Annotated in this window: 78 protein-coding genes and 1 pseudogene; 31 read left to right on the top strand and 48 right to left on the bottom strand. The window is 64.5% G+C overall.

Going from position 1 to position 91,851, the window contains the following annotated elements; genetic code table 11:
* Both RN01_RS34360 and RN01_RS20250 read left to right on the top strand, forming a co-directional pair.
* Positions 1-141: pseudogene (locus RN01_RS34360) on the top strand (copper resistance protein CopQ); the annotation flags it as partial.
* Positions 142-365: 224 nt separating this feature from the next.
* Entirely contained in the window at positions 366-971 is a 606-nt protein-coding gene (locus RN01_RS20250; protein ID WP_011519330.1) for a TetR/AcrR family transcriptional regulator, read from the top strand.
* Between the two features lie 25 nt (positions 972-996).
* On the opposite strand, the gene xth is transcribed toward RN01_RS20250, so the two are convergent.
* From xth to nosZ, 8 genes are all read right to left on the bottom strand, one after another.
* The gene (gene xth, locus RN01_RS20245) at positions 997-1,842 is read right to left on the bottom strand and encodes an exodeoxyribonuclease III (RefSeq protein ID WP_017511839.1); all 846 of its coding nucleotides are present in this window, start codon (positions 1,840-1,842) and stop codon (positions 997-999) included.
* A 123-nt stretch (positions 1,843-1,965) separates the two neighbouring features.
* The gene (locus tag RN01_RS20240) at positions 1,966-2,511 is read right to left on the bottom strand and encodes a nitrous oxide reductase accessory protein NosL (protein WP_051068956.1); all 546 of its coding nucleotides are present in this window, start codon (positions 2,509-2,511) and stop codon (positions 1,966-1,968) included.
* A gap of 50 nt (positions 2,512-2,561) precedes the next feature.
* Positions 2,562-3,092, bottom strand: coding sequence for a nitrous oxide reductase accessory protein NosL (locus RN01_RS20235; protein ID WP_017511841.1), 531 nt, complete (start codon positions 3,090-3,092; stop codon positions 2,562-2,564).
* Positions 3,089-3,910: an ABC transporter permease gene (locus RN01_RS20230; RefSeq protein ID WP_017511842.1), complete on the bottom strand. Its 822-nt coding sequence runs from the start codon at positions 3,908-3,910 to the stop codon at positions 3,089-3,091. The genes RN01_RS20235 and RN01_RS20230 overlap by 4 nt, the downstream gene beginning before the upstream one ends.
* Complete coding sequence (locus tag RN01_RS20225) at positions 3,910-4,860, bottom strand: ABC transporter ATP-binding protein (protein ID WP_024570525.1); 951 nt, start codon at positions 4,858-4,860, stop codon at positions 3,910-3,912. The genes RN01_RS20230 and RN01_RS20225 overlap by 1 nt, the downstream gene beginning before the upstream one ends.
* The gene (locus tag RN01_RS20220; RefSeq protein ID WP_017511844.1) at positions 4,838-6,115 is read right to left on the bottom strand and encodes a nitrous oxide reductase family maturation protein NosD; all 1,278 of its coding nucleotides are present in this window, start codon (positions 6,113-6,115) and stop codon (positions 4,838-4,840) included. Before RN01_RS20220 ends, RN01_RS20225 begins: the two co-directional genes overlap by 23 nt.
* On the bottom strand, positions 6,112-8,730 hold the full coding sequence (locus RN01_RS20215; protein WP_017511845.1) for a NosR/NirI family protein: 2,619 nt from the start codon (positions 8,728-8,730) through the stop codon (positions 6,112-6,114). Before RN01_RS20215 ends, RN01_RS20220 begins: the two co-directional genes overlap by 4 nt.
* Positions 8,731-8,785: 55 nt before the next feature.
* Positions 8,786-10,729 carry a TAT-dependent nitrous-oxide reductase gene (gene nosZ / locus RN01_RS20210; RefSeq protein WP_024570524.1) on the bottom strand — a complete coding sequence of 648 codons (1,944 nt, stop codon included), beginning with the start codon at positions 10,727-10,729 and terminating at the stop codon, positions 8,786-8,788.
* A gap of 269 nt (positions 10,730-10,998) precedes the next feature.
* Here nosZ and RN01_RS20205 point away from each other — a divergent pair, with 269 nt between their 5' ends.
* The 3 genes from RN01_RS20205 (at position 10,999) to RN01_RS20195 (ending at position 13,594) form a co-directional block, all read left to right on the top strand.
* Complete coding sequence (locus RN01_RS20205; protein ID WP_017511847.1) at positions 10,999-11,430, top strand: cytochrome c5 family protein; 432 nt, start codon at positions 10,999-11,001, stop codon at positions 11,428-11,430.
* Positions 11,431-11,434: 4 nt separating this feature from the next.
* Positions 11,435-12,457 (top strand): FAD:protein FMN transferase, encoded by a 1,023-nt coding sequence (locus tag RN01_RS20200; protein WP_017511848.1) that lies wholly within the window; start codon positions 11,435-11,437, stop codon positions 12,455-12,457.
* Between the two features lie 234 nt (positions 12,458-12,691).
* Positions 12,692-13,594 (top strand): acyltransferase, encoded by a 903-nt coding sequence (locus tag RN01_RS20195; protein ID WP_017511849.1) that lies wholly within the window; start codon positions 12,692-12,694, stop codon positions 13,592-13,594.
* A 75-nt stretch (positions 13,595-13,669) separates the two neighbouring features.
* Here the strand turns inward: RN01_RS20195 and RN01_RS20190 are convergent, their stop codons facing one another.
* The 3 genes from RN01_RS20190 to RN01_RS20180 all read right to left on the bottom strand — a co-directional run bounded on the left by RN01_RS20190 (position 13,670) and on the right by RN01_RS20180 (position 14,711).
* Complete coding sequence (locus RN01_RS20190) at positions 13,670-14,071, bottom strand: putative zinc-binding protein (RefSeq protein ID WP_024570522.1); 402 nt, start codon at positions 14,069-14,071, stop codon at positions 13,670-13,672.
* A gap of 81 nt (positions 14,072-14,152) precedes the next feature.
* Entirely contained in the window at positions 14,153-14,440 is a 288-nt protein-coding gene (locus RN01_RS20185; protein ID WP_017511851.1) for a DUF2249 domain-containing protein, read from the bottom strand.
* Between the two features lie 91 nt (positions 14,441-14,531).
* Complete coding sequence (locus tag RN01_RS20180; RefSeq protein WP_017511852.1) at positions 14,532-14,711, bottom strand: hypothetical protein; 180 nt, start codon at positions 14,709-14,711, stop codon at positions 14,532-14,534.
* Between RN01_RS20180 and RN01_RS20175 the strand changes: the two genes are divergently transcribed.
* Complete coding sequence (locus RN01_RS20175; protein WP_024570521.1) at positions 14,704-15,030, top strand: thioredoxin family protein; 327 nt, start codon at positions 14,704-14,706, stop codon at positions 15,028-15,030. The two genes, RN01_RS20180 and RN01_RS20175, sit on opposite strands and share 8 nt — an antisense overlap.
* Positions 15,031-15,082: 52 nt before the next feature.
* Here the strand turns inward: RN01_RS20175 and RN01_RS20170 are convergent, their stop codons facing one another.
* Complete coding sequence (locus tag RN01_RS20170; protein WP_008651063.1) at positions 15,083-15,556, bottom strand: Lrp/AsnC family transcriptional regulator; 474 nt, start codon at positions 15,554-15,556, stop codon at positions 15,083-15,085.
* A gap of 203 nt (positions 15,557-15,759) precedes the next feature.
* On the opposite strand from RN01_RS20170, the gene hppD reads away from it, so the two are divergent.
* The 5 genes from hppD (at position 15,760) to RN01_RS20145 (ending at position 22,113) form a co-directional block, all read left to right on the top strand.
* A complete protein-coding gene (gene hppD / locus RN01_RS20165) occupies positions 15,760-16,833 on the top strand; it encodes a 4-hydroxyphenylpyruvate dioxygenase (RefSeq protein ID WP_017515300.1) in 1,074 nt (357 codons plus the stop codon).
* 180 nt (positions 16,834-17,013) lie between these two features.
* A complete protein-coding gene (locus tag RN01_RS20160) occupies positions 17,014-18,402 on the top strand; it encodes an amino acid permease (protein WP_024570520.1) in 1,389 nt (462 codons plus the stop codon).
* 57 nt (positions 18,403-18,459) lie between these two features.
* Entirely contained in the window at positions 18,460-19,656 is a 1,197-nt protein-coding gene (locus tag RN01_RS20155; RefSeq protein WP_024570519.1) for an amino acid aminotransferase, read from the top strand.
* A gap of 119 nt (positions 19,657-19,775) precedes the next feature.
* Positions 19,776-21,308, top strand: a complete 1,533-nt coding sequence (locus RN01_RS20150; RefSeq protein ID WP_017515108.1) for an amino acid permease — start codon at positions 19,776-19,778, stop codon at positions 21,306-21,308.
* 97 nt (positions 21,309-21,405) lie between these two features.
* A complete protein-coding gene (locus tag RN01_RS20145; RefSeq protein ID WP_017515107.1) occupies positions 21,406-22,113 on the top strand; it encodes a glutathione S-transferase N-terminal domain-containing protein in 708 nt (235 codons plus the stop codon).
* Between the two features lie 38 nt (positions 22,114-22,151).
* Here the strand turns inward: RN01_RS20145 and RN01_RS20140 are convergent, their stop codons facing one another.
* On the bottom strand, positions 22,152-22,967 hold the full coding sequence (locus RN01_RS20140; protein ID WP_035835892.1) for an IclR family transcriptional regulator: 816 nt from the start codon (positions 22,965-22,967) through the stop codon (positions 22,152-22,154).
* A 176-nt stretch (positions 22,968-23,143) separates the two neighbouring features.
* On the opposite strand from RN01_RS20140, the gene RN01_RS20135 reads away from it, so the two are divergent.
* Together RN01_RS20135 and RN01_RS20130 are read left to right on the top strand one after the other, a co-directional pair.
* Entirely contained in the window at positions 23,144-24,079 is a 936-nt protein-coding gene (locus tag RN01_RS20135) for a Bug family tripartite tricarboxylate transporter substrate binding protein (RefSeq protein WP_369799875.1), read from the top strand.
* 17 nt (positions 24,080-24,096) lie between these two features.
* On the top strand, positions 24,097-26,439 hold the full coding sequence (locus RN01_RS20130) for a cytochrome P450/oxidoreductase (protein ID WP_017513076.1): 2,343 nt from the start codon (positions 24,097-24,099) through the stop codon (positions 26,437-26,439).
* A gap of 68 nt (positions 26,440-26,507) precedes the next feature.
* Here the strand turns inward: RN01_RS20130 and RN01_RS20125 are convergent, their stop codons facing one another.
* Entirely contained in the window at positions 26,508-27,470 is a 963-nt protein-coding gene (locus tag RN01_RS20125) for a chemotaxis protein (protein ID WP_008651045.1), read from the bottom strand.
* Between the two features lie 492 nt (positions 27,471-27,962).
* On the opposite strand from RN01_RS20125, the gene RN01_RS20120 reads away from it, so the two are divergent.
* The 3 genes from RN01_RS20120 (at position 27,963) to RN01_RS20105 (ending at position 32,308) form a co-directional block, all read left to right on the top strand.
* Positions 27,963-29,345, top strand: coding sequence for an NCS2 family permease (locus tag RN01_RS20120; protein ID WP_017513075.1), 1,383 nt, complete (start codon positions 27,963-27,965; stop codon positions 29,343-29,345).
* A gap of 561 nt (positions 29,346-29,906) precedes the next feature.
* On the top strand, positions 29,907-30,221 hold the full coding sequence (locus RN01_RS20115) for an H-NS histone family protein (RefSeq protein ID WP_008651043.1): 315 nt from the start codon (positions 29,907-29,909) through the stop codon (positions 30,219-30,221).
* A 1,094-nt stretch (positions 30,222-31,315) separates the two neighbouring features.
* On the top strand, positions 31,316-32,308 hold the full coding sequence (locus RN01_RS20105) for an Lrp/AsnC family transcriptional regulator (RefSeq protein WP_024570516.1): 993 nt from the start codon (positions 31,316-31,318) through the stop codon (positions 32,306-32,308).
* Positions 32,309-32,359: 51 nt separating this feature from the next.
* On the opposite strand, the gene RN01_RS20100 is transcribed toward RN01_RS20105, so the two are convergent.
* The 4 genes from RN01_RS20100 to RN01_RS20085 all read right to left on the bottom strand — a co-directional run bounded on the left by RN01_RS20100 (position 32,360) and on the right by RN01_RS20085 (position 35,748).
* The gene (locus RN01_RS20100) at positions 32,360-32,815 is read right to left on the bottom strand and encodes an SCP2 domain-containing protein (protein WP_024570515.1); all 456 of its coding nucleotides are present in this window, start codon (positions 32,813-32,815) and stop codon (positions 32,360-32,362) included.
* On the bottom strand, positions 32,812-33,732 hold the full coding sequence (locus RN01_RS20095) for a U32 family peptidase (protein ID WP_024570514.1): 921 nt from the start codon (positions 33,730-33,732) through the stop codon (positions 32,812-32,814). Before RN01_RS20095 ends, RN01_RS20100 begins: the two co-directional genes overlap by 4 nt.
* 33 nt (positions 33,733-33,765) lie before the next feature.
* A complete protein-coding gene (locus RN01_RS20090) occupies positions 33,766-34,794 on the bottom strand; it encodes a peptidase U32 family protein (RefSeq protein ID WP_024570513.1) in 1,029 nt (342 codons plus the stop codon).
* A 117-nt stretch (positions 34,795-34,911) separates the two neighbouring features.
* Positions 34,912-35,748, bottom strand: a complete 837-nt coding sequence (locus RN01_RS20085) for an IclR family transcriptional regulator (protein ID WP_017513160.1) — start codon at positions 35,746-35,748, stop codon at positions 34,912-34,914.
* A gap of 152 nt (positions 35,749-35,900) precedes the next feature.
* Between RN01_RS20085 and RN01_RS20080 the strand changes: the two genes are divergently transcribed.
* The 3 genes from RN01_RS20080 to RN01_RS20070 all read left to right on the top strand — a co-directional run bounded on the left by RN01_RS20080 (position 35,901) and on the right by RN01_RS20070 (position 39,157).
* Positions 35,901-37,349, top strand: a complete 1,449-nt coding sequence (locus RN01_RS20080) for an NAD-dependent succinate-semialdehyde dehydrogenase (RefSeq protein ID WP_024570512.1) — start codon at positions 35,901-35,903, stop codon at positions 37,347-37,349.
* Positions 37,350-37,421: 72 nt separating this feature from the next.
* Positions 37,422-38,579, top strand: a complete 1,158-nt coding sequence (locus RN01_RS20075) for an iron-containing alcohol dehydrogenase (protein WP_024570511.1) — start codon at positions 37,422-37,424, stop codon at positions 38,577-38,579.
* A 296-nt stretch (positions 38,580-38,875) separates the two neighbouring features.
* The gene (locus RN01_RS20070) at positions 38,876-39,157 is read left to right on the top strand and encodes a BON domain-containing protein (protein WP_008651028.1); all 282 of its coding nucleotides are present in this window, start codon (positions 38,876-38,878) and stop codon (positions 39,155-39,157) included.
* Here RN01_RS20070 and RN01_RS20065 read toward each other — a convergent pair.
* The 5 genes from RN01_RS20065 to RN01_RS20045 all read right to left on the bottom strand — a co-directional run bounded on the left by RN01_RS20065 (position 39,139) and on the right by RN01_RS20045 (position 44,015).
* Entirely contained in the window at positions 39,139-39,603 is a 465-nt protein-coding gene (locus RN01_RS20065) for a PRC-barrel domain-containing protein (protein WP_011519366.1), read from the bottom strand. The two genes, RN01_RS20070 and RN01_RS20065, sit on opposite strands and share 19 nt — an antisense overlap.
* Before the next feature lie 251 nt (positions 39,604-39,854).
* Positions 39,855-40,613, bottom strand: coding sequence for a citryl-CoA lyase (locus RN01_RS20060; RefSeq protein WP_017513157.1), 759 nt, complete (start codon positions 40,611-40,613; stop codon positions 39,855-39,857).
* Between the two features lie 13 nt (positions 40,614-40,626).
* Positions 40,627-41,610, bottom strand: a complete 984-nt coding sequence (locus tag RN01_RS20055; protein ID WP_011519368.1) for a tripartite tricarboxylate transporter substrate binding protein — start codon at positions 41,608-41,610, stop codon at positions 40,627-40,629.
* An 11-nt stretch (positions 41,611-41,621) separates the two neighbouring features.
* Positions 41,622-42,434 (bottom strand): SDR family NAD(P)-dependent oxidoreductase, encoded by an 813-nt coding sequence (locus RN01_RS20050; RefSeq protein WP_011519369.1) that lies wholly within the window; start codon positions 42,432-42,434, stop codon positions 41,622-41,624.
* Positions 42,435-42,449: 15 nt separating this feature from the next.
* On the bottom strand, positions 42,450-44,015 hold the full coding sequence (locus RN01_RS20045) for an AMP-binding protein (RefSeq protein ID WP_024570510.1): 1,566 nt from the start codon (positions 44,013-44,015) through the stop codon (positions 42,450-42,452).
* A gap of 138 nt (positions 44,016-44,153) precedes the next feature.
* On the opposite strand from RN01_RS20045, the gene RN01_RS20040 reads away from it, so the two are divergent.
* On the top strand, positions 44,154-45,179 hold the full coding sequence (locus RN01_RS20040; protein ID WP_017515118.1) for a substrate-binding domain-containing protein: 1,026 nt from the start codon (positions 44,154-44,156) through the stop codon (positions 45,177-45,179).
* A gap of 27 nt (positions 45,180-45,206) precedes the next feature.
* Here the strand turns inward: RN01_RS20040 and RN01_RS20035 are convergent, their stop codons facing one another.
* The 4 genes from RN01_RS20035 to RN01_RS20020 form a co-directional block, all read right to left on the bottom strand.
* Positions 45,207-46,196, bottom strand: a complete 990-nt coding sequence (locus tag RN01_RS20035) for a tripartite tricarboxylate transporter substrate binding protein (RefSeq protein ID WP_017515119.1) — start codon at positions 46,194-46,196, stop codon at positions 45,207-45,209.
* Between the two features lie 27 nt (positions 46,197-46,223).
* Entirely contained in the window at positions 46,224-47,033 is an 810-nt protein-coding gene (locus RN01_RS20030) for an SDR family NAD(P)-dependent oxidoreductase (protein WP_024570509.1), read from the bottom strand.
* 22 nt (positions 47,034-47,055) lie between these two features.
* A complete protein-coding gene (locus RN01_RS20025; RefSeq protein ID WP_017512129.1) occupies positions 47,056-48,078 on the bottom strand; it encodes a cyclase family protein in 1,023 nt (340 codons plus the stop codon).
* Positions 48,079-48,473: 395 nt separating this feature from the next.
* Entirely contained in the window at positions 48,474-49,874 is a 1,401-nt protein-coding gene (locus RN01_RS20020; RefSeq protein ID WP_024570508.1) for a PLP-dependent aminotransferase family protein, read from the bottom strand.
* A 179-nt stretch (positions 49,875-50,053) separates the two neighbouring features.
* Between RN01_RS20020 and RN01_RS20015 the strand changes: the two genes are divergently transcribed.
* The 4 genes from RN01_RS20015 (at position 50,054) to RN01_RS20005 (ending at position 53,477) form a co-directional block, all read left to right on the top strand.
* Complete coding sequence (locus RN01_RS20015) at positions 50,054-51,487, top strand: cytochrome ubiquinol oxidase subunit I (RefSeq protein WP_017512131.1); 1,434 nt, start codon at positions 50,054-50,056, stop codon at positions 51,485-51,487.
* 4 nt (positions 51,488-51,491) lie between these two features.
* A complete protein-coding gene (gene cydB, locus RN01_RS20010) occupies positions 51,492-52,499 on the top strand; it encodes a cytochrome d ubiquinol oxidase subunit II (protein WP_008651020.1) in 1,008 nt (335 codons plus the stop codon).
* A gap of 10 nt (positions 52,500-52,509) precedes the next feature.
* Entirely contained in the window at positions 52,510-52,641 is a 132-nt protein-coding gene (locus tag RN01_RS33190) for a DUF2474 domain-containing protein (RefSeq protein ID WP_008651019.1), read from the top strand.
* Positions 52,642-52,778: 137 nt separating this feature from the next.
* Positions 52,779-53,477, top strand: a complete 699-nt coding sequence (locus tag RN01_RS20005) for an alpha/beta hydrolase (RefSeq protein WP_017512132.1) — start codon at positions 52,779-52,781, stop codon at positions 53,475-53,477.
* Between the two features lie 204 nt (positions 53,478-53,681).
* Here the strand turns inward: RN01_RS20005 and RN01_RS34685 are convergent, their stop codons facing one another.
* From RN01_RS34685 to RN01_RS32530, 9 genes are all read right to left on the bottom strand, one after another.
* Positions 53,682-54,347: a fimbrial protein gene (locus RN01_RS34685; RefSeq protein ID WP_017512133.1), complete on the bottom strand. Its 666-nt coding sequence runs from the start codon at positions 54,345-54,347 to the stop codon at positions 53,682-53,684.
* Between the two features lie 612 nt (positions 54,348-54,959).
* Entirely contained in the window at positions 54,960-57,563 is a 2,604-nt protein-coding gene (locus RN01_RS19995) for a fimbria/pilus outer membrane usher protein (RefSeq protein ID WP_024570506.1), read from the bottom strand.
* A 114-nt stretch (positions 57,564-57,677) separates the two neighbouring features.
* Positions 57,678-58,433, bottom strand: a complete 756-nt coding sequence (locus tag RN01_RS19990; protein WP_024570505.1) for a fimbria/pilus periplasmic chaperone — start codon at positions 58,431-58,433, stop codon at positions 57,678-57,680.
* 77 nt (positions 58,434-58,510) lie between these two features.
* On the bottom strand, positions 58,511-59,065 hold the full coding sequence (locus tag RN01_RS19985) for a fimbrial protein (protein ID WP_017512136.1): 555 nt from the start codon (positions 59,063-59,065) through the stop codon (positions 58,511-58,513).
* Between the two features lie 301 nt (positions 59,066-59,366).
* Entirely contained in the window at positions 59,367-60,245 is an 879-nt protein-coding gene (locus RN01_RS19980) for an EAL domain-containing protein (RefSeq protein WP_223277446.1), read from the bottom strand.
* Positions 60,246-60,486: 241 nt separating this feature from the next.
* On the bottom strand, positions 60,487-63,807 hold the full coding sequence (locus tag RN01_RS19975; RefSeq protein ID WP_039016758.1) for an ATP-binding protein: 3,321 nt from the start codon (positions 63,805-63,807) through the stop codon (positions 60,487-60,489).
* Positions 63,808-64,060: 253 nt separating this feature from the next.
* Complete coding sequence (locus RN01_RS19970; protein ID WP_017515893.1) at positions 64,061-64,636, bottom strand: LuxR C-terminal-related transcriptional regulator; 576 nt, start codon at positions 64,634-64,636, stop codon at positions 64,061-64,063.
* Between the two features lie 342 nt (positions 64,637-64,978).
* Positions 64,979-65,659 carry a response regulator gene (locus RN01_RS19965; RefSeq protein WP_369799873.1) on the bottom strand — a complete coding sequence of 227 codons (681 nt, stop codon included), beginning with the start codon at positions 65,657-65,659 and terminating at the stop codon, positions 64,979-64,981.
* 138 nt (positions 65,660-65,797) lie between these two features.
* Positions 65,798-68,653: an ATP-binding protein gene (locus RN01_RS32530; RefSeq protein WP_024570501.1), complete on the bottom strand. Its 2,856-nt coding sequence runs from the start codon at positions 68,651-68,653 to the stop codon at positions 65,798-65,800.
* A gap of 221 nt (positions 68,654-68,874) precedes the next feature.
* Here RN01_RS32530 and RN01_RS19955 point away from each other — a divergent pair, with 221 nt between their 5' ends.
* Both RN01_RS19955 and RN01_RS19950 read left to right on the top strand, forming a co-directional pair.
* Positions 68,875-69,069: a hypothetical protein gene (locus RN01_RS19955; RefSeq protein ID WP_017514861.1), complete on the top strand. Its 195-nt coding sequence runs from the start codon at positions 68,875-68,877 to the stop codon at positions 69,067-69,069.
* Entirely contained in the window at positions 69,066-69,329 is a 264-nt protein-coding gene (locus tag RN01_RS19950; RefSeq protein WP_017514862.1) for a hypothetical protein, read from the top strand. The genes RN01_RS19955 and RN01_RS19950 overlap by 4 nt, the downstream gene beginning before the upstream one ends.
* 75 nt (positions 69,330-69,404) lie before the next feature.
* Here the strand turns inward: RN01_RS19950 and RN01_RS19945 are convergent, their stop codons facing one another.
* The 5 genes from RN01_RS19945 to RN01_RS19925 all read right to left on the bottom strand — a co-directional run bounded on the left by RN01_RS19945 (position 69,405) and on the right by RN01_RS19925 (position 79,274).
* The gene (locus RN01_RS19945; RefSeq protein ID WP_189443402.1) at positions 69,405-70,382 is read right to left on the bottom strand and encodes a cytochrome-c peroxidase; all 978 of its coding nucleotides are present in this window, start codon (positions 70,380-70,382) and stop codon (positions 69,405-69,407) included.
* A 303-nt stretch (positions 70,383-70,685) separates the two neighbouring features.
* A complete protein-coding gene (locus RN01_RS19940) occupies positions 70,686-71,792 on the bottom strand; it encodes a tripartite tricarboxylate transporter substrate binding protein (RefSeq protein WP_080672886.1) in 1,107 nt (368 codons plus the stop codon).
* Positions 71,789-74,266 carry a CoA transferase gene (locus tag RN01_RS19935; protein WP_024570497.1) on the bottom strand — a complete coding sequence of 826 codons (2,478 nt, stop codon included), beginning with the start codon at positions 74,264-74,266 and terminating at the stop codon, positions 71,789-71,791. Before RN01_RS19935 ends, RN01_RS19940 begins: the two co-directional genes overlap by 4 nt.
* Before the next feature lie 82 nt (positions 74,267-74,348).
* Entirely contained in the window at positions 74,349-77,675 is a 3,327-nt protein-coding gene (locus tag RN01_RS19930) for a carboxyl transferase domain-containing protein (RefSeq protein ID WP_024570496.1), read from the bottom strand.
* 51 nt (positions 77,676-77,726) lie between these two features.
* Positions 77,727-79,274 (bottom strand): acyl-CoA carboxylase subunit beta, encoded by a 1,548-nt coding sequence (locus RN01_RS19925; RefSeq protein ID WP_024570495.1) that lies wholly within the window; start codon positions 79,272-79,274, stop codon positions 77,727-77,729.
* A 173-nt stretch (positions 79,275-79,447) separates the two neighbouring features.
* Between RN01_RS19925 and RN01_RS19920 the strand changes: the two genes are divergently transcribed.
* Positions 79,448-81,211, top strand: coding sequence for a sigma-54-dependent Fis family transcriptional regulator (locus RN01_RS19920; protein WP_024570494.1), 1,764 nt, complete (start codon positions 79,448-79,450; stop codon positions 81,209-81,211).
* 18 nt (positions 81,212-81,229) lie between these two features.
* Here the strand turns inward: RN01_RS19920 and RN01_RS19915 are convergent, their stop codons facing one another.
* The 5 genes from RN01_RS19915 to RN01_RS19895 form a co-directional block, all read right to left on the bottom strand.
* Positions 81,230-81,646, bottom strand: coding sequence for an organic hydroperoxide resistance protein (locus RN01_RS19915; protein WP_017511818.1), 417 nt, complete (start codon positions 81,644-81,646; stop codon positions 81,230-81,232).
* Between the two features lie 297 nt (positions 81,647-81,943).
* The gene (locus RN01_RS19910) at positions 81,944-83,242 is read right to left on the bottom strand and encodes a HAMP domain-containing sensor histidine kinase (RefSeq protein WP_051068955.1); all 1,299 of its coding nucleotides are present in this window, start codon (positions 83,240-83,242) and stop codon (positions 81,944-81,946) included.
* Positions 83,243-83,292: 50 nt separating this feature from the next.
* Positions 83,293-84,033, bottom strand: a complete 741-nt coding sequence (locus RN01_RS19905) for a response regulator (RefSeq protein WP_008650998.1) — start codon at positions 84,031-84,033, stop codon at positions 83,293-83,295.
* A 217-nt stretch (positions 84,034-84,250) separates the two neighbouring features.
* Complete coding sequence (locus tag RN01_RS19900; protein WP_039016757.1) at positions 84,251-84,727, bottom strand: hypothetical protein; 477 nt, start codon at positions 84,725-84,727, stop codon at positions 84,251-84,253.
* Positions 84,728-85,054: 327 nt separating this feature from the next.
* Positions 85,055-85,780 carry a hypothetical protein gene (locus RN01_RS19895; RefSeq protein ID WP_128646542.1) on the bottom strand — a complete coding sequence of 242 codons (726 nt, stop codon included), beginning with the start codon at positions 85,778-85,780 and terminating at the stop codon, positions 85,055-85,057.
* A gap of 393 nt (positions 85,781-86,173) precedes the next feature.
* Between RN01_RS19895 and RN01_RS19890 the strand changes: the two genes are divergently transcribed.
* From RN01_RS19890 to RN01_RS19875, 4 genes are all read left to right on the top strand, one after another.
* On the top strand, positions 86,174-87,061 hold the full coding sequence (locus tag RN01_RS19890) for a LysR substrate-binding domain-containing protein (RefSeq protein WP_017511822.1): 888 nt from the start codon (positions 86,174-86,176) through the stop codon (positions 87,059-87,061).
* Positions 87,054-88,277, top strand: coding sequence for a YbfB/YjiJ family MFS transporter (locus RN01_RS19885; protein ID WP_017511823.1), 1,224 nt, complete (start codon positions 87,054-87,056; stop codon positions 88,275-88,277). The genes RN01_RS19890 and RN01_RS19885 overlap by 8 nt, the downstream gene beginning before the upstream one ends.
* A 28-nt stretch (positions 88,278-88,305) precedes the next feature.
* Positions 88,306-89,433, top strand: a complete 1,128-nt coding sequence (locus RN01_RS19880; RefSeq protein WP_017511824.1) for a nitronate monooxygenase family protein — start codon at positions 88,306-88,308, stop codon at positions 89,431-89,433.
* A gap of 184 nt (positions 89,434-89,617) precedes the next feature.
* The gene (locus RN01_RS19875; RefSeq protein ID WP_024570492.1) at positions 89,618-89,938 is read left to right on the top strand and encodes a 2TM domain-containing protein; all 321 of its coding nucleotides are present in this window, start codon (positions 89,618-89,620) and stop codon (positions 89,936-89,938) included.
* A gap of 21 nt (positions 89,939-89,959) precedes the next feature.
* On the opposite strand, the gene RN01_RS19870 is transcribed toward RN01_RS19875, so the two are convergent.
* Together RN01_RS19870 and RN01_RS19865 are read right to left on the bottom strand one after the other, a co-directional pair.
* Positions 89,960-90,730: a LytTR family DNA-binding domain-containing protein gene (locus RN01_RS19870; RefSeq protein ID WP_017511825.1), complete on the bottom strand. Its 771-nt coding sequence runs from the start codon at positions 90,728-90,730 to the stop codon at positions 89,960-89,962.
* Positions 90,727-91,659 carry a sensor histidine kinase gene (locus RN01_RS19865; RefSeq protein ID WP_017511826.1) on the bottom strand — a complete coding sequence of 311 codons (933 nt, stop codon included), beginning with the start codon at positions 91,657-91,659 and terminating at the stop codon, positions 90,727-90,729. The genes RN01_RS19870 and RN01_RS19865 overlap by 4 nt, the downstream gene beginning before the upstream one ends.
* Between the last annotated feature and the right edge of the window lie 192 nt (positions 91,660-91,851).

Here is a 91,851-nt window from a genome sequence, read left to right as displayed (position 1 = left end):
CCGTACACCGACGGTGCCCGCATGGTCGCCGGCCTGGATCGCACCGGTGTCTCGAGCGAACCGGCCCGCAAGGTTGATCCGTACTACGACGGTGCCCGCACCGGCAAGTTCGACCCGTACACCGAAGGCGCAAACGCCTAATACAGATCAGGCCACCGACGCGGTACACGTGCCGCGCCGGTGGCCGACACCAACATCTGGAGTGTCATCATGAGTCTGCGTGACAGTGCCCTGATTCTGGGTGGATGGGTGATGCTGGCCCTTGGCAGCGGCGCCCTTGTCTCGCTCGTTGCAAAGTCGCTGTCGATCTGAGATAGCGAAAATCGGAGGGTCCCCTGCGAAAGCGAAAGTTGGGGACAGTCGCCATGAAAACGTCGTCCGTACGCGAACAACTGCTTGAACACGCTTCGGTGCTGATGCGACGGCGTGGCTATAACGGCTTCAGCTATCGCGACCTCGCGGAGCTGGTGGGCGTGAAGACCTCGAGCATTCACTACTACTTCCCGTCCAAGGACGATCTGGTGCTGGAAGTGGTACGTCAGTACCGCCAAACGTCGGTGGCCCGCCTCGCGGCGATCGACACCTCGCTTCCATTGATCGAACAGGCGCGGAAGTATGTGCTGCCGCTGAGCAATGGCATCGACCTTGGGCAGATCTGTCTGATCGGCATGTTGGCCGCGGAGGTGATGGTCCTGCCGCAAGCGGTTCGCGCGCTGCTGCAGGAGCATTTCCAGGCGAACGAGAACTTTATCGCCGACATGCTGCGCCGCGCCGAGGCAGAACGCGGCCAGCAGTACCCGGTGCCGCCCCAGCTACTGGCCAAGGTGCTTTATGGCGCGATCCAGAACGGACTGATCACCGCGCGGATGTCCGGCTCGAATGATCGAATCGACGCCGCAGCGAATATGCTGATTGGCGCCGTTGGCGGCTCGATGTGCGCCATCGAGGAACACGAAGCCGTAGCCGCCTAGGCCTGGCATTACCGTTTTCGGCGCATCACGCGCCCGGCGCCCGCCGTCTTGCTCTCGCGGCGGGCGTTGTTTTCGTTTTCGCTTCCGCCCCCATTTCTATTTCCACCCACGCCGGCGCATGATCGCTCGCGTGCGGCTCGCCACGCACCCATTTGTCGACGCCCGCATCACGCATGTGCTGCGCCAGACCTCGGCTCAGCAGCAGATGATCGATGCGCAAACCCGAGTCCTTCTGCCAGTGCTGACGAAAGTAGTCCCAGAACGTATAGATCCGGGTGTCGGGATAGCGTGTGCGTAGCGCATCGGTCCATCCCTGCTCCAGCAACTGTTGATAGCATTCGCGAGACGCCGGCTGCAACAGTGCGTCCTTGAGCCAGGAGCGCGGATTGTAGATGTCGTCGTCGGTCGGCACCACGTTGAAATCGCCGGCCAGTACCATCGGGTGGCCGCTGGCGTAGAGCGTGCTTGCGTGTCGAATCAAACGTTCGAACCAGGCCAGCTTGTATTCGAACTTCGGCCCTGGCTGGGGATTGCCGTTCGGCAGGTAGAGGCACGCCACCAGCACGCCTGCAACGGCGGCCTCGATATAGCGGCTCTGCGTGTCAGCAGCATCCCCTGGCAGACCGCGCCGCACTTCGACCGGATCCGACCCTTTTGCGAGGATCGCCACGCCATTCCATGATTTCTGCCCCTGCCAGACTGCGCCGTAGCCCGCCGCGTGGAGTTCCGCCACCGGAAATGATTCGTCCACGGCCTTGAGTTCCTGCAGACAGGCCACGTCGGGCTGCTCACGCTCCAGCCATGCCAGCAGCGACGGCAGCCGCGCGTGGATGCCGTTGATATTGAACGTCGCGATCTTGAGATGGCCCATCGGCACCGCTCCAGGTCGGATAGCTATTCATCTTAGGTGCCCGGTTCACGCTCCGCCCGTCAATTTCGCGGCCACAACCGGGCCTACGCAAAGAACCCTGGCGTTCGCCGGGCACCGACCGCGCTACGCATGGTCGGCCCGATGCATGGTCGGCGCCAGGTCCTGCAACAGTTGCACGGTGATATCAGGCGAACGCAAGACGGTGCCGCCGTGGCGTGAAATGAAGTGCCGGGCTGCCATCACGTCCTCGAACGCCGGCAAGTTGCCCTGACGCATCGGCCCCGGAACCGACGAGCCCCGCACGTAGACCGCCTCGTTGGTGGCGATCCATTGACCGCCCTCGGTCGCACGCACATAGCTCGCGGCAATCTCGCTGGCGGTTCGGCTGGGCGCATATCGTGGCAGGTTGCGCAGGTAAATGAAAAGGCTCAGCGGCGAATCGAAGAAATAGGCATCGCCGTCGGCAAAGATCACCTGCGCGGCCCATTCTGGCACCCGCGAAGGGAAGGCGCCGCACACAGGGCACCGCGCGTTGGTTGGAACGGCGCGCGGGGCGTCAGGTGCGATGCCGGACGCTGGGTCATAGGGCGTGGCTGGAGCGACAAAGCAGATATCCGTGGGTACCTGCGGATTGGCACGAACCCTTGCGTGGAAGACGTACCAACCCATGGCTCCCAGCACCAACGTCAGCAATAGCGCAAGACGGAGAACGCGCACGGCTACATCCGCTTGTCGTGCAGTGCCCCGCCGCTAAGGTCAACCATCTCGGGCGTGACTTCCGCGAACCGCAGCATCTTGCCGCCATATTGCCCCACGAAGGTGCGGGCATCGGCCTCCTGCTGGAAACTGGCAAGCGTCGGGCCCATCGAGCCATGACGCTTGCTGCCCTGGACATAGAAGCCAGTCCGGGCATCGAACCAGTTGCCGCGGGGGCGCTCCCAGTCGGCCTTCGCCATATCCTGCACGAACACGGCGCGAATGGGCCTTGCCTGCTCCGGCCGCAGCAAGGTGTTGAACATCTCAACCGTGTCGCAACACCAGTGCGGCCGCGCATCTCCGGTGTAGTAAAGCTGGGCCTTCGGACCTGGGTAGTCGCCCAGCAGCATGCCATCGAGGTCACAGGACGTGGCGGCGTCGATCTCCACCGGGGCGATGGTGGTGTCGGTTTGCTTGCTGCACGCAGCCATGGCGAGCAGGCCGGCCGACCCGGCCAGGGCAACCACCAGAAGGCGGCGACGATCGTGGTTCATAGTCGAAATCTCCAGGCAGCCAGCGCCAGCGGGGCCGCGATCCAGCCCAGCATCGCGCCGCCCATGGCCCAGGGGTTACCCAAGGCGGGCGGAACGATGCTGACCAGACCCTGCAGGCCGCGCAATTGCTCCAGCGAGAACACGTTGAGAATGCGGAAAATATCGGTCGGATTGAGGAGCAGCACGTACGCCAGCGCCTCGCCGCCGAAGCTGCCACCGCTGGCTACCAGCAAGCCGAGCATCAGCAGGTCGAACACCAGTACAAAGCCGAACCACAGGCCGATGGCGGCTCCGGACGCGCGCGTGCGGTCTCGGCTGGCGACCGAGATCAGCAGCGACAGGCTGAGAAACACCAGCCCCAGCAATATCGAACTGACCACGAAGCCAAATGCGTGGTACAGCCCGACCCAGCCAAACTGTTGCCAGAGCAATACGACCATCAGCGCGAATCCGGCCAGCGTGGAAAGCGTAAGCGCCACCGCCAACCCAAGGTATTTGCCGAGCAACACTTCGAACCGCGTCACCGGCAGGGCCAGCAACAGGTCCAGCGAGCCGCGCTCGCGCTCGCCCACCACGGCGTCGAACCCAAGTAGTAGCGCAATCATCGGGATCAGGTAGATGACCAGGCTGACCAGGCTGGTGATGACGAACTCCAGCGAGCGCGGCCCTAGCGTCCCTTGCTCGGCGCCACCGAAGTAGCAGATCACCAGCGAGAACACCGCGAACACCGTGGCCACCGCCAGTACCCAGCGATTACGCAGGCGATCGCGCAACTCCTTGGCCGCGAGGGTGGCCACCTGTCTGCACTCGATAGCCATCACGCCGCCTCCTTCAATCCGAAGAACACGTCTTCCAGCGTCGGCTCCTGGATTTGCAGATCGAGCAGACGCCCGCCCATGGGATGCAGCGCCGCCAGGACCTGCATCTTGAGAGACCGCCTGCAACGCAGGATCAGCTCATGCTCGGCGCGCCCGTTCTCGAGTTCGACGCCCTGCGCGCGCAGTGGCGCAAAGTGCTGCCACAACGCGGCACGCGCGCCGCGCTCGACGCGCAATGCCAGCGTCACCGGCAGATCCAGCTGCCGGCGCAACTCGGCCACGCTGCCCACGGCCAGGATGCGGCCGTTGCCCATGATCGCAAGGCGATCGATCCGTTGCTGCAACTCCGCCAGAATGTGGGAAGTGATCACGATGGTGACGCCCTGCTCGCGCAGCGCCTGGAGCATGGCGTAGAAGTCGTGAATGGCCGCCGGATCCAGCCCATTGGTGGGCTCGTCGAGAAAAACAACGCGCGGCGACCCCAGCAGCGCCTGCGCGAAGCCGAGCCGCTGTCGCATGCCCTTCGAATAGGCCCGCACCGGTTTCTCCGCCGCGCCAGCCAGCCCTACGCGCGCGAGCAGCGGCTCGCAATCCGCCAATGGCGCCCCTTTCATCCGGCCGAAGAAACGCAGCGTCTCGAGTCCGCTCAGGTTGTCGTAGAGCACCAGATTCTCCGGCAGATAGCCGATCTGGCGGCGCGCGGCCCTGAACGCGGCCCCGCCCACGGATGCCCCGGCGACGCGAATATCGCCTTCGCTGGCAGCGATCAGGCCCAGCATCATCCTGAACAAGGTGCTCTTGCCCGCGCCGTTGTGGCCGATCAACCCGAACAGTTCGCCGTAACCGATTTCCAGATCGACGTCGTCGACGGCCCGGACAGCGCCATAGTCCTTGCAAACGCCACGCAGCGCGATGGCGGCCTGCCCTTCAACGTGAGTGTGCTCTGTCACGCCAGGTACTCCAATTCTTGTTGACGGGCTGCGCCCGCGGATAGGCGTCGACGACGGTCGGCACGCGCAGAACGGGGAACTGCCGGCTCACGAAGCGCAGTGCCTGCACGGCAGGGCTGGCCAGTAGCAACTGGACACCCGGATGACGCCAGATCAGGCGGTCGACGACATCGCTGGCCTCATAGGGCAGATCGCCAATGCCATCGCCATCGCGGTCCCAGCCGAGGTAGTCGCTCCAGAAATTGCCCTGGTCGCGTTCCGACGGTTTGCGCCCGCCCCAGGGTTCATCGCGCGCGCCCAGATAGCGCACCTGTTCCCGGTTGCCGATGAAGTCGTTGCCCTGCACCACGTTGCGCGTTGATCCAGCCGAAAGGTGGACGCCAACCTGATTGCCGATGACCAGATTGCCGCGCAACTCCGTGTATTCGACGTCGTAGATGAAGAACCCACGGTCATTGTCGGCAACGACGTTGTTCTCCACGCGCGAGTCCTGCAGCGTGCGCAGCATGATGCCGTGGTCGGCATTGCCCCAGGTCCGGTTATTGCGCACGACCTGGTCGCGCACCTCCATCAACGCCAGCCCGCCGCGATTGTTATAGCTGTCGTTGTCCTCCCACAGGTTGTAGTAGGAGTTCATGTAGTGCGTGCCGTAGCGGCTATGGTGCAGCCGGTTTCCCTTGAAGATCGCGTGGTGCGACACATCGACGTAGAGCGCATCGCGCACAAAGCTGATGTTGTTGTCGATAATGCGGGCGCCTTTGGTGTTGTAGAGCTGTACGCCATTGCCGCGCTGCGCGGAGTTGTAGTCGCGCTTGCCGGTGATGGTATTGCCTTCGACGCGCACGTCATCCGCCTTTTCGATCCACAGGCCGAACAGGTTGTAGGTCAGGTCGCAATGCCGCACCACGGCGCGGTGCGCCCCCGGCAGGATATTGATGCCGGCGTTCTGGTCCTTCAGGCTGTCTCCGGAATCGCGCACGATCAATCCCTCGATGACGACGTCCGGCGCGGTGACGCGCAAGGTGTCCCCGTGCTGGCCGCCGCTGATCGTCGGACGATCCACCCCGCGCAGCGTCAGGGCCTTGCCGACCACGAAGTTGCCCGTGTACGTGGCGCGCTCGATCTCCAGCACGTCGCCGGGCCGGGCCGCATCGATCGCCGCCTGAAGCGGCCGCCCGGGCGCGACCCGCACGGTTGCGGCCTGCGCGCCCGTCAGCCATCCCGCGAGAAGAATCAGAATCGGGACCCACTTCATATCTGGAGCAACCCAAGCGCCTTCAGCATCAGGAACAACGCGGCGCCAATCAGCAGGTTCTTGAATCCGACGTAGCTGAGCATGTCCATCAAGGTCGCGCGCCGGTAGTTGGAACGCCACCACGGGCCATCCTTGACGTACCGTTTGCCAGACAAGCGAATCAGCACCTCGTAGACGCTCCAGCCGAACCACCACGCGATGATGGCGCCCGACGACATCTGCCCCATGGCAGCCAGCACCCACGCCACGCTGGCCGCCAGCGCAAGCGAGATCCCGGCAATCTGCAAGGCACGGGCCGATGCCCAGCCGTCGCTGCTCCATGGCCAGAGGTGGTCGCGCAGTTCCAGCAGGAGCCAATACGCACCACGAGCCCCATCGCGCCCCTGCGGGGACACGCGGTCGGTCTGCATGCGCGGGTCCGGCCCTTGCGCAACGCGCGGGTTCATGGGCACTGGCTGGATCGGAATGTAATAGCCATCCAGGCCGATCGGCGTGATCTCCAGGCCGTCCCGCTCGCGCCGCTTGCGCTCCTTGGCCAGCGGCGGGCAGCCCTTGACGTCGGTGTACAGCACCATGCAATCCAGGCAATGCAGGCATTCACGGTGATCGATACGGCCATCCGCGTCGATCGCCTGCGAGCCGCAACCAACCGCGCATGCCTTGCAGCTATTGCAGTCCTGCTTGCGACGCAGGCCGAACCAGCGGAAGGTACTCGGCATGGCCAGCGCCGCGCCGAGCGGGCAGATGTACTTGCAGTACGGCCGCTCGATGAACAGTGACAGCCCGAGCAACGCGCAGACGAACAGCCCGTACGGCCAGGCCCGGTTGCTGATGCCCACAAGGAACGTCGTCTTGAACGGCTCCACCTCCGCGAGCTTCTCTGCCAGCCCCATGGAGAACACCGACACCGTCAGCAAACCGAAGAAGATGACGTACTTCAACCACTTCAGCCGGTCGTGCCAGGCCCGCGGCAACGGCCGCTGCCAGCGTTTGAAGCCGATCCGGCCGCCAATCTTGTGGATGGCCTCTGACAACGATCCGAACGGGCACAGCCAGCCGCAGAACAGGCCCCGTCCGAACAGGAACACCGTCAGGATGATGAAGATCCAGAAGCAGAAGATGAACGGGTCGGTCAGGAACAACGACCAGGTCCACTGGAACAACAACGCGTGGAACCACGTCAGCACCTGCGTGATCGAGGGCTGCGCCATCGCGCCGAAGCCAACAAACCCGATGCTCAAGGCCCACGCGCTGTACTTGAAGAGGTTAACCGGCCATTTGTTCTTGTGGGTCGAACGGCGTGTCAACCGCTCACGCATGACATACACCACCCCGACCACCAGCAGCAGGGCCACGAACAGTGCGATCTCGATTGCACGCGCGCGCCAGATGCGACGCCAGGGCGCCTCCGGTTCCTCGATGCGCGGACGACCATCCTGAAGCAGCTTGTCGGGCATCCAGTACGGCGCATCGAACGTGACGAAGCTGCGCACGCCTGACGCGCGATCGACCCTGTTGCCCAGGAACGACAGCTTCCACGGATACGCCGAAGAGAATGCCGGCGAACGGATGATGAAGATTGCTGATTCGGTATAGGCAGGCGCGCCTTGGGCCTCCAGTCCATACAGGTTCAGGTAGTCCGAATCTCGGAATGTGAACGAGTCGGCCCCCTGCTTGATCTGGATGCGATCGTAGATGCCGCCGCGCACGAACCCAGATCCCTTGAACGACGCCGCGCCCGCCGTCCGGATCACGAAGATCGCGTGCTCGTCAGGCTTGAGTTGCGAATGCAGGTTGTTCCATGCCAACCGGCCGAGCAGGCTCGCGCCCAGGTCAGGATGGTTGAGATCGCCAAACCAGAGTTCGATAAACGGCTCCGAAGCGCGTTCCAGTCCAAGCTGTTCAGGCCGGATCAGCAACCGCTGCACGCCGCCTTGCTTGACGGCATCGGCCCAGCTCATGGGCTTGCCGGTCACGGCGTACCGCGCCGGTTCGCGTCGTGTCTGCTCAAGGATGCCGACCTCACGCGCCACGGCTGCCGTGGCGGTGGTCAGCACCTGGTTCTGGGCGATCACGGTCACGGTCGCCCCGGAAATCGCATCGACCCCAAGCACGCCCTCGTCGGGCCGCGACTGCCCCACTTCGATCTTGTCCTTGACCGACTTCCCGATGTACTGCTTGTTGAAATTCAGCAACGCGGATTCCGGAATCCCCAGCAGCAGGATCGGCTCCGAGTGCTTCAGTACCTTGATGCCGACATAGTGCCCCTGCGTATCCATGCCGATCAGCGTCACCACCGGCTTGCCCGAGTACGCCGGGATGTCGGTGATATCGGTGGACAGCATCACATAGCCCAGCAACGGCGTCTTGCCATCGTGCTCGGGACCGTAGGCTTCCACATACGGCGGCTGCCCCTTGCGCTCCGAAAAGCGCACGGCGCCGGGAAACACGTCGGCGCATGGCACAAGGGCGCACATATCCCTGGCTTCGCCCAGATTAGGCGGCAACGCGGCCTCATAGGCGGCGTGATCCGCCAACGCGGTCTGCATGCACAGGAACAGCAGCAGAAAAAATGCGGCCAACTTGGCCGCGAACTCCTGATTACCGGACTGCATCGTGCTTCATCGTCGCGTGTGCCGAAATCCGGCACACGCGCGCCTCCTGTCAGAGTCAGGCTTCAACAATCATGCGACTGCGCATTTCGAGATGCAGTGCATGGCAGAAATGCGTGCAGTAGCACCAGAACACGCCTGGCTTGTCGGCAACGAACGTTACCGACGCGGTTTCCTGCGGATTGACGATGAAATTGACGTTGTACTTCGGTATGGCGAAGCCGTGCGTCAGATCCTCGATCTTGTCGAGATTGGTAAGGATCAGCGTCACCTCGTCGCCCTTCTTGAGCTTGAACTCGCGCAGACTGAACGCCGGCGCCTGAGACGTGATCTTCACCGTCACCTTCTTGCCATTGCGGAACACGCCAGACTCTTTCGGATCCTTGATGGCCAGCGGGAAATCGTCCAGCGCGTAGACCTGCTTCGGGTGCAGCAGCTCGCGCTTGAAGATGATGAAATCGTGCGGCTCCGGACGAACCGGATGATCCTGCAGCAGCACCATCTTCTCGCCGGAGATGTCGATGAACTGCTCGTTCTCAGGGTGCAACGGTCCAACCGGCAGGAAGCGATCCTTGGAAAACTTGCAGCCAACCGCCAGGAACTTGCCGTCGGCGGCAACCGTCTCCGATTGCGACGCATTCAGGTGGCCCGGTTGATACTGAACATCGAGCCGGTCCACCACATACTTGGCGTTCTTGTCGCCATTGTGGAACTTGATGGCCGCGTCGACGTTCCACTTCACGATCTGGCTGTCGAGGAACAGCGTGGTGAAGGCATTGCCGCGTCCGTCGAATGCCGTGTGGAGCGGCCCCAGGCCCAGTTCGACCTCGGCCACGATGGCGTCGTCGATCTTGGCAAGCTTGCCGTCGAACCACTCCAGCACGCGCGAAACGTCGATCACAGTGGCGGTAGGCGAGAGCTTGCCGGAGCAGATGAAGTACTTCTGATCCGGGCTTGCATTCACGCCGTGCGGGTTCTTCGGCACCGACACGTAGGCGGTCAGCGCCTTCGTCGCCTCCTGGTTGCTGGCGCGGGTGCCATCCACGACCGGAACCTTGGAATCACCGATGGTCTTGAACTTGCCGGCCTTGACGGCCTCCTCGATGCGGGCGACGTTGAAGAACAGGCACGCATCGCGCTCGGCGGACATCATGTCCTCGTAGTGCACGCCCATCTCGGTGTTGTACTGGTTGGTGGCGGCCAGCTTGCCGTCATACGACGTCGCGACCAGATCGCAGTTGCCGTCGATCAGCACCTGCCAACGCACCTCCATGGTCTCGGCATCGACACAGGTGAAAAGCGAGTGGTACTTGCTGCCGTCTTCCGTCGGCACATTGGGCAGCGGGATCGAGAATTCGCCGCCGCAGAACACGCGTGTCGTGTAGTTGATCTTTGGGTCGACCGGGTCTCGCTTGTCCGGAAAGATGCCGTGGAAGCCCTGGACGTTCGGCAGTTCCGTGATCTTGTCGCAGATGAAGTAGTCCAGCCGCACGCGAGCCAGACGCGCATTGATCTTGTCGTTGATCCACGCGTAGCGGCCGTCGTAGTTGCCGTCCTTGTAGGAAGCGTGGACGTGGTGGGTATCGCCCACCGTGTACTTCAGCGTCCCGTCCGGCTTGGTGCCCATTACCTTCCTGGACTCATTGGTAATGCCCCAGCCCACCAGCGCATCCGGCACGAAGCACGGGATACGATGAATCTCGCGGCCTGATGGCATGCCGAACACGCGCATATCGCCGGTATGGCCGCCGCTCCAAAGACCGTAGTACGTATCCAGTTCACCTGGCTTCGGGTGCAGGCCCGCGATTTCGTGTCCGGCCGCAGCCGGCGCCGCAGCGCCCGGAGCCGGTGCAGCGGCTCCCGCGGCTGGCGTTCCCTTGTCCGTGCAGGCCACCACCGTCGCCAGCCCGGCCAGTGCCGCCGTGTTCATGAAGCGACGTCGCCCCAGCACGCTGGGCGCATTGTCCTGCGATGTCGTTGGCGAATCTTGCTTGGTCATCATCGGTCCTTGAATCGAATTGCACATGGCCGGACGCGAGCGCGCCAGCCGTCTTTTCCTTCTCGGTCTCTCTTCAACATCTCGACCCCTCTGCGGTTCTTCAGCTTCTCTTGGCAGAGCGATCTTCCGCTTGCGATTGGGGTAGGCGCTTGACATAAGTCATGTGCATCACAAAATAGGCATTTGTAATGCATGTTTGCAGGAGCAAAACATCCACAATGCGGAGCGTGTTGATTCACGAAGCTTTGATGCCCCGCTAAAAGGAGAAAACGATGCGTATCAAGACCCTGTTGCTGACACTGATTTGCGGCGCTGCTCTGGCGGCCTGCGGACAAAAGGAAAGCGCCGCACCTGCGCCGACCGAGGCCACCGCGGCACCAGCGCCGGCCGCTGCGCCCGCCGCACCTGCCGCACCTGCCGCTATTGCGGCCACCACCAGTGAACCCGAGAACGCGCTGGGCAAGCGCACGTATGGCTCGGTTTGCTCGATGTGCCACGCGGCAGGCGTGGCCGGCGCACCCAAGCCAGGCGACAAGGCCGACTGGGGGCCGCGCATTGCCCAGGGCAACGACACGCTTTACAAGCACGCACTGGAAGGCTTCACCGGCAGCAAGGGATCGATGCCCGCGCGCGGTGGCTCGACAACACTGCCGGATGACGCCGTCAAGGCAGCGGTGGACTACATGACGGCACAATCCCGCTGATGCCATGCACGCGCTCTCTCCTTCCGGCCTTGCCCGGCGGCGCTGCCTGACGGCGGCACCGCTGCTTGCCATCGGTATGTTCGTCCTGCCGGCACTGGCCGATGCATCGGTTCAGCACGCCTCACGCCGGCTGCTCGGCACGCGGGTGGACATCGTGACCGACGGCGTGCCAGCGGATGCGGCCGCGCAGGCCATCGACGCGGCGTTCGCCGAGATGGGCAGGCTCGAACGGATCATGAGCCGCTATCGTCCGGACAGTCAGGTCAGTGCCCTGGCACGTGCTGCCGGCAAGCACCCGGTACCCATCGCGCCCGAGTTAATGTCGGCGCTCAGGTTGGCTAGCGAGGTCTCCGCGCGCAGCCATGGCGCCTTCGACATTACGATCGGCGCGTTTGAAGGCTGGAACTTCGATCCAGGCCATGAGCAAGTGCCCGGGCAAGCCGAACTGACGCAAGAGCGGCCACTAGTGAACTACCGTGACGTCGTTCTGGACTCAACGCGCGGTAGCGCCTATCTGCGGCGTCCCGGCATGAAGCTGGATCTGGGCGGCATTGCCAAGCTCCCGATCCTGCAGGCCGGCATGGACGTGCTGCGGCAGCGAGGCATCTCGAATGCGATGCTCAATGGCGGCGGCGACGTGCTGGTCAGCGGCAGGCTTCAGGGCCGCGACTGGCGTATCGGCCTGCGCGACCCGCTTGCGCCGGAGCGATTGCTGGGAGTATTGGCGATCACCGATGGCGTCGTAGCGTCGTCGGGTGACTATGAACGCTGCTTTGCCCGTGATGGCCAGCGCTATCACCACATCCTTGATCCTCGAACGGGCCTGCCAACCCGGGGGCCGCACGGGGTCACGCTGGTCGCGCGCAAAACAAGTGACGTCAACGGCCTCGGGGCCGCTATCATGGTGGCTGGTACAGCGGCAGGACGGAGCCTGCTGGGGCCCATGGCTAACGTGGATGCTCTGATTGTCGGGCCCGGATCTCATCCATGGATGTCCGAAGGCATGGCGACCCGTATGCGGTCGTGAAACCATGATTTAGCGCATGGCTTCACGCGGGGAGCCGCGCTACCCTCCCACTCCTGACGCAGAGACGCTAGCAGAATGAAGCAGAGCGGCCCCGGTTCGGGGTGCGGCCAAAGACAGTCCGCCAGGACCGGTCAAGGCCGCGCAACGACGCCGGGATCATTTTGATGGTGTCTCTACCTGTCTCTAAACGCCCCCTCCGCCCTAAACAGGTGCAGAGACTCACCGGAGTTGCTGTTGAAACGCTTGCTTGCTTTCCTCCTGGGTACGCTCAGTCTGACCTTGCTCGCCCTGAATACGATTTTCTGGTGCACGCCGCTGTTCGTGCTCGCCGTGATCAAATTGCTGTTGCCGTTCGCCGGTGTGCGACGGCTGATCGACCCCATTCTCAACCGCATCGCGACAAGCTGGGTTACCTGCAACAGCGTATGGATCGGCCTGCTCCAGCGTGAGCCCTGGGCCGTGGAAGGTCTCGGTTCGTTGCGCCCGGACAGTTGGTATCTGGTTAACTGCAACCACCGTTCCTGGGTCGACATCTTCGTGCTTCAGCGCGTATTGAACCGGCGGATTCCGCTGCTGAAGTTCTTCCTGAAGCAGCAGCTCATCTACGTGCCGGTTATTGGCCTGGCCTGGTGGGCGCTGGATTTCCCGTTCATGCGGCGGCATTCGAAAGCCGCGCTGCGCAAGAATCCTGAACTGCGCAACCAGGACCGCGAGACCGCGCGACGCGCGTGCGCCAAGTTCGCCCGGATTCCGACCAGCGTGATGACCTTTGCGGAAGGCACACGCTACACCCCGGTCAAGCATCGGGGGCAATCGTCCCCGTATCGCCATCTGCTCAAACCCAAGGCTGGCTCGCTCGCCATGGCGCTCAACGCGATGGGAGAACAGTTCCACGCGATGCTGGATGTCAGCATTGCCTATCCGGATGGCACACCCACTTTCTGGCAACTCGCCAGCGGCCAGGCTGGCAGGGTGATGGTGCATGTCCGGGAACTGCCGATCCCGCCGGAATTCTGCACCGGTGACTACAACAGCGATGCAACCTTCCGCGGCGAATTTCACCGCTGGCTGGGGCAGGTCTGGGAAGAAAAGGACGAGCAGATTGCCACCATGCTCGCCCAGGCCGCTCGGCCCTAGGAAGCCGTTTCAAGACGATTCTGGCGTCGTTGCGGGACCTTGCCAGAACCGTTTCGCTTCAATCTGAAACAGCTTCTAATTGCCCGCTACGCTCTCGGGGACCGGCAAGATCTCCGAGAGCGCGAGCTTGATGCTCTGCCAGGTTGCCGCCTCTTCGGCCTCGGTACATTCTCCGTGCTGGCGCTTGGTCGCCCCCATGCGGTTCAGCACCAGGTGACGCGAGGCAACCACCCCGACACCCTCAAGACAAGCCTTCACGCACGCAAGCTGACAGCCATCGATCGCCAGAATCGGACGCCCCGACTGCGCGATCCGCGTCAGCGCGGGCACGCGGCCACCCACCCCACTGATACAGGACATCTCGGCTTGGCCACTGCGATCCAGCCGGACGGCAAAGGCATTGGCCAGTTGGGCGACACTGGAACACCCTGAGCAGGCGTAGACCAAAGGGAGTCTGGAGCGATCGGACGTAGACATCATGAACTCGGCGGAACAAAGGAAAACAGGCGCCGGGTCGGGCGCCTGACATGGGGAGCGGGAACGGTTTGGCCGTCGTGATCAGGCGCCGCCGCAGCCGCCGCAGCACTGACCAGCCTTGGCGGCCGATGCAACCTTCTTGATGGCCACGCGCCAGGTGGCGGGGCCTTGTTCCAGATAGTCCCAGGCGAACTGGCCAGGACGCTCGATCTGGAATTGCATCTGAAGCGGACGCGGATCATGGTCATTGACTAGCTCCAGCGCCTGGCCGACCTCAAGCCCGGTAAACGTCGAGAAAATCAGCGGATGGCGGTCACGCGGCGGGATCGTGCGGAGGTCGAGGCGCGGGTTGGCAGTGGACTGAGACATGGAATTCCTTTCGGCTGGGTATGGCATCCGTAAAGATGCATTTAAATTGCATCAATATTAGTGAGCGCAATCCGGGGCCGCTTGATGCAGATCAGACCAGCACCCCGACGAGCCCGTCAAAGCCGTTGACATGCTTGAACAGCCACGAAAACGATGCCGCACACCGACGCCCCTGTGCTGGCAAAATGGTGGTCACGCCGGTTGCGCCCATCGGGGTGCGCATCCGGGAGCACATCTGCACGCACACGAGGAGCCAGACCGCGATGAGCATGACCAGGAGCTTTGCCGCCACCGAACCGACCCGCGACGAGATCGATGCCCTGCCGGGTGCCACGCTGCTGGAGTTCGGCGCCCCGTGGTGCGGCTACTGCATGCGCGCCCAGCCGTTGATCGAGGAAGCGTTCGGCGGCTACCCGGCCATCCATCACGTGAAGGTCGAGGATGGGAGCGGTCGGCCGCTGGGTCGCTCGTTCCGCGTCAAGCTCTGGCCGACCCTGGTTTTCCTTCGGGATGGCAAGGAAGTGGCGCGGCTGGTAAGGCCGGAAAGTGCCAAGGACATCGCCGCGGCGATGCGGCGCATCCTCCCGTAAGGCAGCAGGACGCAGATACGTCCGCCGCCGAAGACTGGGGACCGGAACCTGTCTAGATCTCCAGCGGCATTGCACTCGTGCACTTGATCTCGTCAAGGCACACGCTCGACTTCACCCCGCTCACACCCGGGATGCGCATCAGGGTGTCGAGCAGGAAGTCAGACAAGGACTTCAGGTCCTTGGCCACCACCTTCAGCACGTAGTCGATATCTCCGGTGACGGAGAAGCACTCCTGGATTTGCGCCAGTTCGGCCACCAGTCCCTTGAACTTGGACAGATCGCGGATATGGCCGCGCTCCATCGTCACATGGATGAACGCCGTGACGCCGAAGCCAAGTGCCGAACTATCCAGCCGCGCCTCGTAACGTTTGATGATGCCGCCCTCCTCCAGGCGGCGGTGACGCCGCAAAGTCTGCGCGGGGGACAGGCTGATGGCCTCAGCCAGTTCCAGATTGGACGCGCGGCCGTTTTCCTGCAGCACGCCCAGCAAGCGGCGATCCGTGCGATCAAGTTCCGGATGTTGCATTTTCGTTTCCCAAACTAGCCGTTTGACGAAATCTTATCTCATATCCGAGGGTTTTCCTGCGCCTCTAAGGAAATCCTATTTAGCTGGCCGGCATATAAACTTTTCGCATGTCGAGCAGCGTGGGAAGCGCCTCCGGGTGCCCCCAATCCGTTTCCCCGCCGCAATATTATTTCCACCCCCGCATCCGCCCCCGAGCACTGACCATGGCCGACCTCTTTGAAAACCCGATGAAGCTGATGGGCTTCGAGTTCGTTGAATTCGCCTCGCCCACGCCCAACGTCCTGGAACCGCTGTTCGAGAAAATGGGCTTCACCCTGGTGGCCCGTCACCGTTCGAAGGATGTCGTGCTGTACCGCCAGGGCGACATCAATTTCATCGTCAACAACGAGCCGCATAGCCCCGCCGCCTATTTCGCCGCCGAGCACGGCCCGAGCGCCTGTGGCATGGCATTCCGCGTCAAGGATTCCCACCAGGCCTACAACCGCGCGCTGATGCTGGGCGCCCAGCCGGTGGAAATCGCTACCGGCCCGATGGAACTGCGCCTGCCCGCGATCAAGGGCATCGGCGGCGCGCCGCTCTACCTGATCGACCGTTTCGAAGACGGCAAGTCGATCTATGACATCGACTTCGAATTCATCGAGGGCGTGGACCGCCACCCGAAGGGCCACGGCCTGAAGCTGATCGACCACCTGACGCACAACGTCTACCGTGGCCGCATGGCGTACTGGGCGAGCTTCTACGAACGCCTGTTCAACTTCCGCGAAATCCGTTACTTCGACATCCAGGGCGAATACACGGGCCTGACCTCGAAGGCGATGACCGCGCCGGACGGCAAGATCCGCATCCCGCTGAATGAAGAATCGTCGAAGGGCGCCGGCCAAATCGAGGAATTCCTGATGGCGTTCAATGGCGAAGGCATCCAGCACATCGCCTTCTCTGTCGACAACCTGGTCGAAGTCATCGACAGCCTGCAGATGGCCGGCGTCGAACTGATGACGGCACCGAACGACTATTACTACCAGGCCCTGGACACCCGTCTGCCAGGCCATGGCCAGCCGGTGGACCAGCTCAAGGCCCGCGGCATCCTGCTGGACGGCACGACAGAAGGCGGCAAGCCGCGCCTGCTGCTGCAGATCTTCTCGAAGACCGTGCTCGGCCCTGTGTTCTTCGAATACATCCAGCGCTCCGGCGACGATGGCTTCGGCGAAGGCAACTTCAAGGCGCTCTTCGAATCGCTCGAACGCGACCAGATCGAACGCGGCACGCTGAAGGTCTGATCTTCCGGGGGCTTTCGCCCCCGCCTCCCCGCTTGAAACAGATTTGCGCCGGCATCCCCCCCGGATGGCGGCGCGCACCCTGCGCCCGGCGTCACCCACGCCGGCGCGCTTTATTGACAAGCGTCCGCCTCAAGAGAGACGCGCCCGACATTCCACAAGAATGGGTAGAGGAAACAACTCATGCACGCTCCCGACAATCAAGGCACGCTCCAGCGTGGCCTGAAGAATCGTCACATCCAGCTCATCGCGCTGGGCGGCGCCATCGGCACCGGCTTGTTCCTGGGCATCGCCCAGACCATCAAGCTGGCGGGCCCCTCGGTGTTGCTGGGCTACGCGCTGGCCGGCGTGGTCGCCTTCTTCATCATGCGCCAGCTCGGCGAAATGGTCGTGGACGAGCCCGTCGCCGGCTCGTTCAGCTACTTCGCCAACAAGTACTGCGGACACTTCGCCGGCTTCATGTCCGGCTGGAACTACTGGGTGCTCTACATCCTCGTCAGCATGGCCGAGCTATCGGCCGTCGGCATCTACGTCCAGTACTGGTGGCCCGGCATTCCGACATGGATTTCCGCGCTGGCCTTCTTCCTGATCATCAACGCGATCAACCTTGCCAGCGTGAAGTCGTTCGGCGAGATGGAATTCTGGTTCTCGATCATCAAGGTGGCGGCCATCGTCGGCATGATCGGTTTCGGCGGCTACCTGCTGGCCACCGGCACCGCGGGCCCCGACGCCAGCATCGCCAACCTGTGGCAACACGGCGGCTTCTTCCCGAACGGCTTCAGCGGCCTGGTGATGGCCATGGCTGTGATCATGTTCTCGTTTGGCGGCCTCGAACTAGTAGGCATCACCGCTGCGGAAGCGGACAGCCCCGAGAAGAGCATCCCGAAGGCGACCAATCAGGTCATCTACCGCATCCTGATCTTCTACGTCGGCGCGCTGGCCGTGCTGCTGTCGCTGTATCCGTGGGAAAAGGTCGTGACCGGCGGCAGCCCGTTCGTGCTGATCTTCCACGCGATGAACAGCAACGTGGTAGCCACCGTGCTCAATATCGTGGTGCTGACCGCCGCCCTGTCGGTCTACAACAGCGGCGTCTATTGCAACAGCCGCATGCTGCTGGGCCTGGCGCAGCAAGGTAACGCCCCGCGCTCGCTGATGCGCGTGAACCGCCGCGGCATTCCGCTGACCGCGCTGGCCGTCTCGGCCATCGCCACCGGCATCTGCGTGGTGATCAACTACTTCATGCCCGGCGAGGCCTTCGAACTGCTGATGGGCCTGGTGGTCTCGGCCCTGATCATCAACTGGGCGATGATCAGCATCATCCACCTGATGTTCCGTCGCGCCAAGGCGGCCGCCGGCAAGACCACGCGCTTCCAGAGCCTGGGCTACCCGCTGACCAACTACGTGACGCTGGCCTTCCTGGCAGGCATCCTCGTGGTGATGTTCCTGACGCCTGGCCTGCGCATCTCGGTCTACCTGATTCCGGTATGGCTGGGCGTACTTGGCGTAAGCTATCGCCTCCGGCAGAAAAAGGCCGGTTCGGCCATGCCCGCCGCCAGCGCCCAGATCCAGTAATTGCCGGTGCGGCCTCCGGGCCGCCGCCCTCCTGAACCAAACAGCCAGACGCATCCCATGTTCGAACATATAGAAGCCTTTCCGGGTGACCCGATCCTCTCGCTCAACGAGGACTTCCAGCAGGACCCGCGTACCAACAAGGTCAATCTGAGCATCGGCATCTACTTCGACGACGAAGGCCGCCTGCCGGTGATGAAGGCCGTGGCGGAAGCCGAAGCCGCGCTGCTGTCTGACATGGGTCCGCGCCCGTACCTGCCGATGTCCGGCATGGCCGCGTATCGTCAGGCCGTGCAGGCGCTGGTGTTCGGCGAGGATTGCGCCGCCCGCGCCGAAGGCCGCGTCGCCACGCTGCAGACGCTGGGCGGCTCGGGCGCGCTGCGCGTCGGCGCCGATTTCCTGAAGCGCTACTTCCCGAAGGCGGAGATGTGGATCAGCGATCCGAGCTGGGAGAATCACCGCGTGGTCTTCGAGCGTGCCGGCTTCAAGGTCAACACCTACCCGTACTACGATCCGGCCACCGGCGGCCTGAAGTTCGACGCGATGCTTGCCGCGATCGAAGCGATCCCGCAAGGCGACATCGTGCTGCTGCACGCGTGCTGCCACAACCCGACCGGCGTCGACCTGAACCAGGACCAGTGGCGCCAGGTGATCGGCGTGCTTAAGGCGCGCAAGCTGCTGCCGTTCGTCGACATGGCCTACCAGGGTTTCGGCTCGGGCCTGGACGATGACGCCTTCGCCGTGCGCGAACTGGCCCGCCAGAATGTGCCCTGCCTGGTGGCCAATTCGTTCTCGAAGAACTTCTCGCTGTACGGCGAGCGTTGCGGTGGCCTTTCGGTGGTCTGCCAAAGCGCCGACGAAGCCAGCCGTGTGCTGGGCCAGCTTACCGGCGCCGTGCGCGCCAACTACAGCAACCCGCCGACCCACGGCGCTCGCGTGGTGGCCCGTGTGCTGACCACGCCGGCGCTGCGCGCGAACTGGGAGCAGGAACTGGCCGCGATGTGCCAGCGCATCACCCGCATGCGCCAGGCCATCCACGACCATCTGCGTGAGCATGTGAGCGGCGAAAAGCTCTCGCGCTACATCACCCAGCGCGGCATGTTCACGTACACCGGTCTGTCGGCCGATCAGGTCGACCGCCTGAAGAACGAGCACGGCGTGTACGTGCTGCGCTCGGGCCGCATGTGCGTGGCCGGTCTGAACGAGCGCAACGTGGGCGTCGTCGCCAACGCCATCGGGCAGGTGCTAAAGGGCTGAAGGGCTGAATCGCCTAAAGCACGCCTTTGCAGTCACAAGGCCACCCTCGGGTGGCCTTGTTCTTTTCCCGTCCGGCGTTTTTGTCTTATGATGCCGCCCACCTCCATGGCCGGCAGCCTATGTCCAATACCAATACAACACCAGCCGTCCCCGTTCCCGGCCTGCGCCGCGAACTGCGCGCGCGCCATCTGACCATGATCGCCATCGGCGGGTCGATTGGCACCGGACTCTTCGTCGCCTCGGGCGCCACCATCGCCCAGGCCGGCCCCGGCGGCGCGCTGGCCGCCTACATCCTGATCGGCGCGATGGTCTACTTCCTGATGACCAGCCTGGGCGAACTGGCCGCGTACATGCCCGTGTCCGGGTCCTTTGCCACCTATGGCGCGCTGTACGTCGACGAGGGCTTCGGTTTCGCGCTTGGCTGGAACTACTGGTACAACTGGGCCGTCACGATCGCCGTGGAGCTGGCCGCGGCGCAGCTAGTCATGCAGTACTGGTTCCCCGACACGCCAGGCGTGCTCTGGAGCGCCCTGTTCCTTGGCCTCATGTTCGCGCTCAACGCGATCTCCGTGCGTGGTTTCGGCGAAGCGGAATACTGGTGCGCGCTGATCAAGGTCCTCACGGTGATCGCCTTCATCGTCATCGGCACCTTGATGATCTTCGGCATCATGCGCGGCGATTTCTCCCAGGCAGGCGGACTGGCCAACCTCAGCATCGGCGATGCGCCGTTCGTCGGCGGCCTGCCCGCCATGATCGGGGTGGCGATGATCGCGGGCTTCTCGTTCCAGGGCACCGAACTGATCGGCGTGGCCGCCGGGGAATCCGACGAGCCGGCCAAGAACATCCCGCGCGCGGTGCGTCAGGTGTTCTGGCGCATCCTGCTGTTCTACGTGCTGGCGATCCTGATCATCGGCATCCTGATTCCATACACCGACCCCAGCCTGCTCAAGACCGACGTGGAAACCGTGGGCGTAAGCCCGTTCACGCTGGTGTTCCGCCATGCGGGTCTTGCGTTTGCCGCGGGCGTGATGAACGCCGTGATCCTGACTGCCGTGCTCTCGGCCGGCAACTCTGGCATGTACGCGTCCACGCGGATGCTCTACAACCTGGCCACCGAGGGCCGCGCGCCGCGTATCTTCGCGCAACTCACCCGCAATGGCGTGCCCCTGGTCGCGCTGCTGGCCACCACGGCCGTCGGTGGCCTGTGCTTCCTGACGTCGCTGTTCGAAAGCAAGTCGGTCTACCTGTGGCTGCTGAACCTGTCGGGCATGACCGGCTTCATTGCGTGGCTGGGCATCGCGGTGAGCCACTACCGGTTTCGCCGGGGCTTTATGGCGCAGGGCCTCGACCTGAACCGCCTGCCCTATCGCTCGCCATTCTTTCCGTATGGGCCGATCTTCGCGTTCGCGCTGTGCATGATCGTCACGCTCGGCCAGAACTACCAGGCCTTCAGCGAAGGCAAGATCGACTGGGTGGCCGTGACGGCTACCTATGTGGGCATTCCGATCTTCCTGCTGATCTGGCTCGGCTACCGGCTCGTGCGCAAGACGCACTTCGTGCCGTATGCCGAAATGAAATTCCCGGCCCTGCCGGAGATCGAAACGGACGATTCACCGGCGACGCGGCCTCTGGCCCCGGCATCGGCCGAATAGCACGGCATACCGAAGCCCCCGGGTGACCGGGGGCTCCGGCAACCTTCCGCCGAAGCGTTTACCATCCTCGTCTAGCCTTCAACGTTACGAGGATCTCATGGCAGACCTGTCCGCCTTCCCCATTACCAAGCGATGGCCGGCGCAACATTCGGATCGCCTGCAGTTGTACTCGCTGAATACCCCCAACGGCATCAAGGTATCGCTGATGCTCGAGGAAACCGGCCTCCCCTACGAACCGCATCTGGTCCGCTTCGACAAGAATGACCAGATGACGCCGGAATTCCTGTCGCTGAATCCGAACAACAAGATCCCGGCCATCCTCGACCCGAATGGCCCCGGCGGCAAGCCGCTGGCACTGTGGGAATCAGGCGCGATCCTGCTCTACCTGGCCGAGAAGACCGGCAAGTTCATGTCCGCCGATCCGGCTCTGCGCTACGAGACGATCCAGTGGGTCATGTTCCAGATGGGCGGCATCGGCCCGATGTTCGGACAGGTTGGCTTCTTCAACCGGTTCGCCGGCAAGGACTTCGAGGACAAGCGTCCGCGTGACCGCTATGTCAGCGAGTCGCGCCGCTTGTTGAATGTGCTGAATGAACGCCTGAAGGGGCGCCAATGGATCATGGGCGACGACTACACGATCGCCGACATGGTCACCTTTCCGTGGATCCGCAACCTGCTGGGCTTCTATGAAGCCGGCGATCTGGTCGGCATTCAGGACTTCCCCGACGTCACGCGCGTGCTCGATGCGTTCGTGGCCCGCCCGGCCGTGCAACGCGCGGTCAATATCCCGAAGCGCCCTGAATGATCCGGACTAATACCGGATAAGGCGTATCACGTGGCACATTACGCGGCGTAGCCCAGCAACGCGCTGATCGCCGCGGCTTCCTCGCGCACGGCGCGGCCGACTGGTCCGTCGATCGAAGGATCGAACCCACCGGTCGCGCCCAACGCCGTCAGCACCGCGCATACACGGCCCGTGTAGTCACGCACCGGCGCCGCCACGGCGCTGATGCCCTTCAGATTCGTATCACGCACCGATGCGCAGTCTTGCGCGCGAACTGGCTCGCGCAACTTGCCGAGCGGATCGACAGCATCGAGCAGCGCCCTGCGGTCAGGCGGCAGCATCTGCAGTTCCTCCTGCGCCAGTGCCTCCACGCTGGATTCATCGAGCAGCCCCAGAAACACGCGTCCGGTGGCCGAAGACAGCAACGGCATTACCGAGCCGACGCGCGCGTTCACCGTGACCGGCAAACCCGGTTCCTCGATGCGTACGATGGTCGCCCCGCGGGTTCCCATCACCGCGACAAAGCAGGTCACTTCCAGCCGCTCGCGCAGGCGGATCAGGGCGGCTTCCGACAGCCGCAGCGGATCGGCCTGCCGCATCGCGGCCAGCCCGATCTGCAGCGCCTCGATCCCGAGGTGGTACTGCTGCGTGCCTGCCTCCTGCGCCACAAACCCTTCCTCCATCAGGCTCACCAGATATCGGTGCACTTTGGCCGGACTTTCGTCGAGTTGCGCGGCGATGGCCGTCAGGCTGGCGCGGCCACCCAGGCGGGCGAGCCCCTTGAGCACGGCCATGCCGGTTTCGGCAGCCTGCACGCGCTGGCGCCGCGCTCGCGGGCGCGGCGCGGGGGTGGATTCGGCAGGTATGGCTGGCATGGCGGGTGTCCTTGGCATGGCGTCTGCGGTTAACCCTCATTCAATGATTACGCAATGCGTATATGATTTACGCAAAACAGGCCAAATACCATCCGGCCAAATACCAAGGAGACAACCTGATGCGCCCCTCTCAGCCTGCAGCGCTGTTCGCTGCATCCATTGTGTCTGTGACGTCCATGGCATTTGCCGCCAGCGCGGCACATGCCACCGATAGCTATCCGACCAAGCCGATCCGCTGGATCGTGCCGTATGCAGCCGGTGGTGGTTCGGATTTCCTGGCACGCACGATCGGACAGGGGTTGTCGGCAAAGATCGGCCAGCCGGTGGTGGTGGACAACAAGCCCGGCGGCAACACGGCGATCGGCGCATCGGAAACCGCACGTTCGCCCGCTGACGGCTACACGGTGCTCTCCGCCGACAACGGCACGCTGGTATTCAACCCCGTGCTGTACAAGACGCTGTCCTATAACCCTACCCGCGACCTCGCGCCGGTGACACTGATTGGCCGCTTCCCGATGATCCTGGTGGTGGGACCGGGTAGCACCGCGAAGACAGCGCAGGAATTCATCGCACAGGTCAAGGCCGCGCCCGGTGGCATCAACTATGGTTCCGCCGGCGCGGGCAGCCCTCACCATCTGGCGATGGAACTGCTCAAGGTGGAAGCGCACCTGACGATGACACACGCGCCCTATCGCGGCGCGGGCCCCGCTCTCTCCGACGTGGCCGCGGGCCAGATTCCCGCGATGATGGTCGACTACGCCGCCGGCGCGGGCTTCATCAAGGGTGGCAAGGTACGCCCGCTGGCCGTGGCGAATCCCACCCGTCTGGCGCAACTGCCTGACGTGCCGACGTTCGCGGAACTTGGCTACAAGAATGTCGAGGCCGCCGCGCTGGTCGGGATGGTCGTGCCGGCCGGCACGCCGCCCGATGTCATCGCCACGCTGAACAAGCAAGTGGTGGCGTCGATCAAGGACCCCGCCATCAACAAGAAGCTGGTGGATTTCGGCGTGGAGCCGGTAGGCAATTCCCCCACGCAATACAGCGACCTGCTGCGTGCCGAGAGCACGCGCTGGACCAAGCTGATTCACGATCTGAAGATCACGTTGGACTAATCTCGCTGGACTGAACCATGCCGCAGACGAACGCACCCGCCAGCAGTGGAAGCTGCCCGATCGACCACAGCGCCCTGCGCGCGCCCAACGGTTGCCCGGTCAGCCACCAGGCGGCGGCGTTCGATCCCTTCGAGGACGGCTACCAGCAGGACCCGCCCGAGTACGTGCGCTGGTCGCGCGCGCAGGAGCCGGTGTTCTACAGCCCGAAGCTCGGCTACTGGGTGGTGACGCGCTACGACGACATCAAGGCGATCTTCCGCGACAACATCACCTTCAGCCCGTCGATTGCGCTCGAGAAGATCACGCCCACGGGTGAGGCGGCCAATGCGGTGCTGGCCTCGTACGGCTACGCGATGAATCGCACGCTCGTCAACGAAGACGAGCCCGCGCACATGCCGCGCCGCCGCGCGTTGATGGAGCCGTTCACACCCGCCGAACTGGCCCACCACGAACCGATGGTGCGCAAACTCACACGCGAGTATGTCGACCGTTTCATCGACACCGGGCGCGCGGACTTGGTGGACGAGATGCTCTGGGAGGTGCCGCTGACGGTGGCGCTGCATTTCCTCGGCGTGCCCGAGGAAGACATGGACCTGTTGCGCCAGTACTCGATCGCCCATACGGTCAATACATGGGGCCGCCCGAAGCCCGAGGAGCAGGTGGCCGTGGCCCACGCCGTGGGCAACTTCTGGCAACTGGCCGGCCGCATTCTCGACAAGATGCGCGAAGATCCATCCGGCCCGGGCTGGATGCAGTACGGCCTGCGCAAGCAGCGCGAACTGCCCGAGGTGGTCACCGATTCGTACCTGCACTCGATGATGATGGCCGGCATCGTGGCCGCGCACGAGACCACGGCCAATGCGTCGGCCAACGCGATCAAGCTGCTGCTGCAACATCCCGATGTCTGGCGGGAGATCTGCGAAGACCCGGCATTGATTCCAAACGCGGTGGAAGAATGCCTGCGGCACAACGGCTCGGTGGCCGCCTGGCGGCGCCTTGTCACGCGCGACACCGAAGTGGGCGGCATGTCGCTCGCGGCTGGCAGCAAATTGCTGATCGTCACGTCGTCGGCCAACCATGACGAACATCATTTCGCCGATGCCGATCTGTTCGATATCCATCGTGACAATGCCAGCGACCAGCTTACGTTCGGCTACGGCTCGCACCAGTGCATGGGCAAAAACCTCGCGCGCATGGAGATGCAGATCTTCCTGGAGGAACTGACCAGCCGGCTGCCTCATATGCGTCTGGCCGGGCAGCGCTTCACCTACGTGCCGAACACCTCGTTCCGTGGCCCGGAGCATCTCTGGGTCGAATGGGAGCCGGCACGCAACCCCGAACGGACCGATCCGACGGTGCTGGCGCCACGTGATGCGGTCCGCATCGGCGAACCGACTGGCGGCACCACCGGCCGCACGCTCGTTGTCGAGCGCGTCGAGACGGCCGCGCAGGGTGTGGTGAGGATCCGCCTGGTTTCGCCCGATGGTCGCGCGCTACCGCGCTGGTCGCCGGGCTCGCATATCGACGTCGAATGCGGCCACACCGGCATCTCGCGCCAGTATTCGCTGTGCGGCGACCCCGCCGATACCAGCGCCTTCGAGATCGCGGTGCTGCGCGAGCCCGAAAGCCGTGGTGGATCGGCGTGGATTCATGCCAGCCTGCGCGCAGGCGACAAGCTCAAGGTGCGCGGCCCGCGCAATCACTTCCGGCTCGACGAGACCTGCCGTCGCGCGATCTTCATCGCCGGTGGCATTGGCGTGACTCCGGTCAGCGCCATGGCAAGGCGTGCGAAAGAACTGGGCGTCGACTACACCTTCCACTATTGCGGCCGCAGCCGTGCCTCCATGGCGATGATCGATGACCTGCGCGCCCTGCATGGCGATCGCGTGCGGATTCATGCCGCTGATGAAGGCCAGCGCGCCGATCTCGCGCAAGTGCTCGGCGCACCCGATGCGAACACGCAGATCTACGCTTGTGGACCGGCCCGGATGATCGAGGCGCTGGAAGCCTTGTGCGCGACATGGCCCGAGGATTCGCTGCGCGTGGAACACTTCAGTTCGAAACTTGGAACGCTCGATCCCTCCAGGGAGCAGCCGTTTACGGTCGAACTGAAGGACTCGGGGCTTACGCTTGAAGTCCCTCCGGACCAGACGCTGCTCGCCACCCTGCGCGCCGCGAACATCGACGTGCAAAGCGATTGCGAGGAAGGCCTGTGTGGATCGTGCGAAGTGCGCGTGCTGGCCGGCGAGATCGACCACCGCGACGTCGTGCTGACGCGCGGCGAGCGTGAAGCGAACAACCGGATGATGGCCTGCTGCTCGCGAGCGACGAAGGGCGGAAAGATCGTGCTGGGGCTGTAAGCCGGCGCGAGGGCTTGATGCGCCAGCCCGTGGCGCATCAACCGGCAACAACGCCATTCAGCACGGCATCACGGATGCCGCGCGAGCACACCCCGAATCGTATCGGCCAGATCTTTCGCCAGGAACTTCGACACATACGCATCGGCGCCAACCTTGCGCACGTGCTCCTCGCTGGCCTCGCCCGAGAGCGATGAGTGGATCACCACCGGCAGCGACTTCAGCCGGGCGTCGGCCTTGATCTTGCGCGTCAGGGTGAAGCCATCCATCTCCGGCATTTCCAGATCGGTCAGCACCAGCGCGATCTCGTCGCGGACCGTGGCGCCCTTGCTGGCGGTCAGGTCGGCGATCTCGCCGAGCATGTCCCAGGCTTCCTGACCGGACTTGGTCATCACGACTTGAACGCCCATTGCCTTGAGGCCGTTTTCGATCAGACCACGCGCCAGCGCGGAGTCGTCCGCGCAGAGAATCTTGCTGCCGGGGCGGATCGACAATGCCGGGCCGACGGTCGACGGATCCACGTCCGGCTGGCGCGAAGGCAACACGTCGCGCAGGATCTGCTCGACGTCCAGCACCTGCACCAGGCGCGGATTTTCGCCACCCGCATCGAGCTTGGCGATGCTGGTCACCAGCCCGCCCTTCACGCTGGTCTCGGCGGAGATCACCTGGTTCCAGTCCAGGCGGACGATTTCCTCGACCGCTTCCACCGCGAAGCCCTGCGTGGACCGCGCGTATTCGGTCACGAGCATGATGTTCAGGCCCGACTTCGGATTGCATTCCAGCAGGCGCGGCAGGTCGATGACCGGAATCACCTGCCCACGGATATCGGACATGCCCAGGATCGACGGCTCCGCGCCAACCACGCTGGTCACCGGCGGCATCACCAGGATTTCTCGGACCTTGAACACATTGATGCCGAACAGTTCGGACTGCCCGGTGTGTGCCGCATCACCCAGTCGGAACAACAGCAACTCGAACTGGTTGTTGTTGGTCAGGTTGGTGCGCTCGTCGATGTCTCTCATCGCGCTGGTCATGCTCTAGCTCCGCTGGATGGGGTGAATACGGGTATTGCCGAGGAACTAACGGCGGGGAGCCTTCAACCTTTAGCCTCCGGCACGACCCGGGGCGCAGCGCCCGCGCTCGAATGACGTACCAGTGACGCGTCCATGGCGCGCTTGTGACGCATACCGCTCCCCGAACGCCGTCGCACGCGCACCAAGGGAAATCCCTGAGCCTCGCAATGCACTGCAAACCCGGGGTTATTCAGCCCCGGGCATGTTCCGCATGTTCGCTCGATGATGAAGACAACGTCACGCTCGCCTACCTTTGAGCCTCGCCGGATCCCGCCCATCAGAGGTGGCTGACCGGCCCCGGCCCTAGGGCCGGACACCGAGGAAAGAGCGACCGCACCCCTTGCCCGATGCCCACGGGACCTCCGCCCTCACACCCGGAACCATGTGAGACGAGGCTGACGCCCGATCCGTACGCGGACGCGCGCAGCGCCCCCTGCAAGGAGACACAACATCATGATCGAACAGCCCTATCCGTCCGTCGCGGACACGGATGCCGCGCCCCCCACTGCCCAAGGCAAAATCGACCAGTACTTCCAGATCAGCGCGCGCGGCAGCACGCAGCGCCGCGAGGTCGTCGCCGGCATCACCACCTTCATGGCGATGGTGTATGCCGTTTTCGTCGTGCCTGGGATGCTCGGCAAGGCCGGCTTCGATACCAGCGCGGTATTTGTCGCCGTCTGCCTTACCACCGCATTTGGCTCGCTACTGATGGGCCTCTGGGCCAAGTTGCCGATTGCCATTGGTTGCGCGATCTCGCTGACCGCGTTCATGGCCTTTGGCCTGGTGCTGGGCCAGCATCTGTCCCCCGCCGTGGCGCTGGGCGCCGTGTTCCTGATGGGCGTGGTCTTCACCGCGATCTCGGTGACCGGCGTGCGCACCTGGATCCTGCGTAACCTGCCGGCAGGCGTGGCACACGGCGCCGGCATCGGTATCGGCCTGTTCCTGCTGCTGATCGCTTCGAACGAAGTCGGCCTCGTCATCAAGAACCCCGGACCCGGACTGCCCGTCTCGCTCGGCAATATCACCGCCTTCCCGGTGATGATGTCGATCCTCGGACTGGCCGCGATCTTCGGCCTTGAGCGTCGCCGCGTGCCGGGTGGCATCCTGCTGGTGATCGTGGCGATCTCGACGCTCGGGCTTGTTTTCGATCCAGCGGTCAAGTTCACCGGCATCTTCGCGCTGCCGACGCTCTCCGCGCCGGGTCACACCTCGCTGATTGGCGCCATGGATATTCGCGGCGCGCTGTCCGCCGCGGTGCTGCCGAGTGTGCTGGCACTGGTGATGACCGCCGTCTTCGACGCCACCGGCACGATCCGCGCGGTGGCCGGTCAGGCCAACCAGCTTGACGCCACAGGCCGCATCCACAACGGTGGCCGCGCACTGACCGCCGACTCCGTGAGCTCGATCTTCTCGGCCTTCTTCGGCGGCGCCCCGGCTGCGGCCTATATCGAATCGACCGTCGGCGTGGCCGCGGGCGCCCGCACCGGCCTGGCTGCCGTGACCGTCGGCGCGCTGTTCCTGGCCGTGATGTTCTTCTCGCCGCTGGCTGGGCTGGTGCCGTCGTACGCCACCGCTCCCGCGCTGATGTACGTGGGTCTGCTGATGCTATCGAGCGTGTCGCGCCTGCACATGGATGACCTGGTCGACGCGCTCTCGGGCCTGGTCTGCGCCGTGTTCATCGTGCTGACCTGCAACATCGTCACCGGCATCATGCTCGGCTTCTGCACGCTGGTGATCGGCCGCATCGTCTCGGGCGAATGGCGCAAGCTCAATATCGGCACGGTCGCGATTGCCGTCGCGCTGGCCGCGTTCTATGCAGGTGGCTGGGCGATCTGATCGCACCCATCACCGAGAATCTTGTCTCCTCCACCTGGGATGACCGGTGGATTTGCCAGCCTCCGGGGACTTTCCCCCCGGAGGCTTTTTTCTTCCCCTCGTTCTCCTGTTAGTTATTGTCGGCACCGTATCGGAAAGCTCCGAAGAATCGATACAGCGCCATTCGAAAACCCGACAGAAATATCATCGGCGCCATTCGCTGACCACGATGACTCGTCAATCGTGGATTGGAATCCGGGTGACTCAACCTCCCTCAGCTGCTTATCCAGATTGCCCGGATACAGCGCCATAAAATCCCGGGTGGCTATCTTGCCGCGTTTTGGTTAGGATGCCGGTCGGCGCCGATGGCTATCCGCCTCCGCCGCAGCGCGCAACCCAATCACAATAATGGGCGGACTTGCCTGCGCCATATGTCTAATAGACGCGATGCAAAGCGAATTTTTCGTTCGCAAATTAGCGTTTAACCCGTGCTTTTTCAGATATTTTTTGTAATATTTTTGTTGTGCGGGTGCGTTGCGATGTCCTGTAACATTCCGCCACAAATCTATCGGGGATCCAAAAATGCCGACCTACAAGCAGTTGCTAGCGGAAAAAGAAGCACTCGAAGCCAAGCTCAATGAAGTTCGCGCCAATGAAGTGGCTGGCGTGATCGAGCAAATTCGCCAATTGATGGCCGATTATGATCTGACCGTCGAGGACATCGCACCCAAGCGCCGTCGCGGTCGTCCGGCCAGCGGCGCCACCGTGGCACGCAAGACGTCGTCCCTGCCGCCGAAGTACCTTGACCCGAAAACCGGCAAGACCTGGTCGGGCCGTGGCCGCGCGCCGGCATGGCTCGGCAAGCGCCCCGAGCGCTTCCTGATCGAACAGGCGTAAGAGAGTTCAGCGGGCAGTCCGGCAAACGCCGGGCTGCCGCATGAGGCGCGCTGCTCAGCGCGCCCCGCAAAGATATTCGCTACGCAACGCCCGGAATCCGAGTTGCGTTGGCTCGGGCGCGACATTCGCGCCCCCATCCCCCCTTGGCTCCAGTCGGAGCACCCGCGCCGAGCAATGCTGGGCGGTCTCATCCCTCGTGTACCGGATCTCGTACTGCGCGCCCGTTCGCGGGATGAAAGACACCCCCGCCGCGCAACGAACCTCCTCGGCCGGGGGCGCAGCCGTCGACGTCACGGCCACGTAAATCCGCTTATCCACCGCTACCTTCCGCTCGCGCGTTCGTGACGGCGGTTCCGGGGAGCTTCCGACCATATCCAGCTCTCCGTCGCGCCCCATCGCGGCCAATTGCTTTCCGGTTCCCGCCAGCACGAGCGGCCACGGTGCCTTGGGGCAGCTTGCGGGGTCCAGCACGCTGAAGGTCGTACGGTCGTCGGTGCTGGTCGTCACCCGCACCATCGCGTAGGGCGCGTCGGGCGGTACCCGATAATGGCTCACGCAACCGCCCAGCACGAGAGCGCAGGGGATACAGAGCACGGCAGCGGACCGGTTCAGACGCATAGGGCGTACGAAGATGACAGTTGACCGACGATGAAGCGAAAGCCGGGAGGCGCCGTCCCGCCCCGGGTATGACCCTGTGGGCGGTGAGGATATCCACAGGTTCTGTGGATATCCTGCCTGAGCGGTTCGCGCTAGCCCTTTATGTACGGCACCGCACTGGACTGCACAAGATTTAGGCAGCCCTGCCGATAACACGACGCCGGAACTGGTCAATGTAGATCAGGAACGCTTCCACCCCAAGTTTGGACTCCTGCCTGCCAGCACGCTGCGCGCTTGCATCTGCGGCCGCGGGACACGGCATCTCCGCCTCCGTTGACACCGGTCAACCGTGACTACGCGGAACTTCACGATGATGCCCCCATGTCTCGGGCGACATCAGTCCCTCCTCGGACTCGCGGCCTCCGCATCGGCCTTGATGCTTCGGCTTTGACACCTGGCGCCCGGGCCAATCCAAGTGGATAGCCCCGATCGTCGCCATGTTTGATGACACCCAACTCTACGACCGCATTCAGCACGATTTCCCGCTCGACACCCGCCCCTATCAGCGCGCGGCATCACTACTCGGCCTCTCCGAGCGAACGGTACTGAGCCTGCTTGCACGAGACCTCGGGAACGGACGCATCAGCCGCATCGGCGCGGTGTTCGCCCCCAATTCGATCGGGACCAGCACGCTGGCCGCGCTGGCGGTGCCGCCCAATGAAATGAAGCAGGTGGCCGAACGTCTGAACGCGGACCCGGCAATCAGTCACAACTATGCCCGTACCGGTCATCGCTACAACCTCTGGTTCGTCGCCGGCGCGCGCGATCGCACGATGCTCGATGCCGTGCTGCAGCACATCGCCGACGACGTGGGGTACCAGCCGATTGATCTGCCACTCGAACGCGAATATCACATCGACCTCGGCTTTCCACTCGGCAAGGGCCGGGCGGCCAGCAAACCAACCCGGCGAGCACCGCCAGCATCCGTGCCCAAGCCCGAGATGGACGAGTGCGACTGGCGTCTGGTGGCCGCGCTGGAGCCTGGCCTGTCTCTGACGCCGGAGCCCTATCACGCGCTGGCCGAGCGCTGTGGCTTGCCACTGGCCGAGACGCTGCAGCGCCTGCAGCAGTGGCGCAAGAATGGCGTGATCCGCCGCTTTGGCGTCATCCTGCACCATCGGCCATTTGGGTATTCGCACAATGCGATGTGCGTGTGGAATGTGCCCGATGCGCGCGTCGATGCCATCGGGATGCGCATCGCCAGCCTGCCGCACGTCACGCTGTGCTACCGACGCCCCCGACGCCTCCCAAACTGGCAATACAACCTCTTTGCCATGGTGCACGCACGCGGGATGCACGAACTCGAGATGACGCTGTCGCGCTTCGATGCGATTGACGGGCTAGCCGCCATGCCGCACGCTGTACTACGTGCCAGCCATTGCTTCAAGCAACGCGGCACGCGCTACGGCAATATTCCGGCGAGGGTCTGAGCCCTCGCCCGCCCGCTTGCGCTGGCCTTAATCTTCCATTCAGGATTCCATTCAGGACGCCGAGGCCGGCGCGGGAAACAGCACGGACAACCGCGCGGCGAATGGCCCTACCCACGTCGGGCGTGGCGCGGCATCCAGCCAGTATTTGACTTCCAGCCCCAGTTCGGTGTCGCCGCTGATCGACAGGCGGCGCTGGAAAAACAGCGTGTCCGTGTCGGCATCGCCGCTGATCAGGCGAAGGTAGTCCGCCACCTTGGCGCGCAAGGTCAGGTCCGACGCGGAACCATCGAACGGCCCCGGCGCAAACCGGCCATCGACACATCGAAAGCGCACTTCCAAGCCGATATCCTCGACCGTCAGCCGGAAAGTATGGCCATTCAGCGCGGCCGGCGGCTCCAGCCATCCCGAGCGGCGCATGGCCTCCACGGCCAACACGAAGGGCAACGCGCGCGCGGGCGCTGGCATGTGCCGGTGCACCCGCGACATCAATCCGGTCAGCATCGTCATGCCGTAGCCTCCTCGCTCTCAATCCATCGAATGCCCGGCTTGCCCGTCCAATACCCGTTACTGGGTGCCGCGTCCGCAGGCATGACCGGACTCGGCGCCGCCGGCATTCCGTGGCGAATGCCATCGAGATGGGCAATCGCTTCGAAAGTGCCTGTGGAATGAGGGCTGACACGCATCAGACCAACACCGGCCTCCGCCATCCGCGACACTTCGGCGCAGAGGTCGAGGCAAGTGGCCGACTGCGTCTGGATGCCATTGAGCGTGAAGAACGCCTGCCCCTCGCCCGTGTCGGCCACCAGCCCGTCTGGATAGTCCAGGCAGCGGAATTCGCAGGCGTCCTTACGCAGACGGTGATGGCGTGCGGTAAAGCAGCGCGCGGAGAACGCCAGCGGCATACGCCCCCAGACCAGTGCTTCCAGATCAAGACCCGCCGGGCGCGCCGCGGCCAGCGCGGCCATCGTGCGGCCATCCATTTCGACCGGCACCGTGCAACCTACCGCGCCAAGCGATGCCAGCCATGCCAGCGTGTCGCCCTGATAGACGTTCAGGTGTGGGCCGCCCACGAACGGACGCCCGCCCATGCAGCGCACCGCGCCAAGGTCGTTGGCTTCGACCAGGTAGTCGTCCTGCCCGCAAACCCGGCGCATGACAGCGATATCGCTGTCGGATTCGACCAGCACCGGCGTCGACAGCACCACCTGCTTGCCTGCCTCGCGCAACATCTGCGCGATTTCGAGCCAGTCCGCATGGCGTAGTTCGTGCCGCCGCGTGCAGACGGCTTCGCCGAGATGGACACGGTCGACGGGGCTGTCCGCGACTGACGCGTAGAACTGCAGCACCGTCGCGCGCGGCCAGTAGTAAAGCAAGGGGCCGAGGGAAATTCGAAACAAGGGAGATTGCTGTGTGGGCATTGCCATGTGGAGTCCTGGCTTGTGATGGTTGGACGCCGCTCAGCGCCAGGGCCGCTCGTACGCGCCTTGCGTGACCTGGTCGCCTTCGGCGTGGCGTCCCAGCGTGGCCTGCCATTCCTGGCGCGGCGCGAACCGCTTCGGATCGCGGTATGCATCGTCAATGGCCGCGCGCAGCACACCCACCACGTCGGCGACGTAGCGCGGGCTGCGCTGCCGGCCTTCGATCTTGATCGCGGCGATGCCAATGTCGATCAGCGTGGGCAGCAGCGATACCGCATTGAGACTGGTCGGTTCCTCCAGCACGTAGCCGCGCTCGCCTTCGACCGTGAAACGGCCCTTGCAGAGGGTCGGATAGCCCGCCGGCTCGCCAGGGGCGTAGCTGTCGATCAGGATGCCGGACAGTCGCGCCTGCATCGTGCCGTCCTGTTCATCCCAGCGCACCGCATGGGCCGGAGAGCAGACGCCCTTGTTATTGGGCGAGTCGCCGGTAGCGTAGGACGACAGCAGGCACCGGCCCTCCGCCATCACGCAGAGGCTGCCGAATCCAAAGACTTCGAGTTCGATATCGGTCTGCCGGGCAAGCTTCGCGATCTGCGTGACCGTGAGCACGCGCGGCAGCACGACGCGCCGGATGCCGAACTGCTCGCGCATCAGCTCGATGGCATCGGCGTGGGTGGCAGAGCCCTGCACGGAAAGATGGATGCGCAGGGACGGATGGCGTTTCGCGGCATAGGCAATCAGACCGGGGTCGGCCATGATGACCGCATCCGCGCCGAGCGCGGCGGCCGCGTCGACGGCATGGTGCCATTGCTCGACGTGGCCCATCTGAGCGAACGTGTTGATAGCGAACAGCACTTCGGCACCGCGTGCGTGGGCCTCGGCCACACCGGTACGGATATCGTCCTCGCTGAAATTCAGACCGCCGAAGTTACGCGCGTTGGTGGCATCGCGCAGGCCCAGATACACCGCGTCGGCGCCGTGCTGCAGCGCCATGCGCAGCGCTGCTAGCGAGCCTGCGGGTGCGACAAGTTGAGGGCGGCGCACGGGCGCCGCCAAGGGTGGATTCATCGCATCGGGTCCGGAAAGGGAGTTCCCGGATGCTAGCGATACGCTGATGGTGGGCCTTTGACTCGGCGCAAACGAAACGAAAGCGTCGCGCCGCGTTTGCCGGCGTTGGCCGCTGTATCAGCCCACTGCGCGCGACAGGCGACCGGCGCCGAGCCGCGCGGAAAGCTGGTCAGCCAACGCACGGACCTGTCCGCCGATTTGCTCGCCGGTCGGCGCATCGATCTCGCTGGTCAGGTAGCTGACCGCGATGGCGCCCACCGCGCGCGAACGCGTGGCGTCGAACACGGGTGCGCCAAAGCAAGTCATGCCATCGCGCATCTGGCCGTTGTCAATCGAGTACCCGAGTGCGCGAACCTGTTCGAGTTCATCCACCAGCGCCGCGACCGTGGCCACGCTCGCGCGCGTCAGCGGCACGGGCATCCCCCCATCGAACAGATGCCTGACTTCCGCCGCCGGTACGGTGCTAAGCATGGCCTTGCCCGTGGCCGTATATGGCGCGGGCAGCCGCATGCCGATGCGGAAGGTCACGCCCAACGGGCGGTCGCCATTCTGGCAGGCCAGGTACACCACCTCGGCGCCATCGAGCATCGACAGCGTGACTGTGGCGTCGTGAAAGGCGTCGGTCTCGTCCCAAAGCGCCCGGAATTCTTCCGTGATCTGCGTCTGCGACAGGAAGGCATTGGCCCAGCTCATCACATGTGGTCCCAGCGCCATCGCTCCGCCCGGCAGGCGCTTGAGCAATTGAAGCTGGACGAGCGTGTCGCACATGCCGTGCAGCGAACTCTTGGGCGCGCCGGTCAGCCGGGTCAGGTCGGCCAACGTCAGCGGCTCCGGCGCTGACGCCACGGCGTCCATCACCTGGACCGCGCGCACCACGGCAGGCGAAGTGGACTTGAGCGCTGGCGCGGCGTCCGCCGCTTCTGCGGCGGGAATGGCATAGGCTGTCTTTGGCATCGGCTGGCTGCTATCGGAACGGTTCTTGCCCTCTGGCGGTCTTTCCGACGAGGGCGTAAGATATTCCATCGTTCCGCATATCGAATATCGTTCAATCTATTGAACGATATTAAACACCGCAAACCCGACGAATGCAACCCGAGGATTTCGCCATGCAACTCAAGGACCCTTCGCTGTTCAAGCAACTGGCCTATGTCGACGGTCAATGGATCGGCGCCGATTCGGGCGCCACGTTCGACGTCACGGACCCGGCCACTGGCGAGGTCATCGCCCGGGTGGCCGACCTGGGTGCTGCCGAGACCACGCGCGCCGTTGCTGCCGCGGAAGTCGCCCAGAAAGCCTGGGCGGCAAAGACCGGCAAGGAGCGCGCTAATATCCTGCGCCGCTGGTTCGACCTGATGCTGGCCAATACCGACGACCTGGCCTACCTGATGACGCGCGAGCAAGGCAAGCCGCTGTCCGAAGCCAAGGGCGAGATCGCCTACGCCGCCAGTTTCATCGAGTGGTTCGCCGAGGAAGCCAAGCGCGTGGACGGTGAAGTGCTGGCCACGCCTGCCGCCGACAAACGGCTGGTCACGCTGCGCCAGCCGGTGGGTGTGTGCGCCGCCATCACCCCGTGGAACTTCCCGGCCGCGATGATTACGCGCAAGGTGGCGCCGGCGCTGGCCGCTGGCTGCGCGATCGTGATCAAGCCGGCCGAACTGACGCCGCTGTCCGCATTCGCGCTGGCCGAACTCGCGCATCGCGCCGGCGTGCCGGCAGGCGTGCTGCAAGTTGTCACCGGCGACGCCCGGAACATTGGCGGCGTGCTGACGGCCAGCCCGATCGTGCGCAAGCTGTCGTTCACGGGCTCGACGGAAGTGGGCCGCATCCTGATGGCTCAGTCGGCGCCGACCATCAAGCGCCTGTCGCTCGAACTCGGCGGCAATGCGCCGTTCATCGTCTTTGACGATGCCGACGTCGATGCGGCCGTGGAAGGCGCGATCGTCGCCAAGTACCGCAACGGCGGCCAGACCTGCGTGTGCGCGAACCGCTTCTACATCCAGGACGGCATTTACGATGCGTTCGCCGCTAAGTTTGCCGAGCGCACCACTCAGCTGCGCGTCGGCAACGGGCTCGAGGCAGGCGTGGTGATCGGCCCGTTGATCGAAGACGCCGCGATCGAGAAGGTGAATTCGCTGGTCGAGGATGCCACGTCCAAGGGTGGCAAGGTACTGGCCGGTGGCGGCAAGCACCCGCTCGGCGGCACGTATTACACGCCGACCGTGATCGGCAATGCCACCGCCGACATGCGCATGGCGCGCGAAGAAATCTTCGGGCCGGTGGCACCGCTGTTCCGCTTCAAGCAGGACGACGAAGCCGTTGCCGCCGCCAACGCCACCGAGTATGGCCTGGCCGCCTATCTCTACACCCGCGACATCTCGCGCGCATGGCGCACCGCCGAGGCGCTGGAGTACGGCATGGTCGGCCTGAACACGGGCCTGATCTCCAACGAGGTGGCACCGTTCGGCGGCATCAAGCAATCCGGTGTCGGCCGCGAAGGCTCGCGCCACGGCATCGAGGAATACCTCGAGATCAAGTATCTTTGCCTGCAGATGTGATTGAGTCCCCCTCTCCCGCTCACTCACAGGGGAGAGGGAAGACAACCCAGAAAACCACACACCGGAGACCCCATGAACCCGTTCCGTTTCCAGACCGTGCCGACGGTCATCGTCGAGCTTGGCGCCGCGCGCCGGCTGGGAGCGTTGCTGCGCGAGGCCTTTCCGCAATCGCAACGCCTCTGCGTGGTAACCGACGGCTTCCTCTCGAAGAGCGGCCTGCTGACGCCGGCGCTCGATGACCTGGGCAAGCACGGCTGGCAGGTGACCCTGATCGACGACGTGATCGCCGACCCGCCCGAGCACATCGTGCTCGAGGCCACCGAGCGCGCGCGGCAGGCCAATGCGGAAGTCGTACTCGGGCTCGGCGGCGGATCGTCGATGGACGTCGCCAAGCTGATTGCCGTGCTGCTTCCTGCCGCGCAGTCGCTCAAGGACATGTACGGCGTGAAGAAGGTCACGGGCACGCGGCTGCCGCTCGTGCAGATGCCGACCACCGCCGGCACCGGCTCGGAAGTGACTGCAGTGTCGATCGTCACCACGGGAGAGACCACCAAGATGGGGGTGGTGGCGCCACAGCTTCTGGCCGACCTGGCCATTCTAGACGCCGAACTCACGCTTGGCCTGCCGCGCGCGGCAACCGCAGCCACCGGTATCGACGCGATGGTGCACGCGATCGAGGCCTATACAAGCGCGCATTTGAAGAACCCGATCTCGGACATGCTGGCGGTGCGCGCGCTGGAACTGCTATCGCAGAACCTGATGCTTGCCTGCGACAACGGCCACGACCACGGCGCGCGCGAAGCCATGCTGCTCGGCGCGATGTTCGCCGGCCAGGCCTTCGCCAATTCGCCGGTGGCGGCCGTGCACGCGCTGGCCTATCCGATCGGCGGCATCTTCCATGTCGCGCACGGGCTCTCCAACGCGCTAGTACTGCCGCACGTCATGAAGTTCAACGCGCCGGCAGCCAGCAAGCTGTATGCGGAACTGGCCGACGTGATACTGCCGGGCACCACCGGTAGCTGCGAAACCAAGACAGCCGCGCTGATCGCCCATATCGAGGGACTGGTGCTGGCCACGGGCATCCCGCGCACATTGCGCGAGGTTGGCGTCAAGGAAAATGATCTGGGCCGTCTGGCCAGCGATGCAATGCTGCAGACACGCCTGCTGGTCAACAATCCGCGCGAGGTCACCGAGGCCGACGCATTCGCGATCTACAGCGCGGCATTCTGACGCGCCCCGGCAACGGGCCCACGATGCGGCCACCATGAAACCGCCGTGGAACCGCATTAGGACTACAGTGTAAGAGGCGCTATCAAAATGAAGCGAAGCGGTTCTGGCTAGACGCGCGGCCGCAGACAGTACAAGTAGTACGGCAAGGCCGCGCAACGACGCCAGAATCATTTTGATAGCGCCTCTAAAGCGCTACCAGGGCGCTACCCGCCGGCGGTGTCCTACAAGGATGCCGCCGGTCCGTGACACGTCGTTAATACCAGCAACGCGTACCTCACCACCTGCAAGGAACTGCCATGATGCAGACCGAAATCCAGGCATCCACCTGGACCAGCCCCGACGAGGAAGATGAACTGCTACGTGAGCGTATCGGCACGTGTATTGCCGAGGCGTGCGGCGGCGATATGCCTGATGGCGTTGCCGTGCACGTGGTAGACCGCCAGGTGACGATCACCGGGCGCGTGGAAGACTCGGACCTGTCCCGCCGCATCGCGCAGGCCGCGGCAACGCCGCCGGGCATTCTCGGCGTCACCAACCTGCTCGTCACGCGGGTGCCATCTCAGGCCCAGGGATCGTAGCCGTCCTTCTCCCAGTACGGAGAGATCCCGTAGTACTCGTGAATGCTGGTGGCCCACTCGGAGTTGGCCATGGTGGGCCAGTGTTCCTTGTCGAAACCTGGCGACGCCTTGAGACGTTCCTTTTCGACGCCCAGCACGAAGCACTTGCGGCGCGTATCGAGGGTCAGCGCTGACCAGGGCAGCGCGTGCAGCTTTTCCCCGATGCCAAGGAACCCGCCCATCGCCAGCACCGCATAGGCAATCCGTCCGCCAACGATGTCCAGCATGATGTGGTCGATCGTGCCGAGCTCGTCGCCGGCAGGGTCCACGACCTTGTTGCCTTCCAGGGTGTCGGCGGCCATCACGAACGGCCCGCACTTGCCGGGCTTCTGGTTCACATTGCCGATGATGGCGGCCCTGCGTTCGGATGCGCCCGCGGGCGGTGTCTGCTGGTCCATGGGACTCATGGGCAACTCCTCCTGACCAAAGGGTTGGACTGACAAGCGAGACGTATCTCCGGCGCCACATGCGAGCTGAAACCTGCCAACGCCGAACTGTCCTGACTTGATCGTAGACGCGCGCGGACGTCTTTCAAGTCATGTTGCAGTGCAATCGAGAGCTGCCGCACGCTGACGCAGGACGCCCCATGTTGCCATAGCGCTGACAAAAATGTCGGCCCCGGCGTCGGCGGCGGCCCGCGAAGGCGTCCCACGTGGCCTCACCGATGGCTTTGCGCCGTGGCCATATCCCAGATGTCCTGCGCGATCGGATGCTCGCGCTCCTCGATCACGTGGGCCACCAGCCCTGCCACGCGCCCGATCAGCGTGAGACCCTTGCCAAATTCCGGGCTCATGCCCATATCCAGCAGGATCGCCCCCTTGGCGCCCGTGGCATTGAGCGGTACCGGCTTGCCCACCGCCCGTGTGGCCGCTGCCGCGATCTCCTGGGCCAACGCGCAGTGGCGCCCTTGGTAGCCACACTCGTCCGCCACTTTCAGCAGCTTGATGCAGCGCGGATCGCCCCCGACGTGGATCGGATGGCCAATGCCTGGAATACGCTTGCCCGAGGCGCGACTGCGTGCCACGGCCGCTTCCGCTGCTGCCCGCATGTGTTCAGCCGTCCAGTCCGCGCCGACGTCTGCGGCAACGCCAGCGAGAAAGCGCGCACTGTACTCCACCGTGCCGAGAAAGCGACTGCCCGCGCCAAGAATGCCCGCCGCGACGGCGCCCTGCAGGGACTCCGGCGCGCCGTGCAGTGTGAGCCGGGTGGACAGCGCGCTTGGCGTCAGCCCATGATCGCTCGACGTAACCAGGAACATGTTGATCATGCGCTTGAGATTGGCGTCAGGAAAATCGCCGAGGATCTCCAGGCACAGCACGTCGATGAAATCCCGCTGGTCCATCAGGTCATCGACAAGATCGTAACCGCGCACCTTGATATGGTCGGCATCCCCACCGCCGATCGCACTGTTCAGCATGACGTCTCCTGTCTTACTCGGGCTGCGCGCCCGAATCCTGCACGATCTTGCGCCAGCGCGGCACCTCGGACTCAACGAACGCCTGGAACTTGCGGTCGGCGAGCCCCATCGGAAAACTGCCGATGCGCGCCATCGAGGCCGTCACGTCGGGCGCGTTGGTGGCCTTGTCCAGTTCGGACGATAGCCGCGCGACGACGTCATCGGGCGTCTTCGCCGGCACGAAGATGCCGGACCATCCCTCTAATGCCGCACCCGGATAGCCGGACTCGGCCATCGTCGGCACGTCGGGCATGACCTCGAGCCGCTTGCCCGCGCTGACTGCAAGCGCACGCAGCTTGCCAGCCCGCATTTGCGGCAGCGCAGTTTCGGGATAGTCGAACATCATGTCGACCGATCCACCCAGCAGATCAGCCATGGCCGGGCTCTGGCCCTTGTACGGAACATGGGTCAGCTTGATGCCGGCGGCCTGCTCGAATCGCGCGGCTGCCAGATGCGTCTGCGTGCCCTGCCCCGCCGAGGCGAAGTTGAGCTTGCCGGGCGCCTCCTTGGCGGCCTTCACGACATCGGCCACCGAGCGGTAGGGCGATGTGGCATTGGTCATCAGAATGGCGGACTGCCGGAACAGCGAATGCACGCCCCGCAGCTCGCGCGACGGATCGACGCGCGCGTTGCGATACAGCGCCAGATTGGCGGCCTGCGTGCCGTGTGTGCCGTAGAAGAGCGTGTAGCCATCCGCCGGCGCACGCGCGACATACTCGGCGCCGACCATGCCGCTGGCGCCAGGACGGTTCTCCACCACCACCGGCTGGCCCAACGCATCGGACAGCTTGCGGGCGATCAGCCGCGACTGGTTGTCCGAAATGCCACCCGCCGCGAACGGCACCACCAGCGTGATCGGCCGCGTCGGGTAGTCCGCCGCGTTGGCCATACCGGCCATCGCAAGGCTCGCACCCACAGTCCATCGCACCCAGCGGCTCAACAGATTCAAATTCGACATCACCCTTCTCCTCAATACGAATGCCGGCCCGCCGTGGCGCCTGCGTCCACCGGCAACACCGCGCCGGTCACCCAGCCAGACTCGTCGCTGACCAAATACCGGATGGCCTGCCCGACATCCCAGCCGCTGCCCTCGGTGCGCAGAAACGAGCGATTGCGGCGTGCCTCGCGCTTCTCTGGCGACATCCCCTTGGCATAAACCATGGGCGTGTAGACCATTCCCGGCGCCACGCAGTTGACGCGGATGCCCTGTTCGCCGTGATGCGCGGCCATGGCACGTGTCATGTTGACCACCGCGCCCTTCGAGGTCGGATACAGCAGACTCGGATGCCCGCCGATCAGCCCCGCCACCGACGCCACGTTGACGATCGCACCCTTGCCTTGCGCGCGCATGTGCGGAATCGCATGACGTGCCATCAACATCATCGAGGTCACGTTGATGCGCAGCGCCTGATCCCACGCTTCGAGATCGACGTCCTCGGCAGTGCCTTGCGGTCCGCCGATGCCGACGTTGTTGACCAGGATATCGACGCGCCCCCAGAGTTCCACCGCGCGCGCCACGGCGCTCCGGCAATCTTCATCACGACTCACGTCGCAGGCGATGACCTCGGCCTCGCCACCCTCCTCCACGATCATCCGGTGCGTCACCTCGGCCCATTCGCGCACGCTGTCGATCAGCGCTACGCGGGCGCCATCGCGCGCCAGCAGAATGGCAGCGGCGCGGCCATTGCCGATGCCATCGGCGCGAGACCCCGCGCCGGTCACGATCGCCACGCGGCCCTTCAGGGACCGGCTGGCCGGTTGTGGATCTGGAATCTGTTCCATCGCGTGTCTCCGTAATCAGTTGACGGCGCGGCCCATGCCGCCCCAGTAGCGTTCGCGCAGTTGCTTCTTGTCGGGCTTGCCAAGCGCGGTCAGTGGCAACGCATCGACGAAATCGATTGTCTTGGGCGTATTGACGGCGCCCTTGGCATGGCGCACCAGCGCGCGCAGCGCCTCCACGTCGAGCTGCGCGCCGGGCCTCGGCACCACAACGGCCTTGACCGCCTCGCCCCATTTCGCGTCGGGCACGCCGATCACCGCAGCGGCCGCGACGCCTGGATGACCAGTCAGGACGTCCTCGACCTCCTTCGGATAGACGTTGAATCCGCCCGAGATGATCATGTCCTTCTTGCGATCGACCAGGTAGTAGTAACCGAACTGGTCACGGTAGGCCATGTCCCCCGTGTGCAGCCAGCCGTTGCGCAGTGCCAATGCCGTCAGCTGCGGCTGCTTCCAGTAGCCGTCCATCACGAGCGGGCTGCGCACGCAGAGTTCGCCAACGCTGCCCGGCGCAACCGGTTCATCGTTGTCATCCAACAGGGCCACCGTCACACCCGGATATGGCATCCCCGCGGACGTCGACGTGTCCACGTCGGTGCGCATGTGATCCTCCTGGGTCAGTTGCAGGATATTGCTCGGGCACTCGGTCTGGCCATAGCTTTGCGCCAGGATCGGGCCGAACCGTTCGATGGCCTCGCGGATCCGCGCGGGCGCCATCGGCGACGCGCCATAGGAAAGCGTTTGCAGCGAAGAGAAATCAGCCGTGCGCGCGCGTGGATGATCGAGTAGCGTGTAGATCATGGTCGGTACCAGGAACGTCATGCTGGCGCGATGGGTTTCCACGGCGTCGATGAAACGCTCGGCGTCGAACCCGTGCTGCAGGATGATGGTGCCGCCGCGCCACAGCGTGGGCACGATCATCGCGCCAGCACCGTGCGAAATCGGCGTCGGACACAGCAGCCGCAGATCATCGGGCAGGCTCCGCGCGGCCAGCAGCAGCACCGCCTGCATCCACACGCAGCGATTGGCGAGCATGACACCCTTCGGCTTGCCGGTGGTGCCGCCGGTATAGGCTAGCCGGATCACGTCCGTGGTCAGCGCTTCAGGCACCAGCCGTGCCGGCGCGAACGATGCCGCCTGGTCCCAGAACGATGGCAACCCCGGCACGTCGGCATGACCGAACCAGTGCGCCACCCCCGCGCAGCGCTCGCGCAATGCCAGCGCGCGCTCGGCGTAGACGGGATCGGCCATGAACACACGTGCTTCGGCGTCGTCGACGATATAAGCGTGATCGTCGACACCCCCCATCGCGTGAAGCGTCACCGATCGCAACCCCATCAGGTAGGCGGCCGCCATCACGACAAACACCTCGGGCCGATTGCCCGAGAGCTGTACCACGCAATCGCCGCGCACGAGACCCAGCGCGCGAAACGCGGCAATGGCCTGACTGATGCGATCGCCAAGCGCGCGGTAGGTCATGCGGGCATCGCCGTCGATGAATGCCACGCGATCCGGATAGCGGTCGATGCCGTGAACGATCATCTCACCGATGGTGCCGCCAACATGGGCTTCCTGTGTCTTCATTGCGATCCTGTCTCCTGTTGTCGTCGGCCGATTATATGCAGCAATGAAACGTTTCATCAAGCGGAGTTTTGCCATTTTCATCCACGGCCGGACCACTCTGGCCGTCGGTTATACTCTTCGGCAACTTCAGGGAATCCCATGGCAGAAAAGCAGATCAGCATCCGTGACGTCGCTGCCCTGGCCGGTGTATCGGTCGGTAGCGCGTCGCGCGTGATCAATGGCGCCGCCAACGTGACGCCGGACGTGCGCGAGCGCGTCGATCGCGCCATCGCGGCACTGCGGTATCGCCCCAACCACGCGGCGCAATCGCTGCGTTCGCGCACGAGCAAGACCATTGGCTGCATGTTTTCAGACGTGGCCAACCCGCTCTACGCACGCGCTTTCCGCGCGCTCGAGGAACATTTCCGGCGCGAGGGATACATGCTGCTGCTGGCGAATGGCCTCAACGATGCCGAACGCGAGATCGACATCATCCAGACGTTCCAGCTACGCGGGATGGACGGCGTTATCCTGGCGCCCGGCAACGAGCGACATCCGGGCGTGCTCGATGCGGTGCGCCGGCTGTCGATGCCGGCCGTGATCTACGACCGCGACCTGGCAGTGGAAGCCGATGCCGTGCTGTTCGACCATGTGGCCGGCGTGAAGGCCGCGATCCATCATCTGGTGGAACTCGGCCATACGCGCATCGCGCTGGCGCTATGGCAGGTCAAGAGCCGTCCGGTGCGCCGGCGGATCGAAGGCTACAAGGCCGCTTTCAAGGCCGCCGGCCTCCCGGTACCGGACCTGATCCTGCAGGAACCCACACCCACCAGCTCCGCGTTCGACGACGTCACGCGGCTGCTGCAACTGCCTGACCCGCCCACGGCATTCCTTGCCCAGGGCACCCACACGCTCACCAGCACGCTGCGCGCGATCGCCAAGCAAGGCCTGCGCGTGCCGGAGGACGTCTCGGTGATCGGTATCGGCGATACCGACTTCGCGCAGACCTACGATCCGCCGCTGACCGTGCTGCGCACGCCAACGGACGAGGTAGCCGCGCAGGCCGTGGAGATGCTGCTTTCACGCCTGGCCGCCAAAGGAGACGCCAGCCTGCCGCCACGCAAGGCGCTGATCCAGTTCGACCTGATCCTGCGCGAGTCGTGCGCGCCCGTTGCCCGGCACTGAATCGCCTCACAAGAAAGCGATGACCGGTTAGTCGGCGCTGGCACCCGATGCCTTGACGATGGTCGCCCAGCGCTCGACTTCCTTCTGCACGAACGTCCTGAATTCGGGCACCGTCATGACTTCGATCTCGATACCGGCCTCGGCGTAGCGTGCGCGCAACTTCTCGCTACGAAACGCGGTGGCAACCGCCTGGTTCAGCTTCTCGACGATCGCGGGCGGCGTGCCGGCCGGCGCGAAGATGCCGCTCCAGCTCGACACCACGTAGTCGGGCACACCCGCCTCGATCATCGTGGGCACGTTGGGCAGCGCCGGCAGCCGCTTGGCGCTGGTCACTGCCAGCGGCCGCAGGGTGCCCTTCTGGATGTACGGAATCGCCGTCGGCGAGTTATCGAACATCAATTGCACGCGCCCGCCGAGCAGGTCGGTCATCGCTGGCGCGCCACCGCGGTACGGCACGTGCGTGAACCTGGTTCCGGTCATGTACTGGAACAGCTCGCCCGACATATGAATGCTGCTGCCGCTGCCCGACGACCCCATCATCAGCTTGCCCGGCTCCTTCTTCGCCAGCGCGATCAGCGCCTGCACGCTCTTCACCGGCACGTTGGGATTCACAACCAGCACGTTGGTGCCCGACGAGATACGCGCCACGGGCTCGAAGTCCTTCTGCGGATCGAAGTTCAGGTGACGGTACAACGTGGGATTGATGCCATGCGTGCCAATCGTCCCTTGCAGCAAGGTGTAGCCATCGGGCGCCGCGCTGGCCACCATCGCCGCGCCGATATTGCCGCCGGCACCGGCACGGTTCTCCACCACGACCGGCTGGCCGAGTATCTCCGCCAACTGCTGGCTGATCAGGCGCCCGATCAGGTCGGCCGTGCCGCCCGCCGGAAACGGCACGACGAATCGGATCGGCCGTGATGGCCAGTTGTCGGCCGCGAGCGTGGGCGCGGCGGCCGTGAACAGTGCAACCATCGCCATCATGCGGCCAAGCCGCGACAGGGTCGAAACCAAGTTCATCTCCGGTTGTTCCTCGAGATCAGTCGTTCAGGTGCGCGGCGCAAGCTGGATGCCGGCCGACAACCCGCCATCCACCGGGAGTTCGATCGCATTCACATAGCGCGATTCGTCCGACACCAGGAAGCGAATCGCTGCCGCGACCTCCCACGCGGTGCCTTGCCGGCCAAACGGCAGCGGCGCGCTGGTACGGTCCGGCCGCGCAGCCGATGCCGCCCGCCCCATCGGGGTATCGATAAGTCCGAGCATGACCACGTTGGCGCGGATGCCGCTTGGCTGGCCTTCGAGCGCCGCAGCGCGGCATAACGCGCCAAGGCCGGCCTTCGAGACTTCATAGGCAGGGTTCCGCCCATTCGGCCGGCGTGCCGCCACCGACGAAACGAAGACGATGGCACCACCCTCCGCCATGCGGGGCAACGCCGCCTGCACGCACAGCATGTGTGCCTTGAGGTTGATGCCGAGGACAGCATCCCAACTCTCCTCGGTCAGCCGGGCGAGCGGCAGTCGATGGCTAATGCCGACGTTGAGCACCAGAGCATCCAGGCCGCCCAGCGCCTCGATGGCCTGGTCAATCATCGCGTGGATATCTGCCGTGCGCGAGACATCGGCCTCGATGGCAGCGGCGCGTCCACCATCCGCGACGATGCGTGCGACCGTGCGCTGCGCCGCCGCCCCAGAACGGTCCGCGCAGGCAACATGCGCCCCTTCGCGGGCAAGCAGGCAACAGGCGGCCCGCCCATTGCCGGCCGGTTCGTCCATGTGCTCGTCACCACCCTGCCCGCCACCGACGACGAGAATGCGCTTGCCGGCCAGCGTGCCGCCATGCCTGGAAAAATCCATGGTGTTCCTTGTCGAAACGGAATCAGATCGTTGCCACGGGCGTCACTGGCGAGCCCACCGCGCCCGGCAGGCGCAACGGCGGCGCGGTCAGCAGGAAGCGTGTGCGCCCCTCCGCCTTCAGCGCAGCGCCAAGCTCCGCGAGATACCAGAGCTCACCGAGCGGAATGCCATAGCGGAACAGGCACAACTCGTGCAGCGGCAGGCGCGCGCAGGGCATGGATGCCGCCGTGGCGGGAATGCCCTCCACCGCGTAGTTGTCCGCGCACAGCGCAGCGATGCGCTGGTCGACGATCCATTGCTGCAGCCTGGCATCGCGGCCGTCGAGCACCGCGCAGCTTCGTTCGAGCAAATGGGGATCGGGTTGACGCTCCATTTCCAGCAGCATGTCGGCAAAGCCGGTGTAGAGGCACAGGATGTCGCCGGGCTCGACTTCGACGCGCGCCGCGTCCATCGCGCGCATCAAATGGTCATAGCCGACGTACACACGCTCGCGGCCACACGATGCGAGCAGGTCCACCAGCACGCCGCGCGACTGGATCGCCTTGACCGCGAAGGTCTCGATACCGAGCCGATGGGCGCCCATTGGCCGGCCCTCGGGATCGCCCGGCCCCACCACATCCACCCCGGCGCGAAAGCCGTTGTAGTAGACCGCCACCGGATTGCCGTCGCCCTGCACGTCGAAGCGATGGCCGACGTGGGCAAAGCTGTCCCATTGCGTCGAGTACTGCGTGTGCAGCAGCACCGAGTCATCGCACAGCACATCGGTATGTTCGTGCGCCGATGTCGATAGCGGAAGGTTGTAAACGAGCCGGCCGTCGCGCTCAGTCGGCCGCAGCCGCGGCGGATGTCGGCGCGGGTTGAGCACATTGCCACCCGGATAGTCGAGCGGCAGGCTCAGGCACAGGCTCTGCCCGGTGCGGACTTCCCGCACCGCCTTGCGCACCACGTCGGGGGTGATGTAGTTCAGCGACCCCAGTTGATCGTCGGGACCGAAATCGCCCCAGTTCGATGCGGCAGGCCGCTGCTTCCAGCGCGAGGTCGTCATGGCATGTCCCTGCCGGCACGCGTGCGCGTATTGGCCAGGACATCCCTGCGGGCAATCGTCATCCGTCGTCTCCTTATGCGCGGCGGGCGTGGCTTGCTCTCCGCCGTCTGTCTACTTGTGGGGACGACTCTAACAACAATGAAACGTTTCATCAATAAGGGATTGCGACAAATTAGCGCGATTTAGCGATATTCCCCTATCGCTGATGAATCGATTTATATGGAAAGACGGCCGAAGAACGCGTGCACGGTAGTGCGGCCGTGTGACGTACCCGACAAAGGCGAGGCATCGGCAAATATCACCGTTTCCATCCATACACCCAGGCTCCGTATGGATGACGGATCACGGCTCCGGAGCAACGCGCCAGACGGGTGCCCGGCGCTGCTGGACCACAACTAGACAATGGCCCGCACGCCGCGACGGCGATCCTCCCGCAGCAACGTGGCGATCCGCTGCAACGCGTGAGCCAGATCCGTCTGGCTACGCGCGCCGCCGACCGACAGACGCACCGCATCCACGGGATTCGCATCCACGCTGAACGCATCCGAGCAGGCCACCAGCACGCCCTGCTGCTCGAGCGCGAGCGCGAACAACTGGCGATTCCAGTGGGCCGGCAGCGTCATCCACAAGTGCAGACCGGTGGGATGTGCGTTGACGTCCTTCGGCAACAGGTTGCGCGCCAGCGTCTGCCGCGCGCGCACTTCACGCTGGATGTCGATCATCAGATGCCTGGCCTGGCCACTGCGCATCCAGTGCTCGGCCACCGCGGTCAGCAATAGCGAACATCCCATGCTGGAGGCGCGCAATGCATCCTGCAGCGTTGCGGCATCGTGCTGGCGCGGCAACAGGACGAACGACGTGCGCAGGCTCGGCCAGAGGCATTTCGACAGCGAGGTCAGATAGTACGCACGCTCTCCCCCTTCGTAGGTGACGATCGGCGGCGGCGCGTCGTTGAGCAGGTAGCGGTAGGGATCGTCCTCGATCAGCGTCATGCCGAGCTTGCGCAGCATGGCCCCGATGGCCTTGCGCCGGTGCTCGGGCATGGTGCTCGCAGTCGGGTTCTGGAGCGTCGGATTCAGGTAGATCACCTGCGCGCCGGTTTCGCGATGGCTTCGTTCGATCGCGTCCGGCAACACCCCATCCTGGTCGACTTCGAGCGCGACGACACGCAAACCGAGCTGCTGCGCGGTAAGCAGAAAGCCGGGATAGGTCAGCGGCTCGGCAAGGACGGCATCCCCACGCTGCGTGCGCGACTGCAACAGGCTGAAGATTGCGGCCTGGGTACCCGCGCAGACAATCAGTTCCTGCTGCCCGGCCATCGCGCCAACGGCGGGCCGCAGCCACGCCCTGCCCGCCTGGACGATCGAGGCGCCGGACCACGTGTCCTGGTAGGCGGACATCGCCTCGATGCCTTGCCGTGCCAGCACTTCGTCAATGGCCAACTTGAGCGCGTCCCCCATGTTTCCACTGGCCGGCTGCGGTGGGGTGTTCATCGACAGGTCGATACGCATCTCATCGCCCGCCTCGCCAACGCCCGCGACGAACGAGCCACGCCCGCTGAACGACGAGATCAGGCCGCGATTGCGTGCTTCCGTATAGGCACGCGTCACCGTGGTGAGATCCACCCCGAGCTGCGTCGCCAGCCACCGCTGCGACGGGATCTGGTCGCCCACGGCGAGTTCGCCCGTCTGCACCGCCCGCGCGATCAGGTCCGCGATCTGCACGTAGCGCGGCCCGGCGCCCGGCGTCAGCGGGCGCAGCCAATCCACACGGCGTTCGCCTTTCGTGTCACTCATCGTCGACTTCCTTCAATCGTCCATTGCAAACCCGGAACCCGAGGCATAGTATACGCATACAGTCCATACACAAACACATACAGTTTATAACTGTATGGAGTATTTGCCACGGGCTCACGGTGTCGCAAGCCGCCAGACAGGCGAGGCGCGGATCGGGATGAGCCCAGGAGAATTTGTCCATGTCTGCATTCGAAGCCCTTGATCTGGCGCGGTTTCAGTTTGCCTTCACCGTCTCGTTCCACATCATTTTTCCGGCCATCACGATCGGGATGGCGTCCTATCTGGCCGTGCTGGAAGGGTGCTGGCTACGCACCAAGAACACCGTCTATCGCGACCTCTACCATTTCTGGTCCAAGATCTTCGCGCTGAACTTCGGCATGGGCGTGGTCTCCGGACTGGTGATGGCCTACCAGTTCGGTACCAACTGGAGTTTCTTCTCCGAGTTCGCGGGCAGCATCACCGGCCCCCTGCTGGCGTACGAGGTACTGACGGCCTTCTTCCTTGAAGCGGGCTTCCTCGGCGTCATGCTGTTCGGCTGGAAGCGGGTCGGCCCGGGGCTGCACTTCTTCGCCACGCTGATGGTGGCACTGGGCACGCTGATCTCGGCCACGTGGATTCTGGCGTCCAATAGCTGGATGCAGACCCCGCAGGGATTCGAGATCATCGATGGCCGCGTGGTGCCGACCGACTGGCTCGCCGTGATCTTCAATCCGTCGTTCCCCTATCGCCTGGTGCATATGAGCATCGCGGCCTTCCTTGCCACCGCGCTGTTCGTCGCTGCATCGGCCGCATGGCATCTACTGCGCGGTAACGACAATCCGGCCATCCGCAAGATGCTGTCGATGGCGATGGGAATGCTGCTGATCGTCGCACCCATCCAGGCCGTGGTGGGTGACATGCACGGCCTGAACACGCTCGAACATCAGCCCGCGAAGATCGCCGCGCTGGAAGGCCATTGGGAATCGCACGGTGACGAGCCACTGCCGTTGCTGGTATTCGGCTGGCCGGATATGGAGCGGGAGGAAACACGCTTCGCAGTCGGCATCCCTCGCCTGGGCAGCCTGATCCTGACGCACACGCTGGACGGGCAGATCAAGGGCCTGAAGTCCTTCCCGCCGCAAGACCGACCCAATGCCGCGATCCTGTTCTGGAGCTTCCGCGTGATGGTTGGCCTGGGCCTGCTGATGATCCTGCTCGGCCTCTGGAGCCAATGGCTACGCTGGCGCGGGCGGCTGTATGAACATCGCGGCTTCCTGCGCCTGGCGCTCTGGATGGGTCCCACAGGATTGGTCGCCCTGCTCGCCGGGTGGTTCACCACGGAGATCGGCCGCCAGCCCTGGGTGGTGTATGGCCTGATGCGGACGGCCGATGCCGCGACGCCGCACAGCGTCACGCAGTTGACGATCTCACTGGCGCTGTTCGTCATTACGTACTTCTTCGTCTTCGGCGTGGGCATTGCCTACATGTTGCGGCTGGTACGCAAGGGGCCGAAGCCGTCCGAGGGCGACGTGTTCGAATCCGATGCCAAACCGCCAACGGACCACAAACCCGCGCGGCCGCTATCGGCCATCGACGACGACACGCGCCTGAACCCCGCGGAAGCAAGGAGCTGACATCATGGGTATCGATCTCTCTCTGCTCTGGATTCTGATCATCTTCTTCGGCGTGATGATGTACGTCGTCATGGACGGCTTCGATCTCGGCATCGGCATCCTGTTTCCGTTCGTGCCCGCCCGGCATGACCGCGATGTGATGATGAACACGGTGGCGCCCGTCTGGGACGGCAACGAGACCTGGCTGGTGCTGGGCGGCGCGGGCCTGCTGGCTGCGTTCCCGCTGGCCTATTCCGTGGTCCTGTCCGCGCTCTACCTGCCGATCGTCCTGATGCTGCTGGGGCTGATCTTTCGTGGCGTGGCGTTCGAATTCCGCTTCAAGGCCAACGACCGCGAACGCCCGGTATGGGATCTGTCGTTCATGGGCGGATCACTGGTGGCCGCGTTCTTCCAGGGGGTGGCGCTGGGGGCCTACGTCGATGGCCTGCCCGTCAAGGACGGCGCCTTCGTGGGCAGCTCCATGGGCTGGCTCGCCCCGTTCCCGCTGTTCTGCGGCGTCGGCGTGGTCGTCGCCTACACGCTGCTGGGTGGCACGTGGCTGATACTGAAGACCGAGGGCCCGCTGCACGACCGGATGAAAGCCCTGACGTCCCGGCTGGTGTGGGCGCTGCTCGCGATCATCGCGGTCATCAGCATCTGGACACCGATTGCCCAGCCACGCATCGCCGAACGCTGGTTCAGCCTGCCCAACCTCTTCTGGTTCGCGCCGGTCCCCCTGCTTGTGCTGCTGTGCGCCGTGCTCCTGCTGCGTGCCTTGCGCCGAGACACCCATGCGCAACCGTTCCTCTTCACGCTCGGGCTGGTTTTTCTGGGATACAGCGGCCTGGCCATCAGTGTGTGGCCCAACATCGTGCCGCCATCGGTCTCGATCTGGGCCGCCGCCGCGCCGCCGCAAAGCCAGGGCTTCGCGCTGGTCGGCGCGCTGTTCGTGATTCCGTTCATCCTGATGTACACGGTGTGGTCCTACTACGTGTTCCGCGGCAAGGTCCGCGTCGGCGATGGCTACCACTAGGAGACCCGACATGTCGCACTTACCTGACTGGGCGCGCCGGACTGGCTGGCTTCTGCTCATCTGGACCTGCAGCGTGGCCGGGCTGGGCGTGGCAGCCCTGGTGCTCCGCCTGCTCATGCAGATGGCTGGCATGCATCGGTAACCGGCTTCTATAGTTGTTCCGGCATTCCGGATCCGAATTCGCGGACCGGATGCGAGCGCGGTTCGCCCCCGCCGAAGGGCCGCGCACGTCGAAGACCTCGGTGACCAGCAAGACCGTAGACAGACAGGAGTCGCATCATGAGCAACAAGCCCACCATCATTCTGGTACATGGGTTCTGGGGAGGCGCCGCCCACTGGGGCAAAGTCATCGTCGAGCTTGCGCGCAAGGGCCATACGTCCCTTCACGCCGTCGAGATGCCGCTGACCTCGCTGGCTGACGATGCCGAACGTACCCGAAAGATGATTGCGCAGCAGGCGGGCCCCGTGCTGCTCGTGGGCCACTCGTACGGTGGCGCCGTGATCACACAGGCGGGCAATCAGCCGAATGTGGTGGGACTCGTCTATATCGCGGCATTCGCCCCGGATGCCGGAGAAAGTCCCGGCGGTATCACACAGCAATGCCTGCCGGCCGCAGCGCCCAACCTTGCGCCCGACAGCGACGGGTATCTGTGGCTGAAGGCTGACAAGTTTCATGAGAGCTTCTGCCAGGATCTATCCGCCGACGAGGCGCTGGTCATGGCGGTCACCCAGAAGGCGCCCGTTGCCAGCACCTTCGGCGACACCATCGCCGTCCCGGCTTGGAAGACCAAGCCATCGTGGTACCAGATCTCCAGCGAAGACAGAATGATTGCGCCGGCCAACCAGACCATGATGTCCGCCCGGCTCAACGCCAGGAAGGTCATCACGCTGGACGCCAGCCATGCATCGCTGGCCTCCCGGCCTGCGGAGATCGCAGCGTTCATCGACGAGGCCGCCGCCACGGCGAGCCAGGGCTAACGCTTCGTCATGCCAAGGGGGCACGGCGCTCACGCGACGGCTCCCGGCTTGCCCCTGGGCGCAAGGCGTGCCGCGCGGGTCGATCACCCGCCGGCCGCCAACGCCAACTGGCGATATGAGGCCAAGTTCGAACAGGCATCGGCGTGTGCGTGGGAAGGCCGAGGGGCGGAGCCCTGTCATGACAAGACTCAAGCCCGTCAGGGCCTACTGGTAGTCAAACGTGAAGGTCATTGCAGAACTCACGGCACCTGCCGTTACGGTCCCGAGCCGAATGTAGCGCGCCATAAAGGGAAAGCTGTTCTGCACATTGGCGCTGATCGTGCCCATATCGACGCGCGACTGCAAGCGCACAGGAACCTGGCGTTGGTCGACGATCTGCACGCCCACGCCCCCCCCACCGCCGGTCTGCACGCTCAATATGCCGTTGTTCGCATCAATCACACTCAATCCTGCAGCGGCATCGAGCGAAATACCGACCTGGGCGCCAGTGTCGCATCTGAGCCCGATGGCGAATGCCGTGGCCCCTGCGCTTCCGGCAGAGAGTGCCCCCTGATTGATCGTCGGGAGCTGCACCACCGCCGGGAAAGTGGGTGTGCAGGCGATGCTTTTCAGCGTAATGGCACCAGCCGGATAAATCTGGCTGGCATCGATGCTGTCGTCGTTGAGCAAACCGTTGGTGTTATAGACACCAAACGCCCAGGCCGCGTTGTTCATGACCGACCCATTCAAAATCGGGCCCGAGATCCTGACTAACTCCAACGTGCCGTAGAAGTTGTAACTGCCTCCCGCACCAATCTGCGCAATGGACGAGAAGCAGGCCTGCCCGGAACCGTTGACGATGGGGGTTCCAGAGCTGTTGCGTAGTCGCATCCCGACTCCACTAACGCCAGTCGTATAGACACCTGGCATCACTTCCGTCGAGCCACCATCTCGGGTGCACGCAACGATGGAACTGCCCACCTGGATCGTCATCGGCCCACCCCAGCCAATGGTACAGGTCCCCGACATTGAGAATGTGCGCACCGTGCCTGGAATGGTATCTCCTGGCAGCAAGTTGGACGATACGGCGACAGTGCCTGGGTAGCTGATCGCATTCGGTAAGCCGCTTGTATTCGTGCAGGCCGCGGCGTGTGCCGAGGTTTGCATTCCCATTGCGAAAGCCAGAACGGCAAGCATCCTTACAAGAAGGCAGTAGATGGTGCCGGTTCTGTTGTGCCGACACGCTGGCACCCGATGGGAACGGCTCCTGCCAGTCGGCAGATTTCTGAAGACGCTCTCTACAATTTCACTAATCATTTTCAATCCCAGTATTCACCGCAGCATTCGTCATCGCTTGTCCGCCAGAATTTCCCAGGCGAATGCCAATGCCGGCCACGCCTGTAGAACCGACGCCCGGCATGGCCTCGGCGCCACTGCCGTAGCAGCAGGAGACGATCTGACGTCGCTCCACGCCTCATTCACCACGCCCCCGCCCCGTGACGATCACGGATTCGGCCGGCACTCCACACCTGCCTGTACCAACCCGGCAGGGGCCGCGTCGACGCCGGGCAATACATAGGACAGCGAGCACGAATCCTTCGGACCCGCGCCCCACTTGGCCAGCAACGTTCCGCTGTCGTCCTTCACGCCACGCAGGATCGCCAATCCACCCTGAGCCACCGTGCCGAAGGACCGGCCACTGTCGTCCAGCACTTCCGCGCCGAACGGCAACGGGCTGCCGTCTGGTAGCTTGATGCGCAGCGCCACGGCACGGCCCGGGTTATCGGTTTCGAACAGCACCTTCACCACGGCGCCAGCCGTCGGGGCAACGTTCTGCATGGTCGACTTCAGTTCGACGTTCAGTGGCAACCCCTTCGGATCGAGATTGATCTCGTTGCGCGAGAACGGGGTCAGGTTAGAGACCACCGCGTGCCCCCATGGGTCGATACGCAGGCCCGTATCGTTGAGCACCTGGGCGCCCACCGCATCCTTGGCCTCAATGACCGCGACGGTATCGCCGAAGCGCGGGGCAAACGTGACGCCGCCCTGGTAAGCCACGACACCGCCTGAGATACCCACGCCCGCCTGCGTGTAGTTCGTGCCCTTGCTCACGTTGCCCGATAGCGTCGCCATCCTCGATATGTAGGATGCGTTCAGGCTGGCGCTGTTGTTGGTGGGCGCGTCGCCACCGCTGGCATGATTCGCGGAGAGCGAGTACGACAGCGCATGATCGGCGCCGAGCGTGCCGGAAAGGGTCTCCTGCAAGCTGGTCGCACCCCGCGAGTCCTTCTGGACGCTGGTCGACGAGTACGGCGCGAACGGTGTCTTGCCGAGCGGTAGCGTCAGGGTCAGCATCACGCGGTTGTCCCATTTTCCGGTATTGAGGCTGAGCTGCCTGGCCGCCGAGATCCCGTAGCTGACACCCCTGTAGATGTTGGCGTAACCGGCCTGGAACTGCGTGTCCCGGCCGTCCCGGTTCCAGTAGTCCTGCGTCGATCCCGACAGATAGAAATTGCCGTATCCCGCCGAAAGTATCTGATTGACCATCACCTGCAGCCGGCCACGGACCGTGCCCACCGCGGAAAAGCCGAGCCCGCGCGAATCGAGATCGCGCAGTATCACCGCGTCCGAAAAGCCCAGATAGCCACGCGTCGAGTAGCGATAGGCCGCGAGCGTCAGGTTGGTATTGGTCGGGGCAACCAGCTTGCTGTACGACAGCCGGATGCTCTGCCCGCTACGATCCGGCTCCGAGGTCAGGTGTGTCGACGCCTGTGTGACATCGAGGCCGATCGCGCCGAAGTCCGTGCTCATGGCCAGACCCGCCAGCGCGGACCAGTAGCCCTCGGACACCAGCGCGCCACCGTAGACGGTGAACATGTTCGACAGGCCGCGCTGGATCGTGGCCTGGAACACGCCGGGCTTGCTTGAGATGCTGGTATTGCGGAACTGCCCGGCCGTCAGACCATAGCGCGTCACGCCCGGGCGCAGCGCATTGGCAACCGGCGCGAACGGCACGCGGGAGACATGCTGCGACCCGTCCGCTTCCGTCACCACCACGTCAATATCGCCGCCATAGCCGGTTGGATACAGATCGTTGATCTCGAACGCGCCTGGTGCGACCGTGGTTTCGTAGATGATGTTGCCGTTCTGGCGAATCTGTACCCGCGCATTGGTGTTGGCGATGCCATGGATCGTCGGCGCGTATCCGCGTTGCGAGTCCGGATACATGCGGTCATCGGTCGCCAGCTGGACACCACGAAAGCCAAAACTGTCGAACATCCGGCCATCGGTGAAGGCATCGCCCAGCGTGAGCTGGCTCTTGATCTCGTTGATCGACCGCTGCAGGTTGGTCTGCACTGACTGGTAGTGCGTGGCGGCTGACTGCCCTCCGCCACCGCTATACGACAGGCTACCGTTGTGGTGGAACCGCCATGGCCCAAGGTTCAAACCGGCGTCGAGCCCCACGAAGCCTTGCGTGTATGAGACACCCGCGCTCTCCGAATGGTAGGCATTGGCGTTGTACTGCAGCCGCGCGGCGGGAATCCCGTCATCCCAGTATTTCGGATCGACGTAACCGCGCGCCGAACGCCTGATATAGAGCTGAGGGATGCTCACGTCAAGACGTTGCTCTCCGGTCTCGAACGTCGCGGTGGCCGCGGGGATCAGTTCGGGGATCTGCTCGCAGCCTGACCCTTCCTGGAGCCGCACGCTTGCCTCTGGCGACAGCTTGGCGAGGTCGACACCCATACGTTCGAGCATGTCGTGGTCGAAGCAAGGCTGCACGTTGTGTGCGTCATCCCCAATCGCGCGAAGGTTGACTTCGGCGCGGCCCAGCCAGATGTCATTGACGTACAGATCGGCACGGTAGTTGCCTGGCGTCGCGACGTTGCCCTGATTGAATCTGGAGATGTCCAGCCGCTTCCCGTCAGGGTTGTAAAGAAAGCTATCGTTGAACTCCACGGCGGCGATCGTTGCGCCCACCGGCGCGTCCACGGACGTGGCCATGGCGGGCGTGGCTACCGCTCCCGCGAACATCGAGAACACGACTGCGCTCACCTGACAGAGGCGACTTGGGATCGTATGAGGGATTCTTGATACCGGCTTCATGGCCACTCGGAGAATTTGGACAAACGGCCATCCCTGCGGAGCACAAGGCCCGCATCGGTGGACTGTCTTGAAAGGAAACCCCGGACGCCGGCTGTCAGCGCCGGCGCTGGTGGATCAGCTGGCCGGGACTACCGGAGCATCGCCCTCTAATGGGCCGCCCCAGTCATCGATCGCGCGATAGTGCACGGTGCCATCGGCACCCACGCCCACTTCGCCATCGAGAGGAAATGTCTTCGTTTCGCCGGGGCCGACCATGCCGCCCTCCTGATTGCGAATCGTCTTGCCTCCCGCGGACACATCGATGCCGGCGTACGAGACGTGATAAGCCGTCGGATTGGTCGCTTCGATGGCCAGTGCCTTGCCCGCGGGCTTGATGCGCCAGGTCACGCGCGCCGGTGCTTCCGACGCGGTACCCACCAGGCCGGCGGGCCGGTAGAAGAGCTTGACGCGGGTGCGGAACGCCAGTTGCAGACGATTGGCGTCCGCAAGGTCACCCGTGGCTTTCGGGGGGATCTCCAGCATGTTCAGCCAGAACACGGACTCCTTGTCCGTTGGCAGTGGCTCGCCGGTGTAAAGCACGCGCAGTGTCTGCCCCTTGCTCGGGTCGATACGCGCCACCGGAGGCATCACCGTGAATGGCACTTCGATGGATGTCGGCGAAGCCTTGGGATTGCCCTTGTCCACCCACGTCTGGATCAATGCCGGCGTCTTGCCTTCATTGGATGCCCGGATCGTGGCTTCCTTGTCTTTCCCGTCGAGTATGACGCGCGTACCGCCCAGGACCACCGAAGCGTGCGCTGCAGAACCCGTAAGGCCCAATACAAGCATCCCGGCGGCCAACGCGGATTGAATCGTTGACCTAGTTTTCATGACAGCAAATGCAAATGCGGTGTGCTGGAGCCGGATGGCACCCTGACGGATGCCGGGGCGCCATCCAGGCAGACGGCTTAGTTGTAGGAAATGTCGTACGTCACCGTCGAGCTGACGGTGCCCACACCCGAGCCGGCGGCCGAGGTCGAGTGATACTGGGCGTAGTAGTCCAGGTTGGCAGCGCCAGCCGTGATCGCCACCGACTTCGAGTTCTGCAGACCGACGCCAACGCCGTCCGAGGCGCCCACGGTGATGATCGAGCTGTCCTTGTTCAGCAGTTCGACTTCAACTGCCGTGGCCGAGCCGGCGTTGATCAGTCGGCCAGTGCCCAGATTGACGGTGGAGCCTCCCTCGAAGTACGTGTGGACGTTGCCAGTGGCCGGCGTGCACCCGGTCAGGGCGATGCGGAAGCCCGTGCGGCCGGCAGTCGCGTCCATGGCGTTCAGCGTGGTCGTCGAAACGGTCGGCATCGTGACCGTGAAGTTCACTGGCGCGGTGCCACCGTTAATCTTGCAGGTCGTGGCGGAGATGGCGCCGGTGAACGTGATGGTGCCGTCCGGCGCGGCATGGGCGAGTTGGGTACCCAGGGCGGCGATGGCTACGATCGTGGCGGAAATGAGCTTGGTTTTCATATCGGAGTTATCAAGAAACAGGAATCAAAAATATAACCGGAGGGCCCAGCCAGGCATCGAAAACAAAATCCTGTCGCGGATCGGAGAATGCACTGCATTTCTATCCCCCATCCTCCGCCGGCCTCCAATTACATTATTGGTTTAGCTGACACTGCACTTAAATAGGGCAAGCCTTAAATTTCGCTGCAATATCATTCAATCCTGCCGCAGATAATCCACCACTTGAATTTACCGAATCTTCCCAGCCAAATAAGAAAGATTCGAATCATGAGAATCAATTATTCGCGACCCGGTGAAAACCTCACATTTCCGGCGTCCACCGTGCCGGTGCCCGGCGTTTAAGGAACTGATGGACCAAGCTCGCCTCCGGCATCGGCGCTCCCAGCAGAAATCCCTGAGCCTGATGGCAGCCAAGTCTGATCAGGCACTCCAGGTCATCGAAGTTTTCCACCCCCTCGGCGATGGCCTTGAGGCCCATTGCGCGCACCATGCCGATGACGCTGCCCAGCAGCGATGCGGCACGCGGGTCACGTCCGATGTTCTTCACCAGCGACTGGTCGAGCTTGATCAAGTCGCACTCGATATGGCGCAGCAACTGCAGCGAAGTAGCGCCCGTCCCAAAGTCGTCCAGCGCGATGCGCACGCCTTCTGCCCTGAGCGCCCGAATGGCGTCCCGCGCCACCGCCAGGTCATTGACCGCCGTTTGCTCGGACACTTCGATATGCAGGCTACGCATGGAGATACCGAAATGCTGGCAGGCGGATCGCAGCGCGACGTGCAGCCTGCCCGTTTCCAGGCAGCGCCACTCCGCATTGATCGAGATCGGAAGCGCTAGCCCGCCCTCTTCCCAACGGCGCACCGCCGCGGCTGCGTGCCAGATCATCACGATCGTCAGTTCGGACAACAGATCGTGCTCACGCAACGCCCCCAGGAATGCCGCAGGCGGAATCATGCCGAAGCCGGGACGCGCCCAGCGTGCGAGCGCTTCTACCCCGCGCAGATGCCCCCCATCCAGATCGAATTGCGGCTGATAGCAGGCCACGAATTCGCCACAATCGATCGCGTTGCGAAGCACTTCCACCGATAGCAATTCTGGCGTCCACCAGGATTCCATGCTGTCCTCGACAACCTGTGCCTGAGGATCGTCGGATTTTCCAGACTCGCGGGATCTGGCATGCATCACTTGCATCCATGACATGCTGCTATTACCTCTTGAACGTTTTCCATTACCAATGTATCCACGACGGCCCAGACATCTCGCCTGAATGAATACCGTCAGCATGAATCGGAGGAATTTCATCGATTCGTAAAATCCCCGTCACCCTTCCCAATAATGACCAAGATAATTCCTAAATTCCATTGGGAATCCCTTAAATTTGGATGCCATATGTAACGATTGGAATCTAGCGATCGGATAAGGGCTACCCGAATTCCACGCCCGCGTACTGCGCGATCAGCGTTTCCAGCGCCGTGCGCAGGGCGATCCATTGCTCCTCCATGCCCGCAAGACCGGACTCCTCGATGGTTCGCTCGAGCCACCGACATGCCTGGGACTCCGACGCATGACCAAGCGTGGCGAGCGCGCCAGCCAGGGCATGAAGCTTGCGCATCAGGCGGACGACATCGCCTGCGGCCGCCGCCTCCGACAGTTCCGCCAGATCTTCGCCGAGGTACTCGCTCAAGGACAGCATGGCTTCCTTCGGGATAAGCGACGGTTCCGTATCCGGCAAGGGTGGTGAAGCATCCATGGACTCGATCAGTTCCCGAAGCGCCGCAAGCCGTACCGGCTTGGTCAGGCTGCGGTTGATGCCGGCCTTCTGGCACGCACTCTGCAGATCGGGACCAACGCTAGCGGTCACGGCAACGATGGGAACGGTGATCCCACGTTCGCGCATCGTCCGCGCAAGTTCGTATCCATCCATCGATGGCATCTGGAGGTCGGTGAGGATCAGGTCGTAGGACTGGCTCGCGGTCAGCGCCAGCGCTTCCCGTCCATTGCCGGCAACATCGACCCGCTGCCCGAGCCATTCGAGCAGCCGGCGCATGACAACCTGGTTGACGCGATGATCCTCCACCAGCAGGATGCGCAGCGACTTGAGCGCGAGCTGCCCCAGGGCAGAGTCGGCACGCCGCTGCACGGGCCTCGGGAGTTCAAGCCCCGCGGCGGTCAGAATCGCCTGAACCAGGCCGCGCCACGCGTACCGCGAGGCGCGGATCGGCGTCTGACTCGTGTCTGGCAACAGGGACGCGTTGCTCTCGATCACGACGTCGGCATCGGGACAGGCATCGATATCCACGTGCTCGCAGACCACCACGTCCACGGGCGTGGCGGGCGGCTGCGAGGAATCGAACCTGACCACCACCGCGCCATAGTGCTGCAACAGGTGCTCGATCCCGTGGTAGGTCTCGCGTGAGGGACTGCACAGCCCAACGGTCAGACCACTCAGGCCGCTCGCGATGTACAAATCGTTCAAGAGACCGGTCTGCACAACGTCGGCCGGCTGCGCGACCGTCACCGGCTCCATCGGAATGCGCACATCGAAACAGCTGCCGAGCCCCGGCTCACTCACCAGGCGAATGGAACCGTTCATGAGCTCGACGAGCCGGTTGCAGATGGAGAGCCCCAGCCCCGTGCCGCCAAAACGGCGGGAGTCCGACTGCTCGGCCTGCACAAACGGCGCGAACAGGCGCTGCTGATCCTCGATGGCGATACCGATGCCGGTGTCGATCACGCGCAGCTTGAGCCAGTCCCTGCCACCTTCCGTCATGGTGGTAGCCTCGACCACAACCTTTCCCTGCTCCGTGAACTTGATCGCGTTGCTGACGAGATTGCCCAGCACCTGCTCCGTCTTGAGTGGATCGAGCAGGATCGGGCCGTGCAACGCGGGATCGATCACGCACAGTAGCTGCAACGACCTGCGCTCCGCATCCGGGGCAAACCGCCGGCAAACGTCCTCGACAAGGCCATCGATCTGGCAGGGGCGCGCCTGCAATGCCATCTGCCCGGCCTCGATCTTGCTGAAGTCGAGCACGTCGTTGATGATCTGGATAAGCGACTGCGCCGATTGCTGCATGACCTCCAACTGGTCGCGCTGGACCGCGTCGAGCGCGCTCACCTCCAGCAGCTCGATGCTGCCAAGCATGCCATTCAACGGCGTGCGAATCTCGTGGCTCATCGTCGCGAGAAAAGCGGACTTTGCCCGATTCGCCGCATCCGCATCATGGATGGCCTGGAGCAGCGTGGCTTCGCTCTGCCGGGCGGCGGTCACGTCGTCCATGGCGCAGAGCTTCGCCGGCTTGCCCTGATACGTTGACTCGACCACGCGGACGGTAAGATGGCTCACCGTTTCATCGGTATGCGCCAGCTCGAAGTTGAACTTCCCATGCCGGCCATCCGTATTGCCGCGCTCGCCATCCGCCAGCGCATTGCCGGCCGCGTAGTGAAAGCGCGCCAGTTCTCCGGGCTTTGCGTGAGCCGTGATCCGATCGGAGACATCGTTCTCCATCAACACCGCGGCATTCGTGCTGTCGAGAATCACGAGCCCGACGCCGGTCGACTCGATGATGGTGCGACCGAGGACTTCGCTCTCCTGCAGGCGCAACGACTGCATTTGCGTGGGCCGCATGATGCGTCTGTCCACCAGACGGACCCATGCCAGCATCAAGGTGCAGGTCAGCCCAGTCAATGCGAACAGCCAAAGCGTGTTCCGCCGCAAGCGCTCCCACAGCATGCCGGTCTCCACCACCTCCACGGCTCGCCATCCGGAGCGATCCACCGGACCGTCCAGCACCATGACGCTGGGTAGCAGCCCGCTACCCACAAACGTCGGCGAGTTCGTCGCGGCATGGGCTCGCTTCACGAGCGCCTGGCTCACTGCCGGCGGCAGCGGATCCCGGGACATGGAATCCGGCCGGAGGATCGCCCCTTCTGCGGTCTGCACGAAGAAGCCTTCCTCAAAGTCATCCTCCTCCGGAAAGATCGCGCTCAGCGGAAAGTCCATCGCAAGCACGGCGCATGGCTCGCCATCCACACGGATCAGGGTAGCCACCGTGACGACGGGCGTGCGAGATACCCAGTCGTAGCCCGGCTCCAGCATCACGACTCGGCCGGGGGCCGCCTGCAACTGTTCCAGCAGCTTCCGGCTGCGCAGCCGCGCGATGCTCTCGTCGACAAAGGTCTGGAACGCTGCGTCATTGCGCAATGTTTCCCTGGCTTGCTGCAGATTGCTTGGCGTGACGTAGAAGCGATCGGCGTTGAGGTCGACGAGCCAGACGTTCTGCAGGCCCTGATACTGGACACTGCTTACGCGCAGCATGAACGCCAGCACGTTCGCCAGCGGGGCAATGCTCGCATCGGCCGGGATCGCTTCGCGTCCGGCCGAAACAGGCAGCGCTACGTACGGCCGCTCCCCGCGCTTCTGCAGCCGGTCGATCCAGTCGCGGCTACCGGCCTGAGCCACCGGCCTCCCGACGCCAACCTCGACCAGACGTTCGAGCGTGCCCTGCGCGCGCAGCGTCATCCTCCGCACCGCATTCAGATTCGCTTCCACCTGTTCCGCGCGTGCCTGGAACAGGACCTTCTGCCAGTCCACGGCTTCGTCCATGCGGTACTTGAGCAACGCGAACCACGACAGCCCGATCAGCAACAGCAGGCCGGTGACAAAGACATAAACCAGATTGCGGATCTGAGAGATGCTTAATGGCAACGCTGCCAGCTTCTCTCCTTTGATCAGCTTCCTCATGATGGTTTCCCTTACTGCTTGGGGGGCATTCGGACTCAGGCCGACACGCTCCCCCCATCCGCGGCGCATGGTTACGCGATGCGGTGTGTCGTGTCGTGGATCTGGAACACCGCCAAGCGCCGTCGAGTTTGGCGGCAGTGCCGAGCGGGGCGTTGTCCCGGGGCTTTGGAACCCAAGGCGGCCAGCCCACTGTCGGGGCTGGCGTTCGCTTCAACCTGGCAGGGCGTTGCGGGCCGCGCCAGGCTACTTCGTGCTACACCAGGCCGTACTGGATCGACATCGCGACAAGCTGCACGTGGTCTTGCACATTCATCTTGCGCATCAGACTCTTTTTCTGCGCGCTGACCGTGTTGACGCTGCGGCCAGTGTCGCGGGCGATCTTCGAGACCGGCACGCCGGCCAGGTAAAGGCGCAGGACTTCCAGTTCGCGCCGGGAAAGACTGTGGCAAATCTCATCGGAGGCGCGCGGCGCGGCACGCCATGAACCCCACATCACGTCCATCGCCTGCGGGGAAAGCGAACCGATGCCGATCTGCGCCATCAATACCGCCTGCGCCACGGCATCGGCGTCATCCAGCGCGCTGACGATGTTCTTCACACCGCTGCCGAGCAGCGTCAGTACATCGGCCCGGCGCGTCAGATCAGCTTGCACGACCAGCGCGGCCAGCGGCGCCGTCGTAGCGTCAACCAGCCGGAGAAACAGCGCGGATTGATCAAGGCCCGATTCCGGCTCCCGAACCTGAAGCACGACGTCGCATCCGCCGCGCTGCGTGATCGCGAGCACCTCCTCGGCACGCCCGTCGATACCGACGAGTTCAATGCACGGCAAGGACTCCAGACGCCGCGCCAGGGCCTGACAGACTGCAGGTCGATCACTTGCGATGCATAGCCTGACTTTCTTCATTTCCTACTACCCCGATTCAGTATCTGCCTGCATTCATGTTGGTTCACGGGAGCGGCCGGGACTATAAGGCAACGATTAAATTTGGGCGCAATGCATGCAGGTAGCGGGGTCAGGTCAAGGCGTCCGCACCGGAATGGTGCGTGGCGCGATGTCCGCTGCGGAGAGTCGACGGAACTGCGGGAGGGAACAAGAAGAAGCGGGTCCGGGGACCCGCGTGCCGGCTGCGACTACAGCAATGGCGGTGGCAGCGGCAACGACCGGGCCCGATTACTGGGCGGCCGCAAGCATGCCGTGGGTGACGGCGTACTGATAAAGCTCGTAATCCGATGTCAGGCCCAGCTTCCGCATCGCCATGCTCTTCTGGGCGCTGATGGTCTTGCTGCTGCGATTGGCCTGCCTGGCGATCTCGACCAGGGGCACACCAGCCGCGCATTTGCGCACGACCTCCAGTTCCCGTTTCGAGAGCTTCGGCTCTGGCGCGCCGGCTTCATCGCTGGCATCGCCGAGCAACGCCTGCACCGCGGGCGCCAGATAGGCGATACCGACGAAGGCCGCCCGAATCGCGGGGGCAAGATGGCCAAGGTGATCGGACTTGCTAAGAATCACCGAGATGCCTGCCTTCTGGATGTTCCGCAACAGGGCGGGATTATCAAGCATCGTGATCACGACAATGCGTACGGCCGGATGGCGCCTGCGAATCAACTGCAGCATCGGCAAGCCATCGCCAGTCGCGCTCCCCGGCATGGAATAGTCGGTCACCAGCACATCGCACTGGGTGGTATCGAGCAGACGCAGCAACTCGGTGGGGCTATACGCCGTGCCAGCGACTTCGAACCCAACCTCGTCACCTAGTTCTCGACGGATGCCATTGACGACTACCGGGTGATCGTCGGCAATTAGTACCTGAATCATCATGCCCCTTCGGACCCGGTCGATTGAATGAGACATGTGGATCACATTGTCCTTGTATGGCCGGGTCGCCATGTCGAGATAATAGAAGTTCTACGAGATATGAGTCCTAGGGAAAGCCTTAAATCCACAGGCCATCAGCATCGATGGCCAAGTCTTGCGCGGCACATCGGCGAGCTATGACTCGGCTTCGAGGTACACCTGCAGGTAGCCGTCCAGGTCATCGGCGAGCTGTTTGGCGGCATCGAACGCATCGCGCGCCACGGCTTCGAGTTCCCTGCACAGGTCCGCCACCTCCTCCCAGTCATGCAAATGCGCGACGGCGCCGCGAACGCGATGCGCGCGCTCGGCCACGGCCCCGAGATTCTTCTGGTCGACAGCCTGCCTGATAGCCTGCGCGTCTTCCCAGACGGTGCGTATCAGCAGCAACCGGTCATCTTGCGAGACGTCGCCCTGAGGCCGCTCAGCGGCGCTCCTGGCTGCCGTCGCCAGCGCTTCACTTCGGTCCGGCAACACCTGCCTGAGGCGATCGGCAAGGGCCTGCAACAGAACAGGCTTGGTCAGATGTCCGTTCATCCCCGATGCCACGCAGCGCTCGGCCTCTCCGGTGGCCACGCTGGCGGTGACGCCGATGATCGGGATGGTGAAGCCGTCCGCGCGCAAGGCATGCGCAAGCGCGTAGCCGTCCATCCCTGGCATGTGCACATCGGTCAGCACCGCATCGAATTGGCCCTGACTGCAAGCAAGCAATGCGTCCTCGCCACTACTGACCAGGGTCGTCCGGCAACCCAGCTGTTCTAGTTGCTGCTGCATCAGCCGACGATTGACCGGATGGTCGTCCACCGCCAGCACCTGCAGATCCAGCTTCGGCATCTCCGTCAAACGTTGAACCGGGGACGCCGTGCTGGTCAGCGGGATGCCTGCCGCCCGACACAGCGCGCGCAGGATGCCGGCCTGATGATAGGCGGAGACGGCCAGGCCCTCGGCCCGCGCCCCGGCTTCCAGCGGCCCACTTGCCTTGAGCCTGACCACTCCGGCGTATCCGTTCGGCACGGGGCCCTGCGTCTCGTCCGCTATCAGCAGCACAGTGCCCGGGTCGGTGGCGTCGCCCTGGCAGGCAATTGCCCTTCCTCCTGACTGGCGGATCATGGCGATGACATCCGCGCGCCATACGGGGTCCTGCGCCCGGACAACGACGCTAGGCAATGCCGGTTCGACCGACTGTCGTGCCTCCCCAATCTCCAGCGGCACGGCAAAAGAAAAGCGGCTGCCGCGCCCAAGCTCGCTCTCGACGGCGACGCGGCCCCTCATACTGCGGGCAAGCCTCCTGCAGATCGACAGGCCAAGGCCCGACCCGCCAAAGCGCCGGGCCGTAGCGGCATCACCCTGCACGAATGGTTCGAAGAGTTGCGCCTGCGTGTCTGGCGACATGCCGATACCGGTATCGAGAACTTCCAGCACCAGGTCCAGCGTCGTCGCGTCCGAGGGCGTCGAGGCGGAGCGGAAGGCCCGGATTCCAACGTGTCCTTCCGACGTGAACTTCAACGCATTGGTCAGGAAGTTGTCGAGGGCCTGCCTGACACGGACCGGATCGCCGATGAGCCAGGGCAGATCGGCCTGCACATAGCAGGTCAGTGCCAATCCCTTGCGCAGTGCCAGTGGCGCGTGGGCTCGAGCCACGCCCTCCACCAATTCCACGGGATCGAACGCCACGGACTCCAGATCGAGCTGCCCGGCCTCGAACTTGGTGTAGTCCAGCAGATCGTCGATGATCGACAGCAATGTGGCCGACGACGCCTGAATTGTCCCGACGTGCTGGCGCTGCCGGTCATCCAGCGCGGTCAGCGTCAGCAGCTCCAGCGTGCCCAACATGCCGTACAGGGGCGTCCGCATCTCATGGCTCATCCCCGCCAGGAATATCGACTTGGTTGCGCTCGCCTCCTCGGCCAGTCGATGGGCCCGCTGGAGTTCGCGCTCGGCCTGCAAGCGGATGGCGACCTGCCGCCGCTGACGCCAGTAGCCGAGAGCCAAAAGCGCCAGCGCCGTGATGACCAGCGCCACATACGGTGCGGCACGCCGCCGGACTTCGCTGCGCGACAAACCGAACTGATAGTTCGTGGTCAGGTACCGATTGCGGACTGCCAACCTCTCTTCTGGCGGCATGGCCTCGATGGCGCGATCGATCAGCGGCACAAGCGGCTCCAGCCCCGGCCGCACATCGAATCCGATGAGCTGCCGCGCCTCGGTAGCGCCCACAACCTTGAGTTGGCCCACATAGCGGCTCTGGATAGCACGATCCAGCGTAGCCAGATTGCCAATGAAGAAATCGGCCTTGTTGTCCCGCACCATCTCCAGCGCCGCCTCGGGCGAGACAGCAGACACGATCGACGCCAACGGCACCGCCGCGCGCACCAGATCGCTCATGACCGACTTGGCGGCCACGGCGACCCGAGAGCCTGCAAGCTCGGACAGTTCGCCGATGGCCGGGGAATCGGTTCGTCCGACGATCACAAGGGGATAGGACTCGACGGGACGGGTACGGGTCGGGAGATGCCGATCCGCCATTTCCGCCGGTTCGACGTACTGATTGAGATCGATCTCCCCGGCCGCCCTCAACCGTCCGGACTCATCCGGTTCGGCGACGGAACTCACATCGAGACGCAGGCCCAGGGTCCTGCTCAGGTAGGCCAGGTAGGCGCTCAGCATTCCGGTGGGCTGCCCATCCTCGCCCTCGTAGCTGAACGGCGCCCACTGGGTCAGCAACTGCACGCGCAGTCGAGGCAGGGAGGCCAGGTAGCGCCGCTCGTCCTCACTCAACGGCACCACGGGCTGCGCTGGTGTGCCGGCCACGGCGGACGCCTGCGGCCTGGCCCCGTCCAAAGCGAGTGGCTGCGCCGCCGGGAAGTAAGCACGGGGCCCTGACGCTTCATCGGCTGCCGCGGGCAGCACAACCGGCAGCAGCACAGCCGCCAGCATGAGGGTGAACGAAGCCACGTGCCGACGCGCAATCCGCGTCGGACAGGAATGCCACATGCCTTCCTCCTAGCGCCCGGGATGACGACCACGTTCGTCAGCAGTCTTCGCCCCGGCGTTCACCGATATGGGACTTGTATGCTACTCCACCGCGCGAGCAGGCGGTGTCATACGCGACTGCAAGTGCCACCCGTTTGAAAACTCGCAGTGGCCAAGCGGCGCGAGTTGCTGCGGCAGGTCTTTGGTAGTCACGCTGGACCCGCCCGGGGCTGGGGGTATCCATGCCGATTGCCTGGGACGAGGAGCCCGACCTGTCGTCGTCCGCGCACTGGGCCATCGCCAACGTCGGCGCGCGGCTCGACGAGATCGCCCGCCATGTTCCATGGGATGGCTACAATGCAGTACGGCAGACACTGACCCGCGCACGCAAGCTGCTGGATAGCGTCCCAACCATCTCAGGGAGACGAAACTCATGAAACACGAATCCACGTCCGTTCCTGCTTCGCTGCGCGCGCTCGCGCTGTCTCTGGGCTGCCTGCTGGCCGCACCGGCCATCGCCAAGCTCCCGCCGCCAACGCCGGAACAACAGCAGGCTGCCGAAGCCAGGAAGGCCAAGGACGCTCAGGACGCCAAGGCTCAGGCCGAGGCGCTGGCCAAGGTTCAGGACCAGCTCGCCGCGCGGTTCGGCAAGGGGTCCGACGCAGCGGCCAAACCCGCCGAGGCGCAAGCACGTTGACGCGGGGCCCCCAAGGGGGAAAGCGGACGGGGACGGGACGGGACCCCAGCGCGCGCGGGCGCCGTCAGCGGCGCCTTACTCGAAAGGCTTCGGCTTCGGCGTCTTGTCGCTCGATGGCGGCAGCATCGGCAGCACGATCTTCGGCTGATCGCCGGTCAGCGTTTTCAGGAACGCCACGATATCGGCGTTCTCTTCCGGCGTGAACTTGCGCGCCAGTTGCAGGCGCCCCATCGTATCCACCGCCTGGCTCAGCGTGGCCGCCTCGCCGTCGTGGAAGTACGGGTAGGTCAGCGCCACGTTGCGCAGGGTCGGCACCTTGAAATTGAAGCGGTCAGCATCCTTGCCCGTCACCGCCGCACGGCCCTCCGACGGATTCCCGGTCTTGTACGGCTCCACAAGCCCCATCTTCTGGAACGAGTTGCCGCCGATGTTCTGGCCGTTGTGGCAGGCAACGCAGCCCGACCCCTTGAACAACTGGTAGCCGCGCAACTCCTGCGCGTTGATGGCCTTCTTGTCACCCTTCAGCCATTTGTCGAAGCGCGCGTTCGGCGTGACCAGCGTTTCCTCGAAGGCGGCAATGGCCAGTGTGATTTCGGATATTGTCAGCTTGTCCGACTTGAACACCTTGTGGAATTCATCGACGTACCCGGGGATGGATCGGAGTGTGTCGACCGCCAACTCGTGCGTGAAGGCCATCTCGATTGGATTGGCGATCGGCCCGCGCGCCTGCTCTGGCAAATCCTTCGCGCGGCCATCCCAGAACTGCACGAAATTCAGGCTGGAATTCAGGACGGTCGGCGAATTGATGCCGCCCTGCTTCCACTTGTCGCCGATGGACGTCTTGAGGTTATCCGAGCCCCCCATGCTGAGGTTGTGGCACGAGTTGCACGAGATAAAGCCAGAGCGCGAAAGGCGAGGATCGAACCAGAGCTTTTCGCCCAGCGCCACGCGTTCCGGGTGCTGAACCTTGGCGGGTGCAATGGGCTGGATAGGTTCGGCTTGCGGCTCGGCGGCGTGCGCACTGGATACGGTAGCGGCAAACAGCACCGTCATGAACGTCGCCGTCGAAAACGTCGACAGGACTCTGCTTCGGCTGGATTTCATGGGGACTCCGTCTTGTGGGTCGGACCGCGAGACGCGGACCGCAAGCCGGATTAGGCACTTTTGGTTCCATCCAGGTGTTGATAGCTATCAACCGCTTTGGAGGATGAAACGAACGGGTACGACACATATCAAATCGGGCTCGATTTCGTCCCCAAAACGCCGCAGCCAGCCGGACATGCCCATCGTCGCCGAACGATTGGCATGCGCGGCTGGCCGTCACCCATAGTGCGTCAGCAGTACATCAACGGCACGTCAGTCCAGGGTGATGCCCTCGCGCTGAATCACCACCGCCCAGTTGGCATCTTCCTTCTCGATGCGCTTGGCAAAGTTCACCGGGTCGATCATCACGACTTCACCCTGCTGGCTCAGGACCGACTTTGCGCGGGCATCGTTGGCCACACCCTTGGTGATCTCATACAGCTTCTGCACGATCTGCGGCGGCGTGCCCGCCGGCGCCAGCATGCCGAGCCAGAAGCTGACATCGAACGGCTTGACACCGGCTTCCTCCAGCGACGGCACGTCTGGCAACTGCGGCATCCGCTTGGGCGACGTCACTGCAAGCGGCTTCAGCTTGCCAGCCTTGATCTGCGGCAGCCCGTTCCACGCGTCGAAGGCAGTCTCCAGTTCACCGCTGATCACAGCCATCTCCGCTTGCGAGGCCGATTTGTACGGCACGTGCGTGGTCTGGATCTTCTCGCGGTTGTTCAGCATGGCGAAGCTCAGATGCGCGATGTTGCCCGGCCCCGCCGAGCCATAGCTGAGCTTGCCCGGATTGCGCGTGGCATAGCGAACCAGATCGCCAACCGAACCGATACTGTTCTTCTTTGCCCACTCGGGGTTCGCCACCAGCACGAACGGCGCCTCCACTACCAGCGCGACCGGCGCCAGATCCTTGGGCTTGTAGTTGCTCCGCTTGTACACCTGCGGGTTGATGGTGATGCTGCTCGAGTTCGTGACCAGCAGCGTATAGCCGTCCGCGGGCGACTTGGCGACCTCGGCAACGCCGATCAGGCCGTTCGCGCCCGGCTTGTTCTCGACGATGACCGGCTGCCCCAGCGACTTGCTGAGCTGCTCCGACAGCACGCGCGCGACGGTATCGGTGGTGGACCCTGCCGGGAACGGCACGACGATCCGGATCGGCTTGTTGGGCCAGTTGGCCGTCTGTGTGGCCGTCTGCGCGCCAGCCGGCGCCGCCATCGTCCCTGCCATGACGGCCAGCGCCGCTGCCACCAGCTTCATTCCGCCCTTGATGGCGCGACGGCGTGCGATGATTTCGCGTTCTTTCATGTGTGTCTCCTTGTCGTTCTCGGTGTCGTTCTTGGTGTCGTTCTTGGTGGTCCTGCTGAGTTCCTGCGTCATGCGCGCCCCTTCGATACCTTGGGCTGCGCGGTTTTCCCTGTCACGCCGATACGCTCCAGTTCCGCGATCTGAGCCGGGCCGAGCGCGAGCACGCGCGCCAGTACCGATTCGGTGTGTTCGCCAAGCGTTGGGGCGGCATATCGGATTGCCTGCGGCTCGCTGCCCGTGCGGAACCAGGCGGTCGTGGCCCGGTACGGCCCGCTATGGGCACGGTCAATGTCGCGCCAGAATCCACGTGCGTGCAGATGGGCATCCTGAAGTACCTGCGACATGGAACGCACCACGCCCGCCGGGATACCGGCCCGCTGCAGCGTCTGCATCGCAGCCTCGGGATCGCGGCCCGCGCACCAGGCGCTGATTGCCGCGTCGATCTCACTCCCGCGCGCGCGTCGGCCAGACACGCTGGCGAGTTGCGCATCAGCGGCGAGATCGTCGCGCCCGATGACGCGGCAAAGGGCGGGCCAGTGCGCGTCCGTGGCGGACAGGACGACCCACGCATCGTCCCCGTCGCAACGGAAGCACCCATACGGAAACAGCATCGGATGACGATTGCCCTGACGCGGCGATACCGCTCCGGAGATCGACTGCTCGATCATGAACGGCGCGGCCATCGGCAGCATGGCCTCCACCTGCGACAGGTTGACGTGCCGCCCCTCGCCCGTGGTCTGCTGCGCGAACAGCGCCAGCAGCATCGCCGCGCCCGCGTTCAGCCCGCCAATCGGGTCGCCGTAGGCATAGGAGGTCATGGCGGGCGGCCCATCCGGGTGCCCGGTGTAGAGCGGCAGCCCGCTGGCCTGCTCGAGCGTGCCGCCATAGGCCCGGGTGTTGCTCCACGCGTTGCCAAGCCCGAAGGCCGGCATCGACACCATGACCAACCGCTTGTTCCGGGCGCGCAAGGCCTCGTAGTCAAGCCCGAGCTTCGGCAGCACCTCCGCCGAGTAGTTTTCGATGACGGCGTCCGCGCCCTCCACCAGTTCGAGCAACAGCCGCTTGCCCTCCTCGCGCGTCAGGTCGAGCGTGATGCCCTGCTTGTTGCGGTTCATCAGGTTGAAGTTCGAGTTCTTCTCGTACAACCGCTCCCGATAGAACTCCTCGGTAAAGTTCGCGCCGCGCCACCAGTCGGGGTAGCTCGTGCTCTCGACCTTGATGACCTCGGCGCCGAAATCGGCCAGCGTGCGCGATGCAAGCGGCCCGGCCCAGCCCATCGTCAGGTCGATGACACGGATACCTTCCAGCGGGCCCTGCGCCGTGGTGGCGCGTTGGAATTGGTGCAGCGGTCGATGATCGAGACCCGACGCACGATAGAACGCATCGTCCGCACCCTTCAGCGGCGCGTCGCCACCGGCCAGCGGACCGGCTGCGTCGAGCCGGAGTGGCACCACGGGACCTTCGAACGCCGTCCCGCCGATTCGCACCGGCACGAATGCGCCACGTTCCCGGTGCACCGCCTGGCCGAGCAGTTCCTGCATCGTTGGCACCAGCACGGTGGGATGCTTCATGTCCCCGAGCAGCTCGAACCACTCCTGCGCGGTTCGCGTGCGGAACGCCGGGATCAGGATCGCGTCGATCTCGTCGGCCCGGTTCATGCGCTCCTGCCCGTTCGCGAAACGCGGGTCGCGGGCCAGTTCGGGCCGTCCGATGGCTTCGCACAACGCCGTCCACTGCGGCAGCGTGTGCGTGAAGATGCCGATCCAGCCCGATGCGGTCTCGTAGATACCGGCCGGATGCGTGCCGCAGAAGCGGTTGACGCCCAAACGGCGCAGCGGGTGCCGCTTGTCGGGCACCATGCCGGCTTCCATCTCGACCACGCTGAACACCGCTTCATGCAGGCTCAGCACATAGCGACGGCTACCTTGCGCCCCGCCGATCAGGGCGGCCACCGCAGCCGAGTACGCCATCAGCCCGCCCACGATCGCGGTCTGCACGTCATGCGGCATGTGCGGCGGCCCGTCCACCGGACCGCTTCCGTGCACGGCGCCGGCGAGGCAGCGGCACACGGCTTCCGAACCTGCGAACTCGCTATATGGCCCGCTTTCGCCGAACCACGTGAGCGCGACCTCGATTGGCTCGTGCCCCGCTTGACCGTCCACGGCTGCGGCTGCGGCCACCGCCCAGACGGGTGCGGACAGCACGCCCACGCCTTCGGTCAGCGCGCGGGCATCGAGAACGACATCGCAGGTTCTTGCCAGCCGGGCAAGCCACGCGCGGTCAGCGGCATCCGCCGAGTCAGCGGTCACGCTGCGCTTGTTGGTGTTCAGCCAGGCGAAGAGCGCGCTCTCCGGCTGCGCTTCGGCACTGGAAACCAGCGGCGGCATCTGCCGCCAGACATCGCCCTCCGGGCGCTCGACCTTGATGACTTCGGCGCCGAAATCGGCGAACAACTTGCCCGCGTACGCAAGCGCCGGACCGGTGCCGACCTCGAGTACGCGCAGCCCACCCAGTGCAAGCGGCGCCGGGGCAGCAGCATCCTTCATCTTGAATCCCTCGCGTGTGGACGTGGATCGGGCCTGCCGAACAGTGCCCGCGTTTCACTCATCACAGTGACAATCACCACGCTCACCATGCGTCGACGAACGACTGGCGCGCCCTGCGGCTGCGAACGTCGGCCGAGGCAATGCCCTGGGCGATCCATTTGCGCGTCTCGGCCGGGTCGATCACGGCATCGATCTCCACCGCTGCGGCGGTGTTGATCGCGTGGCCACGCTCGTAGGACTGCGCCACCAGCTTGTCGAACAGCGCCTTGCGCTCCGGGCCATCGGGCACCGCTTCAAGTTCCTTCTTGAAGCCGAGCCTGACCGCGCCCTCCAGCCCCATCGGACCGAATTCGCCGGTCGGCCACGAGATCGTGAAGTTTGCCGAGCGGAAGCCACCGCCTGCCATCGCCATCGCGCCGAGACCGTAGCCCTTGCGCAGCGTGACGGCCAGCAGCGCCACCCGCAGCTTGGCGGCAGCCAGGAACATCCGCGACACGTGACGCACCTGGGCCTGGGCCTCGATCTCGGGTCCGACCATGAACCCCGGGGTGTCGATCAGCGAGATAATCGGCAAGCCATGCGCATCGCAGAGTTGCATGAAGCGCGTTGCCTTGTCCGCGGCATCCGCGTCGATCGCGCCACCAAGGTGATACGGGTTGTTGGCCATGATGCCGACCGGCTGCCCCTCCACACGGGCCAGCGCGGTGTGAATGCCCGCGCCGAACCCGCCGCGCAGCATCAGCACGCTGCCGACGTCGGCGATGCCTTCGATGGCCTTGCGGGTGTCGTACACGCGCAGGCGGTTCTCGGGCACGACCTGGCGCAACGCCAGCGCGTCAGGCGCGCTCCAGTGCGCCACGCGGCCCTGGAACATCGACAGGTAGTGCTTGGCGACCACCACGGCCTCGGCCTCGTTCTCGACCAGCACGTCGACCACGCCATTGGCGAACTGCACCGACGCGGGACCCACGTCTTCCGGACGGAAGATGCCAAGGCCACCGCCCTCGATCATGGCCGGCCCGGCCATGCCGATGTTCGCCGAGCGATCGGCGATGATCACGTCGCAGCAGCCCAGGAACGCGGCATTGCCGGCAAAGCAACGGCCCGACACGATGCCGACCACCGGCACATGTCCGCTGAGTTCGGCAAACGCCGCGAACGACGGCTGGTACAGGCCGGAGACGGACGGGAAATCCACGTCGCCAGGCCGCCCGCCGCCGCCTTCGGCAAACAGCACGAGCGGCAGTTCGTCACGGAGCGCCACCTCGACGATGCGGTCGGTCTTGATGTGATTGCGCTTGCCCTGCGTGCCGGCCAGCACCGTGGCGTCGTACGCCATCACCGCGCTGCGCGCCCGTTCCTTCGCGACCAGCTCCCGGTTTATCTCGCCGATACCGGTGATCAGGCCATCCGCGGGCGTGTTGACGATCAGGTCTTCCTTGCTGCGGCGGGATGCCTGCGCGGCCAGCGCGAGCGCGCCATATTCCACGAAGGAGTCGCCATCGCACAGGTCGGCGATGTTCTCCCGCGCCGTGCGCTGCCCGCGTGAACGGCGTTTGGCCACGGCATCGGGACGCGCCGCGTCATACAGATAGGCGTGCCGGTCCAGCACACGCTGCAGATCCGCACGGATCGCATTCGGATCGACATTCCGCGCGGCATCCACGGCCACGCCGTCGGCCTCTGCCTGTTCGAGCACGATCAGCATGTGGCCTTCGGACACCAGCGCACCCTTCTCCGGGCGCAGATCGACCACACGGCCCGCGCACGGCGCGACAATCGCGTGCTCCATCTTCATCGCATCGAGCACGGCCACCGTCTGCCCCGGCTTGACGATCTCGTCCAGTTGCACCGGGATGTCGACCACGCGGCCGGTCAGCGGCGCGCGGATCGCCACGAGCCCTTCCTCCAATTCCTCTTCGGCCTCCGGCGCGCGGGTCGCGTGGCTCGCGTGGGCGGGCGTTGCATGGGATGCGCCGCCGAAACGCGCGTCCTGCGCGCGCTCGGCTTCGGCGATGGTTTCCGCCGACGCCATCAACGCCGGCAGGATCGACTCGAAGAGACGCGTGTGGACGTCCTGCGTCAGGAAGTCCTCGCGCTGGGCAAGCGCCCGCAGCAGATTGAGGTTGGTCGGCACGCCAACGATGCGGAATTCCGCGAGGCTGCGCTGCAGCCGGCGCACGGCAGCTTCGAACCCGGGAGCGGCGCTGCTCACGATCAGCTTGGCCAGCAGGGTGTCGAAGTTCGGCGACGGCTCGTAGCCGGCGTAGCCGTGGGAGTCCACCCGCACATCAGGACCGGCGGGCGGCTCGAAGCGCTCCAGACGGCCAAATGCTGGACGCGCCAGCCCTTGCGCATCGGTCATTTCGGCATTGACGCGCACCTGGATCGCATAGCCCCTGGGTTGCGGCGGCGAAGCCGGATCGAGTCCAAGCTCGGCAAGCGTCCGCCCCGAGGCCAGCCCGATCTGCAGGGCCACGAGATCCACGCCGGTCACCTGCTCGGTGATGGTGTGCTCCACCTGCAGCCGGGGATTGGCTTCGATAAAGACGAAGCGCTTCTGCTCGCCCGACTCGCTTTCCTCGACCAGAAACTCGAACGTGCCCAGGCTCTGGTAGTTGACGCGACGCGCCAGCCGCAGCGCGGCCTTGATAATCTCCGCGCGCAGCTCCGGCTTGAGCACCGGGCTCGGGGCGATCTCCACCAGCTTCTGGAAACGGCGCTGCAGCGTGCAGTCCCGCTCGCCCAGCGCGATAACGTGCTGACCATCGCCAGCGATCTGCACTTCGATATGGCGTGCCCGGCTGACCAGCCGCTCGGCGTACAACGCATCCACGCCAAACGCGGAACTGGCCTCGGACCGGCAGCGCGCATAGGCCTCCGCCAGATCCTCGCGCCTGCGCACCACGCGCATACCGCGCCCGCCGCCACCGCCAACCGCCTTGATGACGATGCCGGCGTCACCCTGGGCATCGAAGAAGCGTTCGATCTCCTCCAGGGACGCGCCACCATGCGTGGCGGGCATGACCGGCACGTCGCACTCGGCCGCCAATTGCAGCGCGCGGCCCTTGTCGCCGAACAGCGCGAGATGCTCGACCGTCGGTCCGACGAACCGGATGCCGGCATCGATGCACGCCTGCGCAAAATCGGCTCGCTCACTCAGAAAGCCGTAGCCCGGGTGTACGGCATCGCTGCCCGATGCCTTCGCGGCAGCGATGATTCCCGCGATGTCGATGTACGCAGCAGGGCCCGCACCGTCCAGCGCAATCGCTTCGTCGGCCAGCATCCGATGCCGGCAGCCCGCGTCGTCCTGCGAGTACACCGCGACGGTGCCGATATCCAGGTCGCGTGCGGCGCGCTGGACGCGCAATGCGATCTCTCCGCGGTTGGCGATCAACAGCTTCTTCAATTCAGTCTCCTCGTTTCTGGTTCTGTCTTGGGAATTCAATACGTACGGCAATCAGGGCCGGATGCCGAACCGGCTCACGCCTGCCTCGCGCAGCGGCGCCGCCAGATTGGCGAATTCGCACAGCAGCGCGCGTGTTTCACGCGGGTCGATGATGTCTTCGATGACAAAGGCCTCTGCGCTGCGGAACGGCGAAGTCAGGCTGCGCACGCGCAACATGATTTCGGCGCGTTTCTGCACCGGGTCGTCCGCCCCTTCGATCTCGGACTTGTAGGCAACTTCCAGCCCGCCTTCGATCGGCACCTCGCCCCAGTTGGCCGATGGCCAGGCATAGCGGAAATTGAAGCGCCCCATATGCTGATGCGCAGCGGCCGCCACGCCATAGGCGCGGCGCAGGATGATCGAGCACCACGGCACGGTGGCCTGATAGACCGCGGCCAGTGCGCGTACACCGCGCCGTGTGGTGCCGGCTCGCTCAGCGTCCAGGCCGGACTGGAATCCGGGGGTATCCACCAGATTCACCACGGGCAGGTGGAACGCCTGGGCCAGATCGACGAGGCGCGTGAATTTCTCGGCGGTATCGCTATCCCAACTGCCACCCTGCACGCGCGGATCGCTGGCAACCACCGCCACCGGCCAGCCATCGAGCCGGGCCAGGCCCGTAACGATGGCGCAGCCCCAGTGCCTGCCGATCTCGAAGAAGGAGCCGGCGTCGACCAATGCTTCCAGGATCGGACGGATCTCGTACGTCGCCCGGCCATCGCGCGGGATGGCGGCCAGCAGCCATTCATCACGGCGGGCGGGGTCGTCTGCCGGTGCCACGCGCGGCGGCAGTTCGTGCACCGATGCCGGCAGGTAAGACAGAAAATCACGCGCCCGCGCGAACGCCTCCTGCTCGGTTGCCACCTCGTCATCGACCACGCCATTGCGGCTGTGGATGTGACTGCCACCCAGTTCGTTCTTCGTCAGCCCCTGCTCATTGGGCGCCGCCGCTGGCGGGCCGGCATAAAAGAGCTGCGACGTCTCGCGGACCATCACCGAATAATGGCTGGCCGCCACGCGCGCCGCGCCCATGCCTGCTACCGACCCCAGTGCAAGCGACACCACGGGCACCACGGCCATGTTCTCGACCACGTGTTCCCACACCTTCATGGTGGGGATCAGCGTATGGCCCTTGATCTCGACATTGCGCACCGAGCCGCCACCGCCCGTGCCGTCGACCAGCCGCACCATCGGCAGGCGCAGGTCATGGGCCATCTTCTCCGCGTGAATCAGCTTGTCGCCCACTGCGCCGTCATTGGCGCCACCACGCACGGTGAAGTCATCGCCCACAAGCACCACCGGGCGCCCGCCGACATTCGCCCGGCCCATCACCAGGTTGGACGGCACCAGGTCCACGAGCCGGCCGTTACTGTCGTAGCGGCCGCTGCCGCTCAGTCCGCCAACCTCCCGGAACGTACCGGGATCGGCGATACCGGCAATCCGCTCCCGTACCGAAAGCTTGCCGGCCGCCTTGTGGCGCGCCACCTTTTCCTCACCGCCCATGCGGGCGGCGAGTCGCCTCCGGTAGGCAAGTTCATCAATCTCTGGTTGCCAGGTCACGGCGTGTTTCCTCTTTGGCGGCGTATGCATTGACTCCACTAGCGCACGATCCATGCCACCCCGAAGACACCCGCCAGCACCATGATTTCATTGAGGATTTTTTCAGTCGCCACTATCATGTCCGCCATAACGACAATTCGTGTCCGCAGCGAGGACACACATGGAGACAGGCAGTGTCCTCAGAGAATACACAGCGCTCGACCCCTGAAACCGTCGCGCTCGGCGCACTGGTGCTATCCCGTGACGGCGGCCGGATAGCCGCCGTGGGCGTGTGCGCCGATAGCAACATCGCGGATGCGGCCGAGCAGGCATGGGCGCAGTCGGCAGACCGGGAAACCGGGCGACGACTCTTCCCCGTCGAGACGGGCCAGCACCGCTACATCGGCCTGTGTCAGGAAGACGAGCAGCATCGACTGATCCTTCTGCATCGCGCGGACGCGAGCACGGCGCTGTTCGATTTCCTGGGCTCGGTGCCGTTCGCCGGTGCGATCCTCGATCACTTCCTGACCAGCCCGTACGAAGCCATCGTCGTGGCAGACCACGCCGGACAGGTGCGCTACGTCAGCCCGGTCCACGAGAAATTCCTCGGCCTGAACACCGGCGAAGGCATTGGGCGTCCGGCCGCGAACGTCATCCCCAATTCGCGGCTGCCCCAGGTAGCGGCCAGTGGCAAGGCCGAAATCGGGCAACTGCAGCAGATGAACGGCGTGACACGCGTGGTCAACCGCATCCCTATCCGCGAGGCCGGCGAAGTGGTTGGCGCCATCGGGCAGGTCATGTTCAAGGGACCCGAAGCCATTGCGCGAATGCACGAAGAGCTGTCGGAACTGCGCTCTCAGGTCGTGCGTTACCGGCGCGAACTGGATGGCTTGCGTGAAAGCCCATCGCCATACGGCTTGATCGGGGAAAGCGCGCCGATGCAGCGGCTTCGCCGCGAGATCGAGACCGTGGCACGTCTGGACGTGCCAGTGCTGATCCTGGGCGAAAGCGGCACCGGCAAGGAACTGGTGGCCCGCGCCATTCACGCCGCAGGCAGCGAGCCCGCGCGCGAACGGCCGCTGGTCAGCCTGAACCTGGCCGCCCTGCCCGCCACGCTGATCGAATCGGAACTGTTCGGCCATGTGCCGGGTGCCTTCACAGGAAGCCAGCGCAAAGGACAGGCCGGGAAGCTGGCGATTGCAGCCGGCGGCACCGTGTTTCTCGATGAAGTGGCAGACGTGCCGATGGAAGTGCAGGTCAAGCTGCTGCGCGTGCTGGAGGACCACATGGTCGAACGGCTGGGCAGCCATCGACCGGAACGGGTGGATTTCCGCCTGATCTCCGCCACCAACCGCGATATACCCGCGCTGATCGACGCCGGGCGTTTCCGTCTCGACCTCTACTACCGGCTGAGCGGCGTGGTGCTGCGTATTCCTTCACTGCGCCAGCGGCGCGAGGACATTCCCGCGCTGCTGCATCACTTCGTCAACGCGTTCTGCCAGCGCAACAACATCCCCGCCCCCGCGATCGACCAGGACGTGGCCCGGCATATCGCCAGCCAGCCGTGGCCCGGCAATGTGCGCCAGTTGCGGCAACGCATCGAGGAAGCACTGGTGTTCTGCGATGGCCGCACGCTGCGCGTGACGGACTTCTCGCGCGGGGAATCAGCAATCGTGCCGGTGGCCGCCAGTGCCCAGCCGGATGAGGCACCGTTGCCGCCAGGTGCGGGGAACAGTGCGCAGAGCAGTGCGGGGATCGAACCGCCAGTGTCCTACGCATCGTCACTGCCTGCAGCCCCGCCATCCGGCGCGTTGTCCGCCGGCATGAGCGAACTCGCCTATGCGGCGGTACTTGAGGCCATTGCGCGCCACGGCGGCAACAAGAAGCGCGCCGCCGAGCAACTGCGGATCTCGCGCTCCCACCTGTACAAGATTCTGGAGCGCGGGCCGGGTGGCTAACCCGGCCCGCCACGCCATTCACACCACATTGATCACGACATCGATATTGCCGCGTGTGGCCTTCGAGTACGGGCAACGCTGATGCGCATCCTCGGCCAGCGCCTGGGCGGTGGCCCGGTCGAACCCCGGCAGGTTCACGTTGAGCCGTGCCTGCAGGAAATATTGATCGCCAGCCATGCCAAGGTCGACTTCCGCATCGACGGCCACGTCAGCGGGCAGTGCAATCTTCCGCGCCTGTGCCGCCTTGCCGAGCGCGCCGATGAAGCAGGCCGACCAGCCGGCCGCGAACAGTTGCTCGGGGTTGGTGCCGTGACCTGCCGCGCCCGGGGGCGTCAGGCGGATATCGAGCCTGCCGTCGTCGCTGCGCGCGGCGCCGTCACGGCCGCCGGTGGTGTGGGTCTTGCCGGTGTAGAGGACTTTTTCGATCTTGGTCATGCTGGGCTCCTGGTATCGGATGAACGTTCTGACCCGGATTGCTGCCGGGCCATATAGGTTGATGTCGAAGGTGCCGCCTGCACGGTTTGCGATGCGTGCCGTGCTGCGTACAGGAGCATTTAAGCGGGTGGATGTATCAGCGCCGTAGCCAGGATCGGCCGGTTTCGTGTGCGCACGTATCGGCGTGGCATTGCGATACAGAGAGATACAAAACAGTGGGGCGGTATCGCTGGAAGAGCGGAAAGTGCGGGAAAGCGGTGAGGCGGCGCGGCAATGGCCGCACCGTCACCAGTCGCGTCAGTGACGCGCGGCAGGCTGCGCCGGGGCCGATGATGCAAGTGGCAACGTAAGCGTCGCCTGCAAGCCACCGCCCTCGCGATTGGACAGCACCAGATGCCCACCCATGGCACGCGCCAGTTGCTGGGCAATCGCCAAACCCAGCCCGGTGCCGCCGGTACCCCGGTTGCGCGATGTCTCGACGCGATAGAACGGCTGCATGACCCGTTCGAGATCGGCTTCGGGAATGCCCGGACCCCGGTCCTGCACCGCAATCGCCAGATTGCCGCCTGCCTCGCGCGAGACAGCGACACGCACCTCGTTGCCGAACTTGAGCGCGTTGTCGATCAGGTTCATCAGGATGCGCCGCAATGCCTGCGGCCGCGTCTCGATGGGCGCGCCGACCTTGCCCTCCACCTCGATCGCTTGCCCGCCATCGCGATAGTCGAATGCAAGGCTGTCGAGGAAGGCATCGACGTCCACGCGCACCGGCGTTTCCGAGCTGCCGTGCAACGTGCGCGCATAGGTCACACCTTCGCGCACAAGCTGCTCCATCTCGCGCAGATCCTGAAGAAAGCGTTCCTGCGTGTCCGATGGCTCCATCAAGTCCAGTCGCAGTCGCATTCGCGTGATCGGGGTCTGCAGGTCGTGCGAAATAGCGGCGAGAATCTGCACCCGCTCGGCAAGGTATCCAGCAATACGCTGCTGCATGGCGTTGAAAGCCGCCGCGGCATGTGCCACTTCCATCGGCCCTGATTCGGGAATCTGCTCGGCCTTGAGATCGGGACCGAGGTTTTCGGCCGCGCTGGCCAGTTGCTTCAGCGGGTGCGTCACCACCCGCACTGCGAGCCAGGCGCAGACGCCAAGCAATACAAGCTGCACCGCGAGCAATGCGGGCAGCCACATGGCCAGTGGCTTGGGCGCCGGGTGAATGTCGATGGTGAGCGGGCTGCCGTCACTCAGGTGGATATGCACCTGGAAGTGCTCCGCGTCGCCCGACACGGCATTCGCATGCACCGTGTAGCGGCCTTGCAGCGCATGCGTGATGGTGTCCACCGCCTGCCTCGACAGGGCCTCGCGCGGCGGCTCGTCACCGCTGACGCCCGCGTTGAGCTGGTAGCTGTAGTTCTTGCGCTCGAGCTTGTCGAGCCAGCGCGGCCGCTCGGCCGCCGGCATCATGTCGAGAATCGACACGGAACTCGCCACATCCTGTTCCAGGTTCGAGAGCATCAGCCGATCGGCCGCGCCTTCGCGCTCTTTCAGCACGAGCGCGAAGGAAAGCCCCTGCGCCAACGCCAATCCGACCAGCAGGATCACCATCAGCCGGGCAAACAGGGAGCGCGGCCATGCGCGCAGCGCGCTCGCGTGAGTCACGTCCGCTCCTCGCGTACCTCGACGATCGCCGTGAACACATAGCCGCCATTGCGCACGGTCTTGATATAACGCGCCTCGCGGGCATCGTCGCGCAGCCGCTGGCGCAACCGGCTGACCATCAGGTCGATCGAACGGTCGAACAGTTCGGCGTCGCGCCCCTGTGTGAGGTTCAATAGCTGGTCGCGGCTGAGCACACGCTGCGGGTTGTCGAGAAAGACCCGCAGCAGCCGGTATTCCGCGCCGCTCAGCGCCACCAGCACATCGTTCTCGTCCAGCAGATGGCGTGCCGTGGTATCGAGCCGCCAGTCACCGAATGCCAGCAGCGTGGCGGCCTCGGTGATCTGCAGGTTCGGCGGCAACATGCGCGTGCGCCGCAGCACGGAACGGATCCGCGCCAGCAGCTCGCGCGCGGCGAATGGCTTGACGAGGTAGTCGTCGGCGCCCATTTCCAGCCCGAGGATGCGGTCGGCTTCCTCATTGCGGGCCGTCAGCATCAGTACGGGGGTGGTCTTGTGCGGCCCGGCGCGCAGGTCGCGGCACAGAGCCAGGCCGTCTTCGCCTGGCATCATCAGGTCCAGCACGATGAGGTCGACCGACCCCTTCTCCAGCGCGGTGCGCATTTCTCGCCCGTTCGCCGCAAGCGTGACACGCATTTCGTTGCGATCGAGATAGGTCGCAACAAGCTCACGGATCTCGCGGTCGTCATCGACGATCAGAATATGGTCAGGCCGGATCATTCCTGGTTCCCCTCGGTACAGTCGGCAATCTTCCCCATGCCGCGCATTGTGCAGCGCCTTTGTGTAGCACTTTAGGCGACGCTTTGTATCGCTCTCTATCTGGAGCCGTCTTATACAGGAATCGTTGCAAATCTGCCGGCCACCCTCGCCATGCTGATGGCTCAGGCGGGCCGGCATCGGCAAGGCCCCGGGAATGCGCCTGCGGGGCCTCCGCCGCTCAGGCATTGGCGCCGTCGAGGTACGGGTCGATCGAGCGCGCCGGGTCGGCAGATACGCCGGTGCGGTCCAGACCTGCCAGCGTGCGGGCGCCATCGAGGTACGGGTCGACCGAGCGTGCCGGGTCGGCGGATACACCGGTGCGGTCCAGTCCTGCCAGCGTGCGGGCACCGTCGAGGTACGGGTCGATCGAGCGTGCCGGATCGGCGGATACGCCGGTGCGGTCCAGACCTGCCAGCGTGCGGGCACCGTCGGTGAAAGTGTCGACGTTGCGGGCGCCGTCGGTGTACGGGCTGCGCGGGTCCTGCACGCCATGCGCGCCCTCGCTGTACACGTCACGTGCGTCTTGCACGGAACGGGCACCGTCCGTGAACGGGTCGCGCGCGCCGGCATGGGAAAGCCCTGCTGCCTGGGCGCCTGCGGCGGCAGCGGCCAGGGCGATCGCGAAAACAAAACGCTTGGTGGTGGTCGAGGTCATGATGGTGCTCCTTGAAGTAGCGGGATCGGGTTGGTAACTGCGTGCCCCGGGATCGCTTCGTTGCGGTTCGCCGTGGGCCACGCAACGTATTCAAGGAGACCGATGTATCGCGCCCGTAGCGCAAATGTGGGGTTTCGGTGACCGCACGTATCTGCGCCGGCGCCAGATACACAGCGATACAAAACCATGCGGAAATGTGACGCGCAGGCGACGGGAGCACCACTTCGCGCCGGGCGAGCCGGTGGCCACGATCGCTGCCGCGCCTGCCGGCCCTACCGGGGGCCATGAAACCGGACTGACCGGCTACGGCCTCTTTCTCCCCTTGCTCTATTTGAACGTCAGCGAACCCTGCTGCCCGTTGACCGAGAAGCCGTTCACAACTTCCGACACGAATGTGACGTTACCGGAAGTATCGACACGTAGCGTCGTCTGGTCGTCCGCCAGCTTGATGCCATTAGTATCGAAATCACTCTCCAGGAAGGTAACCAGCAGCGTGGTGGAGGTATCGGCCGCCACGCTGAAGGATCGGACCACGGTACCGGTCTTGGTCATCTGGTCCGCGGCGGAAAATGAGGTGCCAGTGACCAGCGTCCCGGCATCGCCAGCCTGAACCGTCGCCGGATATACATAACTCGGGAACACCACGACCGGGCCTCCCAGGTCTTCCTGCACTTCGGCGAACGTTGCCGGATTCCTGAATATCGTTCGGGTTGAGGAAAATGGCGCCGACACATTGTTTGCCATGACCGTGCCACTGAGCGTTTCCGTTGTCTTCAGAACCGCCGCGCCGTTGAGCACTGCCCCGACCGCGGCAGCGTCGACAAGCGTGCCGCTACCGGTCACAGCAGTGCCAGCCACTGTGCCAGTGATTGCGAAGTTGACGGAAATCCCGTTATTCACCACATTTGCCACCGCCGTTTGTAGCGGAACCGAGACAGCAACCGGCATCGGATTGTTATTGCCACCACCCCCGCTGTCGCCGCCCCCACCACCGCAGGCGCCCAATGCCATCGTCAAGGCAATGGCCACACATATTCTTCGGGCAGGGTTCATCGCCACCTCCTGACAGACCAGATTGAACAGTTTTTTTATCCCCATCCTGTTATTTCACTATATGGAGGTGAATACGAATCTCAATGCACTGCGAATTTAATGAGATCTGTCTGGTTTTTATTATGTATCGCTGTCGAAACGATTATTAAGACGGGCTGATCGAATATGGCGTGCCAAATTCCCGGCAAGCAGTTGCCGGGTTTCAGATATTGTCGCGCTCGCTCCAAAGGTGCCGCCTGCCTGACCGATTCCGCGGGTCGAGGCGCGTTCGCGAACCGGCTTCCTTGCCACTGGGCATCAGACGCAGACCTTGACATCTAATTCTCTTTTTACAATACTTAACTTACTTTCATTCTCATATGGAGAACATCGCGTGAGCGATGTGAAGCCAACGTGGAACTGGCCGAACTGGAGATCTTTCGCGCGGTGGCCCGGGAACAGAGCATCACCCGCGCAGCGCGCGTGCTGGACAGGGTGCAATCCAACGTCACCACGCGCGTGAAGCAGCTCGAGGAAAGCCTCGGCGTCGCGCTGTTCCAGCGTGACAGCAAGAAGATGACCTTGACGCCTGAAGGCCAGCGGCTGCTTGGCTATGCCGAACAGATGCTCGCGCTGGCCGAGGAAGCCCGCCAATCGATGCGCGCCGATACGCCGAGTGGCACGCTTCGCGTGGGGTCCATGGAGAGTTCCGCCGCCACCCTGCTGCCGAAGCCGCTCGGGCGCTATCACGCCGCCTGGCCCGACGTCGAACTCGATCTGACGACGGGCACCACGCAAAGCCTTGTCGACGCCGTGCTGGATCGCCGTCTGGACTGCGCGGTGGTCGCGCACCCTGGCAAGGGCGCCGCGCGCGATCTCGATATCGCAGAGATGGGCGCCGGACTGGAAGGCACGTTCATCCGGACCGAGGAACTGGTGCTCGTGCTGCCGGCCACGCATCCGAAGGTGCGCGGTCCGCAGGACGTAACGTTGCGCCACCTCGCCGCGTTCGCGCGTGGCTGCACATACCGCCGCTGCGCCGAGGAATGGCTGGAGGAAGGCGGCGACGAGGTACGCCGCTCGCTGTCGGTCATGGAGATGCCGTCCTACCACGCGATCCTCGCGTCCGTGGCCGCCGGGTCGGCGGTGGGGATCGTGCCTCGCGCGTTGCTGGCATTGCATCCCGACCATGCCGAATTCCAGACCGTACCGGTCAGGCCCGCCCACACGTTCCTGGTCAAGCGCGCCGGATTCACCACGTCGGCCTTCGAAGCATTCCAGCGGGAGTTGCGTCATGTCTGATTGCCTGCATTCCCCGCACCCGTCTTCGCTTGCGCGCGGCAGTAGCCACGCCACGCCGGCATCGTGGCAAGAACCCGTCGCCGCCGCGCTGGCGCTGGCCGTGGTCATGGGCTTCGGCCGCTTCGCGTTCACCGGCATGTATCCGCTGATGGTCCAGGAGGGGGTCATGTCCGTTGGCACCGGCTCGCTCGCGGCCTCCGCCAACTACGCGGGCTATCTGGCCGGCGCGCTGCTTGCCACGAAGATCCCGGCACACACGGCCAGCGACTGGACGCGCGCCGCGCTCGTTGCCACCGTCCTGTGCATCCTCGTGCTCGCCGCGCCCATTCCGCCTGCGGTTTTCGTGGCGCTGCGCTTCCTCGCGGGCGTGGCCAGCGCCGTGGGCCTTGTCTGTGCCTCGGTCTGGCTACTGCACGTCGTGGGCCGTCACAATGGCGCCCCGCTACTCTTTGCTGGCGTGGGCACCGGCATCGCGGTTTCGGCCGAGCTGATCGCGCTCGGCAATCTGTCGACACCGGGTAGCAGCGTGCTGTGGCTGGTGCTGACAGTGGGCGCGCTGGCGCTGTCGGTGCTGGCATGGCGGCCGATCCGCCGGCCGTCGGCGCAGGCCGCCACGGCTTCGGCGGCGCACCAGCATCGGCCCCTGCACGCGCTGGGCGCGTGGCCGCTGGTCGCCAGCTATGGCCTGGCAGGTCTTGGCTACATCATCACCGCAACCTATCTGCCGCTGCTGATCCACGGCGCGCTCCACGACGTCAATCCACTTCATATCTGGGCCATGTTCGGGCTGGCAGCGGTGCCCTCCTGCTTCCTGTGGCATTCGGTGCACGAACGGCTGGGCACGCGGCGCGCCATGCAATGGAATCTCGTGGTCCAGGCGGTAGGTGTGGCGCTGCCGGCCATCAATCACTCTGCGGCCGCCTATCTGGCGAGCGCGGTGCTGGTTGGCGGCACGTTCGTCGGCACCGTGACCATCGCCGTACCCGCCGCCCGACACGCGGCGCATCTGGTCCGCTTCAATCTGGTGGCGGCCATGACCGCCGCCTACGGCGTGGGCCAGATCGCGGGGCCGCTGATGGCCTCGGCCCTGATGTCTCACGGCGGCAGCTTCAACGGCGCGATGGAGATCGCCTCCGCCGCCCTGCTGATCGCCGCCGGCATCTGCGAGATCCGCTCGACTGGCCAAACCGGCCAGACCCACCAGACCCATTCGTAAGCTCGACACGCCAACCGGGGAATCCGCCATGAACACCACCTCCCGCAGCCCGCGCCAGAACCTGCTCGCGCGGCTCAACCTCTCCACACCGATCATTCAGGCGCCCATGGCCGGCGTCAGCACACCGGCCATGGCGGCCGCCGTTTCCGAAGCGGGCGGCCTGGGCTCGCTGGGTGTCGGCGCGATGAACGTGGACGGCGCGCGCAAGGCGATCCGCGAAACCCGCGCGCTGACCAGCAAGCCGTTCAACATCAACCTGTTCTGCCATGTCCCCGACGCGGCCGATGCGACGCGCGAGCGCGCCTGGCTCGAATACCTCGCGCCGGAATTCAAGAAGTTCGGCGCCGCCGCGCCTGCCAGCCTGAACGAGATCTACAAGACATTCCTGACCGACGAGGCCATGTTCCAGATGCTGCTCGAGGAAAAGCCCGCCGTGGTGAGCTTCCACTTCGGGCTTCCCGCGCAGGAGAAGATCGACGCGCTGCGCGCGGCGGGCATCGTGCTGCTGGCCAGCGCCACATCGTTGCGGGAGGCGCGACTGATCGAAGCGGCGGGCATCGATGCGATCGTGGCGCAAGGTATCGAAGCCGGCGGCCATCGCGGCGTATTCGATGCATACGGCGACGACGAGGGACTCGGGACACTGGCACTGGTGCGCGTGCTGGTCGAGCGCACCAGCCTGCCCATCATTGCGGCGGGCGGCATCATGGACGGCGCGGGCATCGCGGCGGTACTGGCGCTGGGCGCGCAGGCCGCGCAACTTGGCACGGCATTCGTCGGCACCCAGGAATCGTCCGCCGATGCCGCTTATCGCGCCGCATTGGCTGCCGCACTTACCGCCGAACAGCCGCGCCCGACCACCTTCACGCAGGCCATCTCGGGCCGCACCGCCCGCGGCTTCGCGAACCGGCTTACCGCGCTGGGCGCCGCAGCCGGCGCGCCGGCCACCCCCGGCTATCCCATGACCTACGACGCCGGCAAGGCGCTGCACGCCGCGGCCAAGGCCAGTGGCAACAGCGACTATGCCGCGCAGTGGGCCGGCCAGGCAGTGCCCCTGGCCAGGGCGATGCCTGCGGCGGAACTGGTTGCCACGTTGACGGCGGAACTGAAAGCAACGCTGGAGCGGCTGAGCGGGTTGAAGGCGGTGCTGGGGTAAGAGGGAGGGATCAGGATCGGGACTGACGGAGGCCCCCCGTTCGCGCCGATTCCCTGTCATTCGCCCCCAGATTCCGTCGATTCGGCCCATGCCCATGGCACTGGCACGTGCAGTGGCCTATACATGACGCACCAACACAACCCGCACAATCCACATAGCGAGGTCACTCATGCGTCAGGAATCCATGCGCCCGCCCTTCCCTCCCGCCGACGACAATGCCTGGGCCTATTGGCGCGCCCGCCGCATGGTGCGGGCGCTGCGCGGCTGGTATATCCACCTGCTGGTCTATGTGCTGGTCAATGGCTGGCTGTGGTTCCGCTTCTACTACTTCGGCTCGCCGTCGTGGTCGCACTACCAGACCACGGGCTGGCCGTGGCCGCTGAGCACTACGCTCGGATGGGGGCTGGCGCTGGCGATCCACGGCGGGCTGGTCTGGATGCGCCTGTCGCGCTGGGGCCGCGACTGGGAAGCGCGCAAGATTCAGGAGTTCATGGATCGCCACTGAGCCCAGGCTTCCAGGCAGGCGCTACATCTGCCTGAAGCGGTGCACATACGCACGCGATACCGGCAGTTCGGTATCGCTGTCGCGTATCCGCACGAACAGCCGGCCGCTCTCGTCGCGGCGCGTGCCGGCGACGCATTCCATATTGACGATGGTCGAGCGGTGGACCTGCCAGAACACGTCGGGGTCCAGGCCCTCGGCCAGTTCCGCCAACGGTGTGCGGATCAAGTGCTCGCCGTCGCGCGTATGCACCACCACGTACTTGTCGTCGCTGTGGAAGTACATCACCTCCTGGATCGGCACATGGCTCGTGGTGTTGCCACGGCTGGCACGCACCCAGCGCAGCAGGCCGCCACCCTCGGCGCGTGGCTGGCCGCGCGTGAGCTGGCTCAGCAGCTGCGCCAGTTCCGGCATCGGCGCCGCATCCTGGAAGGCCTTGCGCAGCCGCTCCACCGTGCGGGCCAGGCGCTCGTCCGTCACCGGCTTGACCAGATAGTCGACCGCCGCGCGATCGAAAGCATCGAGCGCGAACTCGTCGTATGCGGTGACGAACACCAGCCGCGTATCGGTTTCGATGCCCTGCGCCACCTCCAGCCCGGACATGCCCGGCATCTTGATATCGAGAAAGGCGACATCGGGCGCCAGACGCGCGATCGACGCCGCCGCCTCCACGCCGTTCGCGGCCTCTCCCACGATCTGCAGCTCCGGCCACAGCCGGGCCAGCTTGCCGCGCAGGTGGGCGCGCAGGTGTTCCTCGTCGTCTGCGATCAACGCCGTAGGGGCGGTGGACATCATGCGGTGTCTCCGGTTCGGAATGCGCGGGGCAGCGGGATCTCGATCAGTACGGCGGTCCCAGGTGACCGCTCCTCGATACGCACGTGGGCGTCGCCGTCATACAGCACGGCCAGCCGCTCGCGCAGGTTCGACAGGCCCACGCCGGACCCGGCCTTGGGATGAAAGCCCATGCCGTCATCCTCGATCGTCGCCAACATGCGCGGCCCGCGCGACTCCAGCGTAATCCGTAGATGGCCACCCTCGATCTTCGGTTCCAGCCCATGCTTGATGGCGTTCTCCACCACAGGCTGCAGCAGCATCGGCGCCAGCGGCGCGGTGTCGAGCGAGGGATCGACCTCGATCGTGTACTGCAGCCGGTCGCCCATGCGGATCTTCAGCAACGCCAGGTAATCGCGCAGCAGCTTGGCCTCCTGCGCCACCGTGCCTTGCGTGGCGCGGCTGGCCGCCAGTGACGCGCGCAGGTAGGCAATGAAATGCTCGAGCATCAGCGTGGCTTTCTGCGGCGCCGGCTCGATCAGGCTGACCACGTTGGCCAGTGTATTGAACAGGAAGTGCGGCTCGATCTGGGCCTGCAGCAGGCGCATCTGCGCTTCCACGAGCTGCTTTTCCGTGGAGATCGTCCGCACCTGCTCGCGCGCCATGAACTCGGCGATCTTTCGTTCTTCCCAGCTACGGCCGAGCAGACCCACGCGGCTCCACGTCATCATGCCGTGTATGGCCAGCGCGATCCCCCAGCCCATCAGCGGCCCGCCTGACCACGGCCGGTGCGGCGACGTCACCAGGTTGATGGTGATCAGCATCGCATTGACCGTCACGTAGACCAGTGCGTGCATGTAGAAGAAGCGCAGCGCGCGCACGCGACGGCGCGCATCGTTGTAGGCGCGCTGCTCGGAGGCGGTTCGCCAGAGTTCGGGGTCTGCGGGGCGCACGGTTGAATGGGGGTTCGGATGGTCGGGGACGCGGAATGCTGCGAGGTTACCACCGGCTCCCGCCGGAAGGCATCGGACGTCTCGTGGATGAACGGAAAGGCGGCGCCAATGGCCGCTGGCCGGCGCGACTTGCAACGCCCGCCGACTTGCGACGCCCGCCACTTGCGCGGATGATGGCGGGGGCCCGCCGCC

Source organism: Cupriavidus sp. SHE (genome assembly GCF_000812445.1).
In the GTDB taxonomy this organism is placed as follows: domain Bacteria; phylum Pseudomonadota; class Gammaproteobacteria; order Burkholderiales; family Burkholderiaceae; genus Cupriavidus; species Cupriavidus metallidurans.
This window is presented reverse-complemented; position numbering and strand designations above follow the sequence as displayed.

What these genes read in the sequence shown, in the direction of transcription:
- RN01_RS20250 (WP_011519330.1), top strand. Translation starts at nt 366, where the DNA reads ATGAAAACGTCGTCCGTACGCGAACAACTGCTTGAACACGCTTCGGTG.
- xth (WP_017511839.1), bottom strand. Translation starts at nt 1,842, where the DNA reads ATGGGCCATCTCAAGATCGCGACGTTCAATATCAACGGCATCCACGCG.
- RN01_RS20240 (WP_051068956.1), bottom strand. Translation starts at nt 2,511, where the DNA reads ATGGGTTGGTACGTCTTCCACGCAAGGGTTCGTGCCAATCCGCAGGTA.
- RN01_RS20235 (WP_017511841.1), bottom strand. Translation starts at nt 3,092, where the DNA reads ATGAACCACGATCGTCGCCGCCTTCTGGTGGTTGCCCTGGCCGGGTCG.
- RN01_RS20230 (WP_017511842.1), bottom strand. Translation starts at nt 3,910, where the DNA reads ATGGCTATCGAGTGCAGACAGGTGGCCACCCTCGCGGCCAAGGAGTTG.
- RN01_RS20220 (WP_017511844.1), bottom strand. Translation starts at nt 6,115, where the DNA reads ATGAAGTGGGTCCCGATTCTGATTCTTCTCGCGGGATGGCTGACGGGC.
- RN01_RS20215 (WP_017511845.1), bottom strand. Translation starts at nt 8,730, where the DNA reads ATGCAGTCCGGTAATCAGGAGTTCGCGGCCAAGTTGGCCGCATTTTTT.
- nosZ (WP_024570524.1), bottom strand. Translation starts at nt 10,729, where the DNA reads ATGATGACCAAGCAAGATTCGCCAACGACATCGCAGGACAATGCGCCC.
- RN01_RS20205 (WP_017511847.1), top strand. Translation starts at nt 10,999, where the DNA reads ATGCGTATCAAGACCCTGTTGCTGACACTGATTTGCGGCGCTGCTCTG.
- RN01_RS20200 (WP_017511848.1), top strand. Translation starts at nt 11,435, where the DNA reads ATGCACGCGCTCTCTCCTTCCGGCCTTGCCCGGCGGCGCTGCCTGACG.
- RN01_RS20190 (WP_024570522.1), bottom strand. Translation starts at nt 14,071, where the DNA reads ATGTCTACGTCCGATCGCTCCAGACTCCCTTTGGTCTACGCCTGCTCA.
- RN01_RS20185 (WP_017511851.1), bottom strand. Translation starts at nt 14,440, where the DNA reads ATGTCTCAGTCCACTGCCAACCCGCGCCTCGACCTCCGCACGATCCCG.
- RN01_RS20175 (WP_024570521.1), top strand. Translation starts at nt 14,704, where the DNA reads ATGAGCATGACCAGGAGCTTTGCCGCCACCGAACCGACCCGCGACGAG.
- RN01_RS20180 (WP_017511852.1), bottom strand. Translation starts at nt 14,711, where the DNA reads ATGCTCATCGCGGTCTGGCTCCTCGTGTGCGTGCAGATGTGCTCCCGG.
- RN01_RS20170 (WP_008651063.1), bottom strand. Translation starts at nt 15,556, where the DNA reads ATGCAACATCCGGAACTTGATCGCACGGATCGCCGCTTGCTGGGCGTG.
- hppD (WP_017515300.1), top strand. Translation starts at nt 15,760, where the DNA reads ATGGCCGACCTCTTTGAAAACCCGATGAAGCTGATGGGCTTCGAGTTC.
- RN01_RS20160 (WP_024570520.1), top strand. Translation starts at nt 17,014, where the DNA reads ATGCACGCTCCCGACAATCAAGGCACGCTCCAGCGTGGCCTGAAGAAT.
- RN01_RS20155 (WP_024570519.1), top strand. Translation starts at nt 18,460, where the DNA reads ATGTTCGAACATATAGAAGCCTTTCCGGGTGACCCGATCCTCTCGCTC.
- RN01_RS20150 (WP_017515108.1), top strand. Translation starts at nt 19,776, where the DNA reads ATGTCCAATACCAATACAACACCAGCCGTCCCCGTTCCCGGCCTGCGC.
- RN01_RS20145 (WP_017515107.1), top strand. Translation starts at nt 21,406, where the DNA reads ATGGCAGACCTGTCCGCCTTCCCCATTACCAAGCGATGGCCGGCGCAA.
- RN01_RS20140 (WP_035835892.1), bottom strand. Translation starts at nt 22,967, where the DNA reads ATGCCAGCCATACCTGCCGAATCCACCCCCGCGCCGCGCCCGCGAGCG.
- RN01_RS20135 (WP_369799875.1), top strand. Translation starts at nt 23,144, where the DNA reads ATGGCATTTGCCGCCAGCGCGGCACATGCCACCGATAGCTATCCGACC.
- RN01_RS20130 (WP_017513076.1), top strand. Translation starts at nt 24,097, where the DNA reads ATGCCGCAGACGAACGCACCCGCCAGCAGTGGAAGCTGCCCGATCGAC.
- RN01_RS20125 (WP_008651045.1), bottom strand. Translation starts at nt 27,470, where the DNA reads ATGACCAGCGCGATGAGAGACATCGACGAGCGCACCAACCTGACCAAC.
- RN01_RS20120 (WP_017513075.1), top strand. Translation starts at nt 27,963, where the DNA reads ATGATCGAACAGCCCTATCCGTCCGTCGCGGACACGGATGCCGCGCCC.
- RN01_RS20115 (WP_008651043.1), top strand. Translation starts at nt 29,907, where the DNA reads ATGCCGACCTACAAGCAGTTGCTAGCGGAAAAAGAAGCACTCGAAGCC.
- RN01_RS20105 (WP_024570516.1), top strand. Translation starts at nt 31,316, where the DNA reads ATGTTTGATGACACCCAACTCTACGACCGCATTCAGCACGATTTCCCG.
- RN01_RS20100 (WP_024570515.1), bottom strand. Translation starts at nt 32,815, where the DNA reads ATGACGATGCTGACCGGATTGATGTCGCGGGTGCACCGGCACATGCCA.
- RN01_RS20095 (WP_024570514.1), bottom strand. Translation starts at nt 33,732, where the DNA reads ATGGCAATGCCCACACAGCAATCTCCCTTGTTTCGAATTTCCCTCGGC.
- RN01_RS20090 (WP_024570513.1), bottom strand. Translation starts at nt 34,794, where the DNA reads ATGAATCCACCCTTGGCGGCGCCCGTGCGCCGCCCTCAACTTGTCGCA.
- RN01_RS20085 (WP_017513160.1), bottom strand. Translation starts at nt 35,748, where the DNA reads ATGCCAAAGACAGCCTATGCCATTCCCGCCGCAGAAGCGGCGGACGCC.
- RN01_RS20080 (WP_024570512.1), top strand. Translation starts at nt 35,901, where the DNA reads ATGCAACTCAAGGACCCTTCGCTGTTCAAGCAACTGGCCTATGTCGAC.
- RN01_RS20075 (WP_024570511.1), top strand. Translation starts at nt 37,422, where the DNA reads ATGAACCCGTTCCGTTTCCAGACCGTGCCGACGGTCATCGTCGAGCTT.
- RN01_RS20070 (WP_008651028.1), top strand. Translation starts at nt 38,876, where the DNA reads ATGATGCAGACCGAAATCCAGGCATCCACCTGGACCAGCCCCGACGAG.
- RN01_RS20065 (WP_011519366.1), bottom strand. Translation starts at nt 39,603, where the DNA reads ATGAGTCCCATGGACCAGCAGACACCGCCCGCGGGCGCATCCGAACGC.
- RN01_RS20060 (WP_017513157.1), bottom strand. Translation starts at nt 40,613, where the DNA reads ATGCTGAACAGTGCGATCGGCGGTGGGGATGCCGACCATATCAAGGTG.
- RN01_RS20055 (WP_011519368.1), bottom strand. Translation starts at nt 41,610, where the DNA reads ATGTCGAATTTGAATCTGTTGAGCCGCTGGGTGCGATGGACTGTGGGT.
- RN01_RS20050 (WP_011519369.1), bottom strand. Translation starts at nt 42,434, where the DNA reads ATGGAACAGATTCCAGATCCACAACCGGCCAGCCGGTCCCTGAAGGGC.
- RN01_RS20045 (WP_024570510.1), bottom strand. Translation starts at nt 44,015, where the DNA reads ATGAAGACACAGGAAGCCCATGTTGGCGGCACCATCGGTGAGATGATC.
- RN01_RS20040 (WP_017515118.1), top strand. Translation starts at nt 44,154, where the DNA reads ATGGCAGAAAAGCAGATCAGCATCCGTGACGTCGCTGCCCTGGCCGGT.
- RN01_RS20035 (WP_017515119.1), bottom strand. Translation starts at nt 46,196, where the DNA reads ATGAACTTGGTTTCGACCCTGTCGCGGCTTGGCCGCATGATGGCGATG.
- RN01_RS20030 (WP_024570509.1), bottom strand. Translation starts at nt 47,033, where the DNA reads ATGGATTTTTCCAGGCATGGCGGCACGCTGGCCGGCAAGCGCATTCTC.
- RN01_RS20025 (WP_017512129.1), bottom strand. Translation starts at nt 48,078, where the DNA reads ATGACGACCTCGCGCTGGAAGCAGCGGCCTGCCGCATCGAACTGGGGC.
- RN01_RS20020 (WP_024570508.1), bottom strand. Translation starts at nt 49,874, where the DNA reads ATGAGTGACACGAAAGGCGAACGCCGTGTGGATTGGCTGCGCCCGCTG.
- RN01_RS20015 (WP_017512131.1), top strand. Translation starts at nt 50,054, where the DNA reads ATGTCTGCATTCGAAGCCCTTGATCTGGCGCGGTTTCAGTTTGCCTTC.
- cydB (WP_008651020.1), top strand. Translation starts at nt 51,492, where the DNA reads ATGGGTATCGATCTCTCTCTGCTCTGGATTCTGATCATCTTCTTCGGC.
- RN01_RS33190 (WP_008651019.1), top strand. Translation starts at nt 52,510, where the DNA reads ATGTCGCACTTACCTGACTGGGCGCGCCGGACTGGCTGGCTTCTGCTC.
- RN01_RS20005 (WP_017512132.1), top strand. Translation starts at nt 52,779, where the DNA reads ATGAGCAACAAGCCCACCATCATTCTGGTACATGGGTTCTGGGGAGGC.
- RN01_RS34685 (WP_017512133.1), bottom strand. Translation starts at nt 54,347, where the DNA reads ATGCGACTACGCAACAGCTCTGGAACCCCCATCGTCAACGGTTCCGGG.
- RN01_RS19995 (WP_024570506.1), bottom strand. Translation starts at nt 57,563, where the DNA reads ATGAAGCCGGTATCAAGAATCCCTCATACGATCCCAAGTCGCCTCTGT.
- RN01_RS19990 (WP_024570505.1), bottom strand. Translation starts at nt 58,433, where the DNA reads ATGAAAACTAGGTCAACGATTCAATCCGCGTTGGCCGCCGGGATGCTT.
- RN01_RS19985 (WP_017512136.1), bottom strand. Translation starts at nt 59,065, where the DNA reads ATGAAAACCAAGCTCATTTCCGCCACGATCGTAGCCATCGCCGCCCTG.
- RN01_RS19980 (WP_223277446.1), bottom strand. Translation starts at nt 60,245, where the DNA reads ATGCATGCCAGATCCCGCGAGTCTGGAAAATCCGACGATCCTCAGGCA.
- RN01_RS19975 (WP_039016758.1), bottom strand. Translation starts at nt 63,807, where the DNA reads ATGAGGAAGCTGATCAAAGGAGAGAAGCTGGCAGCGTTGCCATTAAGC.
- RN01_RS19965 (WP_369799873.1), bottom strand. Translation starts at nt 65,659, where the DNA reads ATGTCTCATTCAATCGACCGGGTCCGAAGGGGCATGATGATTCAGGTA.
- RN01_RS32530 (WP_024570501.1), bottom strand. Translation starts at nt 68,653, where the DNA reads ATGTGGCATTCCTGTCCGACGCGGATTGCGCGTCGGCACGTGGCTTCG.
- RN01_RS19955 (WP_017514861.1), top strand. Translation starts at nt 68,875, where the DNA reads ATGCCGATTGCCTGGGACGAGGAGCCCGACCTGTCGTCGTCCGCGCAC.
- RN01_RS19950 (WP_017514862.1), top strand. Translation starts at nt 69,066, where the DNA reads ATGAAACACGAATCCACGTCCGTTCCTGCTTCGCTGCGCGCGCTCGCG.
- RN01_RS19945 (WP_189443402.1), bottom strand. Translation starts at nt 70,382, where the DNA reads ATGACGGTGCTGTTTGCCGCTACCGTATCCAGTGCGCACGCCGCCGAG.
- RN01_RS19940 (WP_080672886.1), bottom strand. Translation starts at nt 71,792, where the DNA reads ATGACGCAGGAACTCAGCAGGACCACCAAGAACGACACCAAGAACGAC.
- RN01_RS19935 (WP_024570497.1), bottom strand. Translation starts at nt 74,266, where the DNA reads ATGAAGGATGCTGCTGCCCCGGCGCCGCTTGCACTGGGTGGGCTGCGC.
- RN01_RS19915 (WP_017511818.1), bottom strand. Translation starts at nt 81,646, where the DNA reads ATGACCAAGATCGAAAAAGTCCTCTACACCGGCAAGACCCACACCACC.
- RN01_RS19910 (WP_051068955.1), bottom strand. Translation starts at nt 83,242, where the DNA reads ATGGTGATCCTGCTGGTCGGATTGGCGTTGGCGCAGGGGCTTTCCTTC.
- RN01_RS19905 (WP_008650998.1), bottom strand. Translation starts at nt 84,033, where the DNA reads ATGATCCGGCCTGACCATATTCTGATCGTCGATGACGACCGCGAGATC.
- RN01_RS19900 (WP_039016757.1), bottom strand. Translation starts at nt 84,727, where the DNA reads ATGACCTCGACCACCACCAAGCGTTTTGTTTTCGCGATCGCCCTGGCC.
- RN01_RS19895 (WP_128646542.1), bottom strand. Translation starts at nt 85,780, where the DNA reads ATGAACCCTGCCCGAAGAATATGTGTGGCCATTGCCTTGACGATGGCA.
- RN01_RS19885 (WP_017511823.1), top strand. Translation starts at nt 87,054, where the DNA reads ATGTCTGATTGCCTGCATTCCCCGCACCCGTCTTCGCTTGCGCGCGGC.
- RN01_RS19880 (WP_017511824.1), top strand. Translation starts at nt 88,306, where the DNA reads ATGAACACCACCTCCCGCAGCCCGCGCCAGAACCTGCTCGCGCGGCTC.
- RN01_RS19875 (WP_024570492.1), top strand. Translation starts at nt 89,618, where the DNA reads ATGCGCCCGCCCTTCCCTCCCGCCGACGACAATGCCTGGGCCTATTGG.
- RN01_RS19870 (WP_017511825.1), bottom strand. Translation starts at nt 90,730, where the DNA reads ATGATGTCCACCGCCCCTACGGCGTTGATCGCAGACGACGAGGAACAC.